Below are 115,343 nucleotides of genomic sequence, written 5' to 3'. Positions count from 1 at the left end.
GGGTGCTGGTGGAGGAGGACGACACCGGCGGGCCGCCCATCATGATCTACCGGTACGGCGACCAGTTGCGCCGGGCTCCGGTGCGGACCGGGCCCGCGTGACGGCGGTCCGCGACGGGCACGCCCCTGGACGGGGAGCTCAGGACTTCTTCGGGGCTGCCGCCTGGGTGAGGTCGTCCAGTGCGTCGGTGAGGAGTTCGGCCGTGCGCAGGGCCACCGGTGGCGGGTGGTCGGCCTTCTCCCACCAGCGGGCCAGGGCCTGGTGGACGCGCTTCCACTCCAGCGGTTCGCTCTCCCGGACCGCGGTGACGGCGGCGGACATGTCGGTGGCGACCGCCGCCGAGAAGTCGGCGGCGGCGCTGTCGGGGCGGGCGTCCGGGCCGGGGAGGTGGGCCTCCAGCAGCATGCAGGCGCGGCCCATGGTGACCAGTGCGGACTGGGCGTCGCTCGCGGAGCGGCGGGAGAGGCGGCCGCGGTGGCGGACGGGTTCGGCCTCGGCGCGGCTGAGGGTCTGCTCCCAGTCCTGCCGGGCCGCCCGGGTGTCCAGCAGCGCTTCGCGCACCTGGCGGGGTGCGTGTGCGGCGGGCTGCGCGAAGGCGTCGAGCACGGCGATGGCGTACCGGCCGGTCGCGGCCAGCCAGTCGGCGAGCCGGTCGCGCAGCAGGGGGGTGTGCCAGGCGGGGAAGAGCGCGTAGCTGAGCATGGCGAGCAGCCCGCCGAGCGCGGTGAGTCCGGCGCGCTCGAAGGCGGTCTGGTACCAGTCGGTGCCCAGGATGCCGAGCAGGAAGATGACGTAGGCGCCGGTGCAGACGGAGGCGATGACGTATCCGGTGCTCAGCAGCAGGTAGAGGAAGCCGACGCTGAGCACGGCGAGCCCGGCGCTGAGGTAGGGGCCGGGTCCGGCCAGGGCCATCACGGTGCCCGCGATGGCGACGCCGACGAAGGTGCCCACGGCGCGGCCGATGCCGCGTTCGTAGGTGCGGGAGAAGTCCGGCCGCAGCACCATGACGGCGGTCAGCGGCACCCAGTAGCCGTGTGCGGGCGGCAGGGCCCGGCCGATCAGGTAGCCGACGGAGACGACGGCGCTGACGCGCAGCGCGTGCCGCAGGATCAGCGACTTCCAGTGGAGTTCGCGGCGCAGGGCGCGCAGCGCGACGGGCACCAGCCCGGCGAGGGTGGGCATGTGCAGATGGCGGTGGCGGGCGAGCGCGTGCCCGGCGGCGGGGGTGTGCTTGCCGCCGGCGGCCTTGCGGCGGGCGTTCTCGGAGTCCCGGGCCTCGGCCTCCTCGGCGGCCACCTCGTCCGGGTCCGGGCCGTAGGGGCCGTCCAGGCTGGCGTCCACTCCGGGGTGCTGGTCGGGGAAGCCCCGGCGGCGGCCCTCGCGGTCGGCCACGTGCCAGGTGACGCGGGCGAGCACCCCGCCGCGGGTGACCTCCACGGGCTCCTGGGCCGCCTCCACCGCGTCGTCCGTGAGGGCGATGAGGCGCAGGGCCGCGCGCCGTGCGGGGCCGCTGAGGACGGGGCCGCTCTTGGGCACCTGGAGGACGTCCAGGGCCTGGTCGGGCAGCCGGACGCGTTGGCCGCGCCGGATGGCGCGCGCGGAGGCGTCCAGTACGGTCGCGGCGGCGGCCAGCAACTCGCGTACCCGGTCCCGTTCGGGCCCCACCATCGGGGCGCCGCCGACCACCGGGTCGGCGAGGGAGGCCAGCACGGGGCGGAAGCGTTCGGCCATGGCCCGGTAGCCGTGCAACTGGCGCGGTCTGCGGCGGGCCTGGCGCGGGGTGACGGCGGCGGCGGTGCGGGCCTGGATGAGCGGTTCGGGGTCGAAGGGCGCCATCGGGTCGTGGCGGAGCCGCCGCGCGTAGTCGGCGACGGCGGCCAGCGCGTCGGCGAGGGTGTCGCGGTGTGCGCCCCAGGGCCGTACGGGGAACAGCACGATGAGTCCGGCCTGCACCACGCCGCCCATGGCGATGAGCGCGGCGTGATTGAGCGCGCCCAGGGTGCTGGTGGGCAGGTGGACGGTGATCAGCATCACGGAGATGTTGAAGGCGGCCACCACTCCGGAGGTGGGGCCCACACCCCAGGCCATCCCGGCCAGGAAGGCCCACAGCGCCAGCAGCAGCACGAACGCCCAGGGCATGCCGATCAGCAGATAGCCGAGGAAGGTGGAGACGGCCAGGCCGGTCGAGGCCGCCAGCGCCAGTACGGGCCGGGGCCGCCAGCTGCGCTGGAAGGTGGCGATGCCGGAGGCGAAGGCGCCGAACGCGCTGGAGACGGCCAGTTGCGGGGTGCCGATCAGCAGCGCCAGTCCGACGACCAGTCCGACGCCGCACGCGCCGCGCACCGCGGTCAGCGGTGTCAGCGAGGCGCGCTCCACGCTGAGTCCGGAGCGCGCGGTGTCCTTCAGCGCCCGGAGCCAGGGCAGTGGTGCGGCCTTCAAGTACCCGAGCATGCGATCGACCCTACCGAAGGCGAACGTCCTGGTGACGCAGCCGGACGGGGGCGGGAGGCCCGCCGCGGCGCGGTGGTGCCGCCCGGTGTCCGGTCCGGCCGCCGGGCGGTGGCCGGACCGGTGTCCGCGGGCTCCCGCCGGTGCGGCGGGGGCGTGGGCTGTGCGGGCTTCCGGGGTGTCAGCCGGCCGCCCGAGCGGCGATGGACGGCGGCGTCAGTGGTTGCTGGGGAAGCCGAGGTTGATGCCGCCGCTGTCGGCGGGGTCGGGCCAGCGGGTGGTGACGACCTTGCCGCGGGTGTAGAACTGCACGCCGTCGTTGCCGTAGATGTGCAGATCGCCGAAGAGGCTCTGCTTCCAGCCGCCGAAGGAGTGGTAGCCGACCGGGACCGGGATGGGCACGTTGACGCCCACCATTCCGGCCTCCACCTCCAGTTGGAAGCGGCGGGCCGCGCCGCCGTCCCGGGTGAAGACGGCGGCGCCGTTGCCCCACTTGCTGGCGTTGATCAGCGCGATGCCCTCGTCGTAGGTCTCGGCCCGCACCACGCACAGCACCGGGCCGAAGATCTCGTCGTCGTAGGCGGCCATGCCGGGGCGGACGTCGTCCAGCAGCGAGACGCCGAGGAAGAAGCCCTCCGGGTGATCCTCGACCCGGAAGCCGGTGCCGTCCACGACGACCTTCGCGCCCTGGTCGGCGGCGCCCGCCACATAGGAGGCGACCTTGTCGCGGTGCTCGCGGGTGATGAGCGGGCCCATCTCGCTGGCCGGGTCGTCGCCGGGGCCGATGCGCAGCGCCGCGGCCCGCTCGGCGATCTTGGCGACCAGTTCGTCGCCGGTGCCTCCGACGGCGACGACGACGGAGACGGCCATGCACCGCTCGCCCGCCGAGCCGTAGGCGGCGTTGATGGCGTTGTCCGCCGCGTGGTCGAGATCGGCGTCGGGCAGCACCATCATGTGGTTCTTGGCGCCGCCGAGGGCCTGCACCCGCTTGCCGTGGGCGGTGGCCTCGGCCTGGACGTGCCGGGCGATGGGGGTGGAGCCGACGAAGGAGACCGCGGCCACGTCCGGGTGGGACAGCAGCCGGTCGACGGCCGTCCGGTCGCCGTTGACGACGTTGAGCACACCGTCGGGCAGCCCGGCCTCGGCGGCGAGTTCGGCGAGCCGGTAGGCGGCGGAGGGGTCCTTCTCGCTGGGCTTGAGGACGAAGGTGTTCCCGCAGGCGACAGCCAGCGGGAACATCCACATCGGCACCATCGCGGGGAAGTTGAACGGGGTGATGCCCGCGACCACGCCGACCGGCTGCCGGATGGAGGAGACGTCCACCCGGGTGGAGACCTGGGTGGACAGCTCGCCCTTGAGCTTCTCCGGGATGCCGCAGGCCAGCTCCAGGATCTCCATGCCGCGGGCGACCTCGCCCAGCGCGTCGGAGTGCACCTTGCCGTGCTCGGCCGTGATCAGCGCGGCGATCTCGTCGCGCCGCGCGTCCAGCAGCTCGCGGTACTTGAACAGGAAGGCGGTGCGCCGGGCCAGCGAGGACTGCGACCACTCGGGGCAGGCCGCGGCCGCGGCGGCGACCGCGGCGTCCACCTCCTGGACGGAGGCGAGCGCGACCTGGGTGGGCTGCGCGCCCGTGGCGGGGTCGTAGACGGGGCCGACGTTGCCGGAGGCGGACTCCACCGGCTTGTTGCCGATCCAGTGGCCGAGGGTCTTCATGGGGACGGGACCTTTCGTGGTGCGGGTGAGGGAGCAGGGGCGCGGGTGCCGCGGCGCGGGCACCGGTGCCGACGCGCGGTCACAGATACCGCCTCCGGTCGGCGCGTTGCCGTTCGTACTCCGCGCGGGCCCGGCGCGCGGCCGGACGCTGCGAGGTCTCGGCGACGGCGACGTCCCACCACGCCTGCGGCCCGGGGGCGGGGACGGCCGGGTCCGGGTCGGTCTCGACGTGGACGCAGGTGGGCCGGTCGGAGGCGCGCGCCGCGGCCAGCGCCTCGCGGAGCTGGTCGCAGGTGGCGGCCCGGTGCACCACCATGCCGAGCGAGGCGGCGTTGGCGGCCAGGTCGACAGGGAGCGGCGCGCCGGTGTAGCCGCCGTCCTCGTCCCGGAACCGGTAGGCGGTGCCGAAGCGTTCGCCGCCGGTCTGCTCGGACAGGCCGCCGATGGAGGCGTAGCCGTGGTTCTGCACCAGGACGACGTTGATGTCGATGCCCTCCTGGACCGCGGTGACGATCTCGGTGGGCAGCATCAGATACGTGCCGTCGCCCACCAGCGCCCACACCGGGCGGTCCGGTGCCGCCAGCCGGACGCCGATCGCCGCTGGGATCTCGTAGCCCATGCAGGAGAAGCCGTACTCGACGTGGTACTGGCGCGGGGAGCGGGCCCGCCACAGCTTGTGCAGATCCCCGGGCATCGATCCGGCGGCGTTGATGACGACGTCCTCGTCCCCGACGACGGAGTCCAGGGCGCCGAGCACCTGGGTCTGCGAGGGCCGGGCCGGCGCGCCCGGCGGGTGCGGTGCGAACGCCTCGGTGACGGTGCGCTCCCACGCCGTTCTGCCGCGCCCGTACTCGGCCTCGTAGTCGGGTGAGACCCGGTGTCCGCGCAGTGCGCCGGTCAGCGCCTCCAGCGCGGCGCGCGCGTCGGCGACGACGGCGGTCGCGCCGAGCTTGTGCCCGTCGAAGGCGGTGATGTTGAGGTTGAGGAAGCGCGCGGTGGACGGGAAGAGGGTGTGGGAGGCGGTGGTGAAGTCGGTGTACCGGGTGCCGACCCCGATCACCAGGTCGGCGGTGCGGGCCAGCTCGTCGGCGACGGCGGTGCCGGTGTGGCCGATGCCGCCCACATCGCAGGGGTGGTCATGGGGGGACCTCCCGGCCGAGGGCGGGGAGAGCAGCGAGCCCTTGCCCGCCTGGGTGGCGGCCACCGGGATGCCGGTCACGTCGGCGAAGGCCCGCAGCGCTTCCTCGGCCTCGCTGTGGTGGACGCCGCCGCCCGCGATCAGCAGCGGCCGCCGGGCGCCGCGGACGGCCTCGGCCGCCGCGGCGAGCGCCTCGGGTTCGGGGACCGGGCGCGGCACCCGCCAGACGCGCTCGGCGAAGAACTCCTCGGGCCAGTCGTAGGCCTCGGTCTGCACGTCCTGGGGCAGCGCGAGGGTCACGGCGCCGGTCTCGGCGGGGTCGGTGAGCACCCGCATGGCCTGGAGGGCGGCCGGGATCAGCGCCTCGGGGCGCAGCACCCGGTCGAAGTAGCGGGACACGGGGCGCAGCACGTCGTTGACCGAGACGTCGCCCGCGTACGGCACCTCCAGCTGCTGGAGGACCGGGTCGGGGGCGCGACCGGCGAAGACGTCGCCGGGCAGCAGCAGGACGGGCAGCCGGTTGACGGTGGCCAGCGCGGCACCGGTGGTCAGGTTGGTGGCCCCGGGGCCGATGGAGGTGGTGACGGCCTGTGCCGAGAGGCGGTTGCGCTGGCGGGCGAAGCCGACGGCGGCGTGCACCATCGCCTGTTCGTTGCGGCCCTGGTGGAAGGGGAGCGGCGCCTCTTTCGAGGACCGGCCCTGCCCGCTCTCCACGAGCGCCTGTCCGAGCCCGGCGACATTGCCGTGTCCGAAGATGCCCCAGCAGGCGTCGATCAGCCGGTGCCGCCGGCCGTCGCGTTGGGTGTGCTGGGCGGCGAGGAAGCGCACGAGGGCCTGTGCGACGGTCAGCCTGACGGTCGTCATCGCTCGCCCTCCTCGTTCTGCGCAGCACCGCGCGATTCTGCGGAATCCTTCGCTTCATACAGCGGAAGCCTTGGATCCATAGGCGTTTCGCTCCAGGCGCCACGAATCCACGAGTGATCTGGATGGTCGCAGATAAGCCACGCGCGATCCACCCCCGGGCCCGCCATCACGTTCAGGTAGTACATGTCGTGACCCGGCGCCGCCATGGAGGGCCCGTGCCAGCCGTCCGGGATGAGCACCGCGTCCCCGCCGCGCACCTCGGCCAGCACGTCGGTGCCCCGGCCGCGGCCGCTGGGGGTCACCCGCTGGTAGCCCAGGCCCTCGGTGGCGCCGCGGGGGGCGATCTCGTAGTAGTAGATCTCCTCCAGCTCGCTCTCCGCCCCGGCCCGCTCCTCGTCGTGCTTGTGCGGCGGGTAGGAGGACCAGTTGCCGCCCGGGGTGAGGACTTCGACGGCGATGAGCCGGTCGGCCTCGAACACGCCCGCTGCGGCGAAGTTGTTCACCTGCCGCGAGCAGGTGCCGCTGCCGCGCAGTTCCACCGGCACGTCCTCGGCGGCGCCGTAGCGCACCGGCAGCCGCCGCTCGCAGCGCGCCCCGGTGAGCGCGAACCGGCCGCCCGCCACGCTGCTGATCTCCACCTCGGTGTCGCGCGGGACGTAGGCGAAGTCGCTGACGGCGGCGAAGACGCTCTCCCGTCCGCGCAGTTCCAGGGTGTGCCCCTCGGCCCGCACGGTGCAGCCGCCGCTGAGCGGCAGCACGATCCACTCGCTCGGCCCGGTCGCGAACGTGTGGCCGGCGCCCGGGGCCAGCTCCAGCACCCGCAGCGACGAGTGGCCCCACTCGGCGCTCTCCGGACTGACGGCGAGCGAATACGGGCCCGAGGCGGCGCTGCCCGCCCGCAGATGGAAACCCGAGCTGGTGTCTGTCATCTCCTTGCAGCCCCTTTCAGAGCAGTCCGACGGCGGTGTCCACGGCCGAGCCGACGTCGCCGCCGGCCGGGTAGAGCAGGGAGCGCCCGACGACCAGTCCCCGCACGGTCGGCAGGCCGAGTGCCTTGCGCCACTTCTCGTAGGCGCCCTCCTGGTCGCCGTGCACCTCTCCGCCGAGCAGCACGACGGGCAGCGTGGAGGCCGCGCACACCCGCGCCATGTCCTCCGGGTCGTCGGTGACCGGCAGTTTGAGCCAGGTGTAGGCGGAGGTGCCGCCCAGCCCGGAGGCGATGGCGACCGAGCGGGCGACGGCGGGGCCGCGGAGGTCGTTGACCACCCGGCCGCCGCTGCGGGTGCTCAGGAACGGCTCCACGAAGACCGGCAGCCGGTGCGCCGCCATGTCGTCGACGGCGCGGGCCGCGGAGTGCAGCGTGCGCAGCGAACCGGGGTCCTGGAGGTCGATCCGCAGCAGCAGCTTGCCGCCGTCGAAGCGGGCCCGGGCCAGGTCCTCGGCGCGGTGCCCGGTGAAGCGGTCGTCCAGCTCGAAGGAGGCGCCGGCCAGTCCGCCGCGGTTCATCGAGCCGAGCACCACCTTGTCCTCCAGGGCGCCCAGCAGCAGCAGGTCCTCCAGGATGTCCGCGGAGGCCAGCACCCCGTCGACCCCGGGCCGGGAGAGCGCCAGGACGAGGCGCTCCAGCAGGTCGGCGCGGTCGGCCATGGCCAGTTCGTCACCGCCGACGCCCAGCGCGCCGCGGGCGGGGTGGTCCGCGGCGACGATCATCAGCCGGGCGCCGTCCCGCACCAGCGGCCGGCGCCTGCGGCGCGCCGCGGCCTCGGCGATGGCCTCCGGATGACGGGTCCTCAGGGCCGTCAGCTCGGAGATGCTGACACTGCTGGAGGTCAAGGGTGACTCTCTTTCGGGCGTCGGGGGTGCGGGACGGGCGCGGGTCCGGGTCCGGATCCGGGGTGCCGCCGTACCGCCGGGGTGGGTGCGCCCGTGCCGTCTCGGAAAGCGCGTGGGCCCGGCGGACGGGCGCCCGGCGGGCGGGTGGCCGTCAGGCGCGCAGCAGCTCCTCGACCTCGGGCGCGGCGGGCATGGCCGAGGAGCAGGCCAGGCGGGCGGCGACGAGGGCGCCGGCGGCGTTGGCGTACCGCATCGTGTACTCCGGCTCCCAGCCGGAGAGCAGCCCGTGGCAGAGCGCGCCGCCGAACGCGTCGCCCGCGCCGAGCCCGTTGACGACCTCCACCGGGTGCGGCGGCACCTCGACGGCGGTGCCGTCCGCGTGCACGGCCAGCACCCCCTTCGGGCCCTGTTTGACGACGGCCAGTTCGACTCCGGCGGCGAGCAGCGCCTCGGCACAGGCGTGCGGCTCGCGGACTCCGGTGGCGACCTCGCACTCGGCGAGGTTGCCGACGGCGACGGTGGCGTGCGCGAGGGCCTGCCGGTAGTGGGGCCGGGCCTGTTCGGCCGCCTCCTCGCCGGTGAGCGGACCGGCCGCGCCCGCGCCCCAGAACATCGGCCGCCAGTCCAGGTCGAGGACGGTGGCGACCGCGTCGTCGCGGCCGGGCGCCCGGGCGGCGAGCGCGGCGAGGGTGGCGGCCCGGCTGGGTTCCGCGCACAGTCCGGTGCCGGTCGCCCAGAAGACGGCGGCGCCGCTGACACCCGCCAGGTCGAGCTCCCCGGTGCGGATCTCCAGGTCGGGCGCCTTGGGCCGGCGGTAGAAGTAGAGCGGGAAGTCGTCCGGCGGGAAGATCTCGCAGAATGTCACCGGGGTGGGGTACTGCGCCACGGGCGTCACCCAGCGGTCGTCCACGCCGAAGCCGCGCAGCGCCTCGTGGCAGTAGACGCCGAACGGGTCGTCGCCGGTGCGGGTGATGACCGCGGCGGAGCGGCCGAGCCGGGCCGCGGCGACGGCCACGTTGGTCGCGGAGCCGCCGAGGAACTTGCCGAAGCTCTCCACGTGCTGGAGCGGGACGCCGCTCTGGAGCGGGTAGAGGTCGACCCCGATGCGGCCCATGGTCAGTACGTCGTGCGGCATGCCCGGATCGTGCGGCGCGCGCGGCTGCGGCTCGGTCATCTCTCCGGTGCCTCTCTTCCCTCGCCGGTCGGGTGGTGGCCCGCGGTGTGCGCAGGTATCCGGTTCATCGTCCGTCGCGGTGCCGACCAGTGTCAATAATTTGTCCTTACATATTGACGTCGAGGGGCACCGCAGGGTGCACCTCGGAGCCTGCCCACGGCCGGACGACTTCGGCAGGATGAAGCGTTGTCCTGACAAACTCTTGACCGGGCTCCTCCGGACCGGATTGGCTCTGGTCCATGACTGGCACTTCCGCCCCCTCCTCCCCCTCCCTCGACCGCATCCGGGTCGGCTCGGCACCCGACTCCTGGGGCGTGTGGTTCCCCGACGACCCTCAGCAGGTGCCCTGGCAGCGCTTCCTGGACGAGGTGGCGCAGGCGGGCTACCACTGGATCGAACTCGGCCCCTACGGCTACCTGCCGACCGATCCGGCCCGGTTGGCCGACGAGGTCGCCGCACGCGACCTGAAGGTCTCCGCCGGCACGGTCTTCACCTCCCTGCACCGGGGACCGGACGTCTGGGACGAGACCTGGGCCCACGTCTCCCAGGTCGCCGAACTCACCCGCGCCATGGGAGCCGGCCACCTCGTGGTCATCCCGTCCTTCTGGCGCGACGACCGGACCGCCGAACCGATCGAGCCGGCCGAGTTGACCGCCGCGCAGTGGCGGCACCTCGCCGAGGGCACCGAGCGGCTGGCGCGGGAGGTCGGCGAGAAGTACGGGCTGCGCATCGCCGTGCACCCGCACGCCGACACCCACATCGACACCGAGGAACACGTCGTCCGCTTTCTCGACGCCACCGACTCCGGGCTGGTCAACCTCTGCCTGGACACCGGGCACTACGCCTACTGCGGCGGCGACAGCGTCGAGCTGATCGAACGCTACGGCGAGCGGATCGACTACCTGCACCTCAAACAGGTGGACCCGGAGATCCTCGCCGACGTCGTCCGCGAGGAGACCCCCTTCGGACCCGCGGTGCGCCGCGGAGTGATGTGCGAACCCCCCGGGGGTGTACCGGAGCTGGAACCCGTCCTGACCGCGGCCCAGAACCTGGGCGTGGACCTGTTCGCCATCGTCGAGCAGGACATGTACCCGTGCCCGCCGGACCAGCCCTTCCCCATCGCCGAACGCACCCGCCGGTTCCTGCGCAGTTGCGGGGCATAGCCGCGGACGACAGCCGCGTCACCAATGTCACCGTTTCACGGGTTCGGTGTCACAGCGCCGCACAGCACCCGGCGCAGGGTCACTCTCCGTCGTTCACCAGGCACAGGCTGAGTGATCACCAGTCACCCTGGGAGGTGCGAGAGATGGCCGACCGAACCCTCTGGTCGTACAAGGAGATCGCCGCGCACATCAGCGTGCGACCGGACACCGTGCGCTCCTACCGGAAACACGGCCTGCTACCGCCACCCGATCTCGTGGAAGGAGGCAAGCCGTACTGGTACGCGGACACCGTCCGCGACTGGGTGACCCGCAGGCCGGGACACCGCGGCGGCCACTGACGCGGCCTCGGCCGCCACTTCGGGCGCAGCGCCCCGAGCACCGGCCGGAGCACTCTCACCCCGGGGCGGCACCACAGGTGCCGCCCCGGCCGACGTCCGGGGCCCCGCCAAAACAGCAGGAGCCGACGGAAGCGCGGGCCGGGGCGGAGCCGAGCGGGACGGCGTCCGCCGCCGCAGCAGCCGCTGCACCGACCCGGCGGCCGCGGCCAGCACCGCCGAGGCGCCGATTCCGATCAGCGCACCGGACAGCGTCCCGGCGAGCGCCCGTCCGCCCCAGTAGCCGACTCCGACCGAGTAGACCGCCCAGAGCAGTTCCGCCAGGCCGGAGCCGAGCAGGAAGCGGCGTACCGGGTAGCCCGCCGCCCCGGTGGCCAGTCCGCCGACGATCCGGCCGCTGGGCAGGAAGCGGACGGCGATCACGAACGGCACCCCGTACCGGCCGACGCGCTCCTGCGTCCACTCCAGCGCCGCCCGGCGGCGGCCGCGGGACAGCCGGCGGCGGAGCCGCGCCCCGGTCCGCCGCCCGAGTCCGTACATCAGCGCATCCCCGGCCAGGGCGCTGCCCGCCACGGTCAGCAGCACCAGCGGCAGCGGGATCCGGCCCGTCGCCGCCAGCGCTCCGGCCGCCGCGATCAGCGCGGAGTTGGGCACCAGCGGCGGCAGGGTCGTCAGGGCCACCACGGCGAGCGTCAGCAGCAGCGCGCCGTCCACGCCGACCACCTGCCTTCCGCCGGGCGTCCGCCGCGGGCGCGTCCCTGCCGGACTCGGCGGGCGGCGCCCCGGAGACGGTGGCGGCGGGCCGGTGGCGGGACCGGTGCCGGACCACGATGCCGCGGGGGCGCCGCGGGGCCGGAGCGGCTTCGGGAGCGCGCTTGGCGGATACCCTGCGGGGGTATATCGTCTGTTCCGCGGGCACCGACGGGAGGGCCGGGCCCTCCGATGCTGCCCGCACCGGGACTCCGTGCAGGGTTTCCGCAGGGACTCCCGCAGAGAAATGCGTACCGAGAGTTGAGGAGCGGGTCATGAGCAGCGTCACGACCACCTACAAGGTTTCCGGAATGACCTGCGGCCACTGCGAGGGCGCGGTCTCCGAGGAGATCTCCCGGATCGAGGGCGTCTCGGCAGTGCAGGCCGTGGCCGCCTCCGGAGAGGTCGCCGTCACCTCCTCCGGCGAGCTGGACGACACCGCCGTGCGCGACGCCGTCGACGAGGCCGGGTACGAGCTGGTGGGCCGGGCCTGACAACGGCCGGGCACCGGCTCGCGGGCATCGACCACTTCCAGTGTCGCCCCGCACCGGACCCCGCGCAGCCCGGGCAGCGAGCGAGCCCGGCAGTCGGAGAGTCCGGCAGTCGGAGAGTCCGGCACTCCGGACGGCAGAAAGCGCCCCGCCGACCAGGTCCCCCCACGGGCCCGTCGACGGGGCGCTTCCATTCCCGGTCATGGATTCCCCCCACGGGATCCTGGCCGGGCGCCTCTGGGTGTCCGTGCTGCGGGAGGGCCGCTCAAGCTCCCCGCGCACGTTCACCGTTTCTTCACTCCCCATCCGTCCCCCAAGACAGATGTGAAGCAGTGGCGAAGGCTCCGCCGGGAAGCCGACGCCACCCGGTTAGACCTACGAGCCCCGCTTATGGTTACCCCCTAATTTCTGTGACCTACGTCTCTTCGTCAATCCGCACAAACGGAAGGCCCCCGTCCGCTCGGATGGGGGCCTTCCGTTTGTGCCGGTGTCAGGAGCCGGATGTGTACGCCTCCGCGGCTCAGCGCGCCTCGACCGGAACGTACTCGCGCTCGACGATGCCGGTGTAGATCTGCCGCGGGCGGCCGATCCGCGAGTTCGGCTCCTTGATCATCTCGTGCCACTGGGCGATCCAGCCCGGCAGCCGGCCGAGCGCGAACAGCACCGTGAACATGCTGGTCGGGAAGCCCATGGCGCGGTAGATCAGGCCGGTGTAGAAGTCCACGTTCGGGTAGAGCTTGCGCTCGACGAAGTAGTCGTCGGAGAGCGCGTGCTCCTCCAGGCGGAGGGCGATGTCCAGCAGCTCGTCGCTCTTGCCCAGCGCCGAGAGCACATCGTGGGCGGCCGACTTGATGATCTTCGCCCGGGGGTCGAAGTTCTTGTAGACGCGGTGGCCGAAGCCCATGAGCTTGACGCCGTCTTCCTTGTTCTTCACCTTGCGGATGAAGGTGTCGACGTCGCCGCCCGAGGCCTGGATGCCCTGGAGCATCTCCAGCACGCTCTGGTTGGCGCCGCCGTGCAGCGGGCCCCAGAGGGCGTTGATACCGGCCGAGACCGAGGCGAACATGTTCGCCTGCGAGGAACCGACCAGGCGCACGGTGGAGGTCGAGCAGTTCTGCTCGTGGTCCGCGTGCAGGATCAGCAGCTTCTCCAGGGCGCTGACCACGACCGGATCCAGCGCGTACTCCTGCGCCGGGACCGAGAAGGTCATCCGCAGGAAGTTCTCCACGTAGCCGAGGTCGTTGCTCGGGTAGACGACCGGGTGGCCGATGGCCTTCTTGTACGCGTAGGCGGCGATCGTGGGCAGCTTGGCCAGCAGCCTTATGGTCGAGAGGTTCCGCTGCTCCTCGTCGAAGGGGTTGTGGCTGTCCTGGTAGAACGTCGACAGCGCGCTGACCACCGAGGAGAGCATCGCCATCGGGTGCGCGTCGCGCGGGAAGCCGTCGTAGAACCGCTTGACGTCCTCGTGCAGCAGGGTGTGCTGCGTGATCTCGTTCTTGAACGCGCTCAGCTCGTCGACGGTGGGCAGCTCGCCGTTGATGAGCAGGTACGCCGTCTCCAGGAAGGTGCCGCGCTCGGCGAGCTGCTCGATCGGATAGCCGCGGTAGCGCAGGATGCCCTGCTCACCGTCGAGGAAAGTGATGCCGGATTTGTAGGCGGCGGTGTTGCCGTATCCCGAGTCCAGGGTCACCAGACCGGTCTGGGCGCGCAGCTTGCCGATGTCGAAGCCACGGTCGCCCACCGTGCTGTCGACGACCGGGTAGCTGTACTCGCCGTCCCCGTAGCGGAGTACTACGGAGTTCTCGCTGTCGCGGTGTTCGCTCACGTCATCCCTCACCGACGTAGTGCCTCTTCTTCGAGGTGCCCTGACTCTTTCCACTCTCCCTTATCCAGCGCTGTGCGGTGCACTGGGGGTCAGCCAGAGGGCTCCATGGTGGCACGGAGTGCCGTCCATCTGGACATGGTGCACCCTCTTGGCCGTCATGGTCACCCCCCGGCGCCCATCCCGCCTCCCGGAGCCGGCGCGGAGGCGCGCAGCCGGTGGTCGAGCGCCGTGCACCGGCGCCCCGCGGAGGCGGTGCGGACGGCCTGCCCGAGGGCTCTGCGGGACCCCACCAGCACCACCAGCCGCTTGGCTCTCGTCACGGCCGTGTAGAGCAGATTGCGCTGGAGCATCATCCAGGCACCCGTGGTGACCGGGATCACTACTGCCGGGTACTCACTGCCCTGCGACCGGTGGATGGTCATCGCATAGGCGTGGGACAGCTCGTCCAGCTCGTCGAAGTCGTACCCGACCTCCTCGTCCTCGTCCGTCAGCACGGTGAGCCGGTGGTCGTCCGGGTGGAGCCCGGTGACGACCCCGACGGTGCCGTTGAAGACGCCGTTCGCACCCTTCTCGTAGTTGTTGCGGATCTGGGTGACCTTGTCGCCCACCCGGAAGACCCGCCCCCCGAACCGCTTCTCCGGCAGGTCGGGCCGGGCCGGGGTGACGGCCTGCTGGAGCAGACCGTTCAGCGCCCCGGCGCCGGCCGGGCCGCGGTGCATGGGGGCGAGCACCTGCACATCGCGGCGCGGATCCAGCCCGAACTTCGCCGGGACGCGGCGGGCCGCCACGTCCACCGTCAGCAGCCCGGCGGCCTCGGTGTCCTCCTCCACGAAGAAGAAGAAATCCGACAGACCCCGGGTGAGCGGCGGGGTGCCGGAGTTGATGCGGTGCGCGTTGGTCACCACACCGGACTGCTGGGCCTGGCGGAAGATCCGGCGCAGCCGCACCGCCGGGACCGGACCGCCCTCGGCCAGCAGGTCGCGCAGCACCTCACCGGCGCCCACCGAGGGGAGCTGGTCCACATCCCCGACGAGCAGCAGATGCGCACCCGGCGGGACGGCTTTGATCAGTTTGTTGGCGAGCAGCAGATCGAGCATGGACGCCTCGTCGATCACCACGAGGTCGGCCTCCAGCGGGCGGTCCCGGTCGTAGGCCGCATCCCCGCCGGGCTTCAGCTCCAGCAGCCGGTGGACCGTGGACGCCTCGGCCCCGGTCAGCTCGGCCAGCCGTTTGGCGGCCCGGCCGGTGGGCGCGGCGAGCACCACCCGGGCCTCCTTGGCGCGGGCCAGCTCGACGACCGAGCGCACCGTGAAGGACTTGCCGCACCCCGGCCCACCGGTCAGCACCGCGACCCGGCTGGTGAGCGCGAGCCGCACCGCCTCCTCCTGCTCGGGTGCCAGCCGGGCACCGGTGCGCCGGGCCAGCCAGCCCAGCGCCGCCTCCCAGTCGACGTCCCGGAACCACGGCAACCGGTCCTCGGGGGTGCGGGCCAGCCGCTTGAGCTGCGCCGCCAGGGCCACCTCGGCGCGCTGGAAGGGGACGAGGTAGACGGCGGTCAGGCTGTGCTCCGGCTGCTCCGGATCGGGCACCGGTTCGCGGACCACCCCGCCCTCCTCGTCCCCCGCGAGTTCGCCGAGGCAGTCGATGACCAGCCCGGTGTCCACCTGGAGGAGCTTGACCGCCTCGGTGATGAGCCGCTCCTCGGGCAGATAGCAGTGGCCCTGGTCGGAGGATTGCGAAAGGGCGTGCCGCAGACCCGCCTTGACCCGTTCGGGGCTGTCGTGCGGGATGCCGACCGCCTGCGCGATGCGGTCGGCGGTCAGGAAGCCGATGCCCCACACGTCGGCCGCCAGCCGGTAGGGGTTGCCGCGCACCACGGAGATGGACGCGTCGCCGTACTGCTTGTAGATGCGCACCGCGATGGAGGTGGAGACGCCCACACCCTGGAGGAAGACCATCACCTCCTTGATCGCCTTCTGCTCCTCCCAGGCCGCGGCGATCAGTCCGGTGCGCTTGGGGCCGAGGCCGGGGACCTCGATGAGCCTGCGCGCGTCGGCCTCGATGACCTCCAGCGTGTCGACGCCGAAGTGGCTGACGATCCGGTCCGCGATGCGCGGCCCGACGCCCTTGACCAGACCCGAGCCCAGATAGCGCCGGATGCCCTGGACGGTGGCCGGGAGCACCGTGACGTAGTTGTCCACCTGGAACTGGCGTCCGTACTGCGGGTGGGAGCCCCAGCGGCCCTCCATGCGCAGCGACTCCCCCGCCTGGGCGCCGAGCAACGCACCCACGACCGTGAGCAGTTCGCCGGCGCCGCGGCCGGTGTCGACCCGGGCCACGGTGTACCCGTTGTCCTCATTGGCGTAGGTGATGCGCTCTAGTACCCCTTCGAGCACCGCAGGCTGGAACGTCATGTCACCGACGGTAGCCTCGCGGACGGACATCGGGGCGGCCCTGTGGACAACTCTGCGGCCCCTTCCGGAACTGGTCGCGCGACCACCGCAGTTGCGTCTGCACGCGCATCATCACGATCGTGCATCGTCGATGTCCTCAACTTGCATCACCATGCGCACATCACTTTCCATTACCGATGTAATCGTTTCCATGCGCAGTGCGGCGCCTCCTGGTACACCCGTGTGCGCCGGGAGCACCTCGCACCGTTCCGGACCGGAGGCCAGCACGGCTCCCCGCCCCGGAACCCCGACCACCGCTCCTCCCCCTCCCCCGCCCGACGCCGCGCCGACGCGGCGTCCCTCACCTCTGGATCACGGCACGGCAATGGCAGGCATCAAGGACGTCGCAGCCCGCGCGGGCGTCTCCGTGGCCACGGTCTCGCGCGTCCTCAACGACCACAGCGGGGTCCGCGAGGAGACCCGCGCCCGGGTGCTGTCCGCCGTCTCGGAGCTGAGCTACCGGCCCAACACGCTGGCCCGGTCGCTGCGTACCGACCAGACCCGCACCCTCGGACTGGTCATCAGCGACGTGCTGAATCCTTTCTTCACCGAGCTGGCCCGCGCGGTCGAGGACGCGGCCCGCAGCCGCGGCTACAGCGTGATCATCGGCAACGCCGACGAACAGCTCACGCTCCAGGACCACCACGTGCGCACCCTGCTCGACCGCCGGATCGACGGCCTGCTCGTCTCCCCCGCCGACGGCGACTCCGTCGCCCTGCGCGAGGCCGCGCTGCTCGGCATCCCGATGGTCTTCGTCGACCGCTGGATCGAAGGGCTGGACGTGCCCCTGGTGCGCGCCGACGGGCGGCCCGCGGTGCACGATCTCGTCGCCCATCTGTACGCGCTCGGACACCGGCGGCTGGCCATCATCACCGGGCCCGTGGCCAGCACGACCAGCAACGAGAGGGTGGACGCCTTCCGTTCGGCCCTGCACGCGCACGGCCTGCCGCTGCCCGAGAGCTTCATCGGACAGGGCGACTTCCAGACCGCGAGCGGGCGGCGGGCGACGGACGCGTTCTTCGCGCTGCCGGAGCCGCCGGACGCGATCTTCGCGACCGACAACCTGATGGCGCTCGGCGTCATGGAACAGCTCCGCACTCTCGGGGTGCGGGTCCCGCACGACGTGTCGCTCGCCGCCTTCGACGACATCCCGTGGTTCCTGCACACCGACCCCCCGATCACCGCCATCGCCCAACCCACCCAGGAACTGGGCCACCGCGCGGTCGCCGCACTGACCGACCTGGTGGAGGGCCGGAGCGCCGGTTCCGTCACGCTCTCCGCCCACCTCACAGCGCGCCGCTCCTGCGGCGAAGACGAAAGGACGCGTCGTTGACCACCCCAGACCCGCCCCCGGCACGGGAACTGCTGCGCACGGAAGGCATCCGCAAGACCTTCCCCGGCGTGGTCGCGCTCGACGGTGTCGACTTCGACCTGCGCGCCGGTGAAGTGCACGTCCTGCTGGGCGAGAACGGCGCCGGCAAGAGCACGCTGATCAAGGTGCTCTCCGGAACCTACCGCCCGGACGAGGGGCGGGTGCTCTGCGACGGCAGAACCGTACGGATCGCCGACGCGGAGGCCGCGGAGAAGCTCGGCATCGCCACCATCCACCAGGAGTTCAACCTGGTGCCGCACCTGTCCGTCGCGGAGAACATCTTCCTGGGGCGGCAGCCGCGCCGCCTGGGCCTCGTGGACCGCAGGAAGATGGAGGCCGACGCGAAGGTGCTGCTGGACCGGGTCGGGATCACCGCCTCGCCGCGCACCCCGGTGGGCAGACTCGGCATCGCCGGCCGGCAGATGGTCGAGATCGCCAAGGCGCTCAGCCTGCGCACCCGGATCCTGATCATGGACGAGCCGACCGCCGTGCTCACCGCCGAAGAGGTCAACCGCCTCTTCACCATCGTCCGCAAACTGCGGGCCGAGGGCGTGGGCATCGTCTTCATCACCCACCACCTGGAGGAGATCCCGGCCATCGGCGACCGGGTCACCGTGCTGCGGGACGGCCGCAGCGTCGGCCAGGTCCCGGCCGGCACCGGGCAGGAAGAGCTGGTGCGGCTGATGGTGGGCCGCAGCATCGAGCAGCAGTACCCGCGCCAGGCCGCACCGGCCCAGGGCGCCGGTGCGGGATCCGCCGCCCCGCTGCTGCGGGTGACCGGCCTGCGCAGGCAGGGCGTGTTCGACGACGTCTCCTTCGAGGTGCGCGCCGGCGAGGTCGTCGGCATCGCCGGACTGGTCGGCGCGGGCCGCACCGAGGTGGCGCGGGCCGTCTTCGGCGCCGACCGCTACGACGCCGGCCGCGTCGAGGTCTCCGGCAAGCGGCTGCCCGGCGGCGACGTGTGGGCCTCGCACGCGGCCGGACTGGGGCTGGTCCCCGAGGACCGCAAGGGCCAGGGCCTGCTGCCGGACGCCTCGGTCTCGGAGAACCTCGGCCTGGTGACCCTGCGCGAGGCGAGCAGGGGCGGCCTGGTGAACCGCGCCGGGCAGCGCCGGGCGGCGTCCCGGATCGCCGAGCGGCTCGGGGTGCGGATGGCCGGACTGGACCAGCACGTGCGCACGCTCTCCGGCGGCAACCAGCAGAAAGTCGTGATCGGCAAGTGGCTGCTCGCCAACAGCCGCGTGCTGATCCTCGATGAACCGACCCGCGGCATCGACGTGGGCGCGAAGGTCGAGATCTACCAGCTCGTCAACGAGCTGACGGCCTCCGGCCACGCGGTGCTGATGATCTCCAGCGACCTCCCCGAGGTGCTGGGCATGAGCGATCGGGTCCTGGTGATGTCCCAGGGCCGGATCGCCGGTGAACTGACCGCGCGGGAAGCGACCCAGGACGCCGTCATGGCCCTGGCCGTCGGCACCTCCGCGCCAGGAACGAGCGAGATGGAGGACTCTCCCCGTGGCCATTGACACGCAGCCGGGTCACCGCCTGGACAAGCGCCCCGGCGGCAAGCGAGGGCCGAACCCGGCCCGTCGCGTCGTGGAGGACACAGGGCGCGTACTGCAGGACAACGGCGCGCTGGTCGCGCTGCTCGTCCTGGTGCTGGTGCTGTCGTTCTGGACCAGCAACTTCTTCACCGCGACGAACCTGCTCAACGTCGGCGTCCAGGCGGCCGTGACCGCGATCCTGGCCTTCGGCGTCACGTTCGCCATCGTCTCCGGGGGCATCGACCTGTCGGTCGGCTCGGTGGCCGCCTTCTCCGGGGTGATGCTGGGCTGGTTCACCACCACCCAGGGCATGCCGGTCTTCCTCGGCGTACTGCTGGCGATCCTTGCGGGCACCGCCTGCGGACTGCTGAACGGCATCCTGATCTCCTACGGCAAGCTGCCCCCGTTCATCGCGACCCTCGCGATGCTCTCGGCGGCGCGCGGTCTGGCCCAGGTCGTCTCCGAGGGCAGCCCCGTGGTGCTGCCGGACTCCCTCTCCTGGATCGGCAAGACGGTCGGTGAGTGGCTGCCGGTACCGGTCATCGTGATGATCCTGATGGGTCTGCTGGCGGCGCTGGTGCTCAACCGCACCTACAGCGGCCGGTCGATGTACGCGATCGGCGGCAACGAGGAGGCCGCGCACCTGTCCGGTATCCGGGTCCGCCGCCAGAAGCTGGTGATCTACACCCTGGTGGGTGCCTTCGCCGCGGTCGCCGGGATCGTCCTGGCCTCGCGGCTCGCCTCGGCCCAGCCGACGGCTGCCGAAGGTTACGAACTGGACGCGATTGCCGCGGTCGTCATTGGTGGTGCCAGTCTGGCCGGAGGCGTGGGCAAGGCTTCCGGAACACTGATCGGGGCCCTTATCCTCGCTGTTCTGCGCAATGGACTCAACCTGCTCGATGTTTCCGCTTTCTGGCAGCAGGTCGTCATTGGGGTAGTTATTGCGCTCGCCGTGCTCCTCGATACACTGCGTCGCCGCGCATGATCTTTATGCGACGGGGGAGCTCGCGTAGTTCATCCATCTGCCGACTGCAAGGAATGCAGCAATGAGCAAGAGAACGAACACGTCTGTCGTCGTCATGGCCACGGCAGTCGCGCTGACCGCAACGGCCTGTGGCTCGGGCGGCGGCTCGAGTGACGGCAAGGAGAAGCCCAAGATCGGCTTCGCCATATCCGCGCTCAACCAGCCCTTCATGGTCCAGATGAAGAAGGGCGCCGAGGAGGAGGCCAAGGCCCAGGGCGCCGAACTGAGCGTCCAGAACGCCTCGGACGACGCCTCGCAGCAGGCCAACCAGATCCAGAACTTCACCTCCCAGCAGGTGAAGTCGATCATCATCAACCCGGTCGACTCGGATGCCGCGGCCCCCTCGGTCAAGGCCGCCAACAACGCGAAGATCCCGGTCATCGCCGCCGACCGCAGCGTCAACAAGGCCGACATCAAGACGACCGTCGCCTCCGACAACGTGGCGGGCGGCGAGAAGGCCGCCAAGGAGATCGCCGAGCAGCTCGACGGCAAGGGCCAGGTCCTGTGGCTCCAGGGCCAGACCGGCACCTCCGCATCCCGTGAGCGCGGCAAGGGCTTCAAGCAGGGCCTGAAGGAGTTCCCGGGCATCAAGGTCGTCACCAAGCAGCCCGCGGACTTCCAGCGCACCAAGGGCCTGGACGTGACCACCAACGCCATGCAGTCGCACCCGGAGATCGACGCGGTCTTCGCGGAGAACGACGAGATGGCGCTCGGCGCGGTCAAGGCGCTCGGCTCCAAGGCGGGCAAGTCCGTCAAGATCGTCGGCTTCGACGGCACCGGTGACGCGATGAAGGCCATCAAGAAGGGCACCATCAACGCGACCGTCGCCCAGCAGCCGTCCGAGCTCGGCAAGATGGCGGTCCGCAACGCCATGCGCGTCATCGACGGCTCCAGCGTCGACAAGCAGATCAAGGTCCCGGTGAAGGTCGTCACCAAGAAGAACGTCGACCGCTTCTCCTGACCGGGAGCCGGACGGACGACAGGCTGAACGGCCCGCCGCGGACACCCGCACCCGCGCGGGACGAGAAGGAGCACCCCGGATGCACGGATACGACCTGCTGGTCGTAGGTTCCGCCAACGCCGACCTGGTCATCGGCCTCGAACGCCGACCGGGCCCCGGTGAGACGGTGCTCGGGTCGGACATGGTGATCCACCCGGGCGGCAAGGGCGCGAACCAGGCGGCGGCAGCCGCCCGACTCGGCGCCCGCACCACCCTGCTCGCACGCGTCGGTGCCGACGCGTACGGCCGCATGCTGGCCGAGGCGCAGCGGGCGGCCGGTGCCGACCCGGCGGGGCTCCTGACCGGAGCGGCGGACGCGCCCGGCACGGTGGACGGCAGCGGCACCGGCGGTGCCGCCGAGGGCGAGGACGCTCCGACCGGCGTCGCCCTCATCACCGTGGACGCGGCCGGCGACAACAGCATCGTCGTCTCCCCCGGTGCCAACGCCCGTCTCACGCCCGACGACGTGGCAGCGGCGCGCGACCTCTTCGAGGCCGCCGCCGTCGTCTCCCTCCAGCTGGAGATCCCCCTGGAGACGGTCGCCGCGGCGGCGCGATCCGCCGCCGAACACGGGGCACGGGTGGTACTCAACCCCTCACCACCCGCGCCGCTGCCACCGGACGTACTGGCCCTCTGCGATCCGCTGGTGCTCAACGAGCACGAGGCGCGGCTGCTGCTGGCCGGCGGGCAGTCGCCGGATGCGGACCCCGGGCAGTCCCCGGGCCCGGATCCCGAGGAGTGGGCGGGTGCGCTCCTGGGTCTGGGCCCGCGCAGTGTCGTGGTCACGCTGGGCGCCGAGGGCGCGCTGGTGGCCGGACCCGGCGTGGGCTCGCAGGAGGCGGAGGGCACCGGCACGGTCCGGGTGCCCAGTCCACGGGTGCGGGCCGTGGACACCACCGGCGCGGGCGACGCCTTCACCGGCGCGCTGGGCTGGCGGCTGGGCCGCGGCGACGGACTGGTGGAAGCGGTGCGCTACGCGGTGCGCGTCGGCGCCCTCGCGGTGACCCGCCCGGGGGCCCAGGAGTCCTACCCGAGCGCGGCGGACGTCGAGGCCGCCGGCCAGGAGAGCGCGGCATGAAGAAATCCGGAATCCTCAACCGCCACCTCAGCGGCGCCCTGGCCCGGCTCGGGCACACCGACCTGGTCGTGGTGTGCGACGTCGGCCTCCCCATCCCGGAGGGACCCGACGTGGTGGACCTGGCCTTCCGCGCCGGGGTGCCCGGCTTCGCCGAGGTGCTCGCCGGCCTCCTGGCGGAGCTGGAGGTGGAGGGCGCGCGTGCCGCGGCAGAGGTGCGGCAGGCCAACCCCGAGTGCGGCGCACTGCTGGAGGGGCACTTCCCGGAGCTGGAACTGGTGCCGCACGAGGAACTGAAGGCGCTGACCCGGCAGGCCCGGCTGGTGGTGCGCACCGGGGAGGCCAAGCCCTACGCGAACGTGGTGCTGCGCTGCGGCGTGCCGTTCTGACCCGGCAGGTGGACGTCTCGAAGGGCCCGGTCCGCGGACCGGGCCCTTCGCATTCGGCACCTACAGGACATGCCGGAGGTACCGCGCCGCGGTCTCCCGCAGCACCTGGGTGCCCTCCCGCTCCCACAGCGCCGGGTTGAAGATCTCCACCTCCACCGGGCCCCGGTAGCCCGCCGCGTCCGTCCAGCCGCGGAAGGCCCGCAGATCGATGGCGCCGTCCCCCAACTGGCCGCGCCCCAGCAGCACTCCCGCGGGCAGCGGGGTGACCCAGTCGGCGAGCTGGAGGAGCGCGATGCGGTGCTGCGCGCCCGCGTGCGCGAGTTGCCGCGGCACCCGCTCGTCCCACCACAGGTGGTAGGCGTCGGCCACGATCCCGACCTCCTCGGCGGGGAACCGGCCGGCGAGGTCGAGGGCCTGACCGAGGGTCGAGACCACGCACCGGTCCGCGGCGTACATCGGGTGCAGCGGTTCGAGTGCCAGCCGTACGCCGCGCTCCCGGGCGGCGGGGACGAGTTCGGCGAGCGCGTCGGCGACCCGCTCGCGCGCCGCCGCCAGGTCCCGCTCCCCCTCCGGCAGCCCGCCGGGGACCAGCACCAGGACACCGGTGCCCAGTTCGGCCGCCTCGTCGAGCGCCGCGCGGTTGTCGTCCAGCGCCGCGCGGCGCGCCGCGGGCTCCCGCGCGGTGAAGAAGCCGCCCCGGCACAGCGAGGTGACGGCCAGTCCGTGCCGCCGCATCAGGCGGGCCGCGGCAGCCGGACCGTGGGCCCGCACCGGCTCGCGCCACAGTCCGACGCCGCCGATGCCCAGCTCGGCCGCGCCGCGGGCCAGTTCGGGCAGTGAGAGCTGGCGCACGGTCTCCTGGTTCACCGAGAGCCGCGCCAGGCCCTCCCTGGTGGTGCGTGGCCGACTCACTGGACCACTCCCCCCACCGCGAGCAGCTGCTTCATCCGGTGCTCGGCGCGCTCCGGGTCGGGGAAGAGGCCCAGCTCGTCCGCCAGTTCCCAGGCACGTGCCAGATGCGGCAGCGAGCGCGCCGACTGGAGCCCGCCGACCATGGTGAAGTGCTCCTGGTGCCCGCAGAGCCAGGCGAGCAGCACCACACCGGTCTTGTAGTGGCGGGTCGGCGCCTGGAAGAGGTGCCGGGCCAGCGCGACGGTCGGGTCGAGCACCGCACGGAACCCCGCCGTGTCCCCCGCGTCCAGCAGTGCCGCGGCCTGCGCGGCGAACGGCGCCAGCGGATCGAAGACCCCCAGCAGCGCGTCGCTGTGGCCCGCCCGGTCGCCCTCGATCAGCTGCGGGTAGTGGAAGTCGTCCCCGGTGTAGCAGCGCACCCCGGCCGGCAGCCGCCGCCGCAGCGCCACTTCGCGGTCCGCGTCCAGCAGCGAGACCTTCACCCCGTCCACCTTCCCGGGGTGCGCCGCGACGATGCGCAGCAGGGTGCCGGCGGCCGCGTCCGGGTCGCGGCTGCCCCAGTAGCCCTCCAGCGCGGGGTCGAACGCGGGCCCCAGCCAGTGCAGCACGACCGGGGTGCTCACCTGCCGCAGCAGGGAGCCGTAGACGTGCTCGTAGTCCTCCGGACCGCGCGCGACGGCCGCCAGTCCGCGGGAGGCCAGCAGGACGGCCTGCGCGCCCGCCTCCTCGGTCAGCTCCAGCTGCTCCTCGTAGGCGGCGACGACCGCGGCCGTCTCCGCGGAGGCGGCCGGCCGGTCCCGGTCCGGTGCCCGGGGGTCCAGCAGATCGGTGCCCACACCGCAGGCCACCTGCCCGCCGACCGCCTTCGCCTCGGCTGCCGTACGCCGGATCAGCTCGCCGGCTCCCGCCCGGTCCAGGCCCGCACCGCGCTGTGCGGTGTCCATGGCCTCGGCGACCCCCAGCCCATGGCTCCACAGGTGGTGCCGGAAGGCGAGGGTGGCGTCCCAGTCGAGCGCCGCGGGGCCGTCGGGCGGCACGTCGGCCAGCGGGTCGGCCACCACGTGGGCGGCGGCCAGGAGCCTGCGGGAGGCGGGCCGGGTGCGGGCCCCAGTGCCCTCGCGGTGGCGTCCGCGTACCGCGGGTGCCGGGACGTGGCGGGGTTCGCGGGTGCGCAGGCCCCCGGTGGCGGGGTCGGGCAGCCGGATCACGGCGCCAGCTCCGGCACCTCGATGCGGCGGCCCTCCGCCGAGGAGGTGCGGGCCAGTTCGGCGAGCTGCACGCCGCGGGCGCCCGCGAGCAGATCCCAGGGGCACGGCCCGGCGGCCTCTCCCCGGGCGTCCCCGTCACCCCCGTCACCCCGCTCACCGCCGTGGTCGCCCGGACCGGTGCCGTCCCGGTCGGCGACGCGGCGCAGGAAGAGCTCCCACTGGGCCTTGAAGCCGTTGGTCTCCTCGTCCCCGTCGTTGTCGGGCACCTCCTGCCACTGGTCGCGGAACCGCTCGGCGGCGGGCAGGTCCGGGTTCCACACCGGCCTGGGGGTGCCGGCCCGGTGCTGGTAGCGGCAGCCGCGCAGACCGGCGACGGCGGAGCCCTCGGTGCCGTCCACCTGGAACTCGAGCAGTTCGTCGCGGTGCACCCGCACCGCCCAGGAGGAGTTGATCTGGGCGACGGCGCCGCCCTCCAGGGTGAAGATGCCGTACGCGGAGTCGTCCGCCGTGGCCCGGTAGGGCTCGCCCCGCTCGTCCCAGCGGTGCGGCAGGTGGGTGGCCAGGTGGGCCTGGACGGAGGTGACCCGGCCGAAGAGGTGGTGCAGCACGTACTCCCAGTGCGGGAACATGTCACCGGCGATGCCGCCGCCGTCCTGGGCGCGGTAGTTCCACGAGGGCCGCTGGGCGCTCTGCCAGTCGCCCTCGAAGACCCAGTAGCCGAACTCGCCCCGCACCGAGAGCACCCGGCCGAAGAAGCCGCCCCTGACCAGCCGGGCGAGCTTGCGCAGCCCGGGCAGGAAGAGCTTGTCCTGGACGACGCCGTGCTCGACCCCGGCCCGGGTCGCCGCCCTGGCCAGCTCCAGGGCGCCGTCGAGCGAGGTGGCGGTGGGCTTCTCGGCGTAGACGTGCTTGCCGGCCGCGACGGCCTTGCGCAGTGCCGCGAGGCGCTCGGAGGTGATCTGTGCGTCGAAGTAGATGTCGATGCTGTCGTCCGCCAGCACCGCGTCCAGGTCGGTGGAGACGGCCCGCGGGTCCAGTCCGTGCTGCTGCGCGAGGGAGCGCAGCTTGTCCTCCCGGCGGCCCACCAGGACGGGTTCGGGCCACAGTCTCCGGCCGCCGCCCAGGTCTAGCCCGCCCTCCTCGCGCAGCGCGAGCAGGGAGCGCACGAGGTGCTGGCGGTGGCCCATCCGGCCGGTGACGCCGTTCATGGCGATGCGGATCGTCCTGCGTGACACGTGTGCTCGTCTCCCTGCTGTCGCGGCGCCCGGTTCGACGGGCGCGTCCGCGCGGTGGCGTCGACACGTAGTAAGCGCTTTCTAGCGGCCAACGACTCACGGTAGCTCCAGCAGCACTGCCCGGCAAGGGAGTTGGCGGGCGGCACGGTGGCCGGCGGAGCGCATGGGAACATGTCGTCGACCCGGGACGAGGCGGAGGAACGAGGGGCGGACGGATGGCAGTGACCCTGGCGGACGTCGCCGCCCGCGCCGGTGTCTCCTCCGCGACCGTCTCCCGCGTGCTGAGCGGCGACTACCCCGTCGCGGGCACCACCAGGAGCCGCGTGCTGCGCGCCGTGGCCGAGCTGGAGTACGTGGTGGACGGCCCCGCCAGCGCACTCGCCGCCGCCAGCTCCGACCTGCTGGGCATCCTCGTCAACGACATCGCCGACCCGTTCTTCGGCATCGTCGCCGGAGCCGTGCAGGGCGAACTGGACAGCGGCACGGACGACCGGGTGCCGCGCAGACTCGCCGTGGTCTGCAACACCGGCGGCTCGCCCGAACGCGAGCTGACCTACCTCACCCTGCTGCAGCGCCAGCGGGCGGCGGCCATCGTGCTGACCGGCGGAGCGGTCGAGGACCCGGCGCACCGCGCGTCCCTGGCCGCACGTCTGAGGCGGCTCGCCGCGGGCGGCACCCGGATCGTGCTGTGCGGCCGACCGCCGCTGGACCCCCTGGAGCCGGACGCGACGGCGATGCCGGGGCCGGACGCGGAAGCCGCCGCGGTTCCGGGGCCGGACTGCGAGCCGGACGCACGGCCGGTCGCGGCGGCGCGGGGCAGGAGCGCCCGGCGGGCGGCGCGCGGTGCCGTGCTGACCGTGGCCTTCGACAACCGCGGGGGCGCGCACGCGCTGACCGCGCATCTGCTGGCACTGGGCCACCGGCACATCGGCTACGTCGCCGGACCTTCGGAGCGGACCACCACCCGGCACCGGCTGGCGGGCCATCGGGCGGCGCTGGCGGCGCACGGAGCCGCCGGTCCGGACCGGGCGGAGCGGCTGACCGTGCACGCGGGCGGCTACGACCGCTCCTGCGGCTACCGGGGCGCCGTCGAACTGCTGCGCAGGGCACCGGAGACGACCGCCGTGCTGGCCGCCAACGACACCGTCGCGCTCGGCGTCTGCGCCGCCCTGCGGGACGCCGGGCTGCGCGTCCCGCAGGACGTGTCGGTGGCCGGTTTCGACGACCTGCCCTTCAGCGCCGACGCCGCGCCCGGACTGACCACCGTGCGGCTGCCGCTGCAGGAAGCCGGTGCCGTCGCCGGACAGCTCGCCCTGGGCACCCGGCCGGCCCCGCCGGGCGGGACGACGACCATGCCGCACGCGCTGGTGGTCCGCGCCTCCACCGCTGTGCCCCGCGCCGGAGCATGAGCCCCTCGCGGACGCGCCCGGCCGGAGCCGCCGCGCGGCCCGGCCCGGCCGGCGCGGCGACACGAACTCCCGGAGTCTTGCCGCACGGGAGGGCATCTGGTCGGGTGAGCGCATGCGACTCGCGTTCTCCACGCTCGGCGTGCCCGGCATGCCCGTCGACGAAGTACTGCGGCTGGCCGCCGACTCGGGCTTCCACGGCGTCGAACTGCGCGCCCACCCGGAGGAGCCCGTGCACCCCGGTCTCGACCGCGCCGCACGGCAGCGGGTGGCGGCGCAGTTCGCGGAGGCCGGTCTCGCGCCGCTGAGCGTCGCCGGATACCCGCGGATGGCCGAGAGCGGCGAGGACGCGCCGGTGCTGGCGGAGGTGCGCGCCCTGCTGGAGCTGGCCCACGACCTGGGCGCGCCGTACGCCCGGGTCTTCCCCGGCGGCGGCCCGGATGTCGCGGAGGGCGACGCGAACGCCGTGCGGCGGCTGCGGCAGGCCGCCGTCATCGCCGCCGACCTGGGGGTGCGGGTGCTGCTGGAGACGCACGACTCGCACGCCACCGGCGCGGACGTGACACGGGTCCTGAGCGCGGTCGACCACCCGGGCGCCGGAGCCCTGTGGGATGTCATGCACACCTGGCGGGGCTGCGAGGACCCGGCGGAGACCTACCGGCTGCTCGCCCCGTATCTGGGCTATGTGCAGGTGAAGGACATCGCCTCGCGGGAGGACCTCACGCCGCTGGCGCCCGGCGAGGGCGTGCTGCCGCTCACCGAGGTCGCGGACGTGCTGACCCGGGCGACGGACGCGCAGGCCGGCGCGGGCGTCGAGTGGCTGTGCTGGGAGTACGAGAAGCGCTGGTTCCCACAGGCCCGGGAGCTGCCCGCGCTGCTGCCCGGGGTCCGCGGCCATCTGCTGGGTCTGCTGGCCGAAGCGGCCTGAACCGCCCGGGCCGGACGGGGCCGGACCGCCCGGAGCGCGAGCGGCCCGGCCCCCGGGCGGCTCCTTCGGACGTGGCCGCCCGGCCGGACCCGAACGGCGGCGCCCCGCCGCGAGCGGGAGGGCGCCGCCGGCAGCCGCGTCAGGGACGCGGGCCCGCGTCAGGGACGCAGCTCCAGCGTGTGCTTCCGGGGCTTGTCCAGCTTCCTGTCGTACTTCGTCAGGCGCTCGGGCTTCTTCTTGTCCGCGTCGTGGTCCAGTCCGGCGAACTCCAGCACCATCTTGGTGGCGGCGGCCCGGTCGTCGTCCTCGAGGGTGGCGATCCGCGCGCCGTGGTCCTGTCCGGGCGCCCAGAAGACGGCCGTGTCCTTGGTGTGCCGGCCGGGACGGAACGGCTCGGCGCCCCACGGGTCGTTCTCACCGTAGATGTAGAGCATCTGCGAGGAGCGGTGGCGCACCCAGCGGTCGATGTCGCGCATCGCCCTGTCGTGCTTGTTGAACTCCACCGGGATGCTGCGCGGCACGTAGGTGCTCGGCACGTTCAGGCCCGGGTACTTGCGCACGTCGTCGAGGAGGGGCTCCTCGTAGTCGGGCGACCCCATCTGGGTGCCGGCCTGGTAGTAGTACGGCACATAGGGGGTGATGCCCTGGTCGGTGCCGGCCGACCAGCCGCCGATCTCGTCGGCCCACTTGTAGAGCGTGTCCGTGGAGGCGTCGGTGGCGGGCACCTGATCGCACTCGCTCTCCAGGTGGTACTGCCAGAAGCCCCAGACGAGGTCCTGCGCGACCAGTTCGAACGCCCGGTCGGCGCTGCCGGCCAGCTTGAAGGTGTAGTCGTTCTCCTTGGCCCACGCCTTGATCCGGGAGACCATCGCGCCGCGCCGCTCGAAGATCTCGTGCTGCGCGCCGTTGAGCCGGTCCCGGCACTCCTCGGAGCCGACGTTGCGGAAGAAGCGGTAGTACGCGGAGTCCTCGTCGTTGCGGACGTCGTTGGGCGCCACGTAGGGGACTGTCCCGTCCATGTCACGCGGATAGAAGCGGCGGTAGTACGTCGCGGTCATGCCGCCCTTGCTGCCGCCGGTCGCGATCCAGTTCTTGCGGTAGATCTTCTTGAGCGCCTGGTAGATGCGGTGCTGGTCGCTGGCCGCCTGCCAGATGGTCAGCTTCGACCAGTCCGCGGGGTCGGGCCTGGAGGGCGTGAAGAACCGGTACTCCATGGAGACCTGGTTGCCGTCCGTCAGCTGCGTCGGCTCACTGCGGCTGGGGTTGGTGTTGAGGTTGTAGCCGCTGGTGAAGAAGACCGTGGGCCGGTTGGTGTCCTTGTGCAGGATGGAGATGCGCTGTTTGAACGTGCCCTTCCAGGGACGTCGATGGTCCACCGGCTGTTCGTAGTTGAGCAGGAAGAAGCGGTATCCGTCGACGGGCTTCTCCTCGATGAGGCTCATCCCGGGCACCGCGAGGATGCGGTCCTTGATGTCCTGGCCGGCCGCGGGATCTGCCGCGGTGGCGGCCCCCGCCGAGGCACTGCCGACACTGAAGGTGCCTATCAGCACCACCAGAGACAGCAACCATCTGAGCGTTTTACGCATTCACCCTCCCCTTACTACGTCAAAAGTCGTCGTGAACCTATCGGCGTCCGACCGGCTTTGCCAGACCCCGACACCGACCCGCTGTACGCATACGGGTGAACGAGCACCGCTCAGCGGTGCGAACCGCCCTGTCGGCGGTCGCCGTTACGCTGCCGCCCATGGACCACTCCGTGCCTCCCACCCCGCCCGCACCGCTGGCCACCGGCCCGCGCGAGATGCGGCTGCTCTCCTTCCACACCGAACCCGAGGACACCCGCTTCCCGGACGCCCCGGTCGGCTACGTCCTGCTGGTCGTGCGGCACGCCGGGAAGCTGCTGATGGTGCACGTACGCAGCCGCGCCTGCTGGGAGCTGCCCGGCGGCGGCATCGAGGAGGGCGAGAGCCCGCGCAGCGCCGCCCGCCGTGAACTGCGCGAGGAGACCGGCCAGACGGTCGACCCGGCGGCCCTGCGCTTCGCCGGATTCGCCCGCACCTCGCTGGGCCCCGAGCGGCGGGTGCTCTACGGCGCCGTCTTCACCGGCGAACTGGCCGAGGTGCTGCCCTTCACCCCGACCGAGGAGATCTCCGCGCTGCACTGGCGCAGCGGTTCGGAGCCGCTGCCCTGGGGCCAGGTGCAGACGGTCGACGAATATCTGGTCGGCCTGTGCGAGGTCTGAGGCGTACCGTCGGCACATGCCGCAGCCACACGGATTCACCTATGAGCAGCGCGGCCCCGCGCGGACGGTGGTGATCAGCCACCGCGGCCGCCCGGTCACCACGCTGCGCGACGGGCGGGCCCAGCGCTTCCTCCAGGAAGTGTCCGCGGGGGACGAGCAGTTGGTCATGGCCCGTTGGACGGGCGACTACAAGCGCGGCAACGAGCGCACCGCCCGGGCGCACCCGCGCAACCGCGGGCGCTGACCGCTCCGGGCCAAGCGCCCCGTACCGGCACCCCGTACCGGGCCGGGCGAGCGGCGCCCACCCGGCCCCGCGGCGCCCCGACCGCGGCTGGCAGGCGGGTTCACACCACCGCGTGCTCGGAGCCGCCCGCCGTCTCCCCGGCGAAGGTCCGCCACAGCTCCGCGTAGCGCCCGCCGAGCGCCACCAGCTCCTCATGGGTGCCGTCCTCGGCGATCCGCCCCTGGTCGAGGACGATCACGCGGTCGGCGCGCGCGGCCGTCGTCAGCCGGTGCGCCACCACCAGGGTGGTCCGTTCCCCGGCCAGCCGGTCGGTGGCCTGGTTGACCAGCGCCTCGGTCGCCAGGTCGAGCGCCGCCGTCGCCTCGTCCAGCAGCAGGATCGCGGGGTCCACCAGTTCGGCCCGGGCCAGCGCGATCAGCTGCCGCTGCCCGGCCGAGAGGTTGCGGCCCCGCTCGTCCACCTCGTGCAGATACCCGCCCGACAGGGAGGCGATCATGTCGTGCGCACCGACCCCCCGGGCCGCCGCCTCCACCTCCGCGTCCGTCGCGTCCATCCGCCCGTAGGCGATGGCGTCCCGCACGGTCCCGGGGAAGAGGTAGGGCTCCTGGGGCACCACGCCGATCCGGTGCCGGTAGCCGGTCAGGTCGATGCCGCGCAGATCCGCACCGTCCGCCAGGACGGCGCCGCGGGTCGGGTCGTAGAACCGTGCGACCAGCTTGACCAGGGTGGACTTGCCCGCACCGGTCTCGCCGACGAAGGCGACCGTCTGCCCGGCCGGAATGGTCAGCCGGATGTCCGAGAGCGCCGCCTGCTCCCCCGGCGCACCGGCGGGGTCCTCGGTGGCGTAGTGGAAGTGCACGTCCCGGAACTCGATCCCGCCGCGCAGTGCGGCCACCTCCCGCGGCGAGGCGGCGGCGGGCGTGCTGCTCTCCTCGCGCAGCAGCTCCTGGATGCGGCGCAGCGAGACGGCTGCCTGCTGATAGCCGTCGAAGACCTGCGAGAGCTGCTGCACCGGCGCGAAGAACAGCTCGATGTAGAGCAGGTAGGCCACCAGGGCCCCGGCCGTCAGCGTGTCGTCCTCGATCCGCCCGGCACCCACGACGAGTACCGCGGCGGTCGCCATGGCGGCCAGGAGCTGCACGAAGGGGAAGTAGACCGAGATCAGCCACTGGCCGCGCACCCGGGCCCGGCGGTAGCCGTCGCTGCGGCGTGCGAACTGTTCGGCGCCGCGCTCCTCGCCGCGGAACGCCTGCACCATCCGCAGCCCGGCGACCGACTCCTGCAGGTCGGCGTTGACCACGCTGACCCGCTCCCGGGCCAGTTCGTACGCCTTGACGCTCTGCCTGCGGAAGAAATAGGTGCCGACGACCAGCAGCGGCAGCGTCGCGAAGACCACCAGCGCCAGTTGGACGTCGAGCACCAGCAGCGCGCCGAGGATGCCCAGGAAGGTGAAGAGCGACACGACAGCGGTGACCAGCCCGGTCTGCAGGAACGTGGAGAGCGCGTCGACGTCGGTCGTCATCCGGGTCATCACGGCGCCCGCCTGGTGCCGTTCGTAGTAGTCGAGGCCCAGCCGCTGCAGTTGCGCGAAAATCTTCACCCGCAGGGCGTAGAGCACCCGCTCGCCGGTGCGTCCGGTCAGCAGCAGCGAGCCGGTCTGGGCGGCCCACTGCGCGACGACCACGGCCAGCGCCAGCCCGGCGGCGAACCAGACCGCGCCCAGCGCGCCCTTCTCCACCCCGTCGTCGATGCCGTGCCGGATCAGCACGGGCAGCACCAGCCCGAACCCGGCGTCCAGCGCGGCGAAGACCAGGGCGACCAGCAGGGCGGCGCCGAAGCCGCGCAGCAGGCGACGCAGTCCGTAGGAGTCCTCACGCCGCTCGGCGCGCTCCTCGTCCACCTCGGGCAGGTCGTCGGCCGGGGGCAGCGCGGCCACTCTGGCGAGCAGTTCGGGGCTGCCGGGCAGGCCCGCCAGTTCGGTGCCGAAGGCCCCGGGCCGGCCGGCCTGCGCGGCGGCGGTTCCGCTGCCGCCGCCCGGCAGAGCGCCGTCGCTTCCCGGCTCCTGCTCGCGCACCCACAGCTCGGGGGTCACCCCGTCGACGGTGTCGTGCGCGTCGTGCACGGCCATTCCGGCCGGGTCGCGCTCCACGTCACCGAGTTCGTCCGGGTCGGTCAGCAGCCGCCGGTAGAGGGCGCAGCGCCCGACCAGTTCCTCGTGGGTGCCGATGTCGGCCAGCCGGCCGCCGTCCAGCACCGCGATCCGGTCGGCCAGCGCCAGGGTGGACTGCCGGTGGGCGATCAGCAGGGTGGTGCGGCCGGCCATCACCTCGCGCAGCGCCTCGTGGATCTCGTGCTCCACGCGCGCGTCCACGGCCGAGGTGGCGTCGTCCAGGAGCAGCAGCCGCGGGTCGGTGAGCAGGGCGCGGGCGAGGGCGATGCGCTGCCGCTGGCCGCCGGAGAGGGTCAGCCCCTGTTCGCCGACGGTGGTCTCGTAGCCGTCCGGCAGCTCCTGGACGAACCGGTCGGCCTGGGCGGCCCGGGCTGCGGCGCGGATCTCCTCGTCGGTGGCGTCGGGGGCGCCGTAGGCGATGTTCTCCCGGAGGGAGGAGGAGAACAGGAAGGGGTTCTCGGGGACGAGCCCGATGGCGGAGCGCAGCGAGTCCAGGGTCAGCTCGCGCACGTCCTGCCCGCCCACGCGCACCGCGCCGCCGGTCACGTCGTAGTAGCGCGGCAGCAGCATGGAGACGGTGGACTTGCCGCTGCCGCTGGCCCCCACCAGCGCGACCGTCTCGCCGGGTGCGATGCGCAGGCTGAAGCCGTCCAGCACGGGGGTGTCCGCCGCGTAACCGAAGCTGACGTCCTCGAACTCCACGGAGGCGTCCGCGGACGCGGGCAGGTCGCGGGCGTGCGGGCTCTCGGCCATCTGCGGTTCGGTGTCGATCAGGTCGTAGACCCGCTCGACGCCGGCCCTGGCCTGCTGGCCGACGGTGAGCATCATGGCCAGCATCCGGACCGGGCCGACCAGCTGGGCCAGGTAGGTGGAGAAGGCGACGAAGGTGCCCAGTGTGATCTCGCCGCGGGTGGCCATCCAGCCGCCGAGCGCGAGCATGGCGACCTGGCCGAGCGAGGGTACGGCCTGCAGAGCGGGGGTGTAGCGCGCGTTGAGGCGCACCGTGCGCAGCCGGCCCGCGAACAGCTTCCGGCTGACGGCCCGGAGCTTCCCGGTCTCCTGCGCCTCCTGGCCGAAGCCCTTGACCACGCGGACGCCGCTGACCGAGCCGTCCACCACCGAGGCGACCGCCCCGGCCTGCTGCTGCGCGTACCAGGTGGCGGGGAAGAGCCGCTTGCGGCTCAGGTCGGCGACCCACCACAGCAGCGGGAAGACCGCGATCGACACCAGGGTCAGCAAGGGGGAGAGGACGAGCATCACGACGAGCGCCACCAGGAACAGCAGCACGTTGCCGATCATCATCGGCAGCATGAACAGCAGGCTCTGGACGAGCTGGAGGTCGCTGGTGCCGCGGCCGACCACCTGGCCGGTGGACAGCTCGTCCTGGCTGCGGCCGTCCAGCCGGACGATCGAGCGGTACATCTCGGTGCGCAGGTCGTGCTGGACGTCCAGCGCGAGCCGTCCGCCGTAGTAGCGGCGGACGTAGGTCAGTACGTAGATGACGGCTGCCGCGGCGACGAGCAGTCCGATCCAGGCCCACAGGCCGTCCTGGCCGCCGACCACCACGTCATCGATGATGACCTTGGTCAGCAGCGGGACGAGCGCCATGACGGCCATGCCGCCGAGCGAGGCGCCCAGCGCGAGCACCACCGCGCGCCTGTACCGCCAGCAGTACCCGGCCAGCCGCCGGGCCCAGCCCGGCGTACCCGCACTCTCCTCCGTCACCGCGTCCCCAGTCCCTTCACGTCGGCCTGACCGTTCCTGCCGAGTGCCCAACATCGGGAGAGCGGGCTTTCATTCCGGACCGGGCCGGAGCGGGTGCGGGAACAGGGTGCCGGAGGGGGACGAAAGGACCCGGAAAGGGACGAAGGGGGTAAGGGGGGATGAAAGGGGCTGAGAGGGACGAAGAGTGGCCGAAGGCGGCCAGGCGAGCACGTGGCTCCACCGTGGCCGCCCCGGCCACCGACGGCGCGTCCCTGGGTGCGTGCGGGCCGGCACCCCCCACGAGGCCGACTCCGCGACCGCTCCGCGCCGTCTTCCCGCGGGATCGCTTGTGCAGTCTGTCGACAACTTCCACGAAATGCACATCGACCGATCAAATTCAGTAACGTCCCGTATTAAATCAGTGGCGCTCCGTGATTGAGCGGATGATTTCCGGCACCCCGTCAAGCCCCCGCCGACCTGGGCCGTTCGGTGTCCCGAACGGGGGCGGTCCGCCCGCCGGGCGCGGGGACCGTCCGCACACGTACGAAGCGCCGGAGGGGCCGCGCCCGCAACACGGCCGGAACCCACTCATCCGGGACGCTTCCGTCAGCCGCGAGCGGCCGCGATCTGCCGCGTCATCAGCGTCGTCAGCTCGTACGCCGTGTGGGAAGCCGCGACCGACGTGATCTCCGCGTGGTCGTAGGCGGGCGCGACCTCCACCAGGTCGGCCGAGACGAGATGGCAGCCGGACAGCCCGCGCAGGATCTCCAGCAGCTCCCGCGAGGTGATCCCACCCGCCTCCGGCGTACCCGTACCCGGGGCGTGCGCCGGATCGAGCACGTCGATGTCCACCGACACGTACAGCGGACGGGAGCCGATGCGCTGCCGGAGCTGGTCGGTCACCTCGTCCACCCCGCGCCGCATCACGTCCGCCGAGGTGACGATGCCGAAGCCCATCTTCGCGTCGTCGTCCAGGTCGCGCTTCCCGTACAGCGGCCCCCTGGTGCCCACGTGGGAGAGCGCCGAGGTGTCCAGCAGCCCCTCCTCGGCCGCCCGCCGGAAGGGGGTGCCGTGCGTGTAGGCGGCGCCGAAGTAGGTGTCCCAGGTGTCCAGGTGCGCGTCGAAGTGCAGCAGCGCGACGGGGCCGTGCTTGCGCGCCATCGCCCGCAGCAGCGGCAGGGCGACGGTGTGGTCGCCGCCGAGCGTCATCAGCCGGGCGCCGGAGTCCAGCAGGGAGCCGGCCGCCTCCTCCACCGTCTCGACGGCCTCGCCGATGTCGAACGGGTTGACGGCGATGTCCCCGGCGTCCGCGACCTGTGCCAGCGCGAACGGCGAGGCGTCCTGCGCCGGGTTGTAGGGCCGCAGCAGCCGGGACGCCTCCCGGATCGCGTTGCCGCCGAAGCGGGCGCCCGGCCGGTAGGAGACACCGGTGTCGAAGGGGACGCCGACCACGGCGACGTCGGCGCGGCCGCCCGTCTCGTCGATCCGCGGCAGCCGGGCGAAGGTCGCCGGACCGGCGTAGCGGGGCACCCGCGAGGAGTCGACGGGGCCGCGGGGGGTCGGAGCGCTCTCGGAAGTGGGTATGTCGCTGCTGGTCATACCGTCGAGCCTAGGCGGAATACCTCCGTCCGCCGTTGGACGGTCCGCAGGAGCGTACCCCGCCTTTTGGACACTCCGTCCATCGAGCGACAGTACGAGCCACAATGGGTACATGTCGCAGCCGCTCTCGCCCGTGCCCCTGGCCCTGCCGCTCCCGCCGGCGCCCTCCCGTGCCGAGCTGACCAGCCACCTGGTGCGCGCCCGGATCGCGGGGGACGTCGCCACGCCGCGGGAGAACAACCTCTCCCACTACCGCAAGCTCGCCAACGGCGACCGGCACTACTGGCTCGGCCTGGAGCTGGGCGAACGCTGGGCGGACGAGCAGGACGTCCTCGCGGTGATGGCCGAACGCTGCGGCGTCAACGACGACCCGGACTACCGCAGCGGCCAGGACACCATCGACCCGGAGCTGACCGTGGCGGCCCTGGACCGGGCCGCCGCCGAACTCCGCAAGGCGGCGGAGGCACGCGCCCGGGTGCTGTTCGCCACCGGGCACCCCGGCGCGCTGCTGGACATGCACGGCACCCTCGCCACCGCGCTGCGCTCCGCCGGCTGCGACATCGTCCGCACCCCGCTGCGGGTCTTCGCCGACGAGGGCGTCATCGTCCAGTTCCAGGGCGTCGCCGTCTACGAGCGGGGCGCCTCCCTGTGGCACACGCACTCCCCCCAGCCGATGGCGGGCGTGCTGCTGGGCCTGGAGCAGGCCGGCGAACCGCTGCCCGACCTGGTCGTGGCCGACCACGGCTGGGCCGGCCGGGCCGCACAGCAGGGGCTGACCACCGTCGGATTCGCCGACTGCAACGACCCCGCGCTCTTCCTGGGCGAGGCGGAGGGCACGCTGGAGGTCGCCGTGCCCCTGGACGACCACGTGGTCGACCCGCGCTACTACGAGCCGATGACCGCCTACCTGCTGTCCGCCGCGGGGCTCGCGGGCTGATCCGCCGCGCCACCCGGCGCCTCCGCACGCCGCTCCCGGGGAACCCGGACGACCCCCTCCTGGATCACGGAGACGACCAGCCGCCCGTCCCGGGTGAAGATCCGCCCCTTGCCGAGCCCCCGGCCGCCCTGCGCCGTGGGCGACTCCTGGTCGTAGAGCAGCCACTCGTCCGCGCGGAACGGGCGGTGGAACCACATCGCGTGGTCCAGGGAGGCCCCGACCACGTCACCGACGGCCCAGCCGCCCCGGCCGTGCGCGAGCAGCACGGAGTCCAGCAGCGTCATGTCCGAGACATAGGTCGCCAGGCAGATGTGCAGCATCGGGTCGTCCAGCTCGCCGTCCAGCTTCCCGTTGGTGCGGAACCACACCTGGGAGCGCGGCTCGCTGCGGCTGCCGACCCGGGCGAACGGCGGCTCCTCGACATACCGCAGATCCACCGCGGCCCGCGCCCGCAGCAGGCGCTCGGGCACCTGCGGGTCGACGAACAGCTCCCGGTGGCGCGGCATCGTCTCCTCCGCGGTCGGCAGCGTCTCCGGATCGGGCGCCGGGGGCATCGGCTCCTGGTGCTCCATCCCCTCCTCGTGCGTCTGGAACGAGGCGGACAGATGGAAGATCGGCTGCCCGTGCTGCACCGCCACCACCCGGCGCGTGGTGAAGGACCGGCCGTCGCGTATCCGGTCCACGGTGTAGACGATGTGCGCCCCGGGGTCCCCCGGACGCAGGAAGTACGCGTGCAGGGAGTGCGGCAGCCGCCCGGCCGGGACGGTGCGGCAGGCGGCGACCAGCGCCTGCGCCGCGACCTGTCCGCCGAAGACCCGGGGCACCAGGGAGGCGCGGCTGCCACCCCGGAAGATGTCCTGCTCGATCCGCTCCAGGTCGAGCAGATCGAGCAGGTCGGTCAGTTCCTGGCTCATGTCGCCGCGGCCGCCCGGTGGTGCCGCGTCGGCGCCGGGCCGCTCACAGGCCCATCGACTTCGCGACGATGGAGCGCATGACCTCGCTGGTGCCGCCGTAGATGCGCGAGACGCGGGTGTCCGCGTACAGGTTGGCGATCGGGTACTCCAGCATGTAGCCGTACCCGCCGTGCAACTGGAGGCACTTGTCGATGACCCGGGCCGCGGTCTCGGTGGTGAACAGCTTGGCCGAGGCCGCGTCCGCGGGGGTCAGCTCACCGGCGTCCAGCGCCTCCAGCGCGCGGTCCACGACGGCCTGCATCGCGTCCACGTCGGACTTGCAGTCGGCGAGCACGAACTTGGTGTTCTGGAAGGAGGCCACCTCCTTGCCGAAGACCGTCCGCTCCTTGACGTACTCGTGGGCGAAGCGCACCGCCGCCGCCGACATCGCGTAGGCGCCCAGCGCAATGCCCAGCCGCTCCTGGGGCAGGTTGTGGGTGAGGTAGGAGAACGCCTTGCCCTCCTCGCCCAGCAGGTCCTCGACCGGCACCTTGACGTCGGTGAAGGACAGCTCGGCGGTGTCGGAGGAGCGCAGCCCGAGCTTCTCCAGCTTGCGGCCGACCGCGTAGCCCTCGCTCCTGGCGTCCACCACCAGGATGGAGATGCCGCCGCGCCGGTCGGCCGGGTCCGGAGCCGCGGTGCGGGCGCAGACCAGCACCCGGTCGGCCTGGACACCGCCGGTGATGAAGGTCTTGGCGCCGTTGAGGATGTAGTGCGTGCCGTCCTCGGACAGCTTGGCGGTGGTCTTCATCCCCGCCAGGTCGGAACCGGTGCCCGGCTCGGTCATGGCGATCGCGGTCATCATCTCGCCGGAGACGAAGGCCGGGAGCCAGCGCTTCTTCTGCTCCTCGGAGCCGTACTTGAGCAGGTAGGGGAGGCAGAGCGCGGTGTGCACGCTGGAGCCGCCGAAGCTGACCCCGGCGCGGGCGCACTCCTCGGTGATCACCGCGTTGTACTTGAAGCTCGTCTCCCCCGCGCCGCCGTACTCCTCGGGGACCTCGATGCCGAAGACGCCCAGCTCGCCGAGCTTCTTGTAGAAGTCCTTGGGGACATAGCCCTGCTCGGCCCACTGCGGGTAATGGGGCACGACCTCCGCCGCGATGAAGTCGCGGATCGTCCGGCGGAACGCTTCGTGGTCCTCGTTGAACACCGTGCGGCGCACAGCACGCCTCCTCGTCACCTCGGCATGGCTAAGCGCTTGCTCAGCCTACACATGTCAAAGCTACCGAGCAGTCACCTCGGCTGTCCAGGGCGAACCGGCCCCGGCGCGTGCCGGCGACCCGCCACACCCCCCGACGGGAGACACCGCTGCGACGCGCCCGCCCGTCAGACCGGGGCACCCGGCGCCGGGGCGCCCGGCCCCTCACCGTGCCCGGCGGCCGGGTACTCGGCCCGCACCGCGGAGCCGCCGCCCGGCCCCTCCGGCGGGGGCGCCGCGGACGAGAGCGCGCCGCGGGCCAGGCGGTGCAGCAGCGCCGCCGTCGTCTCCCGGTCCGGCAGCGCCGAGGGACCGCTCAGGTGCGGCGTCGAGTTCAGCAGCCCGAAGACGGTGTGCACCGAGACCCGGGCCTCCAGCTCGGTCAGCCCCGGGTACAGCGCACGGACGGCCGAGACCCACAGCTCGACGTACTGCCGCTGGAGCTTGCGCACCTGCTTGCGATCGGCCTCCCGCAGCCGGTCCAGCTCCCGGTCGTGCAGGGTGATCAGCTCGCGGTCGTCCAGCGCGAAGTCGATGTGCCCCTCGATCAGCGCGTCCAGCGCGGCACCCGGCGGCAGATCCGCCGCCGCCGACTCCTCGGCACGGCGCCGCCCCCCGTCGTAGAGCCGCCGGCTGATCCCGACCAGCAGCTCGGCCAGCATCGCGTCCTTGCCCGCGAAGTGGCGGTAGAGACCGGGGCCGCTGATGCCGACCGCCGCCCCTATCTCGTCGACGCCCACCCCGTGGAAGCCGCGCTCGGCGAAGAGCCGTGCGGCCTCCCGCAGGATCTGCTCCCGTCGGCTGGGTGCGGCCGTGCCTGCCGTCTTCGTGCTCATGCGGACCATTCTAGACAGCCGCGTTAGTCAGCGTTAACCTTGAGGCGTCGAGTTAACGCTGACTAACCGCGTTCGCCGACCGTGCTGCCCGCGGTGATCGCGGCAGCGGTGTCGGCCCGTGGTGCGCCGCGCCGGACATGAGGTGGTGCGGCGGGAAGGGCGAGGTGCCGTGCGAGCGAGGGGGCCGGTCGGATGAACGAGCGAACAGTGCGGGACGTGAGCGGGCACGGGCCCGCGGCGCCGCGCCTGAGCAGCACCCTCGACCCCGGCTCGGACGCCGCCGCGGAGAACCGCAGAGCCCATCGCGAGCTGGCCGGACAGCTCCGGGAGAAACTCGCGCGCGCCCGGCTCGGCGGCGGTGCCCGGGCACGCGAACGGCACACGGCACGGGGAAAGCTGCTGCCGCGGGAGCGCGTGGACGCGCTGCTGGACCCCGGCTCCCCCTTCCTGGAGATCGCGCCGCTGGCGGCCGACGGGATGTACGACGACGCGGCACCCGCCGCCGGGGTGATCGCGGGGATCGGCCGGGTCGCCGGCCGCGAGGTGGTCGTCGTCGCCAACGACGCCACCGTCAAGGGCGGCACCTACTACCCCATGACGGTCAAGAAGCACCTGCGTGCGCAGGAGATCGCGCTGGAGAACCGGCTGCCGTGCCTCTGTCTGGTCGACTCCGGCGGCGCGTTCCTGCCGATGCAGGACGACGTCTTCCCCGACCGGGACCACTTCGGCCGGATCTTCTACAACCAGGCCCGGATGTCCGCCGCCGGTGTCCCGCAGATCGCCGCGGTCCTCGGCTCCTGCACCGCGGGCGGCGCCTACGTCCCCGCGATGAGCGACGAGGCGGTGATCGTGCGCGGACAGGGCACGATCTTCCTCGGCGGGCCACCACTGGTGAAGGCGGCGACCGGTGAGGTCGTGACGGCCGAGGAACTGGGCGGCGGCGAGACCCACTCCCGGATCTCCGGAGTCACCGACCATCTGGCGGAGGACGACGCGCACGCGCTGCGCATCGTCCGCCACATCGTCGCCACCCTCCCCGCGCCCCCCGCCGCCGCGGCCCTGCCCTGGAGCGTGCGCCCCGCCGAGGAACCGGCCCTGGACCCGGCCGGGCTCTACGACGCGGTCCCCGCCGACTCCCGCACCCCCTACGACGTACGCGAGGTCATCGCCCGCGTGGTGGACGGCTCGCGGTTCCAGGAGTTCAAGGCGGAGTACGGCACCACCCTGGTCACCGGCTTCGCCCACGTACACGGCCACCCGGTCGGTGTGGTCGCCAACAACGGCATCCTCTTCTCCGAGTCGGCCCAGAAGGGCGCCCACTTCATCGAGCTGTGCGACCAGCGCGGCATCCCGCTGCTCTTCCTGCAGAACATCTCCGGCTTCATGGTCGGCAAGGACTACGAGGCGGGCGGCATCGCCAAGCACGGCGCCAAAATGGTCACCGCGGTGGCCTGCGCCCGGGTGCCGAAGCTGACGGTCGTGATCGGCGGCTCCTACGGCGCCGGCAACTACTCGATGTGCGGCCGGGCCTACAGCCCGCGCTTCCTGTGGATGTGGCCGAACGCCAAGATCTCCGTGATGGGCGGGGAGCAGGCCGCCTCGGTGCTGGCCACCGTCAAGCGGGACCAGTTGGAGGCCCGCGGCGAGGAGTGGAGCCCCGAGGAGGAAGAGGAGTTCCGCGCACCGGTCCGCGCGCAGTACGAATCCCAGGGCAACGCCTACTACGCCACGGCACGGCTGTGGGACGACGGGGTGATCGACCCTCTGGAGACCCGCCAGGTGCTGGGGCTGGCCCTGACCGCCTGCGCCAACGCCCCGCTGCCCGGACGCGATCCGGAGGCGCCCCGCTTCGGCGTCTTCCGGATGTGAGGGGCCGGACGTGACACAGCCGAACGCGAAGGGGACCGCGGACGCGGCCGGAAGCACGACCGGGGCGGACCGCCCCGGGACCGGGAGCCACGGGGTCGTGAGGACGAGGAGAGGGCCGATGTTCGACACGGTGCTGGTCGCCAACCGCGGCGAGATCGCGGTGCGGGTGATCCGTACGCTGCGCAGGCTCGGCATCCGCTCCGTCGCGGTGCACAGCGACGCGGACGCCGACGCCCGCCATGTGCGCGAGGCCGACACGGCCGTGCGGATCGGCCCCGCGGCGGCGGTCCACAGCTATCTGAGCGCGGACCGGCTGCTGGAGGCGGCCCGCCGCAGCGGCGCGCAGGCCGTCCATCCGGGGTACGGCTTCCTCGCCGAGAACGCCGCGTTCGCCCAGCGCTGCACCGAGGCCGGTCTCGTCTTCATCGGTCCGCCCGCGGAGGCCATCGAGCTGATGGGCGACAAGATCCGCGCCAAGGAGACGGTGTCCGCGGCGGACGTGCCGGTGGTCCCCGGCTCCTCGGGCACCGGGCTGACCGACACCGAACTGGCCGCCTCCGCCCGGCAGACGGGTCTGCCGGTGCTGCTCAAGCCCTCGGCGGGCGGCGGCGGCAAGGGCATGCGGCTGGTGCGGGACGAGGCGGCGCTGCCCGACGAGATCGCCGCGGCGCGGCGCGAGGCCAAGGGCGCCTTCGGCGACGACGGGCTGCTCGTCGAGCGGTGGGTCGACCGGCCGCGGCACATCGAGATCCAGGTGCTGGCGGACGGCCACGGCAACGTCCTGCACCTGGGAGAGCGCGAGTGCTCGCTGCAGCGCCGCCACCAGAAGATCATCGAGGAGGCGCCCAGCCCGCTGCTCGACGCGGCGACGCGCGAGGCGATGGGGCAGGCGGCGGTGAACGCGGCCCGCTCGTGCGGCTACCGGGGCGCGGGCACGGTCGAGTTCATCGTGCCGGGCGACGGCTCCGGGTCCTACTACTTCATGGAGATGAACACCCGGCTCCAGGTGGAGCACCCGGTCACCGAACTGATCACCGGGCTGGACCTGGTGGAGTGGCAGGTGCGGGTGGCCGCCGGGGAGCCGCTGCCCTTCCGGCAGGCGGAGATCGCCCTCGACGGGCACGCGGTGGAGGCCCGGATCTGCGCGGAGACGGCGCGACGCACGCCCGGCTCCGAGGACGGGCACGTGGACTTCCTGCCCTCGGCCGGCCGGGTGCTGCTGCTGGAGGAGCCACAGGGCGAAGGAGTGCGCACCGACTCCGGGCTCACCGAGGGCACCGAAGTGGGCACGACCTACGACCCGATGCTCTCCAAGGTCATCGCCTGGGGCCCCGACCGGGCCGCCGCGCTGCGCGGGCTGCGCGCGGCGCTCGCCCGCACGACGGTGCTCGGAGTGGACACCAACACGGCGTTCCTGCGTGCCCTGCTCGGTCACCCCGAGGTCGCCTCCGGCCAGCTGGACACCGGCCTGGTGGATCGCGTGGCGGCCGAACTGCTGCCCGAGAGCGTGCCCGACGAGGTGTACGGCGCGGCAGCCCTGCTGCGGCAGGCGGAGCTGACTCCGGAGACCGGCACGGCACAGACCTCCGGCGGCCCGCCGCAGCCCGCGGCGGCCGCTCCGGCGACCGGCGGCTGGATCAGCCCGTTCTCGATGCCGTCCGGGTGGCGGCTCGGCGGGCAGCGGGCCTGGACGGTGCACTCGCTGCGGGTACCGGGCCGCGACCCCGTGGCGGTCCGGGTCCGGCCCACCGCGCCGGACGGCAGGCGCCCCGAGGAACTCCCGGCCCCGGGCGAGATGGAGGTCAGCGTCGACGGCGCCACCCCGGTGCGGGCACGACTGGCCCCCGGCACCGGGCCCGGCGGCCCGACCGTCCGGCTCGACTGGGACGGCATGAGCCGCACCCTCAGCCGCGTCCGCTGCGGGGACGGTGACGCCCCGGGCGTATGGCTGGGCAGGGACGGCGAGGCCTGGCAGGTGCGCGACCACGACCCGGTGGCGGACGCGCTGCGGCGGGCCGGTGGCGCACACGGCGCCGACGCGCTGACCGCGCCCATGCCGGGCACCGTCACGGTGGTCAAGGCGGCCGTCGGCGACGAGGTCGCCGCGGGCCAGAGCCTGCTGGTGGTGGAGGCCATGAAGATGGAACACGTGATCACGGCACCGCACGCGGGCCGGGTGGCCGAACTGGAGGTCACGGCGGGCAGCACCGTGGCGATGGACCAGGTGCTCGCGGTCGTGGACCCGGCCGCCGGCGACGCACCGGAGGCCGGCGCGGAAGCGGCGACGGAGGTGCCGGGATGACGGACGCGACGCACTCCTCGGAACCCACCGCTCCGGGGCGCCCCGCGGCTCCGGCCGCCGGCCCTGCGGAAGGCGGCGGCACCCCGGGTGAGCTGCCGATGGTCTTCCCCCTGGAGGGGCTGCCCTCCCGGGTGCGGATCCACGAGGTGGGGCCGCGGGACGGGCTGCAGAACGAGTCGGCGCTCGTCCCCGTCGAGGTGAAGGCGGAGTTCATCCGGCGGCTGGCCGCGGCCGGGCTGCGCACCGTGGAGGCCACCAGCTTCGTGCACCCCAAGTGGGTCCCCCAGCTCGCCGACGCGGAGGAGCTGTATCCGCGCCTCGCGGACCTGGCAGGGGTGCGGCTGCCGGTGCTGGTGCCCAACGCGCGCGGCCTGGAGCGCGCGGCGGCGCTGGGCGCGCGGGAGGTGGCGGTGTTCGCCAGCGCCACGGAGTCGTTCGCCAAGGCCAACCTGAACCGCACGGTGGACGGCGCGCTGGAGATGTTCGAGCCGGTGGTGGCGCGCGCCAAGAGCACCGGCCTCCGCGTGCGCGGCTATCTTTCGATGTGCTTCGGCGACCCGTGGGAGGGCCCGGTCCCCGTCGACCAGGTGGTGCGGGTGTGCCGGGCGCTGGCCGGAATGGGCTGCGACGAGCTGAGCCTGGGCGACACCATCGGCGTCGCCACTCCCGGCCATGTCCACGCGCTGCTCACGGCGCTCGGTACGGCGGGGCTGCCCGCTTCGGGCGCTCCCGCCGACTCCGCTCCGCCGGGCGGCCCCACCCTCGCCGTGCACTTCCACGACACCTACGGCCAGGCCCTCTCCAACACCCTCGCGGCGCTCCAGCACGGAGTGGCCACGGTGGACGCCTCGGCCGGCGGGCTGGGCGGCTGCCCGTACGCCAAGAGCGCCACGGGCAACCTCGCCACCGAGGATCTGGTCTGGATGCTGCACGGCCTCGGTATCGAGACGGGTGTCGATCTGTCCCGGCTCACCGCCACCAGCACGTGGATGGCACAGCAGCTGGGCCGCCCCAGCCCCTCCCGAACGGTGCGCGCCCTGGCCGGCCCGGCCGCTTCCGCCGCTTCCCCCTCTTCCGCGGAGTCCCGGACGACCCCGGACTCCCCCGCCCCCAAGGAGCAGTGAGCATGGCACTCGACCACCGCCTCACCACCGAGCACGAGGAACTGCGCCGCACCGTTGAGGAGTTCGCCCACGACGTGGTCGCGCCCAAGATCGGCGAGTTCTACGAGCGGCACGAGTTCCCGTACGAGATCGTGCAGCAGATGGGTGCCATGGGCCTGTTCGGCCTGCCCTTCCCCGAGGAGTACGGCGGAATGGGCGGCGACTACCTCGCGCTCTGCCTCGCTCTGGAGGAACTGGCCCGGGTCGACTCCTCGGTGGCCATCACGCTGGAGGCGGGGGTGTCGCTGGGCGCGATGCCCGTGTACCTCTTCGGCACCGAGGAGCAGAAGCAGGAGTGGCTGCCCCGGCTGTGCGCGGGCGAGATGCTGGGCGCCTTCGGGCTGACCGAGCCCGAGTGCGGTTCGGACGCGGGCGGCACCCGCACCACCGCCGTCCTGGACGAGGAGTCCGGGGAATGGGTGATCAACGGCAGCAAGTCCTTCATCACCAACTCCGGCACGGACATAACGGGCCTGGTCACGGTGACCGCTGTCACCGGGCGCAAGGAGAACGGCGCCCCGCGCATCTCGACCGTCATCGTCCCCTCCGGCACCCCTGGGTTCTCGGTGGCGCCCGCCTACTCGAAGGTCGGCTGGAACGCGTCGGACACCCATGAGCTGTCCTTCACGGATGTGCGCGTACCCCGCGCCAATCTGCTCGGCGAGCAGGGCCGCGGCTACGCCCAGTTCCTGCGGATCCTGGACGAGGGCCGGATCGCGATCTCCGCACTGGCCACCGGGCTCGCCCAAGGCTGTGTCGACGAGTCGGTCCGCTACGCCAACACCCGTAGGGCGTTCGGCAAGCCCATCGGCGCCAACCAGGCCATCCAGTTCAAGATCGCGGACATGGAGATGCGGGCCCACACCTCACGAGTGGCCTGGCGGGACGCGGCCGCCCGGCTGCTGGCCGGCGAGCCCTTCAAGAAGGAGGCGGCGCTGGCCAAGCTGTACTCCTCCGAGAGCGCCGTCACCAACGCGCGTGAGGCCACCCAGGTCCACGGCGGCTACGGATTCATGAACGAGTACCCGGTGGCCCGCATGTGGCGGGACGCGAAGATCCTGGAGATCGGCGAAGGCACCAGCGAGGTGCAGCGCATGCTGGTGGCCCGAGAGTTGGGAGTGGGCGAGTGACCCCCGTACCCCGCGGCTGAACAGAGCCCCCGCCGCGGCCGGCCCGGCCCCCGAGGGGCGCGCGCCGGTGCTGCTTCGACCGGGGCGGGGGTTCTGGCCGTCATTCGTGGTGCCGGTTGCGGTTGCGGTTGCGGTTGCGGCGGCAGAGGTGGGCGTCCACCTGCCCGGCGAATCGCGGTGGGGCGAGAAACCGTTCGAGGTGTCGTGCGGAGCCATGACACCATGTCCGGCATGATGACGAACCGAAAGGCCCATGCCGCGTAGACGGCCAGGACACATCCGGGCCGGCATCTCCCACCGCCACCGGACACCAGACGCAAACCGCGTCATCGACGGCCTGTCCTCGCGTGCTCTGTCAGAGATCTACCGTCTCGAGCGCACCCGGAACTATCTGCAGCCAGGCGACATCAGTGCAGCCATGCGCTTGTGGAAGGACTACGTCCGTCGTCCCGAGCGTGAGCTGTGGCACGACTACGAGTGGGGCAAAGTGTACTGGTGCTGCTGCGGCAATCCTCTTGCCGCGCGTGCTCTCCTCGACACCGTGATGCAGGCCATGTCGCCTCGCGCCGCCCGCGAACTCCGGCGGATCGTCAGCAGGTTTGATGACGTATGGAACCGACCGTCACCGCCGTATGCCACGGACTGAGGGTGCACGACACGCTGAGGAGAACCGCCCCCGCGGAGAGCGCTCCCGCGACGGTCCCGCTTCCCTGCAAGGGGAAGGCTCCGCGCCCGAAGCGGGCTCCGCAGGGGTCCGGGGCCTCCGCAGGCCCGCGGCGCCGTGTGGTGACGGCGCCGCGGACCCGGTGGCGCCCGGGTGCGGTCAGTGGGGCCAGGGCACCTGCGGTGAGCGGTGGTAGTTCACTCCCATCCGCTCCCAGCGGCTGCCCTGCCGGGCCAGTCGAGTCCGGTAGCCGTCCCAGTCGTGGGTGGCGGCGGGCGACCAGCCCAGTTCGGCCAACCCTGGCAGGCGCGGGAAGGCCAGGTATTCGAGCTGTGCGCTGGTCTCGATCGTCTCCGACCACAGCGGCGCCTCGACTCCGAGGACGGCTTCCCCGGGTACTCCTTCCAGGTAGCGGGCCGGATCCCAGTCGTAGGAGCGCCGCACGGGCACGTATCCGGCCCAGGAGAGTCCCAACGGAGTGTCCTTGTCGTATTTCATGTCCAGGTAGGCCCGGTCCGCCGGGGAGAGCACCAGTTTGGTGCCCTGCCGCGCGGCCTCGGCGACCTGGCGGCGCTCCTCGGCTCCGGTCCGGTCGTAGCCCCAGTACTGGGCGACGGTGCCGGGAGCGGGTGCGGCGGTGATCTGATGCCAGCCGACGGCCTGCTTGCCGTATGCGGCGACGAGGGGCTGTACGCGCCGCATGAAGGCGACGTAGTCCTCGTGACTGGTGGAGTGCGCCTCGTCGCCGCCGATGTGGAGGTAGCGGCCGGGGGTGAGGGCCGCCAGTTCGCGGAGCACGTCGTCGACGAAGTCGTAGGTCCGTTCCAGGGACACGCACAGGGAGCTGAATCCGACCTCGGTGCCGGTGTAGCGGGGCGGCGCCTTGCCGTCGCAGTTGAGTTCGGCGTAGGAGGCGAGTGCCGCGTTGGTGTGGCCGGGCATGTCGATCTCGGGGACGACGGTCAGGTGCCGGGCCGCGGCGTAGCGCACGATCGCGCGGTAGTCGGCCTTGGTGTAGAAGCCGCCGGGCCCGCCGCCGACCTCGGTGCCGCCGCCGTAGTCGGCCAGCCGGGGCCAGGAGTCGACGGCGAGGCGCCAGCCCTGGTCGTCGGAGAGGTGCAGATGCAGGGTGTTGATCTTGTAGAGGGCGAGCTGGTCGATGTACCGCTTGACCGCCGGGACGGGGAAGAAGTGGCGGGAGACGTCCAGCATGGCGCCCCGGTAGGCGTAGCGCGGGGTGTCGGTGATGACGCCCCCGGCGAGCCGCCAGGGGCCGGGCTGCTCGGTACGGGCTTCGACGGCGGCGGGGAGGAGCTGGCGGATGGTCTGCACCCCGTGGAAGAGCCCGGCGGCGTCCCGGGCGGTGAGCCGCGCGGCGCGTGCGCCCACCTCGAGCCGGTAGCCCTCGCCGCCCAGTGCCCGGTCGCCGCCGAGCCGCAGGTGGATGCCGTCGCGCCCGGGACGGGTGGTGATCGGCAGCGGGTAGCCGGTGGCGGGCCGCAGCAGTGCGGCGAGCTGCTCGGCCACCTCCCGTGCCTCCCGTGCCTCCCGCGCGGACCCCGCCTCCCCCGCGGCGTCACCGGTGCCGCGGTCCGGCCCGCCCTGCTGCGGCCGGTTCCCGCGGCGGTCGGGCGCCCGGTCGGCCGCGGTGTGCACGCGGATCACCGTCCGCGGGGTGAGCGTGTAGGGCCTGCCCCGCTCCTGCACCGAGGCGGGTGCGGGTATCACCTGATCGAGTGGTGTGGGCCGGGCTCTGGCACGCGCGGAGGCCGCGTCGGCCGCGCCGGGGGTGGCGGGCAGTGCGGTGGCGGCGAGCAGCGAGGCGCACAGGACCAGTAACGGTGTGAGTCGTCGTCCCATCAGCGATCCCTCCGGGGTCCGCGGCGGGCCCGGGTGAACGGTCCTTCACCGGGGTGGCGCACTCTCAACGAAAGCCGTGTTCAGGACACTTCGTCATACTGACGGCCGCATGTGAAGCCGGGAAGGGATCGGTACGTACCTTTTCCGGTCCGTTTTTCGCCACGCCGTGCCCGCTATCGGGCAGATTTCTTGCGATCGAGGCGTGGAAACCGCAGTATCGACGGGTGCTCGACGCCCCGACACCGGTCCACGACGACCTCATCGACCACCTGGTCCGCACCACGCCGCTGCAGCGCGGCGAGGCGGTCCGGGTGGTGCTGGACGTCCTGTCGTACTTCGACGAGACGGCCGCCGAGTTCGTCCGCCGTCGGCACCGCGAGCTCCAGGCCAAGGGCCTGGCGAACCCGGAGATCTTCGAACGTATCGAGGCCGAGCTGCCGCACCGGGCCGTCGCGCCGCCCGAGCTGTCCCTCAGACAGCTCCGCCGCATCGTGTACGGCTGAGCGCGGAGCAGCGCCGCAGAAGCAGAGCATCCCCAACGGCACGACAGAGAGGCAGGGCATCAGCAGCATGTGCGGAATTGTCGGGTATATCGGTAAGCGTGACACCGCCCCGCTCCTGCTGGAGGGCCTCCAGCGGCTGGAGTACCGCGGCTACGACTCGGCGGGCATCGCCATCCAGACCGGTACGGGCGGCAAGGCGGGCGGACTGAAGACCGCCAAGACCAAGGGCCGGGTCCGGGACCTGGAGGAGCGCGTACCCAAGCGGTTCACCGGCAGCGCCGGGATCGCCCACACCCGCTGGGCCACCCACGGCGTGCCCAACGACGTCAACGCCCACCCGCATCTGGACCCGGCCGAGAAGGTCGCCGTCGTCCACAACGGCATCATCGACAACGCCGCCGAACTGCGCGCAAAGCTCACGGCGGAGGGCGTCACCTTCGTCTCCGACACCGACACCGAGGTGCTGGCCCACCTGATCGCCGCGGCGCAGGCCGAGCGCCTGGAGGCCCGCGTCCAGGAGGCGCTGCGCCACGTCGAGGGCACCTACGGCATCGCCGTGCTGCACGCCGACTTCCCGGACCGCATCGTGGTGGCGCGCAACGGCTCGCCCGTGGTGCTGGGCATCGGCGAGAACGAGATGTTCGTCGCCTCGGACGTCGCCGCGCTGGTCTCCCACACCCGCCAGGTGGTCACGCTGGACGACGGCGAGATGGCCACCATCAAGGCCGGCGACTACCGCACCTACACCACCGAGGGTTCCCGCACCTCCTCCTCGCCGGAGACGGTGGAGTACGCCGCCGAGTCCTACGACCTGGGCGGCCACGACACCTACATGCACAAGGAGATCGCCGAGCAGGCGGACGCGGTGGACCGGGTGCTGGCCGGGCGCATCGACGACCGGTTCGCCACCGTGCACCTCGGCGGCCTCAACCTCGACCCGCGCGAGGCCCGCGCCGTGCGCCGGGTGAAGATCCTCGGCTGCGGCACCTCGTACCACGCCGGTCTCATCGGCGCCCAGATGATCGAGGAGCTGGCCCGCATCCCCGCCGACGCGGAGCCCGCCAGCGAGTTCCGGTACCGCAACGCGGTGGTGGACCCCGACACCCTCTACATCGCCGTCTCGCAGTCCGGGGAGACCTACGACGCGCTCGCCGCCGTGCAGGAGCTCAAGCGCAAGGGCGCCCGGGTGCTCGGCGTCATCAACGTCGTCGGCTCGGCCATCGCCCGGGAGGCCGACGGCGGGGTCTACGTGCACGCCGGGCCCGAGGTCTGCGTCGTGTCCACCAAGTGCTTCACCAACACGGTGGTCGCCTTCGGACTCCTCGCGCTGCACCTGGGCCGCATCCGCGACCTGTCGGTCAAGGACGGCAAGCGCATCATCGAGGGGCTGCGCCGGCTGCCCGACCAGATCGCCGAGATCCTCAAGCAGGAGCCGGAGATCGAGAAGCTGGCGAAGCTGTACGCCGACGCCCGCTCCATGCTCTTCATCGGGCGGGTGCGCGGCTACCCCGTCGCCCTGGAGGCGTCCCTCAAGCTGAAGGAGGTCTCCTACATCCACGCCGAGGCGTACCCGGCCTCCGAGCTCAAGCACGGACCGCTGGCGCTGATCGAGCCCGCGATGCCGACGGTCGCGATCGTGCCCGAGGACGATCTGCTGGAGAAGAACCGGGCGGCACTGGAGGAGATCAAGGCACGCAGCGGCCGCATCCTGGCCGTGGCCCACCAGGAGCAGGAAAAGGCCGACCACACCATCCTGGTGCCGAAGAACGAGGACGAGCTGGACCCGATCCTGATGGGCATCCCGCTGCAGCTGCTGGCCTACCACACGGCGCTCGCCCTGGGACGGGACATCGACAAGCCCCGCAACCTGGCCAAGTCGGTCACCGTGGAGTAGGAGGGGTCCGCCGTAGGCCACCGGGTGCGGTGGCCCGGATGGGCGGGATCCCGCGCGGGCCACCATCCGCGCGGGATCCCGCCTCCCCTGTGCCGGCGTCGCCCATTACGCCGGCGGGTGGGCCACCGGACGGGACCGTCACCTCCCGCCCGGTGGCGCGCCCTCGGGTCTCGGCCACCCGTGTGCTGTCTGTATGCCCCTCACAAGCGCACAACCCACCTCTACGGGTGGGTAGATTTGTCGATGCACTCCGTGCCAGGCCGAGTGTGCGGCTCACCCGGGACGAGCCCCGGTTGCGGTCGAAGTCGGCTCCCCAGCAAGGGAGTCGGCCCAAGGCGTGCGGAAGACCGGCGGTGCCGGCGAAACGGCACCAGTCGCGGCGAGGACGAGGAGCAGCCGCGAGTCCGGGGGTCCAGGTGCCGCGGCCCAGGGCGGGCCGGCCCGCAGCGTGCCTGCGCCGAGCGCACGGCGCGCCGTGCGGGGCGGGTCAGGGGACGACGATGACCGGGCGCTGGGCCCGCCGCGCGAGGCGTCCCGCGACCGAGCCGAAGATCCGTCCCACGAGTCCGTGCGTCGAGCCGACCACGATGGCGTCGGCCGCGTACTCGCTGCCGACCTCCTCCAGTTCGTGGCAGATGTCGCCGCCGCGCTCGACCAGGATCCAGGGCACTTCCGCCAGATGATCGGCGCAGGCGAGTTCCAGCCCGAGCACTTCGGTGCGGTGGTCGGGGACGTCGACGAAGACGGGCGGTTCGCAGCCCGCCCACACCGTGGTGGGCAGCCGGTTGGCGACGTGGACGATGATCAGACCGGAGCCCGAGCGGTAGGCCATGCCGATGGCGTACGCCAGGGCACGCTCACTGGAGACCGAGCCGTCGAAACCGACGACGACGCCGTGCTGGAACGCCGGATCGCAGGAGTGGCGCGTCTCGTCCGCCGCTTCGGGGATCGCCGTGGAGTCGGCGACCTGCCTGCGGTCTGCTGGTTCAGGGATCTCGTGTCCTGCCATGAGTGTCTCGGCGAAGTGAGTCCTCTGTGCAGAGGGACGACGGACGGCTTGCGCTCTCTCGGATCTGCTCGGACGGATCGGCTGGGTGCTGCACGGCCTCGCATGAAGACCGGGAATAGTCTTCCCAAGTCCCTTACCCAAAGGGTACGACCGCACTCCCCGCTTGCCCAGGCAATGCGGAGCGGGCGCCGGGAGCGGTTGACCCCGGAGCATGCCTGAGCGCGGGCCGCAGCGCAATGCCGCGTTACGCCCCTTACGCGCCTCCTTGACCGACGCGTAACACGCCCCGCCGCCGGAAGCGGCGCGGAACCGTCCGGCCCGCCGCCCCGCACACCCCGTGTGTCGCACCGGTCACGCGCCGTGGAAGCGCCCCCGTCGCGCCGTACGCGTGGAGCACCCGGCGCCGGGTCGCGCGCCGGGGGCATTCTGTCCCGATCATTGCGTTGGCGCGAGACCGTCCCTCGCGGCGCACACCGGCACACACCGGCACGCACAGAGCCACAAAAGGTCACGCACCGTCGCATGTTGCACACGCTGAGCGCACCTCATGCGTCACACATACCTCATGCACCTCTGGAGTCACGACACAGCACCCCGCGCGTGACCGAATCGCACGTCTGATCCCCCTCGAATTTCAGCCAACTTGGCACAGCGTCAGAACCTGTGCCGTCCCTCCCGCCCGACCCCCTGCCACCAGGGAGGAAAGGAGCGTCACGCGGGTGTGCACCCTACGTTGATGGGGCAGAGAGGGCATGCGTACTTCCCTGCAGCGCAGTTGAGTGAAACGCTTCGTGATCGAATGCTTCACGCCAAGTTGCCTTATCGACATAGCGCCGGATGCCGAACTTGCACCGCCCACCTCATCCGACGCAGTAGATTCGATCTTGGCTTTCACTGCGGGGGAGAGCGGGGGAGATGTGTATGGACCGAGAGGAACACAACGATTGAGGGGGGCTTAGTTCCAATGAGCCAGGACTCCACGAACGGCCCAGTCGAGACCCGCAAGCTGGCCGCGCGCCGCCGGCGCGAGATCGTGGCGGTGTTGCTCTTCAGCGGTGGTCCCATCTTCGAGAGTTCCATCCCGCTCTCCGTCTTCGGAATCGACCGCCAAGACGCCGGAGTTCCGCGCTACAGGCTGCTCGTCTGCGCGGGCGAGGACGGACCACTGCGCACCACCGGCGGGCTCCAGCTGAGCGCGCCGTTCGGACTGGAGGCGATCTCCCGCGCGGGCACCGTGGTCGTGCCCGCCTGGCGCTCCATCACCCAGCCGCCACCACCGGGGGCACTGGAGGCACTGCGCAGGGCGCACGAGGAGGGGGCACGCGTCATAGGCCTGTGCACGGGCGCCTTCGTCCTCGCCGCGGCCGGGCTGCTGGACGGGCGCCCGGCCACCACCCACTGGATGTACGCACCGACGCTGGCCAAGCGCTACCCGGCCGTCCACGTCGATCCGCGCGAACTGTTCGTGGACGACGGGGACATCCTCACCTCCGCCGGTACGGCCGCGGGCATAGACCTGTGCCTGCACGTCGTACGGAGCGACCACGGAGCCGAGGCGGCCGGCGCGCTGGCCCGTCGGCTGGTCGTCCCGCCGCGCCGCGGCAACGGCCAGGAGACCGGCGGCCATCCCCGCCACCTGGACCGCTCCTTACCAGAGGAGATCGGCGCCGACCCGCTCGCCGAGGTCGTCGCCTGGGCGCTGGAGCACCTCCACGAGCAGTTCGACGTGGAGACGCTCGCCGCGCGCGCGTACATGAGCCGTCGCACCTTCGACCGGCGCTTCCGGTCTCTCACTGGGAGCGCTCCACTGCAGTGGCTGATCACCCAGCGGGTGCTCCAGGCGCAGCGCCTGCTGGAGACGTCGGACTACTCCGTGGACGAGGTGGCGGGCCGCTGCGGCTTCCGCTCACCGGTCGCGCTGCGCGGTCACTTCCGCCGCCAGCTCGGCGCCTCGCCCGCCGCCTACCGGGCCGCGTACCGCGCGCGCCGGCCGGACGGGGAACAGGCGCACGAGGGCGCGGGGGCACCACCGGGAGCGGCGGGGGGCGCCGGGAACGGCGTTCCGGGGCCGGGCGGCGAAGGCCCGCTGCGCCTGCCCCACCAGCCCCATCAATCCCATCAGTCCCAGCACTCCGGGCCGGGGCAGGGGTACGGCCAGCCCGGCCACACCGGACCGGCGGGGCACTCGGGACACCCGGGGCACCCGGGGCACTCGGGGCACTCGGGGCATCCGGGCGGCCAGGAGTCGGGAGCGGCGGGCGGGCCGTCGGCGTACGGCACCAGACAGGAGACCCGACAGGAAGTGAGGGAGTACCGAAGCACTCCGCACAACCGCCCGGAACAGGGCAAACCGGAATCGGACGCGTTCGCCCCGCGGGTTCCCGGCCAACGCGGCCGGGGGACGAGCTGAGCGGGCCGGGTCACGTACTGTGAAGAGCATGAACGATCGCATGGTGTGGATCGACTGCGAGATGACCGGCCTCTCGCTGTCCGATGACGCGCTCATCGAGGTGGCCGCGCTGGTGACCGACTCGGAGCTGAACGTACTCGGCGACGGCGTGGACATCGTGATCCGCCCGCCCGCGCACGCCCTGGAGGCGATGCCGGAGGTGGTGCGCGAGATGCACACCGCCTCCGGCCTGCTGGAGGAGCTGGACGGCGGCACGACGCTGGCCGATGCCGAGGCCCGGGTCCTGGCCTATGTACGCGAGTGGGTGCCCGACGCCCGGCGGGCGCCGCTGTGCGGCAACTCCGTCAGCACCGACCGCGGCTTCCTCGCCCGCGACATGGCCGCGCTCGACAGCCACCTGCACTACCGCATCGTGGATGTCTCCTCGGTCAAGGAGCTGGCCCGCCGCTGGTACCCGCGCGCCTACTACAACAGCCCGGAGAAGAACGGCAACCACCGGGCGCTGGCCGACATCCGCGAGTCCATCGCGGAACTGCGCTACTACCGGGAAGCCGTCTTCGTGCCCCAGCCGGGGCCCGACTCGGAGACGGCGAAGAAGATCGCGGCCCGGCACGTGCTGCCCCCGGCGGACTGACCGGAGGGGGTTCCGGGCCCGGCAGCACCCCTGCCGGGCCCGGAGCCGGAAACCTGTGCGCGAGCACGGCGCCGGACCCTGTACACTCGTAGCGGCCGGTCAGGGAAGATCTTCTCTTCCACGCCGGACATGGTGGTCGTAGCTCAGTTGGTAGAGCACCTGGTTGTGGTCCAGGATGTCGCGGGTTCAAGTCCCGTCGATCACCCTTCTCTCGGAGGCCCTGTGGCCGGCGGAAACGCGGGCCACAGGGCCTCTTGCTTGTGTGCACGACTCAGCGCGGCGGGGGTTGCTTCTCTTGGTCTTGGTCATGGTCTTCGGCATCGCACTGCTGGTCGCCGTACTGCTGTCCGGACTGGCCGCCCGCTCGGTGCTCTCCACCTCGCTGCTGTTCCTGGCGGGAGGTGCGCTGGTCGGGGACGGGGCGCTCGGGCTCATCCACGTCGCACCGGAGAGCGACATCGTCCGCGTCACGGCCGATCTGGCGCTCTTCGCCGTGCTGTTCACCGACGGCATGCACGTCCGCTTCGCCGATCTGCGCGAGCGCTGGAAGAGCCCGGCCCGGGCGCTCGGCCTGGGCATGCCGCTGGCCTTCCTCGGCATCGCGCTGCTCACCCACTGGCTGGTCGGCTTCGACTGGACCACCTCCTTCCTCGTCGGCGCGGTGCTCTCCCCCACCGACCCGGTCTTCGCGTCCGCCATCGTCGGGCACCGCCGGGTGCCGTCCCGGCTCCGGCAGCTCCTCAACGTGGAAAGCGGCATAAACGACGGGCTGGCGTTGCCGTTCGTACTGATCTTCCTGGCCGCCGCGGCACCCAGCGGACACAGCGAGCACGCCTCGGCCGGCAGCATCGCCCTGGAGCTGGTGCTCGGGCTGGCCTTCGGCATCGCGGCCCCGCTGCTCGTCAACGGGCTGCTGCGGTTCCGGCTGCTGGGTGCCGAACCGAAGCTGCAGCCACTGGGGCCGCTGGCCATCGGCGTGATCCTGTACGCCGTGTGCGCGCTGACCCACGCCAACTCCTACCTGGCCGCCTTCAGCGCGGGCTCGGTGCTCGCGGCCGTCTCCCCCGAGGCCAAGCAGGCGTTCGAACCGCTGGGTGACTCGCTGGCCGAACTGGCCAAGTTCGCCGCACTGCTGATCTTCGGAGCGCTGCTGACCGGGGAGCTGTTCGGGGACCTGTCCTTCGGCGGGTACGTGGTCGCCGTGCTGGCGATCGTCCTGATCCGCCCGGCCTCGCTGCTGCTGTCGCTGCTCGGTACGTCCTTCGACCGGCGGGAGAAACTGACCGCGGCCTGGTTCGGCCCCAAGGGCTTCGCCTCGGTGGTCTACGGACTGCTGGTGCTCCAGGCCGGCATTCCGCAGGGCGAGGAGGCGTTCACCCTCATCGCGGTCACCATCGCCTTCTCGATCATCGCCCACAGCAGCTCGGACGTGCCCATCGCGCGGCTGTTCGACGTCGAGGAGCTCGTGGGCATCCCGGACGACAACCGCGGCCCCCGGTGGCCCTTCGGCACCGGGGCATGGAAAACGGGGAAATCAGGGAAAACAGGGAAGACGGCGGACGCCGGCCTCGGACCGGACGGCGCGGAATCCGACGGGGAGCCGGACCGCCCGGAGTCCGCCCAGCAGGGCCCGGAACCCGGCCCGGACGGCGCGGACTCCGGGCAGGACGGCGGCCGCGGCGCCGAGCGGACCGGCACGCAGCAGTAGCGGGCGGCATCCGGCGCACGGCACCCGGCGGCGCGCGCCGGGCACCGCCGCCGGTTCCGGGCTCCGGGCACCCGGGCGCCCGGGCGCGGAACAGGTCCCCGGGCCGGGCGCGTGCGGAGTCTCCGGAGGCCGCGAAAAACACTGCGTTCCCGGCCTCCCTGCGGGGAGACGGGAACGCAGTGCTGACGGGCAGGCAGGGCTGATCCCTGCCAGGGGTACTCGGGTCAGTCGTTCTGCATCGGGCCGAAGACGAAGATGACCGAGTCGCTGATGATCTTGTCGTCGTCGGAGATGGAGACCTTCTTGATCTCCTTGCTGACCGACTCGTGCACCCAGTTGTACTGGTGGCCCTTCGGCCAGGCGGCGGCCGAACCGGCGCCGGCGCCGGCCAGGCCCAGGACGGCGAAGCCGACGGCGACGGAACGCGCGAGCGTGCGCATACGCATGTGAACCTCCGAGGGTTGGTTGGACGAAAACCCACAATGAGGGCGCAAGTGTCACTTTTTGGTACAACACGACAACGCGGGACGGAATGAACCCGGACGGCGCACCCTCGCTTCATTCGAACTAATATTCGGAACGTGAGTGAGTGGCGTGACCGGGCGGGACCGTGGGCGCGGGCCCGGATGCCGGACGGACAGGAGCTGGACGTGATCGTCACCGGCCGCTCCCGCACGCCCGACGGCCACTGGTGGTACGAGTGCGAGGCGATCCTGCCGAGCCGCCACCAGCACCCCGACGGGCACGCCGAGCCCAGGAGCGCGCCGACCGCGATCAGCGTCGCGGCCGAGGACATCGCCCCGATCCCCGGCGAGAGCTACGCCGCGGTGCCGACGGCCGGTGCCGTCGCGGGCCGCCAGTGGCTGGCCGTGCGCGTGCGCGGAACCGGTGACGCGGAGCCGTGGTGGTGCGTGCACCGCAGGGACTGCTGGCAGGCCCGCGACGGCTGGCTCACCCGGCGCGTCACCGCCCGGGAGGCGGTGGAACTGCTGGCCCGCACCGCGGGGGCACGGGTGTGCGACATCTGCCGCCCGGACCGCGTACTGGACCGGCTCGGCCGCTGACCGGCACGGGCCGGGCGGGCCGGAGCGGACCACGGCGCGCGCCCCGCGCACCCGGGCGGGCCCCTCCCGCCCGGGGCCCCGGACCCCGGATCGCGGACCGGATCGCGGACCGGATCGCGGACCGGATCGCGGACCGGATCGCGGACCCCGCCGGGCGCCCTCAGCCGAGGCGCACCCCGTGGTCGGCGAGGTAGCGCACGGGGTCGACGTCCGAACCGTAGCCGCGCTGCTCCCGCACCTCGAAGTGCAGATGCGGACCGGTGGAGTGGCCCGTGTTGCCCGAGCGGCCGAGCCAGGTGCCGGCCCGCACTTCGGCTCCTTCCCGGACGAAGACCTCCGAGAGGTGCGCGAAGAGGAGGTACTTGCCGTCCTCCATCCGCACGGTCACCGCCTTCCCGTAGTCACCGGCCCACCCGGCGGCCACGACCGTCCCCGGACCGACGGACCGCACGGGGGTGCCCACCCGGACCGCCAGGTCGACCCCGGTGTGGTAGCCCGCGGCCCAGCCGCCCTTGACCCCGTACGCCTGTGAGATCCGCACCGGGAACTCGGTCACGGGCGAGACCCATCCGCTCTCCGCCGTCGGCGGCGGGTCCGCGGGTGCGGACGGTCCGGCCGGGTCGGACTCCGCACGCGGAGCACCGGCGTCCCCGGGGGCTCCGGGGGCTCCGGGGGCTCCGGGGGCATCCGAAGGCCCGGAGGTCCCAGGAGGACTGGTGACCCCGGGAGTTCCGGAGGGCGGGGCGGCGGGCCCGGACTGCCGGGCGGCGCCGTCGTCGGCCTCCGCGCCGGGCTCGCGGTGAGCGCCGGGCCCGCGCTCAGGCGCCGTCCCACGCTCCGTGCCGGAGCCGGCGTCCGCGCCGGGAGCGCCCGGGGAACCCGGGGCGCCGGGGAGGCCGTGGGGTACGACGAGGCGGGGCGTGCCGGGCCGCCTGTCGTCGGCCCGCGGCTCCGCACCGCCGGGGGCGGGCCGGCCGGAGGCCGGGGGCGCCGCGCGGGCCGTGGGCGCGGTGGGCGGAGCCGAGGGGCCGGACCGCTGGGGGGCGGGGCTGTGCGACGACGTGGTGGTGAGGGCGAGGAAGGGTGCGGGCAGGGCGAGGAGGGTGACGGCTGCCAGGGTGCAGCCGACCAGGGGACGGCTGCGGCGCCGAGGCGCCGCGGTCGTCCGGGTGTTGCCGGTCCCGGTGCGAGCCATGTCTGCGATGCAACGGCCCCCGCGGGTCCGGCGCACCCGGAGCGCCGCCTATGGGGTGACGTGAGCTTCCGTCAGGAGGAGGCGCGGGTCACCAGTTCGGTGGGCAGCACGCGGTGCAGGCTGTCCGGTCCCTCCCCCGCGGGCCCCTCCCCCGCCGGTCGCGCACCGGCGTCCGCGCCGGAGGTGCCGGGTGTCCACTTGCCCAGCAGTTCCAGCAGTACCCGGGCCATCTCCCCGCCCATGGCGCCGATCGGCTGGCGGACGGTGGTCAGCGGCGGGTCCGTGTGGCGGGCGACGACCGAGTCGTCGAACCCGACCAGCGCGACGTCGTCGGGCACCGACCGGCCCGCGGCGCGCAGTGCGCGGCGCGCGCCCGCGGCCATCACGTCCGAGGCGCAGAAGACCGCGTCGAGCCCCGGGGCGCGTCGCAGCAGCTGCCGCATCGCCAGCTCCCCGCCCTCCTCGGTGAAGTCGCCGCAGGCCAGCAGGGACTCGTCCGGCGGGCGGTCCGCCGCCCGCAGCGCCTCCCGGTAGCCGTCGGTGCGGCAGCGGGCCGCGTACACGTCGTCGGGCCCGGTGACCGTGGCGATCGTGCCGCGCCCCCGCGCCAGCAGGTGGGCGACGGCGGAGCGGGCACCGCCGGTGTTGTCGCAGTCGACGTACGGCACGGGTTCGGCGGCCTGCCGCCGGCCGCCCAGCACGGCGGGGATCTCGGACCGGGCCAGCAGGTCGGGCAGCGTGTGGTCGGCGTGCACGGAGACCAGCAGCACCCCGTCGATGTGGTGGGAGGCGGCGTACTGCGCGAAGCGGTCCCGCTCCTTCGGGCCGTGCAGCAGGGTGAGCAGCAGCTGCATGTCCGCGCGGGCGAGTTCGGCGCTGATGCCGCGCACGACGGCCGGGAAGTAGGGCTCGGTGAAGAACCGGGACTCCGGTTCGGGCACCACCAGCGCGACGGTGTCCGCGCTGCCCGCCGCCAGGGCGCGGGCCACCCGGTCGGGTACGTAGCCCAGTTCGGCGACGGCGTCCTCGACCGCGGCGCGGGTGCGGTCGCTGACCCGGGCGGAGCCGTTCACGACCCGGGAGACGGTGCCGCGGCCCACTCCGGCGCGGCGGGCGACCTCCTCCAGGGTCGGCCCGGACCGTGCGGTCCTGCGGGCCCGTCCGCCGCGTACTGCTGCCATGGTGCCCTCCCCCCCTGCCGCGGGCCCCGGCCTCGCGGGACCCGGGCGAGGAGAACATTCAACTACAACCGCCCCGACAGCAGGAGGGGTGCGGGCCGGGGGACGGCGGAAGGACGGGGCGCGGCAGCGGTGTGGGGGGTGGGTGCCGTCGCGCCCCGTCCGGTGGGGGGTGGCCGTGGGGGGTGGCCGTGGGGGGGTGGGGGTCCGGATCAGCCGGCGAACGCCTTGCTGAAGTCGTCGGGGTTCTGCTCGATGCTGGAACAGGTCGGGTCGGCCTGGTCCTTGGGACCGCCGGGGCACGGCTTGTCCCGGGTGCCGGACCACATGGAGAGCCAGGCCATCCCGTGCTCGTCGGCGAACGCGCGGACCTGCGCGGCGTCCTCGGGCGTGAAGACCTCCACCTTGACGTCGTTGACGCCGATCATCGGGGTGACGGCCAGCGCCTTCCAGGCGGCCTCGTCGTCCAGCCCGAGCGCGGCGGCGATCTGCGCGTGGGCCGCGGTGGCCGCCTGGGTGGCGTATTCGCCCATGTCGCCGTCGTAGGAGGAGCCGTAGTCCATCGCCATGATGTTGACCGCCGACACGCGCACACCGTTGGCCTCGGCGTTCTCCAGCAGTTCCACGCCGGGCGCGGTGAGCCCCTCGGGCATCACCGGCAGGGTGTAGGAGACGTCCAGGTCCTGGTGGCTCTTCTGGAGCGCGGCGACCGCCTTGGCGCGCCGCTCGTTGGCCCGGGTGTCGGGCAGGGCCGCGCCCTCGATGTCCAGGTCGATCTTCGTGAGGTCGAAGGTGTCGACGACCTTGCCGTACGCCGCGGCGAGCTCGTCCGCCGAGTCGCAGGCCGTAGCCAGCTCGGTCCCGTTGGCGCCGCCGAACGAGACGCGCACGTCGCCGCCCTCGGCCCGCAGGTCGGGGATCTGCCGGGCGACGGGGTCGTCCTCGAGCTCCTGGCCGCCGCCCCACTTCGGGACACAGCCGCCGCCGCTGGTGACGAAGGCCAGGTTGTACTCCTGCACGCCGGTACGCGCGGCGCTCGTCACCAGGTCGTAGGAGGGCTGCAGCGAGGTGTCGACGTACGGCGCGAAGGGCGTGCCGGACGCGTCGGCCGCCGCTTCCTCGCCCGCCGTCGCGTTGCCCGCGAGCAGGAGGCCGCCGCCCGCCACGAGCGCCGCGGCGGCGGCGGCCATGGCGGTCCTGGCGGTCCGGCTGGTGCGGCGGCGGTGGCCTGCGGTGTTCGTCATCGTGTTGCTGCCTCGTTCCGTGGGGGGTCCGCTGGATGGAGCGAGCAGCACGTTACTGACGTCGAATCGGGCAAATGCCACCTTGCGGGCAGCGGCCGGAGTCCTTAGGGCGCTCTTAAGGCAGCGGAAAGGGCCGCATTAAGGGGCGCGCCCCGGTGGCGGGCGACGCGCGGCACGGGCCCCGGCCCGGCCGGTTGCTCCGTTCGCCGCACGGATCCACCACTCCGTGGAGTGACGATGGGGCGCTGGTCGGAAAGTCACAACGACCTGGCAGGTGTCGCTGTGCCTGGATGGTGCGCAAGTTGTCTGTCTCCTGGAGGAAGAACACCATGCTTCGTCACGTGACCACTGCCGCCTGCGCCGCCGCCCTCGTCCTGGGCGGAGCCTCCGCCGCGGCCGCCGACGCCGGTGCCCAGGGCGGCGCCGCCAACTCGCCGGGTGTGCTCAGCGGCAACGTCGTCCAGGTTCCGGTCCACATCCCCGTCCAGGTGTGTGGCAACTCCGTCAACGTCATCGGGCTGCTGAACCCGGCCCTGGGCAACAAGTGCATCGCTAAGTAAGCGACGGCGGACGCACAGCGCCGCCGGGTCCGGACCCCACGCGTCCCGGACCCGGCGGCGTTCGTCGTCCGCGGTCCTCCGGGCGACCGGGTCAGACCAGGCCCAGACCGGGGTCACCGGTGTAGGCGCGGGCGACGGCGAGGGAGTCCTCGTAGATGCGGAACGAGGTGATCAGGCCGTCCGCGGTCGTGAACCGGACGACGAGCTCGTCCTCCAGCACCTCTTCCGAGGGGTGGAACCGGAAGGTGAAGCGGCCGTTGACGAAGACCGCACCGGCGGACGCGTGGCTGTGCAGCACGTCGAACGCCAACGGCTCGACGGCCTCGAACAGCGGGGCGTAGTACCCGTACCGCAGCGTCTCCCGCCCGCGGTGCGTCCCCACCCAGGGCACGATCTGGGCATCACCCGGAATGATCCAGACGGCCTCCTGGGCCACCAGCCCCAGCAGCCGGTCCGCGTCGCGGTCGGCGAAGGCGGCCAGGTAGGCGTTGACAGCGGGGTCCTCGGTGGGCCCCTCGGCGAGTGCGTCTCTGCTCATGGAGTCCAGCTCTCCTTCCGGCGGATGCGGTGGCGCCCCCACCCTCCCCCGGTCCTCGCGCTCCGCCCCGGCGGCACACAGGAGCCGGGCACTCCACCACCCGCGCACCGCAACCGGGCGCGCGTCGCGCCGCCTCGCGCACGCGGGTTCGGCCTCGCCCTACACGTTCTCGCGCTCGGCACCCGCCGGGGCCGACACCCGCGCTCCCCGGCACCCGCGCTCGCCGACACCCGCGGGCGACGGCTCCGGCGCACGCCCGGCTCAGCGGCGGGCCGGGCGCCGGAGCCGACGGCGCACCCGGCGGCTCGCCCGGGACCGGCGGCCGGCGCCGTCCCGCCGGCCGGCGCCGTCGCGCAACGCGAGCCACATCCGCACCTCGGTGCCGCCGAGTACCGAGCGGCCCAGTCGTACGTCGCCACCGGTGGACTCGGCGACGCGGCGCACGATGTCCAGACCGAGACCCGTCGAGCCCGGGCCGCCGTCGCCGTGGCCGCGCCGCAGCGCCGCCTCCGGGTCGGGGATGCCGGGACCGGCGTCGGAGACCAGCACGATGACGGCGTCGCTGCCGGGACCGCCGCTGTGCAGGTCGACGGAGAAGGCGGTCCCCTCGGCGGTGTGCCGGAAGACGTTGCCCAGCAGCGCGTCCACGGCGGCGGCGAGTTCGGCGCGGGCCACCGGCACCCGCACCGGGCGCTCGGCCCCCGCGACACGCGCCTCCCGCCCCTCGTCCTCAGCCAGCGCCGACCAGAAGGCCATCCGTTCGCGGATCACCTCGGCCGCGTCCGAGGCGACCGGGTGCGGCGTACCCGGCGACTGGGCGCGCTGCTCGCGGGCCGCTCCGATGATCCGGTCGACCTCGGCCTCCAACTGCGCGACGGCGGCCCGCGTCTGGTCGGCGGTGTCGCCCTCGCCGAGCGAGGCGGCATTGAGCCGCAGCACGGTCAGCGGAGTGCGCAGCCGGTGGGAGAGGTCGGCGGCCAACTCGCGCTCGTTGGCCAGCAGCTGGACCACCTGGTCGGCCATGGAGTTGAAGGCCGCAGCGGCCGACCGCAGTTCGGTCGGCCCCTCCTCGGGCACCCGCACGTCCAGGGCGCCTTCGCCCAGGTCGTGCGCAGCTCCGGCGAGCCGCTCGGCGGGCCGCACCATCCGGGTGCCGAGCCGGTCGGCGACCACGACCGAACCGAGCACCAGCGCGATGCCGACCCCGGCGAGCATCATCCAGGAGGTGGCCACGCCCCGGGTGACCTCGTCATCGGGGACGAACACCTCGACGACCGCGACCTCCCCGCCCGCCACCGCGATCGGGCGCAGCAGCGCGTACCCGCCCTCGACCTCGACCGTGGAGGCGCGGCCGAGCCGCCGCGCGGCGGCCAGCCGGTCCCGCGGCGCACGACTGCGTCCGACGCGCAGCGCCTCCCGGCCGCCCCCGGAGGTGTCGCCCGCGGCATCGGATCCGGCGCTCCCGGCCGGTACGTGCACCGCGATCCGGCCCTCGGCGCCCGCCTGGGTGATGGCGACGGCACGCTGGAGCGCACGGCGGTCACGGGTGAGGGCCAGCACCGGACCGACCGCCGACGCCTGCCGCTCGGCGCCCGCGAAGGCCCGGTCGCGGGCGGTCTCCTCGACCACCAGCGCCAGCGGCACCGCGAAGGCCACCACCACCATCACCGTCACGGCGAGGCAGACCTTCACCAACGCCCATCTCACGCGGGCCCGCCGCTCACCCGGGCCCGTCCCCGCCCTGCGGCGGCGGTTCCAGCTTGACGCCGACACCGCGCAGGGTGTGCAGATAGCGCGGCCGGGCCGCGGTCTCCCCCAACTTCCGCCGCAGCCAGGAGAGGTGCACGTCGATCGTCTGGTCGTCCCCGTAGGACTGCTGCCAGACCTCGGCCAGCAGCTCCTTGCGCGGGACGACGACTCCGGGCCGCCCCGCCAGGAACGCGAGCAGATCGAACTCCCGGCGGGTGAGGGCGAGTACCGCACCGTCCAACTGGGCCATCCGGCGCAGCGGATCGACCACGAGCCCGCCCACCCGCAGCACGCCGTCCCCGGCGTGCTCCCCGCTGCCGCCGAACTCCCCCGCGCGGGTGCGGCGCAGCACGGCCGCCATCCGGGCCGAGAGGTGGGCCACCGAGAACGGCTTGACCAAGTAGTCGTCCGCACCCGCGTGCAACAGCCGGACGATCTCGGCCTCGTCGTCCCGCGCGGTGGCGATGATCACGGGAACGTCCGTGATGCCGCGCAGCATCTTCAGGGCCTCCGCGCCGTCCAGATCCGGCAGTCCGAGATCGAGGACGACCACGTCGAAACCGACCTGCGCCACCTCGCGCAGGGCCTCCAGCGCCGTCCCCACACTGCGGACCGCGTGCGCGGCCTCGGTGAGGTGCCGGATGAGGGCGGAGCGCACGAACTGGTCGTCCTCGACCACGAGCACACTTGCCATGGGCGGAACCGTACGACATTCCGACTGGCTCTACCCTGACGGGGATGCAGCGCCTGAGTCGACGTACCGGATCGCGCTGGCTGCCCGTCGGGGCCTGGCTCCTGACCACCGGCGCCGCCACCGCGCTCTCCTGGTTCGGTGTCCACGCGGTGCTGGGCGACACCGCCTACGACAGTCCCGGGGCGCTGCCCGTCTCCGACGGTCCCACCGACCGTGCCTCGCCCCGGGCCTCCTCCACCCACCGGCCCGCACCGCGGCCCTCGTCCGCGTCGCCCACCCCCTCCGAGACCCCCGCCCCGAAGAAGCCGAGCACCCCCGCCCCTTCCGCGTCCCGGCCGGACGACGGCCGGCGCAGTCCGAGCGGACGCCCCACCGGCCAGGTCAGAGGCGTGACCGTACGCGGCGGCAGAGCCGTCTTCGACCTCGGCGGCGACACCGGGACGCTGGTGTCCGCGACGCCGGAACCCGGCTGGCAGATGAAGGTCTGGCACGCGCCCGGCTACATCCGGGTGACGTTCACCGACGGCACCTCGTCCTCCTCGGTCTTCTGCCGCTGGGACGACGCGGCGCCCCGCGTGGAGACCTTCGCCGGCTGACCGCCCGCGGCAACGCCGCGTTCCGGGACCGCCCCGGTACCGGGAATACCGGAATTCGGCATTTCGTTTTTCGGGTGCGGCCGAGGGTCCGCCTTTCGGGGATCCGCGATTTCGGGGATCCGCGTTTTCCGGCTGTCGGCCGTCGGCTATCCGAATGTGCCCTCCGGCGGTGGCGGGGACGCCGTGGCCGTCGCGTCCGTCACCACCGCGGCGCCGGCCGTGAATGCGTCCAGGGAGCGCCCGGACTCCACCCGGCCGGGGTGCGGATCGCCCGCCGTGCGCCGGGTCAGCTCGGCGACGGGCAGCTCGTCCGCGGCGGCCAGCAGCACCCCGTTGCCGAACCTGCGGCCGCGCAGCACCGCGGGGTCGGCGAGCAGGCAGCGCTGCGGGAAGACCGCGGCCGCCGTGGCGATCTGGGCCCGCAGATGGCGCAGCGGTGCACCGTCCACGATGTTCGCCGCGTACCACCCGGCGGGGCGCAGCACCCGCCGCACCTCGTGCAGGAATTCCACGCTGGTGAGGTGCGCGGGGGTGCGGGCGCCACCGAAGACGTCGGCGATGACGAGGTCCGCCCATGCCTCGGGCAGCTTCCGCAGGGCGGCGCGCGCGTCGCCGCTCCGCACCCTGACCCGTCGGCCCGGCTCCAGCGGGAGATGCTCGCGCACCAGCCGGGTCAGCGCCTCGTCCGCCTCCACCGCCTGCTGGGTGGAGCGCGGCCGGGTGGCGGCGACGTACCGCGCCAGCGTGAGCGCTCCGCCTCCCAGGTGCAGGACCTGGACCGGACGGCCGGGCGGCGCGAGGAGGTCCACCACGTGCCCGAGCCGCCGCTGGTACTCGAAGCCGAGACGGGTGGGGTCGTCGAGGTCGACGTACGACTGCGGGGCCCCGTCCAGCAGCAGGGACCAGGCCTGCGGCCGGTCGGGGTCGGGCACCAGCGCCGCCGCGCCGCCGTCCACCTGCGCGCGGACGGTGTCGCCGCCCCGCTCCCTGCCCCGCGCGTCGGAGCGCTGTCCGGAGCGCCCCTTGTCGCTCGTCCTGCCGCGCTCGTCGGCGCGCCGCCGTGCCGTACCCCGTGCCATGCGGCCATTGTCCGACACTCTTCCCGGGTAACCCACACGAGCGGTTTCCCGATGGCGTCGCGCGCCTGCCCTGGATCGTTACCCCTCGTCCCGTAGGGTGCGGCGGCCCGACTCCGGCCGGATAACTACAATACGAAAAGTGCGGAATTCTTGCTTTCGCCTTTGACCGTCCTTGATTCTCTCTTTTGTCGCTTCGAAATCGAGCGATCGGCCCGGTGGGCCGTGCGACTGAGAAAAGAGGAAAGGAATGAAAGTTCGGAATTCCCTGGCTTCGCTGGGCATGAGCGCGGTACTCGCGCTCGGAATCGGCGGCGCGGTGGCCCCCGCCGCGGCGGCCGCGGCACCCGGCGCCACCGCACCCGGCGCCCCCGCGGCCGGCGCTCCGGCACCCGGGGTGGCGGCGAACGCGGACTACGCGAGCAAGGACCTCAAGACCGGCGGGACCCGGACCGGCAAGGCGTCACCGGCCGGCCGGTTCGGCCAGGCCCTGCCTCCGGCGCGGGCCTCCCTGCGCTGCTGGAGCCCCTACCTCTCCGGGCGGGTCTTCGCGATCTCCTGCTCCGGATCGGCGTACCGGGTCTTCGTCGACTGCTCGAACCGGGTCCGCTACGTCACGCCCGTCCTGTCGGGCAGCAAGCGCGTGACGCTGGTCTGCCCGGCCGGCACCCGCGCGCTGCGCGGCGGCGCATACGGGCGCTGAACCCGCGGAGCACAGTGGGCTGCCGAGCGTTCCGGGGGCGGGGCGCTGGGCAGCCCTTCGGCGTGCCGCTGCCGCTACGCGCGCCCGGCGGCGGCGATGGTGCGGGCCGCCTCGCCGAGAGCGGCGCGGAGTTCGGCGGGCTCGGTGGCGTGCGCGTAGGCGCCCTCCGGGGGCACCAGCCAGCCGGTGCCGGCCACCGGGGGTTCGGCCGACGCGCCGCGCGCCCCGGGGCCGTGCCCCTCGGCCGTCGGCACGGCGGTCTGGGTGCAGGCGCTGCCCGGCAGGTCCCAGCCGTCCGCGGTGCCGGGCGGGACGAGGAAGCCGAGGGTGTCCCCGGCGCGGTCGTGCAGCACCGGACCGACACCGTCGCGGAGCCTGAGGATGTCCACGGCCTCGAGCCCGTGCCGGGCGGGCACGGTCACCAGGTCGCAGGGGCCGGGAACGCACCGGGCCGCCCGCGCGTCACTGCCTACGCCAGTGTCCAACAACTCAGACGCCTCCTCGCGGTCGTTGTGCCACGTTCAACGGCTGTCTTTGTCAACGGCTACGGCGGCGAACCAGCGCATTGGATGGCACTTCATGGCAGAAGCAGGGTGAGATATCCCGTTTGTAGCCAAACAGTGGGTGCCCGCACCGTCACAGCCGGTACGTTTCAGCCATGGCGTCGCCACCCTCAACGTCACCAGCACCGCAGCATCGCCCCAACACCGCTTTCCGGGCGCTGAGGGGGCATCTCTCGCCGGGGGAGTTCGCGGCGGCCGTGCGCCGCTCGGCCCGCGAGATCGGCGAGCAGGTCTCCTGCGACGCGCGCTACATCGGCCGCGTGGAGTCCGGGGAGATCAGATGCCCCAACTACGCCTACGAGCGGGTGTTCCTGCACATGTTTCCGGGCTGCTCGCTGACGGACATGGGCTTCGTACCCCGCGAGGCGGTGCGCGGTCGTGCAGCGCGTACTCGCAGGGCGCACACGAGTGAGCGTGCGCCTCTGCAATCCACCACGCGCCGCAACGATTCCACCCACTCGCCACACCCCCCACTCACCATCCGTTCCGACAGCCCTGGTTTCACCGCATTCCTCAACTGTCCCGAGTACGACGAGGAGAGCGACGTGCTACGTCGCGCTTTCATGACCGGCGGTCCAGCCGCCGTTGCCGCCACCTCCCTGGGCGGTACCGCACCCAGCGCCCGAGCCGCCCACCCCGCGCCCCCCGCGGGCCCCGCGCACACGCACGTGGGGGACGCCGAGGCCGGTGCCGTCGAGGACGCCGTGCGCCGGATCCGGCTGCTCGACGACCGGCACGGCGGCGCCCGGCTCTACCGCCGGGCCATCGGCTCGCTGCAGGCCGCGTACGGCATGCTGGACGCGGGCACCCACCGCCAGTCGATCACCGACAGGCTGCACGCCGGGGCGGGCGAACTGGCCATCTCCGTGGGCTGGCTGGCCCACGACTCCGGCCGCTACGGCGACGCCCGCTCGCACTACGGGGAGGCGCTGGCCACCGCACGGGTCGCCCAGGACCCGGCGCTGGAGGCGCACGCGTTCTGCAACACCGCCTTTCTCGCCCGGGACGCGGGCCGTCCGCGGGAGGCCGTACGGGCCGCGCAGGCGGGCCGGCAGGCCGCCGAGAACCTCGGCTCGCACCAGTTGCTGTCGCTGCTCGCGCTGCGCGAGGCCGGGGGCTGGTCCGGCCTGGGCGACCGGGCGGGCTGCCGGCAGGCGCTGGCCCGGGCCCGCCGGCTGTTCGCCAAGGGCACCTGCGAGAACGACCCCGAATGGATGACCTTCTTCGGAGAGGCGGAGTTGGAGGGGCTGGAGGCGCAGTGCTGGTCGGCGCTGGGCATGTGGGACCGCGCCGCGCAGCACGCCGCCCGGGCCGTCCGGCTCCAGGACCCGCACTTCACCCGCAACCGCGCGCTGTTCACCGCCGAACTCGCGGGCGATCTGGCCGCGCTGGGCCAGGCGGAGGAGGCGGCGGCCGCCGGATCGCAGGCGCTGGACTTCCTCGGTCCCGTCCAGTCCACCCGGATCAGCGCCATGCTGGAGGCGGCGGCCGAACGGCTCACCGCCTTCCGCGGGGAGCCCGCGGTGGCCGCCTTCCTCGACCGCCGGGCGACGACGGTCTGACGGCCCGGCACCCGGGCGGTGCGCGCCGCCGCCGCCGGCGGACCGCAGCGCCCGGGACCGCCCGGAACCGCAGGCAGCCGCCGCGCACCCCGCCGCCACTCCCCCGGCCCCGCACCGCGGCCGGACCCCGGCCTGCCCGCTCGGCGCGCCCGGCGCGGGCCCGGGAGCCGAGGGGACGGGGGCGCGGCGGGTCGTCAGTCCAGGTGCCCGGTGTCGTTCCAGCGCTCGACGGCGGGATCGCCGTAGGCCCAGCCGAGGACGGAGAGCGAGGCGGGGTCCAGCTTGAGGCGGGCCGCGAACGACGGGTCGTAGCCCAGCCAGCGGGCCCCCAGCACGCGCAGGATGTGGCCGTGCGCGAAGACCAGCACGTCCCGGTCGGCCGAGCGCGCCCAGCGCACCACCTCGTCGGCGCGCGCTGCGACCTCGGCCAGCGTCTCGCCGCCGGTCACACCGTCCCGCCAGATGAACCAGTCGTCCCCGGCGCGCTCCCGGATCTGCGGCGGGGTGAGCCCCTCGTAGTCGCCGTAGTCCCACTCCATCAGCGCGTCCCACGGCTGCGCCTGCGGGAAGCCCGCCAGCTGGCAGGTCTCACTGGCGCGGACCAGCGGGCTGGTGCGCACCTCGGCGCCGGGCAGCCCGTTCCAGGGCGCCCGGTGCAGCCGCTCGCCCAGCAGCTTCGCCATCCGGCGCCCCTCGTCCAGCAGCGGTACGTCCGTGCGGCCGGTGTGCTGCCCGGTCACCGACCATGCGGTCTGACCGTGCCGGACGAGGAGGATGCGCGCTGCCATAGAGACCTCTCGGACGTGCTTCTCGGTGCTCCGGTCTGTCCGGAAACCACCCCTCCATCTTCACTCAGCCCGCGCGGAAACGACCGGGCGGGGGCGCGTTGTCAGCACAGGATGCGAGACTTCGCCGGGTACCGCACCCTCCCCCGAGGCCACGCCGATGACTCGCTCCTCGCCACCGAAGCAGACCCCGCCGCAGGGCGCCGAACCGACGGGCCGGCAGGCCACGCCGCAGCGGCTCGCCGAACTGCGCGGCGGGCCCGACGTGCCGCAGCGCCCGCTGGACGCCAGGGCACTGTCCGCGCTCGCCGCCAACCCCGGCTGCCGGCGCCGTGCGCTGCTGGACGGCGCGGGTGTGGACAAGAGCGCGGTGGCCCAGGCCCTCGGCGCGCCCGCGCCGTTCGGGCAGTCGCAGTTCGCGCTGATCCGCGGCAACGTGTTCGAGGCGCGGGTGAAGGCGGACGGCGGCCAGGTGCTGCTCGAACTGCTGTGCAGGCACACCGGTGCGGACCGACCGGATCCGGCCGAGATCACCGTGCCGGAACTGGGCGCCGACGGCCCGGCCTCCCGCGCCTTCCGCACCCGCGAGGCGCTCTCCGCGGCGGAGGACGGGGCCTGGACGCTGCTGGACCATCCGCTGCTCTCGCTCCAGGTGGCGGGCTCCACCGCCTATCTGGAACCGGACGCGCTGGCCGTCCACCCGGACGGCACGGTGTCGATCATCGAGATCAAGTCCTTCCCGATCCTGGACGGAGCGGCCGACCCGGTGAAGGCGGGCGCCGCGGCCCGGCAGGCGGCGGTCTACGCGCTCGCGCTGGAGGACCTGCGCCCGGTGCGTGAACAGGCGCTGCTGGTGTGCCCGAAGGACTTCTCCAACCTGCCCGCCGGCGGCCTGCTGCCGCTGCGCAAGCAGATCGCCGCCACCCGGCGCCAGCTGCGGCGGCTGACCGGGCTGGAGGAGATCGCCGCCGAGCTGCCCGCGGGTGCCCACTTCGCCCCGGCCCAGGAACCCGGCGCGCTGGCGGCGGCCGTCGAGGCGGTGCCCGCCGCGTACGCACCCGAGTGCCTGTCCACCTGCGAGCTGGCGTTCCACTGCCGCGAGCGGGCCCGCCGGGGCGGCGAAGTGGTCGCGCTGGGCCGCTCGGTGCGGGGCGAGCTGGGCGGTCTGGGGACGGTGGCCGAGGTGCTCGCGGCGGCCTCCGGCGACCCGGCGGACACCGCACCCGATCCGGCGGCGGCGCTGCTGCGCAGAGCGGCGGCGCTGCGGGCCGAGGCGCTGTCCGCCGCGCAGTCGGCGGGCACGTCCGAGGCGTGCGGCGGCGGTGCGGCGGCTGCCGGCCCCGGCGGGCGGGTACCCCCGCCCGCCGCACCGCGGACGGAGGCGCGCTGATGTCGCTGCTGAGCGCGCTGGCGCGGATGGAGGCCGCCGCGAGCGGCCACGCGCGGCCGGTGGCGACCGTACGCCACCGGCATCTGGCCGAACGGCCTCTCGTTCTCGTCCCGTTGACGACCGCAGGGGAGAACGGCGCGCCGCTGGGGGCGATGCTGGGCACCGAGCGGGCGGCGCCCGAGGTGTTCACCGTGGCGCAGCCGCGCGACCGCGATCTGCGGTTCGCCTTCCTGGGACGGCTGGCGGAGGCGATGCTGCCGCACCTGGAGTCCTGCCAGGACGAGGTGGAGCTGGTCGAGCGCAAGGAAACCGACCCGGAGACCGGGAAGCGGGTCACCGTCGAGGCGGAGCTGTGCGCCGACGCGCCGCAGGTGCTGGTGCCCACCGGCCCCGGCGTGGAGTTCGTGCGGCTGCTGGGGCGCTCGATGCGGTTCCGGCGCACCGCCGAGGAGGATCCGGAGGCCGAGCATCCGGCGCCGCCCCGGGTGCCGCTGCTGGGCCGCTGGCTGACGCACTACGGCGAGCGCGCCCGGGTGCCGGGATCCTCGCTGCTGCTGTCGATGACGGGGCTGCTGTCCCGGCACTGGGCCACCGGGCAGAGCCAGTTGGAGGACCAGCACCTGGGCGCGCTGCTGGCCTGGCTGGCGCCGCCGGACGGGCTCGGCGGGGCCGAGGCGGCGCTCCGGGCCGAGCTGGGCCGGGACGGGCGCGGGCAGCTCCTGGTGCCGCCCGCCGGGCCCGCGACCGACCCGGCGTTCGACAACGAGCTGCTGGCCCCGGCGCTCGCCCGGCACGACCGCGGGGTGCCCGGCGCCGCCCAGGAGGTGCACGACCTGGTCGCGGGGCAGCTCCGCCCCACCTGGGAAGCCATGTGGCAGGGCGTCGACCTGCTGCGGACGCTGCCCGACGCCGCGCAGCTGGCCGACAGATGGCGCCGCGACCGGCTGTCCTACACCCACCACCGGGACCGGGTGCGAGCCGGCGAGCCGCCGCAGCCGCGCCGGGACGACGCGGTGACGGCCGCCCGCAAGCTCGCCATGCGCGAGCAGCGGCAGGCGGAGCTGGACGCGCAGGAGGCGCTGGACGATCCGCTGGTGATGGCCGTGCGGCGGCTGGCGGGCGAGGCCTTCCAGGCGGAGGTGCTGGAGGTCGAGATGGCGTACTCGGAGGGCAGACGGCCCTCGCCCCGTCCGCTGGTCACGGTGCACACCCAGGACGCGCCGCTGCTGTCCGACGGGGACAAGCTGCACCGCCGGCTGCCCGCCGGCGCTCAGCAGCGGGCCGAGCTGGCGGAGCTGGCGGGGCCCGGCGAGTACGTGCTGCGGCTGGTCAGCGGGATGGGCCGGGGCAAGGAGCCGGCACCGGGCACGGTGCCGGAGAAGGGTGATCTGATGTGCTGGACGGTGTTCGAGCACGCGCCGCGGGGCGGGCCCGGGCTGCCGGAGCGGGAGGAGACGCCCTGGACGCACGGAGGCCCGCCGGGTGACCCGGTCGCGGAGCGGCCCGACCCGGTGACCGCGGAGGACGTGCTGTGACGGCGCTGGTGGAGCGGCCGGGCAGCCCGCGGCGGGCGGGCGGCACGGACGCGGAGGGCGCGGCCGATCCGGGCCGGGCCGCCGCCGCGGCCACCGAGGCGATCCTGGCCGACACGCTGGGGGGCGCGCACCGGGGGGTGGTGGTGAACTCGCCGCCCGGCGCGGGCAAGTCCACCCTGGTGGTGCGGGCCGCGCGCGAGCTGGCCGCGGCCGGGCATCCGCTGATGGTCGTCGCGCAGACCAACGCGCAGGTGGACGACCTGGTGGACCGGCTGGCGACAGCCGACCCGGAGCTGCCGGTGGGGCGGCTGCACAGCAGCGACCCCCGGCCCTACGACCCGATGCTGGACCGGCACCCCGCGGTACGGCCCTCCGCGAAGCCCGCGGATCTGGCGGGGCTGGAGGTGGTCGTCTCCACCGCGGCGAAGTGGGCCTGGGTGGCCCCGGAGCAGCCGTGGCGGTACGCGATCGTCGACGAGGCGTACCAGATGCGGTCGGACGCGCTGCTGGCGGTGGCCGGGCTGTTCGAGCGGGCGCTGTTCGTGGGCGATCCGGGGCAGCTCGATCCGTTCAGCCAGGTCGGGGTCGAGCAGTGGGCGGGCCAGGCGCACGACCCCTCCGCCGGTGCGGTCGGCACGCTGCTGGCGCACAACCCCGGGCTGCCGCAGCACCGGCTGCCGGTCTCCTGGCGGCTGCCCGCCTCGGCCGCCGAGCTGGTGTCGGACGCGTTCTACCCCTACACGCCGTTCCGCAGCGGGACGGGACCCGGCGAGCGGCGGCTCGCCTTCGCCGAGCCGGCCGACGGCTCGCCGCTGGACGCGGTGCTGGACGAGGCCGCCGGGGCCGGGTGGGGCCTGCTGGAGCTGCCCGCGGCCCGGACGCCCCGGACGGACCCGGAGGCCGTCGCGGCGGTCGCGCGGCTGGTGCACCGGATGCTGGAGCGGGAGGGCCGCACCCGCGGCGAGAAGCACGGCGACGGCGACCCCGGCTCGCCGCTGTCCGCCGACCGGATCGCGGTGGGCACGGCGCACCGGGACCAGGCGGCGGCGGTCCGGGCGGCGCTGGCCGCGCCGGGCGGGGCCGGGGGCGATGCAGCGGCGGGGGTGACCGTCGACACGGCCAATCGGCTCCAGGGGCGGGAGTTCGACGTCACCGTCGTGCTGCATCCGCTGTCCGGGCGGCCGGACGCGACCGACTTCCATCTGGAGACGGGGCGGCTGTGCGTGCTGGCGTCGCGGCACCGGCACGCGTGCGTGGTGGTGTGCCGGGCGGGGGTGGCCGCGCTGCTGGACGACCATCCGGCGACCGAGCCGGTGCAGCTGGGCGCCGCGGCGCCCGCTCCGGACGGCTGGGAGGCCCATCAGGCGGTGCTGGCGCAGCTGGCCCGGCACCGGGTGCGGGAGGGGTGACCGCGCGGGCCCGGTGCTCCGGAGCTGCCGCTTCCGCGGGCCGTGCGGGGACGGGGGTGCGGAGCGCACAATGGAGGGCGGCCCACCACCTTGGAGGTATGTACATGGCTGAGCCGCACTCGGCTCCGGACCCCTCGCACTCGTCCGGCGGAGGGAGCGGGGGCGGCCCGCTGCACCGCCGACCGGCACCGCTGCTGTTCGAGCCGGCCGAGGCGGCCCCCGATGACGAGCACTTCTTCGGCCTGGAGTCGCTCACCGACCCCAAGGAGCTGCTGGACCGGGCGACGGAGCTGGTGCACGCGTTCCGTGCGGCCGCCGACCGGGCGCAGGAGTACCAGGCGTCGGCTGCCGCGCAGCTCGCCGACCCCAAGCGCTTCGACAAGCTGCCGGACGAGGCGATCGCGGACCGGGGCGGCTGGAGCGAGGAGTACGCCCGGAAGATGATCCAGTTCGGCCAGGATCTGCTGCGGGACCGGGTGCCGGGCACTCGGCCGCCCGGCCGGCAGTGAGCGTCCCCGGCGGCGTCCCCGGCAGCGTGCCGGGGCGTCGCAGGTCGGGAGGGGGGCGTGCGGAATATCGATTTTCGCTTCACCGGATCGTGGTGCTAAGGTCTACGACGTCAGCAGGCGCCGCTAGCTCAGTTGGTTAGAGCAGCTGACTCTTAATCAGCGGGTCCGGGGTTCGAGTCCCTGGCGGCGCACAGACAGTCGAAGGCCCCTCGCGGAAGCGGGGGGCCTTCGACGTGCGTGCGGCCGGCCCGGGACCGGCACGGCAGATCCGGGGCCGGACGCCGTGGATAGCGAGCAGCTCCACTCCCGATAGTTGGACTATCTATCAAGGGTGGGAGAAGGTGCACATGGCCCCCGTGCAGAGCGGAGAAGGGAAACCGATGCGCATTGCGGAGCTGAGTCGACTCAGCGGAGTGCCCGCACCGACGATCAAGTACTACGTGCGGGAGTCGCTGCTGGCGCCCGGCGAGCGCACCGGTCGCAACCAGGCGCGGTACGACGAGCAGCATGTGACCAGGCTGCGTCTCATCCGTGCCCTGCTGGAGGTGGGCGGACTCTCGGTCGCCGCCGCCCGCGACGTCGTCGCCGCGCTCGACAGCCCGCAGAGCGGCAGCCGCAAGGTGCTGGGCGCCGCCCGGCAGACCGTCCCGGCCGCCCGGACGGGGCCGGCCCACCCGGAGGAGCCGGGACAGCGCGAGGCCCTCACCGAGATCCGGGCCCTGGTCGCACGCCAGGGCTGGCAGGTCGAGGAGCACGCTCCGGCCCTGGCCGCCGCGGCGCGGGTGCTGGGCGCGCTGCGGAGGCTGGGCCAGGACGACTTCGCCGACCAGCTCGACACCTACGCGCGGGCCGCGGACGCCGTGGCCGCCACCGATCTGGAGATCGTCCGGAAGCGCCCGGACGCCGACGCGAGGGCCGAGGCGGTGGTCCTGGGCAACATCCTGGGCGATGCGCTGCTGGCCGCGCTGCGCCGGCTCGCCCAGGCGCACCGCTCGGCGGAGCTGTGCGACTGACCCGCGGCCCCCGGCGCCCGTGGCGCCGCCGTCCGGCCCCGGGCGGCCCGCTCCCCGTCCACCGGCCCCGGACCGCCCGCCGCGCGCGGCGCGTCACTCCCGGACCACGCGCAGTTCCCAGTCGCCTTCCGGAGTGCGTCCGGTGACCTCGACACGGAGGGCGTCCCGGGGATCGGACCAGCTCTCGCCCACGCCGAGCGGCGCGTCGGCGAGCTGGCTGTGCACGGAGGTCTCGCGGCAGCGGGAGGTCCCCGGATGGCCGTCGACGACCTCCACGGGGCCGTGCGTGGAGGGGGTGTCGCTGCTCACCCGGTAGATCAGCAGCCCCTCGGAGCAGGCTCCCGCGTCGTTGCCCGCGCGCTCGCGGATCTCCATCACCAGGGCCCGGTGCGCGCCGGTCCGCAGGACGAGGAGCCGGACTCCGTCCGCGCCCGCCGCCGGGGCCGCAGGCTCGGGTGCGGCCGGCGGACCGGCTCCGGCCGCGACCGGGCGCCGCACCTGGTGGCGGGCACGCGCGCGGTGCGCGGGGGCCGTCAGGGGCCGCAGGGTGTAGCGGGTCCGGGGCGATTCCGCGTGCGCCTGCTGCCGGGCCGCGTCGCCGGTGGTCGGGATGCAGGCCACGTTGGACCGGTCCAGCCAGCCGAGCTTCCACTTGTGCCAGCCGAACGGCTCGGGCGCGAGTCCGAACTGGCTGCCCATCAGGTCCCAGTCCCCGACCCTGGTGTCCCAGTCCGCCTTGCCGTCGGCGGGGCGCTGGTAGAGGTCGGGCAGGTCGAAGAGGTGCCCGGTCTCGTGGGCCAGCACGTTGCGGTCGGGTGGGCTCTGTTCGAACACGGTGACGATGCGGTCGAGCCCCACCCCGTCCGCGTGCAGCGGCTCATTGAGGTTGACCACTTTTGTCGCATCGGGATCCACTCCCGGGGCGTCCGGGTCTGCGATCAGGTAGACGACGTCGTAGCGGCTGAAGTCCACCTGGGGGTCGGCGGCGGCAACGGCGTCGCGGAGGTAGGAGTTGCGCAGGTCAGCGCGCCAGTCCCGCTGTATGTCGTATTCCGCCGCGGGGCGGGGCATCCGGATCCAGCGGTCGATCGGACGCGGTCGCAAGCGGAGCTTTCCGTAACTCGCCCGCTTGAAAAAGTCTGAAGTAGCAGGGAAATGGTCATTCACAAGCTCGCGAGGGGTGGCCATCGGGGTCGCATCGGGGAAAGAGAGAAAGAGAAGGGCGGCGTCGAGCGTCCCCTCGGGGCGCGGATAGGAGGCGTTCCAGGTGTCCAGACCCAGCGAGTGGTGCGCATCGGTACGCGGCAGGGCGCACGGCATGCCCACCGCGACGGCCTGCACGGGACCGGCCACCAGGCCGACCCCCATGAAGGCGGTCAGCGCCATGAGCACCGCTCCCACCCGGTGCCGGACACCGGGCCCCAGGGAGTCCGCGCCGCGCCCGGGACGGCGCGGAGCCACTCCGTCGGGTACAGACGCACGCGCCACGCGAAGACCTCACCGGAAGAGGACGGATGGACCTTCCTCAGATTCGCGCCGTATGTCCGGTGATGCGCTGTTTCGATAGACCGGACGAGTCAACCGCAGTATGACTACTCTTCGTAATGGGCGGTCGATAGTGATCAGGGCACACTCAGGACCGATGCAGAAACGGTCACCCCTGCGCCCACGCCCGGCTCCCGGCCACCCGACCGACCGGAAGCCCGAGCGGAGACACTGGCTCCGCTCTTGCGCCAACCTCTATGATCGGCACATTTCCAGCGCGGATCCTCCCCTGGGCGGCCCACGGGCAGCCGGCCGACCGATCCGCACGAGACGAGCCCCCCGCGGAGCGATCGGTGAACGGACCCCTCGAAGGACCGGGCAAAGACTCCGGCGAAGCCCTCGTAACCCAACCCCAGACCATCACGGAAAGTAGCCACAAGCGGTGGCGGCGGCGCGCACACCACGGGCACAACGAGAGCGACTTCCGGGCCGCCTTCCACGCGGCGCAACTGCCGATGGCCATCGTCGACCCCAACGGCCGGGTGCTGACGGCCAACCGGGCGCTGGGAATCCTGCTGGGCGCCGAGCCGCACCGGCTGACCGCACGGCCCATCGCCGAACTGGCCGGGCTCGGCCTGGACGGACGGGTGCGCAGCGCCTACCACGAGACGCTGCAGGGCCGCACCGACCGGATGTCCTGCACCCGCAGGCTCAAGCACGCCGACGGCCACACCCTCTGGGCCGAGATCACGGTGACCCCCACCGCGCGCGGCGGCGAGGCGCTGCTGTCCATCGCGGACATCAGCGAGCGCCGCGACCTCCAGGAGCGGCTGCGGCATCTGCAGATGCACGACCCGGTCACCAGGCTGCCCAACCGCACCCTCTTCTTCGAGCGGCTGGCCGGAGCGCTGGCCGACTCGGCGACGGGCCGGACCGGGCTGTGCTACCTCGACCTGGACGGCTTCAAGGCCGTCAACGACACCCTCGGCCACCGGATCGGCGACAGCCTGCTGGACGCGGTGGCCCAGCGGCTGACCCTGTGCGCCGAGGCGGGCGGGGAGGACGGCGGCGGCCATCTGGTGGCCCGGCTGGGCGGTGACGAGTTCGCACTGCTGGTCGAGTCCTCCACCGGCACCGAGCAGCTCACCCAGCTCGCCCAGTCCATCCTGACCACCCTCCAGCGGCCGTTCGACCTGGCCGGGCAGCGGCTGTCGGTCTCGGCCAGCATCGGAGTCGTCGAACGGGAGACGGCCGGCACCACGCCCACCGAGCTGATGCAGGCGGCCGACACCACGCTGTACTGGGCCAAGGCCGACGGCAAGGCCCGCTGGACGCTCTTCGACCCGGAGCGCAACGCCCACCGGATGACCCGGCAGTCCCTCTCCTCCACCCTGCGCCGGGCCGTGGAGCGGGGCGAGTTCGTGCTGGAGTACCAGCCGATCGTGGGCTTCGCCGACGACCGGCTGCGCGGGGTCGAGGCGCTGGTGCGCTGGCAGCATCCGCAGTTCGGAAGGCTCAGCCCGGACCGGTTCATCGGCCTCGCGGAGGAGAACGGCGCCATCGTGCCGCTGGGCCGCTGGGTGCTGGAGGAGTCCTGCCGGCAGGCGCGGCGCTGGATGCGGGAGCACGCCGGACCGCCGCTGTACGTGAGCGTCAACGTGGCGGTGCGCCAGGTGTGGGACTCCGACCTGGTGCGGGACGTGGCCCGGATCCTGGAGGAGACCGGGCTGCCCGCCGGGCTGCTCCAGCTGGAGCTGACCGAGTCGGCGGTGATGGGGTCGGCCGGTCGGCCCCTCCAGGCATTGCAGGCGCTCTCGGAGATGGGGGTGCGCATCGCCATCGACGACTTCGGCACCGGCTACTCCAACCTGGCCTACCTCAGCCGCCTCCCGGTACGCGCGCTCAAGCTGGACGGCACCTTCGTCCGCGGCTTCCGCACGGCACGGCACCAGAACCCCGCGGACGAGACGATCGTGACGGCCCTGGTCCAGCTCGCGCACAAGCTGGGCCTGACCGTCACCGCCGAGTGCGTGGAGGGCCCGGCGCAGGCCGAACGGCTCCGCCGGATCGGCTGCGACACGGGCCAGGGCTGGCACTACGCCAAACCGATGGCAGCCGACCGGATCGCCGACCTGCTGGCGTGGGCGCCCCCGGAGGCGGGCAGCGCGTAGTCCTCCGGAGCCCGGTTCCGGGAGAGCGCCGCCCGGAACCGGGAGCGCCCCCTCCGGAACCGCCGCAGCAGGTCAGGGAAGCGGTAGCCGGTAGCCGGTAGCCGGTAGCCGGTAGCCGGTCAGGGAAGCCGGTAGGCGTCGGCTATCAGTTCCAGCGACCGGGCGCGGGCCCCGGGGGTGTGCGCGTTGGCGGTGAGCATCAGCTCGTCGGCGCCGGTCCGCTCGACCAGCGCGTCGAGACCCGCCCGCACGGCGTCGGGGGTGCCGTAGGTGACGTTGCCCAGCCAGCTGTCCACGAAGTCGCGCTCCACGGGGCTGAACGGGTACGCCTCGGCCTCCTCCGGGGTGGGGATCAGTCCGGGCCGCCCGGTCCGCAGCCGCACCATGGACAGGGCGCCCGTCAGCACCTGGCGGCGGGCCTCCTTCTCGTCCTCGGCGGCCAGCGCGGCGGCGCCGATCAGCGCGTACGGCTCGGCCAGCACCGCCGAGGGGCGGAACGTCTCGCGGTAGAGCTCCAGGGCCGGGAGCGTGTTGGCGGCCGAGAAGTGGTGCGCGAAGGCGAACGGGAGCCCCAGCTGCCCCGCGAGCTGGGCGCTGAATCCGGAGGAGCCCAGCAGCCACACCGGCGGCCGGTGCGCGGCGCCGTCCGCCCCCGTGCCGCGGGTCTGCACGGGCCCGGGCACGGCGTGGATGCGGGCGTAGCGGTGGCCGTCGGGGAAGTCGTCGTCCAGGAACCGGATCAGTTCGGCGAGCTGCTGCGGGAAGTCGTCGGCGCCCTCGCGCAGCTTCTCGGTGCGCCGCAGCGCGGCTGCCGTCGCGCCGTCGGTGCCCGGTGCCCGGCCCAGGCCCAGGTCGATCCGGCCCGGCGCCAGCGCCTCCAGCGTGCCGAACTGCTCGGCGATCACCAGCGGGGCGTGGTTGGGCAGCATCACGCCGCCCGAGCCCAGCCGGACGCGGCTGGTGCGGGAGGCCAGATGGGCCAGGATGACCGCGGGCGAGGAACTGGCGACGCCCGGCATGGAGTGGTGTTCGGCCACCCAGTAGCGGGTGAAGCCGCGGGCGTCGGCGAGAGCCGCCATCCGGGCGGAGGTCTCCAGCGCCTCCCGGGCGGTGTACCCCTCGCCCACGTTGACCAGGTCGAGGACGGAGAGGGGTACGGGGGCCTCGCCCCGCGCCTCGCCCCGGATACCGGTCGTCGGATCCTGGTGCTGTGCGTCCTCGCCTGGCTGGCTCACGATGGCTTCGCCTTCCTCCTGCGTTCCGGTGCACGGGCCCGGGCGCCCCGGTGCCGGGGTCCGCGGGCCACGAGCCGGTACAACGCACCGGGGGGCCGCTGTCTTCCCGGGGTGCGGAGGACGCTCCGCCGGCCGGGTGCGGCGGACCGTCCGCCGGTCCGCGCGGAGCGGCCGGAGGTACCGGGAGCCGCCGCGCCCGGCCCGTGCCGTCCCCGGTCCCCGGCGGCCGGTGCGGCGCCGGGGACCGGGAGCGCGGGCGGGGGCCGTGCCGGTCAGGAAAAGAGCGCGCCCAGCGCCGGGCAGTGCACCTTGCGGTCCAGCAGCCGCAGCCCCTCCTTGGCGGTGACCTGGTTGGCCGTGAGCACGGGCTTGCCCAGCTCGGCCTCCAGGGCGGGGATGTGGGCGGCGGTGTGCAGGGCGGTGTCCGGCAGCAGTACGGCCTGCGCGTCCGGATGGTCGCCGCCGCGGGCCAGCGCCAGCACCTCCTCCTCGCCCCAGGTGCCGACCTCGGCGGCGGTGATGATGCCGCTGCCGCGCATGGCGACCACCTCGGCGCCCGCGGCCTTGAGGAAGCCGGTGAACAGCTCGGCGACGTCCTCCGGGTAGGTCGCCGCGATGCTGACGCGCTCGACGCCGAGGTCGCGGACCGCGTGCGCGAAGGCGAAGGAGGTGCTGGAGGCGGGCAGCCCCGCCGTCTCCCCCAGCTCCCGGACCTGCTCGTGGGCGCCGTCCCAGCCGAAGACGAAGCTGGCGCTGGTGCAGGCCCACACGACGGCCTGGATGTCCTGGCCCTTGACCTCCTCGACCTTCGCGGCGAGCCGGGCCGCGGAGCCCATCTCCAGCAGGGCGTCCACCCGGTGGGCGTCCTCGCCGATGTCGGTGTGCACGAGCGGCAGCCGTACCTCGGTGCCCGCCTCGGCGAGGATCCGCTCCAGCCTCGGGTAGTCGTCCTCGGCCGAGTGGCCGGGGTAGAGGAATCCGACTGCCGGTGCCGATGCCGCCTGTGCCATCTACGCCTCCTGTGCGTGCTGTGCTACTCAAAGGGTGTGCTGAGGGTGGTGCGGTGTGCTGCGAGTGCTCGCATGCGTGCGGGACCGCCGTACTGCCGGTGGCGGTACGGCGGTTGGTGCGTACGGGACCGTGGGGAAGGGGATCCGCACGGCGGACCGTGCGGAGGGAGAGCCCGTACGGGAGAGGCCGTACGGGCGGGTACGGACGGGCGGGTATGGACGGGCGGGTACGGACGGGGAGGGGTCAGGCCGGGGGCTGAGGGCCGCCGCCCCACTCCTCCGGGAGCCCGGGATGCCCGAAGCCGAGGTCGGGGGTGCCCTCCAGCGGGTCGCCGGGCTCGGTGCCCGCTCCCGCCAGCGCCGCCTCCGGCTCGTGACCGACCTGCTGCTCCTCGGGCTCGACGAGTCCGTCCGCCTCGTGCGCCACCGGCTGGGTGCCGGTGGTGGACGTCATGGCGGCCGGGCCGCGCCGTGCGACCGGGTCGAGGAGCGCCTGGTAGGGGCCGACGGCCTGCTTGCCGACCGCGCGCAGGGCCGCCCACATGGTGACCTGGTTCGCGGAGAGCACCGGCATCCGCAGCTCGGCCTCCAGCTGCGGGATGACGTCGTAGGTGGGGAGGTTGGTGCAGGAGATGAACAGCGCGTCGGGCGCGTCCACCACCGCTTCCCGGGCCATGTCGACCACGTCCCGGTAGGCCACCCGCCAGATCTCCCGGGTGAGCCCCATGTAGCAGCGCCCGGTGATGCCGATTCCGGCCTCGTCGAGGTAGTCCTCCAGGGAGTCGGTGACCGACTTGGTGTAGGGGGTGACGATCGCGATGCGCCGGGCGTCGATCTCACGCAGCGCGTCCAGCATCGCACCCGAGGTGGTCAGGGCCGGCATCTCACCGGCGTCCGCCATGGCCGCGGCCATGGCGCGTTCACCGGCCGTGCCGCCCACGAAACTGCCCGATGTGCAGGCGTAGGCCACGACTTCCGGGGCCACGGCGCACAGCGCGCGGGTCGCCTCGCGCAGCGTCTCGTGCTCGCTGACCAGGCGTGCGAGGTCGAGGCTGACCTCTACGGGGACGAAGGGGGTGCGGGTCAGGTGCAGGGACACGTCGTCCGGCACCCAGCGCCAGAGTTCACGGTCCAGTGCGAAGTCGAAGGGAGCGACGATTCCCACGCCGCGCTGCGGCAACGGTCCGCCGAGGAAGGAGACGTCCATTTCGGACCCCAAAAGAACGGAGGGGAAGGCTCATGGCCAGAAGGCCCCTGAGTCAAGGGAAGTCAGAGGAAAAGCAAAGCCGGTCAGAAGCCGGGACGCCGGGACAGATGTCTTTGTTGACGAAGGTAGTTTCTGCTCCCTACCGTGGTCAATCCCGCCATCTGAGGCTGGTTCCCGTCCCTCCCGGCTCACTCCTTCAGCCAACCGTCCCTGCGTTTCGAAACGGTTTCCTGCCTATGTCCGAAACCTGCGTTCTTGTCCTCGATGCCGAGCCGCTTCCCCGGCTCGACCGACTCGCGGGGCGCGCACGCGTCGTGCATGCCGACGAGAAGACGCTCGCCGACCAACTTCCCGAGGCCGACGTTCTGTTGGTCTGGGACTTCCTCTCCGACGCGGTACGCGACGCGTGGCCGGGCGACGGCCCCCGGCCACGCTGGGTACACACCCCCAGCGCCGGCGTGGACCGGCTGCTGCCGGAGCTGTCCGACGGTCGCGAGACCGTCATCACGAATGCACGGGGCGTGTTCGACCGCCCCATCGCCGAATACGTCCTCGGCCTCGTGCTGGCCATGGCCAAAGACTTCCGTGGCACCTGGGAATTGCAACGACAGCGCCGCTGGCGGCACCGAGAGACATTCCGCGTGGGAGGAAGTCGGGCGACGGTCGTCGGTTCCGGTCCAATCGGCCGGGAAATCGGGCGCGCGCTGCTGGCACTCGGTGTCAAAGTCGACCTCGTCGGCCGGACCGCACGGGACGGCGACCCCGAATTCGGGCGCGTGCACAGCACGGACGCGCTGCCCGGCCTGCTCGGCGACTCCGACTGGGTCGTGTGCGTCGCACCGCTGACCCAGGAGTCGACGGGCATGTTCGACGCCGCGATGTTTGCGCGGATGAAGCCCGAGGCGCACTTCGTGAACGTCGGGCGGGGGGCGCACGTGGTCGAGGACGACCTGGTGGACGCGCTGCTCAAGCACCACATCCAGGGCGCCGCGCTGGACGTGTTCGCCGAGGAGCCGCTGCCCGCCGACAGCAGGCTCTGGGACGTGCCCGGGCTGCTCGTCTCGCCGCACATGAGCGGTGACACGATCGGCTGGCGCAACGATCTCGCGGAGCAGTTCCTGGACAATTTCGACCGCTGGGAAGCGGGCGAGCCGCTGCTGAACGTCGTCGACAAGGACCTCGGCTACGTTCCGTCGGCCCCCGCGGCGCGGACGGACTGACCCGGCCGGGCACGGGGCTCCCCGGGGCTCCGTGCCCGCCGGCACCGCTCCGGCGGGGCGCTGTGCGCTCCGCCCCACCGGGGTGTTCTTCTCCTTCTCCTCCGTCGCCGGTGACCATCGGGTGTCACCGGGTCGTTTCTTCACGCCTCGGGTGCGGTGCGGGCCCGGGGCTCGTCGTCCTGGCGGTCCGCCGTGCGCGGCCCGCCCGGTCTCTCGGGAGGTTTCGTCATGTCCGATCTCAACGCTCTGACCGCGACCCAGCTCGTGGCGGGGTACGAAACGGGGGACTTCACCCCCGTGGAGGTCACCCGGGCGGCGCTGGAGCGCGCAGAGGTGACCCAGGAGCGCGTCAACGCGTTCGTCCGCATCGACGGCGAGGCCGCGCTGCGGCAGGCCGAGGAGTCCGCCGGGCGCTGGGAGCGCGGCGAGCCGGCCGGCCCGGTGGACGGGGTGCCGGTGACGGTGAAGGACATCCTGCTCCAGCGCGGCGCACCCACCTTCAAGGGCTCCTGGGCCACCGGCGAGGGCGGGGCCGGGGACGAGGACGCCCCGTCGGTGGCGCGGCTGCGGGAGAGCGGCGCCGTCTTCCTGGGCAGGACGACGACGCCGGAGTTCGGCTGGAAGGGCGTCACCGACAGTCCCCGGCACGGGGTGACCGGCAACCCGTACGCACCCGACCGCACCGCGGGCGGCTCCAGCGGGGGCAGCGCGGCGGCCGTCGCGACGGGCGCCGGACCGCTGTCGCTGGGTACGGACGGCGGCGGGTCGGTGCGGATCCCCGCCTCGTTCTGCGGCATCTTCGCGCTGAAGCCCACCTACGGGCGGGTACCGATCTACCCCGCGAGCGCCTTCGGGACCCTCGCGCACGTGGGTCCGATGACGCGGGACGCGGAGGACGCCGCACTGCTGATGGACGTGATCAGCGCGCCGGACTCGCGGGACTGGTCGCATCTGGGCCCGGTGCCGCACAGCTTCCGCGGCTCGCTGGCCGCCGGCGCGGAGGGGGTGCGCGGGCTGCGGGTGGCCTTCTCGCCCGACTTCGGCGGCCGGGTGCAGGTCGATCCGGAGGTCGCCGCGGCGGTACGGGGTGCGGTGGCGCTGCTGGAGGAGCTGGGCGCGGTGGTGGAGGAGGCCGATCCCGGCTTCGCCGACCCGGTCGACTCCTTCCACACGCTGTGGTTCAGCGGTGCCGCACGCGTCACCCAGGGATTCAGCCATGATCAGCGGGAGAGTCTGGACCCGGGCCTGCAGGAGATCTGTGCGGACGGGGCCGCCCGCAGCGCGCTGGAGTACCTCGCCGCCGTGGACGAGCGGATGGATCTGGGCCGCCGGATGGGGGCCTTCCACGAGCGGTACGACCTGCTGGTGACGCCGACCATGCCGCTCACCGCGTTCGAGGCGGGGGTGGAGGTGCCGCGCGGCTCCGGGCTGACCCGGTGGACCGGGTGGACGCCCTTCTCCTACCCGTTCAACATGACGCAGCAGCCGGCCGCTTCGGTGCCGTGCGGGACGGACGGGGCGGGGCTGCCGGTGGGTGTGCAGCTCGTCGGTCCGCGGCACTCCGACGCGCTCGTGCTGGGTGCCTCGCACGCCCTGTACGAGGCGGGGGTCGCGGCCGGGGTGCCCTCCGTGCTGGGCTGAGCGCGGTCGGCTGGTCCCGTTGGGGGGTTGCGCCCCCCAACGGGTGTGTTCCTCAGGCTCGGCGGAAGTTGAGGGTCTCGCCGACGGCACCCGAGCGCCAGAGGTCCTGGCAGGCCTCGGCCATGGCGTCGAGTCCCTCGACGATCTGGCCCCAGACGATGCCGGGCACCCAGCCGGCGTCGCCGTTGATCAGCAGATTGTTGCGCTCGTAGAACAGCGCGAGGTCGATGACGGTGGCCCGGCCGGCGTGTGCGGCCTCGGTGCCCTGTTGTTCCGCCGCGGCCTCGTACCCGTATCCCGGGGTCGCCAACTGGGTGTTGGAGAAGGTGAAATAGCAGAGGTCACCGGGGATGGGGGTAATGGTCGGATTCTCCAGCGGCGGCTCCTGGGGGGCGAACGGGGGAATAAGGGCGTAGATCTCGTTGCGCGCGTACTTCGCGTGGTAGACGTCGCCGCCCAGCGGCAACGCGTCCCACACCGCCGCGCAAGTGAGGGGTGCGCGGTCGTCGAGCAGCTTTGCCGTGCAGCTCACTCCCCGCTTGTCCAACGACACTTCAATGAAGCGCTCAGCCATCGTGCCTCCGCACAAGGGTGGTCATTTACCTGCCAATGGTGACTCAGACACCAGCTTCAGCGCGACCCCATAACGGCTTGAAATTATCCGCATATCTTCAGCCTGGCTGGGTATGCGCGCGCCCATGGCTCCACCACAGAGGAACAACACGGCAGGTGCCGGGAGACGTTTGAGCCGTCGGTCGCTGCTCGGCGGGGCAGCGTCCTTGGGTGCGGTCAGCGCGCTCGGCGCAACGACCGCATGCAGTCGGGTGTCCAGCGCGGACGCCGAGGACGGGGGAGATCTTCTGGAGCGGCTGAAGGCCCAGGGAACGGTGAAGCTGGGCCTCGCCGGTGAACAGCCCTACAGCTACATCGACAAGGACGGCGAGTTGACGGGCACCTCGCCCGAGATCGCCAGGACCATCTTCAAGCGGCTGGGCGTGCCGAAGGTCCAGCCCTTCCCGACCGAGTTCAACTCGCTGATCCCGGGTCTCAACTCGCAGCAGTTCGACGTGGTCGCGGCCGGTATGTACATAACGCCCGAACGATGCAAACAGGTCCTGTTCGCCGACCCCGAGTACGAGATGCGGGACGCGTTCATCGTACGCAAGGGGAACCCGAAGAACCTCCACAACTACGAGGACGTCAAGAAGAGCGGCGCGAAGTTGGCGACCGGAACCGGCTATGCCGAAATCGGCTACGCGGCGGAGGTCGGCATCAAGGAGTCGGAAATTCTGCTGCTTCCGGACCAGCTCGCCGGACTCCTTGCCGTGGAACAGGGACGGGCCGATGTATTCACCGGTACTGCGGTCACCGTGCGGAATGTGGTCAGGCAGACCAAGAGCAAGAAGGCCGAGTTCACCCAGGCCTTCACCCCGAAGCTGGACGGAAAGCCCGACCTGGGCACCGGCGCGTTCGCGTTCCGCTCGGTCGAGACGAAGCTGCGGGACGCCTTCAACCGTGAGCTGCACAAGATGAAGGAGAGCGGCGAGCTCTTCCGGATCATGAAGGGCTTCGGCTTCATCAAGGAAGAGATGACCGAGATGACCGCGAAGGAGCGCTGCGCATGACGGACCTCACCGCAGGGCTGTGGGAGCTGCTCCTCAAGGGCGTCTGGGTCACCGTCCAGCTCACCGTCTTCAGCGCGGCGCTGGGCGCGTTCGTCGCCTTCACGGTCGGCGTGGCCAGGACGAACCGGCTGTGGATCGTCCGCTTCCTCTCCGGTCTCTACATGGAGATCTTCCGGGGCACCTCCGCCCTGGTGCTGATGTTCTGGATGTTCTTCGTGCTGCCAGTCGCCTTCGGCTGGCAGCTGGTGCCGATGTGGGCGGCCGTGCTCGCACTCGGCCTCTCGTACGGCGCCTACGGCTCGGAGATCGTGCGCGGCGCGCTCGCCGCGGTGGCACCGGCCCAGCAGGAGGCCGGGATCGCGCTGAGCTTCTCGCCCTGGCAGCGGCTGGTGAAGATCCAGCTTCCGCAGGCGTGGCCCGAGATGGTCCCGCCCGCCAACAACCTGCTGATCGAGCTGCTCAAGGGCACCGCACTGGTGTCCGTGCTGGGCGTCGGCGACATCACCTTCGGGGCCTCGCTGGTGCGCAACGCACTCGGTGAGAGCGCCCCCGTCTACACGATCATCCTGGTCATGTACTTCATCCTGGCCTTCCTGCTGACCCGTGTGATGCGGGCGATGGAGCGGAAGGCGAAGGCGGGCATCGGCCAGGCCCCCGAGAAGGGCCAAGGAGTGCTGCGCAAGCTCACCGTTCCCCGGCAGGCGGACGCGTCCTCGTCGAGTGACCTGTCCAAGAGCGCGGGAGGTGCCCGATGAAGTGGGACTGGTCGGCTGTCGGCGACTTCATGCCGCGCTTCTGGGACGGCGTGCTCGTCACGCTCCAGGCGCTGGTGCTCGGCTCGCTCATAGCCTTCGCCCTCGGACTCGTCTGGGCGATGGCGCAGCGCTCACCGCTGAAGGCGGTGCGCTGGCCGGTGATGGTGGTCACCGAGTTCATCCGCAACACCCCGCTGCTGGTGCAGCTGTTCTTCCTGTTCTACGTACTGCCGGAGTGGGGGCTCACGCTCTCCGCACTCACCACCGGCATCGTCGGCCTCGGGCTGCACTACTCGACCTACACCGCCGAGGTCTACCGGGCCGGCATCGACGGCGTCCCGGTGGGCCAGTGGGAGGCGTGCACCGCGCTGAGCATGCCGCGCGGCCGCACCTGGAGCGCCGTCATCCTGCCGCAGGCAATCCGCCGCGTGGTGCCCGCGCTGGGCAACTACGTGATCGCGATGCTGAAGGACTCGCCGATGATCGCGGTGATCGGTGCGCTCGAAATGCTCGGCCAGGCACGGCAGTTCACCGCCATCACCTTCCTGCCGACCGAGCCGATCACCGTGGTCGGCATCGCCTTCATCGTCATCGCCTACCCGGCATCCCTGCTTACGAGAGCCCTGGAGCGTCGCCTTGTCCGCTGAGAAGAACCCGAGCACGGCCGCGAACGGCGGTACGAACCCCGCTGCCGAGGGCAGTGAGCTGATCAAGTTCGACAACGTCACCAAGCGCTACGGCAGCAACGTGGTGCTGGACAACCTCTGCTTCGACGTGTCGCCCGGCAAGCACGTCACCCTCATCGGCCCCTCCGGCTCGGGCAAGACCACAATCCTGCGGCTGCTGATGACCCTGGTGAAGCCGGACGAGGGCACCATCAAGGTGGCGGGCGAGTACCTCTCGCACGAGGAGCGGAACGGCAAGCTGGTGCCCGCGGGCGAGAAGCACTCGCGCGAGGTCCGCAAGAACATCGGCATGGTCTTCCAGCAGTTCAACCTCTTCCCCAACATGAAGGTGCTGCGGAACATCACCGAGGCGCCGGTGCACGTGCTGGGGCTGGGCAAGGACGAGGCCGAGCAGCGCGCCCGCGAGCTGCTGGAGATGGTCGGTCTGACCGACCACATCGACAAGTACCCCACCCAGCTCTCCGGCGGTCAGCAGCAGCGGGTGGCCATCGCCCGCGCGCTGGCGATGCGCCCGCAGGTGCTGCTGCTGGACGAGGTCACCTCGGCCCTCGACCCGGAGCTGGTGGCCGGGGTGCTGGACGTGCTGCGGGACATCGCCCACTCCACCGACATCACCATGCTCTGCGTCACGCACGAGATGAACTTCGCGCGGGACATCTCCGACGACGTGCTGATGTTCGACGCGGGCCGGGTCATCGAGTCCGGTGCGCCGGAGAAGATCTTCACCGACCCCGAGCACGAGCGCACGAGGGAGTTCCTCAGCGCCGTGCTGTGAGCGCACCGGTGCTCCGCTCCGCACGGAGCACCCGCCGTCCCGACCGAGCCCGCGCCGCCTGCGGCGCGGGCTCGGCTGCGTGGAGCGTCGGAGGAGTCCCGGGGCCCGGGAGCAGGGCGATGCGACGCCACGAGACCGCCGGCGCGCCGCCGACAGCACAGCGCCGGGGGCGCGTGCGGGGGCGCATAGAGGGGGCGCATCCAGCCGTGCGGCATATGCCGATCGCAGCAACGGACCCGTACCCGTGCCACGTCGGCCGCTATCGTGGGATATGAAGCCGTGACCACACGAAGTGGTAACGGTACAAACGGTCACAACCTCCAGGGGGACACCGTGTCACTGCTCCAACCGCCCGGAGGCCCGTCCGAGGAGTCGGGACGGGAGCCGGTCACACCCCTCGGCTCGGTACAGCACGCCCTGCGGGTGCTGGAGACCGTCTCCCGGCACCGCAACGGTGTCACCGAGGACGTGATCGCCCGCCGCGCCGAGCTGCCCGCCGACCGGCTCGACCAGTTGCTGCGGATGCTGTGCCGCGAGGGCTATCTGACCCGGCTGGAGGACGGCTCCTACATCGTCGGCGAGGCGCTGATGCTGCTCAGCTCCGGCATGGACCGCAGCCAGGCGCTCCGGGCACGGCTCCAGAGCACCCTGGACGAGCTGCGGGACACCGTCGGCGCCGCCGTCTACTTCGGCCGCTACCGGGACGGGGAGCTGGAGAGCGCCCAGGTCGCCGACGGCCCCACCACCCCGGCGGTCAACCAGTGGGTGGACTTCCGCTCGGCCGCGCACGCGACCGCGCTCGGCAAGTGCCTGCTCAGCCAGCTCGACCACGATCGCCGGCTGGATCACCTCTCCCGTCACCGGACCCCGCGGCTCACCTCGCGGACGATCACCGACGAGCGGCTGCTGCTGACCGCGCTCGACCGGCAGCCGTCCACCGTCCCGGTGCTGGACCTCCAGGAGTACGCCGTCGGCACGGTCTGCGCCGCGGTACCGGTGACGGCGGGCTCCGCGGTGAGCTGTCTGGCACTCTCCCTGCCGGTCGCCCAGGCGCACCGGCTGCGCAGAGCCGCCGAGATGCTGAGCCAGCGGGCGGCGCCGGTGATGCTGTCGCTGGCGATCTGACCGTCCCGGCCCCGTCCGGACCCCGCGCCATGGCACCGCCCGGGGCACACACAAAAGCTGCGGCTCCCCGACAATCGGGGAGCCGCAGCCCATTTGTGCGCCGCCAGGGACTCGAACCCCGGACCCGCTGATTAAGAGTCAGCTGCTCTAACCAACTGAGCTAGCGGCGCCCGTCGCCGTTTCCGGCCGACGGAAGAAATAATACCCCCTCCCCAGGAGTGCTGATGACCAGCTCCCGGCGGGGACGGCCGCGCGCGGCCCCGGGCCGGGCGTCAGAGCGGGAGGGTCAGGCCCGGCTCCCGGCGCCGCACCGATCCCGCCATCAGCAACACCGCGCCCGCCACCGCCCAGACCGCCATGACCAGCAGCGGAGTGCCGAGCGCGTGACCGGAGAAGTACACGATGCCGCGTACCGCGCTCGTCCCCGCACCGGTCGGGATCCACTCGCCGACGGCCCGCCAGAAGGGCGGGATCAGATGCCGCTGGAAGGCCCCGCCGGCGCTCGGGTTGCCGAGCACGACGAAGACGAGCACCGCGACGCCGATGCCGACCACCCCCAGGAACGCCTCCAGCGCCAGGGTGCACGCCGCCGTGCCGAAGACCAGCAGCGCACCGACCCACCAGAGCGCCACGAAGTGCCCCGGCAGCGCGTGCAGCACCGGGTCGACGACGATCGCGCCGCCGAGCCCGGAGAGGACTGCGTACACCGCCGTCCCGGCCAGCCGCAGCGCGCCCAGCCCGGGCCGCGCGGGGCGGGTGCCGGCCGCCACCCCCATCAGCGAGGCCAGCAGATAGCCCCCGACGAGCCAGCCGACGATCAGGTAGAAGGCGGTCAGGCTCTCGTAGTCCTGCGGTCCGGACGGCGCGATGTCCACCACCTTCAGCCGCCGGCCCTGCTCGTCGGCCACCCGCTCGCCGACCCGGCGCAGCGCCTGGGCCTGCGGGCCGCCCGCGCCGGAGGCCACCAGCAGGGTGTCCGCGCCGCCCCGCGGGTCCATCAGATAGCCGCCCTCCGCCTTCCGGTCCAGGATGCGCGCGCGGGCGGCGCGCTCGTCCTCGACGGCGGTGACGGACAGCGGGTCCCCGGGGAGCCGGTCGAGCCGCTCGGCTGCCTGCGCGGGCGCGACCACGGCGACCGGGATGCCCTGCGGCCGGGGGTGGTGGAAGGCACCGATGTAGGAGACGAGGAAGCCCAGTTGGACCAGGAGGACGCCCAGCACGAGCACGAACGTGCCGGGAGAGAGTGCGCTGCGGCCTCCGGCGCCGGGGGTGGCACTGTACATGGACTCATTCCCCTATGGGTGCTCTCTTGAGTAGTTGTCCCCATCCATACCGCATGGCCCGGTCCGTTCCCCCGTGTTGGGCTTCCGGGCGCGCCGCACCCCGGACCGCGTGGCGCGGCGCCGCACCATCGGCGAGACTCGACGCCATGCCCGCTCTGCTGACGCGGCCGGCTCTGAGCCGCGCCCTCCTCGCCCGGCAACTCCTGGTCGAGCGCGCCCGGATGCCGGTGCGCGACGCCGTCGAGCATCTGGTCGGCATCCAGGCGCAGGCGCCCAGACCACCGTACTTCGCGCTGTGGAGCAGGCTGGCGGACTTCGACCCGCAGGAGCTGTCGCTGCAACTGGAGGGCCGCGGGCTGGTCCGGCTGAGCACCATGCGCGGCACCGTCCACCTGGTCAGCGACCGCGACGCGCTGCAGTTGCGGGCGCTCACCCAGCCGCTGCACGAGAACGCGGTACGCACGAACCTCGCCAAGCAGCTCGGCGGCGAGGACCCCTGGCGGGTGGCGGAGGCGGCCCGGGAACTGCTCGCCGAGCGCCCGCTGACCGGCAGCGAGCTGGGCGCCCGGCTCCAGGAGCGCTGGCCCCACCTGGCGGCCCGCCCGCTGTGGATGACGGCCCGCTATCTGCTGCCGCTGGTGCAGTTGCCGCCGCGCGGGCTGTGGGGGCGCTCCGGGCAGCCGGTGCTGGACACCGTCGAGCGGTGGCTGGGGCGCTCGCCGGCCGCCGAACCCGGGGTGGAGACGATGGTGCTGCGCTATCTCGGCGCCTTCGGCCCGGCCTCCGCACGGGACGCGCAGACCTGGTCCGGACTGACCCGGCTCGGCGAGGTGCTGGAGCGGCTGCGGCCGCAGCTGCGGGTCTTCCGGGACGAGGCGGGCCGGGAGCTGTTCGACCTGCCCGACGCGCCGCGGCCCGACCCCGAACTGCCGCTGCCGGTCCGCTTCCTGGCCGAGTACGACAACATCGTCCTCTCACACGCCGACCGGTCCCGGCTGCTGGACGAACCCGTCCGCCGCACCCTGGCCGGCCGGAACGGGCAGGTCCCCGGCACCTTCCTGGTGGACGGCCGGGTGCGGGGCATGTGGAAGGCCGACACCTCCCGCAAGGCCGCCCGCCTCACCCTCACCCCGTTCGAGGAACTGACCGGGGAGGCGGAGCAGGCGCTGGCCGAGGAGGGGGAGCGGCTGCTGGCGTTCGCCACCGACGGCCGCCCGGGCCCGCACACGGTCGCCTTCGCCGACCGCGCCCAGCCCGGCGCCGCCTCCCCACGATGACCACGGGTCGATGACGCTTCCGTCACATCCGGTGGCCCCATAACACCCCAACGGCACGAAACCGCCCGTGCCGCCCTTGCGTTCGTGTGCCGAGTTGTAGAACCTGACGTGCGTTCACCGAGCGGTCCGTACCGTGCACGGGGACACGGGGACACGGAGACCGAGCGACACCGCGCGCCGCGGGGCGGGGGCCAGGGCGCGGCATCGGCACGAGAGCACGCCCCTGCCGGGGCGTGCGGGGGAACGACACATGACCACGCCACCCGAGGGCGTCCGGCATCAGCGGCCGCCGGAGCACGACGACCAGGATCCGACGCGCACGGCGCAACTGCGCATACCCCGGCCGGCCGCCCGGGCCGGGGACCCCGCGGCGCAGCACGCGCCCGCACCGTTCCGGACCCGCGCGCGCCGGCCCTCCGCGCACCCCTGGGAGCGGGCCGCTCCCCGCTACGACTACGAGCACTACAGCCGGCTGGCGGGCCCGCTGCGGCAACCCGACCCGGCCGGGCCCCACCGGGTGCGGTACCGCAGCCTGCTGGCCGACGAACCGCACCGGTTCCGCGCCGGGTTCCTGCTGTGCCTGGCACCGCTGTTGTCGGCCGCGCTGCTGGTCTGGCTGATGCAGCCGGACCACTGGACCCGCCGCGACCCGGGTGAGGTCTCCGACCTCGTTCTGAAGCTCGATGTGGTCATGCTCGTCTCGATCGGGCTGATCGAACTGTTCCGCACCCTCAACGTCCTCTCCAACGCGCACGCCACCCTGGTGGCCCGGGACCCGGTACCCGTGGTGCCCGAGGCCGGTACCCGCGTCGCCTTCCTCACCTCGTTCGTGCCCGGCAAGGAGCCGATCGGGATGGTCACCAGGACGCTGGAGGCGGCCGTCCGGGTGCGGCACCGCGGCACCATGCACGTCTGGCTGCTCGACGAGGGCGACGACCCGGAGGTCAAGGAGGTCTGCCGGCGGCTGGGGGTGCACCACTTCTCCCGCAAGGGCACCGCGCGGTGGAACACCGGCAAGGGCGCCTTCCGCGCCAGGACCAAGCACGGCAACTACAACGCCTGGCTCGACGCGCACGGCGACGACTACGACTTCTTCGCCGGGGTCGACACCGACCACGTACCGCTGCCCAACTACCTGGAGCGGATGCTGGGCTACTTCCGCGACCCGGACGTCGGCTTCGTCATCGGCCCGCAGGTCTACGGCAACTACGACAACTTCGTCACCAAGGCCGCCGAGAGCCAGCAGTTCCTCTTCCACGCCCTCATCCAGCGCGCCGGGAACCGCTACCGGGCGCCGATGTTCGTCGGTACCAGCAACGCCGTCCGCATCTCCGCGCTGAAGGCCATCGGGGGGCTGTACGACTCCATCACGGAGGACATGGCCACCGGTTTCGAGATGCACCGTCACCGCAACCCGGCCACCGGCAACACCTGGCGCTCCGTCTACACCCCCGATGTGCTCGCCGTCGGCGAGGGCCCCAACGCCTGGACGGACTTCTTCACCCAGCAGCTCCGCTGGTCCCGCGGCACCTACGAGACGATCCTCAAGCAGTACTGGCGCGGCCTGGGCAGCATGCCGCCGGGCAAGATGTTCAACTACACGCTGCTGATGCTCTTCTACCCGGCATCCGCGCTGAACTGGATCCTGGCCGCGCTCTCCTGCGCGCTGTTCCTGGGCCTGGGCGCCTCCGGTGTGCAGATCGACCCGGCCATCTGGATGGCCCTGTACGGCAACGCCACCGCGCTGCAGATCGGGCTCTACATCTGGAACCGGCGGCACAACGTCTCCCCGCACGAGCCGGAGGGCTCCGGCGGGCTGGCCGGGATGCTGATGTCGGCACTGTCCGCGCCGATCTACGCACGCTCCCTCTTCGACACGGTGCTGCGTCGCAAGAGCAAGTTCGTGGTCACGCCGAAGGGCGACTCGGCCAGCCCCGACACGCTGTTCGGCACGTTCCGGGTGCACCTGTTCTTCATCGCCGTCTTCGGCGGCTCCTTCGTCGGTTCCCTCTTCCTGGGGCACGACCATCCGGCGATGCTCACCTGGGCCGCGCTCGCGCTGCTGATCACGGCGGCACCGATCGTGGGCTGGCGGTCGACCGTCCGCGCGGAGAAGCGCCGCAGGGCGCGCAGGGCCCGTCGGCACGCCTCCGGAACCCGGACCGCGGCGGCTGCTCCGGCCGCGCCCGCCCCCGCGCCCGCCACCGCGTCCGCGCCCTGGCCCACGCCCACCCACGACCAGCATCCGCACCACACCGCGTTTGGGGGACAGGAAGGATGACGAACCGACGGAGCCGCCGCCGCGCCGCGAGTGCCGGGAAGCGACGGGCCCGGCGCATAGCCATCGGCACGGCGGTCGTGCTGCTCGTCGCCGGGTTCAACGGCCCGGCGCTGTACAGCTTCGCCTCGGCCGAGTACCACGACTACGAGATCAACCAGCCCGAGTACAAGGCCGCGAAGGGCCACTGGCAGATCGTCGACATCCCCGAGAAGTTCCGGATCAACACGATCCACGCGGCTCTGCTGCACACCGGCAAGGTGCTGCTGGTGGCGGGCTCGGGCAACGACGCGAAGAACTTCAAGGCCAAGAGCTTCCGCACGGTCCTGTGGGACCCGGTGCGCAACACCTTCAAGAACATCCCCACCCCCAACGACCTGTTCTGCTCGGGGCACAACCAGCTGCCCGACGGGAAGCTGCTGGTCGCGGGCGGCACCCAGCGGTACGAGACGCTGGAGGGCGATGTGGAGAAGGCCGGGGGGCTGATGTTCCTCTACAACGAGAACCCCGACCGGGGCAAGACGATCAAGAAGGGCACCCGTTTCACGGGGCGGAAGAGCGGCAGGACCTTCGTCGCCCAGCACACCGTGCTCCTGCCGCGGGCCAAGAAGCGGAAGGACCCGGAGACCGGCGAGGTGGAGACCGTCCACAGCGTCACCCGGGTCTACGCCGAGGCGGCGAGGAAGGGCCGGAAGTACCAGACGGGCACCGAGGACCAGTACCGGGTGCACGGCCTGGAGGGGGCCTGGAAGCGGAACGTCTACGGAGTGGCCCAGAAGATGTCCTTCGACAAGAAGGACTTCCAGGGCATCAAGGACGCCTACGAGTTCGACCCGGTGGCCGAGCGCTACATCACGGTCGACCCGATGAACGAGGCCCGCTGGTACCCCACCCAGCTCACCCTCCAGGACGGCAGGGTGCTGACCGTCTCCGGGCTGGACGACATCGGCCAGGTCGTCCCCGGCAAGAACGAGATCTTCGACCCGAAGACGAAGAAGTGGCACTACCTGCCCAGGACGCGGTTCTTCCCCACCTACCCGGGGCTGCACCTGGTCGGCCAGAACCGGGTCTTCTTCAGCGGCACCACCGCCGGCTACGGCCCGGCCGACAAGGGCCGCACGCCCGGCATCTGGAACCTGGAGACCAACAAGTTCACCGAGATCCCCGGCATGAGCGACCCGGACGTGCTGGAGACGGCGATGTCCGTGCCGCTGCCCCCCACCCAGTCGCGGAAGTTCATCGTCGAGGGCGGGGGCGGCGTCGGCGAGTCGGACAGGACGACGGACAAGACCCGCATCGTGGACCTGTCCTCCGACACCCCGCGGTTCCGCGACGGGCCCGACCTCTACGACAAGGTCCGCTACCCCAGCAGCGTGATCCTGCCGGACGACACCGTGCTGACCACCAACGGATCGGGCCGCTACCGGGGCAAGAGCGACAGCAACGTGCTGAAGGCCGCGCTCTACGACCCGAAGAGCAACGAGTTCGAGGAGGCCGCCGCCCCGCTGGTCGGCCGCAACTACCACTCCGGCGGGCTGCTGCTGCCGGACGGCCGGGTGATGACCTTCGGCTCGGACTCGCTGTACGCGGACAAGGCCAACACCAAGCCGGGCGAGTTCGACCAGCGCATCGAGATCTACACCCCGCCCTATCTCCATCAGGGCAAGGAGCAGCCGCAGCTGCGCACGGCCGACGCGGACGCCGCCGAGAACCTCGCGCCCGGCGACCGCGTCTCCTTCCGCAGCAAGGACGCGGCCTCCTTCGAACGGCTGCGGATGGTGCGGCCCGGCTCGTTCACCCACGTGACGAACGTGGAGCAGTCGTCGGTGGCCCTGAAGATGAACACATCCCGGGACGGAACGGTGACCACGACCATCCCGGACGACCCGTCGCTGGTCACCCCCGGCTGGTGGATGGTCTTCGGGGTGGACGCGGACGGCGTGCCCTCCAAGGCCCGGTGGGTGAAGGTGGGCATCGACCCGGACGCCGCGCACACCACGGTGACCACGGGCGACCCGGAGTAGGCCGCCTGCCGTCCGCCGGCTCCGCGCCCCGGCACTCCCCGGAGCGCGGAGCCGCACCGGCCGGCCGGCTACGACCGCTGCTCGTCCTGTCCGTCCTGCCCGTCCTGTCCGTCGGCGTTGCGGGCCAGCTCCAGGGCGTACTCCGGCCACCAGGTACCGGCCTTCGGGCCACCGCGGCACTCGCCGTCCGACTCCCCCGGGCGCTTGATCCACAGGTAGGCGTCCACCAGGTCGTGCCCCGTCCTGGTGGTGGGCGGTTCGCCCAGGGCCCGTCCGGGCGGGTTGCACCAGCTCTCCTCGCCGCCGCGCAGCGGCCCGTTGCCGTTCCGGCTGGTGTCCACGACGAAGTGCTTGCCCCCGACCTTCGCCGAGAGCCGCTTGCCGTGGGCGATGTTGGAGGCGGTGGTCTGGAAGTTGGAGACGTTCAGCGCGAAGCCGTCGGCCCGCTCGATCCCGGCGCGGTCGAGCGGCTCGGCCAGCGCACCGGGGTCGCGGACCCAGTCCGGATTGCCGGCGTCCAGGTAGACCGTCGTGCGGGGCAACCGCTTGAGCCGGGTGACGGCGTCGGCCAGCAGCCGGTAGCGCTCCGCGCGCAGCTTCGGCGCGGCGCACGCACCCGAGACGGTGTGCGCGAGGGCGTCCGGTTCCACGATCACCGTGGCGGCCCGGCTCCCGATGCCCTGCGCGACCTCGTCCAGCCACCCGCGGTACGCCGCGGCGCTCTCGGCCCCGCCCTTGCTGTACTGCCCGCAGTCGCGGTGCGGCACGTTGTAGAGGACCAGCAGCGCCTCCCGGTCCGCGGCGGTGGCGGCCTCGGTGACGCGGGCCGCGTGACCGCGCGGGTCGGCGGGGCCGAGCCAGTCGGCCACCGGCTGCCCGGCGATCTTCCGCAGCTCACGGGCCCGCGCGGAGGCGCCGTCCGCGGCGTCGGTACGGGCCTGCCGCGCGGCGTTCCCCCCGGGGTCGACCCAGTAGGGGACGACGGACCTGGGGCGCTGCCGCACCGTGGAGCCCGCCTCGGACCCGGCGCCGTCCGGGGCGTCCGGTGCGGAACAGCCCGCCAGCAGCAGGGCTCCCACCAGCGTGCTCCCCGCAGCCCCCCGGGCGCGCGCGAGACTCCGGGCGCTGCCGTACATCCACTCCCCCTCGGCTGCACTGCCGGCGTCGGCCGGGTCGCCGGACCGCCGCGAACCGCGGCGGTGCGGGCCGCGGACCGGCCGCAGCGTCGGCCCATCGTGTCACAGAACACGCCGCGCACGGCCGTGACTCCGGCACCCGAGCGGTCCCGTCCGCCCGGGCGGGACCCGCTGCCCCGCGGCGGTGCGCGGGGCGGCCGGGAGCGGGTCAGACCCGGTCGACGAGGTCCGCGATGGAGTCGACGACGCTGGAGGGGCGGTAGGGGTACCGCTCCACCTCGTCGGGCCGGGTCAGCCCGGTCAGCACCAGGAAGGTCTCCAGCCCGGCCTCCATCCCGGCCCGGACGTCGGTGTCCATCCGGTCGCCGATCATGGCGCTGGTCTCGGAATGGGCGCCGATCGCGTTGAGACCGGCACGCATCATCAGCGGATTGGGCTTGCCGACGAAGTAGGGGTGCTGGCCGGTGGCCTTGGTGATCAGAGCGGCGACCGACCCGGTGGCGGGCAGCGCGCCCTCGGCGGAGGGGCCGGTCTCGTCGGGGTTGGTGGCGATGAAGCGGGCGCCGTCGTTGATCAGCCGGATGGCCCGGGTCAGCGCCTCGAAGCTGTAGGTGCGCGTCTCGCCCAGCACCACGTAGTCCGGGTCGGCGTCGGAGAGGACGTAGCCGATGTCGTGCAGGGCCGTCGTCAGCCCGGCCTCCCCTATGACGTAGGCGGTGCCTCCGGGGCGCTGGTCGTCCAGGAACTGCGCGGTGGCCAGCGCGGAGGTCCAGATGTTCTCCGTCGGCACGGTCAGCCCGATGCGGGCCAGCCGGGCGTGCAGATCCCGGGGTGTGTACATCGAGTTGTTGGTGAGCACCAGGAACGGCCGCCCCGACTCCCTGAGCCGCTTGATGAACGAGTCGGCGCCGGGGACGGGGATCCCCTCGTGCATCAGCACACCGTCCATGTCGGTGAGCCAGGACTCGATGGGCTTGCGCTCTGCCACGGATGGACTCCTGCCAGGTCGTGGTGGTCCGGCCGGCGGAGGAGCGTGCCCGGGTACGCCGGGGCACGGAACCGGCCGCCGCGCTCAGCGTAGCGGCAGCGGCCGGTGCAGGTCAGCCGGGGCGCAGGCGCTCCGGTGCCGGAGAGTGCCCGGAAGCGCCGGGAAGCGCCCGCGGGCGGCGGAAGCGGGCGGCCGGGTGCGTGCTCCGGGCCGCGGGCTTTGCGAGGGTGGGGGCATGAACCGCATGGACACCACCGCCACCCCGCTCCGCGTCGGACTGCTCGGCTTCGGGCTGGCCGGATCGGTCTTTCACGCCCCGCTGATCGCCACCACGCCGGGGCTCGTGCTGGACACCGTCGTCACCTCCGACCCGGAGCGCCGCAAGCGCGCCCGGGAGGCGGGCGCCCCGGGCGACGAGGTGCGGACGGTCGCCTCGGCGGACGAACTGTTCGCGGACGCGGACCGGCTCGATCTGGTGGTGGTCGCCACCCCGAACCGCACCCATGTGCCGCTGACGCGCCGCGCCCTGGACGCGGGGCTGCCGGTCGTGGTGGACAAGCCGCTGGCGCCCACCGGTGCCGAGGCCCGCGAGCTGGCCGCGAAGGCCGAGTCCCGGGGGCTGCTGCTGGCGCCGTTCCAGAACCGCCGCTGGGACAACGACTTCCTCACCCTGCGCTCGCTGCTGGCCGAGGACGCGCTGGGCGAGGTGTTCCGCTTCGAGTCGCGGTTCGAGCGCTGGCGGCCCCGGCTCAAGGGCGGCTGGCGCGAGTCGGGCGACCCGGAGGAGGTGGGCGGGCTGCTCTACGACCTGGGCAGCCACGTCGTCGACCAGGCGCTGACCCTCTTCGGCCCGGCCGCCTCCGTCTACGCCGAGTCGGACGTGCGGCGGGCGGGCGCCGCGGCGGACGACGACACCTTCATCGCCATCACCCACGAGAGCGGCGTCCGCTCCCACCTGTGGATGAGCGCCACGGCGGCCCAGCTCGGACCGCGCTTCCGGGTGCTGGGCAGCCGCGCCGCGTATGTGAAGTACGGCCTCGACCCGCAGGAGAGCGCGCTGCGCGGGGGCGCGCGCCCGGTCGAGGGGGCGCCGTGGGGGGTGGAGCCGGAGGACTCCTGGGGCACGCTGGGTGCGCAGGACCCGCCCGGCGCCCTGCGCACCGTGCCGACGCTGGACGGTGACTACCCGGCCTTCTACGACGCGGTCGCCGGTGCGCTGCGCGAGGGCACGCCGCCGCCGGTGACCGCCCACGAGGCGGCCGCGGCCCTCCAGGTGCTGGAGACCGCGCGGTCCTTCGCGCGGGGCGGCTAGGACGCGACCCGCGAGCCGGGCGGCGTGCTGTCGGGGCCTGCTGTCGGGGCCTCACCCGCGGGCAGCGTGCGGAGCGGCTGTGCCGCCCGGTTCGTCAGCGCCGGGTGCACGCCCAGGCGATCGTGCGGCCGCCGCCCGCGCGCGCCCGCGCCGCCTGCTCGGCCGCGGCCCGCGTGCGGCCGTGGCCGCCCCAGTAGCGGTGGTTGTTCGGGTTGTGGGCGACGGCGCCGCAGCCGTTGGCGAAGGAGACGAGGACTTTGCAGCCGGGGCCGGAACAGTGGGACATCGCGCCCTGCTCGGCGGCGCTGCGCGAACTGTGGTCCCAGGACCTGCCGTTGCTGCCGTCATGTCCCACCGCGATGGCCCCGTAGTAGTTCCGGGGCGGGGCGGAGGTCGGTTCGGGCGCGGGAGCCGGAGCGTCGTACGTCGGACGGGACGCGGCGTCGGTCTCCGGCGGGTCGTCGTCGATCGGCCTGGTGTGGGTCGGCGTACGGGTCGGCCCGGCGTCGGCCGGGTCCGTGCCACCGGTGGTCCCCGAGGTGAGGCGGCCCGGCGTCAAGTCGTGGTCGGTCAGCAGCCGGCTCGCGGAAACGGTGGGCCTCGCGTCGGAGAGCTCGTCCGCATCGGAGGGCTTGTCCTGGTCGGACAGCAGCAGCGCCGCGACGACCACGGCGCCGATGGCGGCGGCGATGCCCCCCAGGGTGCGGCCCGGCGTCGACCCGCCCGTATCCGGGTTCCCGGCCGGGGCGCCCGGGCCCTGGTTGCGCGCGGGCGTGGGCGGCCGGTCGTTCCCCGGCGCGTTCGCCCGCGCCCCTGCCGCCTGCCGCCTGCCCCCGGACCGCCCTTCCCCGGTCACGCGCCTGGTGTGCCCCGGAACGTCCGAGGTCCAGCTGCGGGTGACGGTCTCCGCCTCCGACTGGTCGGCGGCGCGCTGGAGGCGGCTGCCTTCTTCGGCGTACTGGTCGATCAGCGAGGTCCAGCCGCCCGGCAGGGCGTGGGAGCCTCGCCTGGCGAAGCGCCGGATGAGCTGCTCGGCGGTCGGCCGGTCCTCGGGCCGCACCGCGAGGCAGTCGCCGACCACCCCGGTGAGGCCCGCGGGCAGGCCGTCCAGGTCGATCGCCGCCCGCCGTACGTGGTTGAGCTGCTGCAGCGGCTCCTGGGTCTCCGGGTACGGCAGCCGTCCGCAGGCCACGTAGTGGAGGGTGACGCCGAGCGCATAGATGTCGGAGGCGAACGTGCTGGGCTGCCCCTCGGCCTGTTCCGGCGCGGCGAAGGCGATGGTGCCGAGAGTGAGCCGGGTGCTGGTGAGGTCGCCGGCGTGCGAGATGCCGAAGTCGATGACCCTCGGGCCCTTCGCGGTCAGCAGGATGTTGAGCGGCTTCACGTCCCGGTGCACGATGCCCTTGCCGTGCAGTTCCGCGAGCGCCCGCAGGATGCCGGGGGCGATCCGGCGCACCGCCTCCTCGTCCCCGAGCGGCCCCTGCTGCACCACGAGTGCTTCGAGCGAGGGCGCCGGCACGTACTCCATGGCCATCCAGGGCCGCTCGGCCGCGATGTCGGAGTCGAGCACCCGGGCGGTGTACGTGCTCCGCACGCGGCGGGCCAGCCTGGTCTCGCGGGCGAAGCGCTTGCGGGCCTCCTCGCTCACCCCGCCCGGGGCCAGCAGTGTCTTGACGGCCACGATCCGGCCCGTGTCGGGGTGCCGGCCGAGGTAGATCACCCCCATACCGCCGGTGGCCAGCTGGCCCAGCAGCCGGTAGGGCCCGAGTCGGCGCAGCTCACCACTGAGCGCGAACACACCCATTCCGAACGGCTCTGTCACTGTCCCGCCCCCGTCCCCTGCGTTCCGGACGAGGGCATGATTTCACGCAACTGGCCCCGCATGAGGTCGTGTTCGGGTCGAAACCCGGCCGCGGACCGGGCGCGCTCCGGAACGGTCCCGGCCGAACGCTCCGGGCAGTCGCACGATCCGGGCACTCGGGGCGGCCCCGGGGCGCGGGGCCGCCCCGGGGCGCGACGCGGCTAGGCCGACGTCATGACCTGGCGCTGCCGGCCCAGGCCCGCGATCTCCAGTTCGACGACGTCGCCGTCGCGCAGATAGGGCTTGGGCTCCGGCATCCCCATCGCGACGCCCGCCGGGGTGCCGGTGGAGACGATGTCGCCGGGGTGCAGAGTCATGAAGTGGCTGAGGTGGCGCAGCACTTCGGCGACCGGGAAGATCTGGTCGGCGGTGCTGCCGTCCTGGCGCAGCGTGCCGTTCACCCACAGACGCATCGCCAGCGCCTGGGGGTCGGGCACCTCGTCGGCCGTGACCAGCCAGGGGCCCAGCGGGTTGAAGGTCTCGCAGTTCTTGCCCTTGTCCCACTGCCCGCCGCGTTCGAGCTGGAAGGCGCGTTCGGACACGTCGTTGCCGACCGCGTACCCGGCGACGCAGCCCAGCGCCGCCCGGTCGGTTTCCAGATAGCGGGCGGTGCGGCCGACGACGACGGCCAGTTCGACCTCCCAGTCGGTCTTCCGGCTGCCGCGCGGGATCAGCACCGGGTCGTGCGGGCCGACGACCGTGTCGGGCGCCTTCATGAAGACGATGGGCTCCTCGGGCACCGGGGCGCCGGTCTCCCGCGCGTGGTCGTGGAAGTTCAGCCCGATGCACACGATCTTGCCGATGCGGGCCAGCGGCGGCCCGATGCGCGGCCCCTCGGGCCCGGTGTCCGCCGCCGCTGCGGGCAGCTTCCCGGCGGCGGCCGCCGCGCGCACCCGGTCGAGCGCGGCGGGGTCCGCGAGCAGTTCGGGGTCGATGTCGGGGACGACCCCCGACAGGTCGCGCAGGGTTCCGTCCTCGTCCAGCAGCGCGGGGCGCTCGGCTCCCGCAGGTCCGACGCGGAGCAGTTTCACGTCGCTCTCCCTCCCAGGCGAATCAGCAGATCGTCCAGGAGGGCGTTCAGAACCACAAGAGAGAGTTCACGTACTGGACCGTAGCATCCGTAATACGGAAGTAGCCTGGCGTTTGGTGGCGCCACATCCGGTATTCCGGCATTTCGGCACCGCGACGTTCCCGGCGGACCGCGTTCCGCGCCGCACGGACGACGCGCCCGGCCGGCGGGCGCCGGGCCTACGCGCCCGCCAGCCGGGCCACCGTGTGGATGGCCAGCCCGGCCAGCGAGCCGACCACCGTGCCGTTGATCCGGATGAACTGCAGGTCCCGCCCGATATGGGCCTCGATCTTCCGCGAGGTGTGCTCGGCGTCCCAGCTCGCGACCGTCTCCGAGATCAGCGAGGTGATCTCGCCCCGGTAGGTGGTCACCAGATGCGCGGCGGCGCCCTCGATCCAACCGTCCACCTTCGACCGCAGCCGGCCGTCGGCCGCCAGCCGGCCGCCCAGCGACAGCAGCGCCGCCCGGGCCCGGACGCGCAGCTCGCTGCGCTCGTCCTCGGCGGCGGCCACCAGCATCGCCCGCACGGCACCCCACACCGAGGCGATCAGGTCCTGCACCTCGGCACGGGCCAGCGTCTCGTTCTTCAGCCGCTCCACCCGGGCGCGGGTGTCCGGGTCGGTCTGCAGGTCGGTGGCGAAGTCCCGCAGGAAGCGGTCCACAGCCCCCCGCGCGGGGTGGTCGGGCATGTCCCGCATCTCCGTGACGAAGCGCAGCAGTTCGCGGTAGACCCGCTCGCCGACCCGCCGGTCCACGAACTTCGGCGTCCAGCCCGGCGCGCCTCCCGCGACCGCACCCATCACGGAGTCGCCGTGCTCGTGCAGCCACTCGGCGGCCCGGGTGCACACCAGGTCGACGACGCGGCGGTGGCCGCCGTCCGCGACGATCCGCTCCAGCATCGCGCCGAGTCCCGGCGCGACCTCCTTGGCGGTGGCGCGGCGGGTGATCGCCTCGCTGACGACGGCCTGCACGTCCGCGTCCCGCAGCACGGTGAGCGCCCCGCGCAGCGCGGTGGCCAGCTCGGCCGTCACCCGGTCGGCGTGCTCGGGGCGGGCCAGCCAGGCGCCGAACCGGCCGCTGATCCCGACCGCGTGCAGCCGCTCGCGCACGACGTCGGCGGAGAGGAAGTTCTCTCCCACGAAGTCGCCGAGACTGCGGCCGAGTTGGTCCTTCTTGGTGGGAATGATCGCGGTGTGCGGAATGGGCAGCCCCATCGGATGCCGGAAGAGCGCCGTGACCGCGAACCAGTCGGCGAGCGCACCCACCATCCCGGCCTCGGCCGCCGCCGCGACATAGCCGCTCCAGGGTCCGGCTCCGGCGTGCTCCGCCCAGGTGGCCGCCGCGAAGACCACGGCCATCAGCAGCAGCGCCCCGGTGGCGATGGCCTTCATCCGCCGCACGCCGCGGCGGCGCTCCTCGTCGGCCGGGGTGAGCCCCCCGGCACCGCCCGGCACCCGCGGCCCCGGGGCGCCCGCAGCGCCCGCAGCGCCCGCAGCGCCCGCAGCCGCAGCGCCACCCGAGTGGTCCAACACCGGCTCCCCGGTTCCCGATGCGCTGCGCCCGGCGGCCCGGCCGCGTGTGATCGCTCTCACGTGGGCCTCCTCGTGATCGGAGTGCTCGCCCTCGGTCGCCCGGTCCATCCGCTCCGCCCTCCCCCTGGATCGTCCCTGGCCACGCCCCGCATACCGGCGGAACACCGGGGAACCCTCGCTACCGTCCGCGCACCGGATCACCTCCCGGTACGGGGAAGGACATTCTCCCTCCACCGGACGCGCGTGGAACGGAGCGCGGCTCTGCCGCGTCTGTGTGGGCGGCAGTGCAGAACATCAGGAACCAGCAAGGTGGTGCCGGGGGGAACCGGCCCGTCGAGGCCCCGTCCGGCGTACGGCCCCCGACAGGGCGCCGCACCCCGATCGTGGGATCATGGCACCGCAGACCGACCGGAGCCGCGAGCTCCGTGCAGCCCGAGGAGAACGAGCGCGCGTGACCAGGAACATGGGCTATGCCCTGCTCGCCGGACTGGCGGCGCTCGTGGTCCTCGTCTCGACCGCGATATTCATCGGCGCCGGCAACCGCGACCAGGGACGGGGCGAGGACTCGCCGCGGGCACGCAACTCGGCCGCGCCCGCCTCCTCCGGGAACTGGGTCGGCACCTGGTCGGCGGCGCCGGCAGCGGCCGAACCGCGCAGCCGGGACGGCTTCGCGCACATGTCGATCCGCAACGTCGTGCACACCTCGGTGGGCGGCACGGGCGCCCGGGTGCGGCTCTCCAACCTGTTCGGCAACCGGCCGCTGACCATCACGCACGCGAGCGTCGCGCTGGCCGCGGCCCCCAGCAACCCCACGGCAGCGGCGGGCAGCATGCGCCGGCTCCGGTTCGGCAACAAGACCTCGGTCACCATCCCGGCCGGCGGCGAGGTCACCAGTGACGCGGTGCGGCTGAACGTGCCGCACGCGGCGGACCTGCTGGTCACCACCTACTCCCCCACGCCCTCCGGCCCGGTCACCTACCACCCCTACGCACGGCAGACCAGCTATGTGGCCACGGGCGACCGGGCCGAGGACACCTCGGGCACCGCCTTCAACCAGCAGAGCCCGTACTGGCGTTACCTCACCGGGGTGGACGTGTGGAGCTCCGAGACGCAGGGCGCCGTCGCGGTGCTGGGCGACTCGATCACCGACGGCATCACCTCCAGCCCCGGTGCCAACCGGCGCTGGACCGACTTCCTGGCCGAGCGGCTGCGCACGGAGCGCGACGCGCCCCCGCTGAGCGTCCTGAACGCGGGCATCAGCGGGAACCGGGTGCTGGTCGACGGCAGCAAGTACTCGCCCAACAACGGGCCGAGCGGGCTGACCCGGATGAGCCGCGACGTGCTCTCCCGTACCGGGCTGAAGGTCGTCGTCGTCGAGATGGGGCTCAACGACATCATCAAGCCGCCGCGGCAGCGCGATCCGCAGCGGATCGTGAACGGGCTGCGGGACCTGGTGCGGCAGGCGCACACCCGCGGACTGCGGGTCGTCGGCGCCACGCTCACCCCCTTCGGCGGGCACCGGGGCTACACCCCGCGCATGGAGGCCGTACGGCAGGGCGTCAACGCCGAGATCCGGAAGGGGAAGGTGTTCGACGCCGTGGTCGACTTCGACGCCGCCCTGCGCGACCCGGCCCACCCCGAGCGGCTGCGCGCGGCGTACGACTCGGGCGATCATCTGCACCCGAGCGACAACGGGTACCAGGCCATGGCCCAGGCGATGGATCTGCAGAGCCTGAAGGGGTCGCGGCCCGCGACGCTGTGAGAGCAGCGGGGCGGCTCCCGGGAAGGCCCGGTCAGCCCGCGTACATCCGGGCGATCACGTCCTCGATGGCCGGTTCGCGGAGGGAGAGGTCCACCAGCGGGTACTCCGCCGCGAGCCTGGCGACCAGCGGCGCGGCGCTGGCGGCGGCGGGAAAGGCCAGCCACTGGCGGGGGCCCTCGGTGCGGACGGTGCGTGCCCCCTCCAGCCCTGCTATCGGCGGCAGCTCGTACTCCAGGTCGACGATCAGGGTGCGCTCGCCGCGGCCGGCTTCCTGGAGGCCGCCGAGCGAGCCGTCGTACAGCAGCCGGCCCTGGTCGATGACCACCACCCGCTCGCACAGGTGCTCGATGTCGCTCAGGTCGTGCGTGGTCAGCAGCACGGTCGTGCCCAGCTCCGCGTTGAGCGAGGTCAGGAACCGGCGCACCCGCGCCTTGCTGACGACGTCCAGACCGATCGTGGGCTCGTCCAGGTAGAGCACGTCGGGGTCGTGCAGCAGGGCCGCGGTGATGTCGCCGCGCATCCGCTGCCCCAGCGAGAGCTGCCGGACCGGCACGTCCAGCAGGTCGCCCAGTTCCAGGAGTTCCACGCAGCGCGCCAGGTTCTCCTCGAAGCGGGCGCGCGGGATCCGGTACATCCGGCGGACCAGCGCGTAGGAGTCGCGCAGCGGCAGGTCCCACCACAGCGTGGTGCGCTGCCCGAAGACGACACCGATGCGCCGCACCAGCCGGGTGCGCTCCTGCCACGGGTCCACCCCGGCGACCCGCAGCCTGCCGGTGGAGGGGGTGAGGATGCCGGTGAGCATCTTGATGGTGGTCGACTTGCCGGCGCCGTTGGGTCCGATGAAGCCGACCATCTCACCGCGGCGCAGTGCGAAGGAGATACCGTCCACGGCCCGTACCGAGGTGGCCGTGCGGCGCAGCAGACCACTGCGGCGGCGCACGGTGAAGGTCTTGGTCAGGTCCCGTACGTCGATGAACCCGGCGTCCGCACCGCCCGCGGCGGCCATGTCACCCGCGCTGTCCGCGGCACCCGCGGCATCCACATCGCTCACTGCTCTCGCGTCCCTCCTCATCTCGTCCCAGTACCGGCGCTCCGGGGCGCCGGCGCTCCGGTGCCCGGTCAGCTTCCCGTGCTGCGGTAGGAGCGCAGCCCCGCCCGCCACGCCGCACCCGCCACGGCGCAGCACAGGAGCGCGACGGCGGGGGCGGCCAGGTCGAGCCCGTCCGGCAGGCCCAGGGGATCGTCCCGGCCCAGCAGCCGCAGCGCCGGCAGCCAGTTGACGAAGGCCAGCGGCACCACGAACGTCACGCCGCGCACCAGCTCCCTGCCGAAGACGGTGGGCGGGTACTGGAGCAGCGTCGTACCGCCGTAGGTGAAGGCGTTCGGCACCTCGGAGGCGTCCTGCGCCCAGAACTGGAAGGCGCCGCCGACGACGAACACGCAGCCGAAGATGACGGTGCCGCACAGCAGCATGGAGACCAGCAGCGCGACCCTGCCCGCGGTCCACTCCAGGTCCAGCCGGGAGACCGCCCAGCCCAGCACCAGGGAGCCCTGGACGATCCGGCCCAGCCGGCGCAGCGCGAACCGGTCGGCGGCGAGCTGGCTGAGGACGGGCACCGGCCGGGTCAGCAGGACGTCCATGGTGCCGTCGCGCACCCGGCGGCCGACCCGCTCCGCCGAGCCCAGCAGCAGGTCCGAGAGGCCGAAGGCGACGGCGGAGGTGCCGTAGAGGAAGGCGACCTCGGGCAGCGTGAAGCCGCCCAGTGCGTCCACCTGGCCGAACATGATCATGATGGCGGCGAAGTCGAGAGCGGTCGTCGCGAAGTTGGCCACCAGCATGATCGCGAACGAGGTGCGGTACGCCATCGTCGAGCGCACCCACATCGCGGCGATGAAGCAGTAGGCCCGCACCGCCCAGGCCGCGCGGCCCAGCGCGGTGCCGAGCGCGCCGCGGCCGGTCCCGGCGACGAGCGGCGGCCGGTCGGTCTCAGCCACCCTGGACCACCACCTTGCGGGTCGCGACGGCCTGCAGGAGCCGCCCCGCGGCCAGCAGCACCACCGCCCACCCGGCCTGGAAGGCGAGCCCGGCCGCCGCGCCGCCGGGGTGGGTGCCCAGCAGCACGTCGGCGGGCACCTGGAGCATCGCGGCCCACGGCAGCAGCCGCGCCGCGTCGCCGAAGCCGCCCGGGAAGACGGACAGCGGCAGCAGCATCCCGGAGAAGAAGACGCTCAGCAGCCCGGACAGCGCGCCGAGGCCGGTCGCGTCCAGCAGCCAGAACCCGCACAGCGCGAACAGGTAGCGGACCGCGAAGCTGACCACGATCGCCAGCAGCACCGCGGCCAGGAACCACAGCCAGGTACCCAGGGAGGCGGGCAGCGCCAGATCGAAGACGAGGGAGCCGAGCGCCAGCGGCAGCACACCGCGGCCGAGCAGCTGGAAGAGGGCCCGCCCCAGGTCGGCGGCGAGCCACCAGGTCTGCAGGTCGACCGGCCGGTAGAGGTCGATGGCGACGTCGCCGTTCCTGATCCGTTCCTGGAACTCGTCCTGGAAGCCGCCGCCCATCAGCGCCGCGGCGGCCAGCAGCGCCTGCCCGGTCCAGACGAAGGTCAGCGCCTGGCTCTGGTCGTATCCGCCGAGGTGGGGACGCTCGTGCCACAGGGCCAGGAACGTATGGGCGAGAATGAAGCCGAAGACGGTGTTGGTGAAGACTCCGGCCGCCGTGGCGACGCGGTAGGTGGCATAGCGACGGAAGCCGCTCAGGGCCACGGCGAAATGGAGACGGAGCAGATGCATCCTTTCTGGCCCCTCCACCGTCTCTTCCATAGCACTGCCGTGCGAAACACCGCGCGTGGACGAAGCCAGTGAGCCTAGTCCACGGGCCGGGTGGACGACCATCGAATATCCACCGGGCCGGGCTACGGCCCCGCAGCCGTTCTCCGGTACGGCGGGTGCGAAAGTGTTCTACGGGGCGTACGAGCATCGCCCGCCATTGGACGAGGAGTCCCTGCAGACATGAGTGACGAGCCGAACCGCGACGCCGACGGCCGGGAGCCGGAGTCGGACGGCCCGCCAGCGCAGACCCCCCGGCGGCAGCCGGACCCGGCCGAGGCCGGGAGCGACGCGGCCGCCGAGGGGGGTGCGGGGACCCCGCCGGAGCGCCCGGCGGCCGACGCGTGCCCGGGGCAGCCCGCGGAGGGCACCGCCCCGAAGGCCGCGGCGCCGGAGCCGGACGCGCGGGACGAGCAGCCGGGCACCCCGGACGAGCAGCCGGAGGCGTCCGCGGAGCCGGGCCCGCAGAGTGCGCGGCCGGGCGGCGGGGACGGAACGCCGGGCCCCGGGGACGAGGAGCCGGCCGGGGCGCCGGAGCGCTCCATATCCGCGGCCGAGCAGTCCGCCCGCTCCGGGCAGCCCGCGACCCCCGGGACACCCGCGTCGCCCCGGGAGCCGGAACCGGACGGACGGTCCGCTCCGGCGGGGGCGTCCGACCCGCCCGAGAAGCCCGCACCGCCGTCACCGGCCGACCCGGCCGCGACTGCCGCCGTTCCCCTGGGGCAGGGCCCGGCCGGGGACGGTCCCGCATCCGAGGAGAGCGGCAGTCTCATGGCGAACACCCCCGAGGCGGAGCAGGGCAAAGCCGCCAAGAAGGCCGACAAGGCCATGAAGAAGCAGAAGCGCCGCCGTACCGGCTGGCGCAGGCTGCTGCCCACCTGGCGGATGGTGCTGGGCGGCTTCCTGCTGGTCGTCCTGGCGGTGTCCGGCGCGCTCGTGGCCGGGTACCTGCTGGTGAGCATTCCCGCCCCGAACGACGCCGCCGCGGCGCAGACCAACGTCTACCTGTACGCGGACGGCAGCCAGATCGCCCGGGACGGCGACATCAACCGGGAGAACGTCACCCTCGGCAAGGTGCCGAAGACGACCCAGCACGCGGTGCTGGCCGCCGAGGACCGCGACTTCTACCACGAGTCCGCCGTCGACCCGCAGGCGATGGCCCGCGCGGGCTGGAACATGGTCACCGGCGGCGAGCGGCAGTCCGGCTCGACGATCACCCAGCAGTACGTGAAGAACTACTACCTGAGCCAGGACCAGACGGTCACCCGCAAGGCCAAGGAGTTCTTCATCGCGCTGAAGCTGGACAACGAGGTCAGCAAGAACGACATCCTGCAGGGCTACCTCAACACCAGCTACTTCGGCCGGAACGCCTACGGCATCCAGTCGGCCGCGCACGCCTACTACGGCAAGGACGTCAGCGAGCTGACCGCCGGCGAGGGCGCCTACCTGGCCGCGCTGGTCAACTCGCCCAACGCCTACGACACCCGCGCCCACCCGGAGAGCAAGGACCGCGCCGTCGCCCGCTGGAACTACGTGCTGGACGGCATGGTCAAGGAGGGCTGGCTGAGCAAGAGTGACCGCACGGGCATGAAGTTCCCCGAACCGCACAAGGTCAAGCCGCCCCGGAACCTGTCCGGCGAGCGCGGCTACCTCCGGGACGCGGTCAAGAACTACCTGATCGGCAACGAGATCATCGACGAGCGGCGGCTGGCGGCCGGCGGCTTCCGGATCACCACCACGTTCCAGCCGAAGAAGCAGAAGGCCATGCGGGACGCGGTCGACGACGAGCTGATGGCGAAGCTGGACCGGAAGAACCGCAAGGTCGACAGCTACGTCCGCGCGGGCGGCGCCTCGGTCGACCCGAAGACCGGCAAGGTCGTCGCGATGTACGGCGGCATCGGCTACACCAAGCAGTACACGAACAACGCGACCCGCCGGGACTACCAGGTCGGGTCCACGTTCAAGCCGTTCCTGTTCACCTCGGCCGTCCAGAACCGGTCCACCACCCAGGACGGCCGGCTCATCCGGGCCGACACCGTCTACGACGGCACCAACAAGCGCGAGGTGGTGAGCGACGGACGCGGTACGGGATACGCGCCCGCCAACGAGGACCAGCACTCCTACGGGAAGATCCCCGTCTCGACCGCGATGGACAAGTCGGTCAACAGCGTCTTCGCGCAGATGGGTATCGACGTCGGCCCCAAGAACGTCAAGGAGACCGCGATCGACCTGGGCATCCCGAAGGACGCGCCCAACCTGACCGAGAACGGCTCCATCGCGCTCGGCGTCACCACGGCCTCGGTGCTCGACATGGCGGAGGCGTACGCCACGCTGGCCAACCACGGCAAGCACGGCCACTACAGCATGGTGGAGAAGGCCACCCGCGGCGGTGAGGTGATCAGCCTGCCCGACCCCGACCCCGTGCACGCCGTCCCCCGGGAGGCCGCCGACTCCACGACGGCCACGCTGCGCAGCGTCGTCCAGGGCGGCACCGGTACCGCGGCCCAGGCGGCGGGGCGCCCGGCCGCGGGCAAGACCGGCACCGCCGAGGAGGACAAGGCGGCCTGGTTCGCGGGCTACACCCCGGACCTGTCCACCGTCGTCTCGGTGATGGGGCAGAACCCGAAGACGGCCGTCCAGGAACCGCTCTACGGAACGGGCGGCCGGCCCCGCGTCAACGGCGGCGGCTTCCCGACCCAGATCTGGGCCGCCTACACCAAGAAGGCGCTGGAGGGCCGCCCGGCCAAGGACTTCGACCTGGACACGGCCGGCAAGGGGAACGTGTCGCCCAGCCAACCGCCGTTCAGCACGGACCCGTCGAGCCAGGCGCCGTCGGACCGGCCGAGCGACGAGCCCTCGAAGCCGGCGGAGCCGAGCGACCGGCCGTCGACGCCGTCGACCCCGCCCTCCAGGCCGCCGTCCAGCCCGCCCCAGAGCCCCCCGGCCACCGGCGGCGCCGACAGCGGCGGCAGCGGCGACCCCGGCGGGGGGGGCGGCGTCGTCGGCGGGAACGGGAACGGCGGTCCCGGGGGCGACGCCGCCTCCGGGGACCCCGGCGGGCTCTGAGACGGCACTCCCCGGGGGCCGGTGGCGTCGTGACCGGCCCCCGGGCCGTCCCCCGCCCCCGGTGACCCGCCCCGGTGACCCGCCGCCCGCGGTGCCCGGCCGCCCCGCGGGCCACCGCGGGTGAGCCGGGCCACCACCCCTCGGCGCCCGGTTTGCTACGGTCCTGGGACCGGCCCCGTTCGCGGGCCGGTCCCGACGAGACGCGCCGTACCGGGCCCGGAAAGACGACGCACCCCCGCAGTCGAACTCACGGAGGTGCCGTCATGGCCTGGATCCTGCTCGTCGTCGCCGGTCTCGTCGAGGTGGCCTGGGCGATCGGCCTCACTTTCACCGAGGGCTTCACCCGGCTGTGGCCCAGCGTGCTGACCGCCGCCGGGTTCGCCACCAGCATGGTGCTGCTGGCCCTCGCCGTGAAGACCCTGCCGATCGGTACCGCCTACGGCGTCTGGGTCGGCATCGGCGCGGCGGGCGCCGCCGTCGTCGGCATGCTGGTGCTGGGCGAGCCGGTGACCGCGGCGCGGGTCTTCTTCATCGCGCTGCTGCTGGTGGCCGTGGTCGGCCTCAAGGCCACCTCGGGCCACTGACCGGGCGGGGCCGGGCCACGGAACGGGGCCGCCGGCATGTCCGTGCCGTCCGCCGGCCTCGGCGGGCGGTTCGGGCGGTTCGGCGGACCCGGCGGGCGGTTCGGGCGGTTCGGCGGACCTAGAGGTACAGACCGGTGGAGTCGTCGGTGTCCTGGAGGCGTTCGGCGGCCACGGCGTGCAGATCGCGTTCGCGCATCAGGACGTAGGCGACTCCCCGCACCTCGACCTCGGCACGGTCCTCCGGGTCGTAGAGCACCCGGTCCCCGGGCTCCACCGTGCGCACGTGCTGGCCGACGGCGACCACCTCGGCCCAGTCCAGTTTGCGTCCCACGGCCGCGGTCGCGGGGATCACGATGCCGCCGGAGGAGCGGCGCTCACCCTCGCCGGTGTCGGTCCGCACGAGCACGCGGTCGTGCAGCATCCGGATCGGCAGCTTGTCGTCGTGCGCGGAGGCGGAGGTCTTTGGGCTCACCGGGAGACCGTATCTCAGCGCCTCACTTGCGGTTGCGGCGAGCCCGCCGCCCACCGGACCTGCGCCGGGAGGAGAGGGAGAGGACCCCGCCGACCAGGACGGCGGTCAGCACCGCGGCCGGCACGACCCGCTCCAGCCGCGGGGCGCCGTCCTCGCTGACGAACTGGGCCCGCACGTCGGACACCGCGCGGTTGGCGACCACGTACGCACGCCCCGCTGTGCGGTCCACCGCGGCGGCGGCCCGCGCCTTGGCGTCGCCGAC

The 115,343-nt window shown here is 73.1% G+C and carries 92 protein-coding genes, 3 tRNA genes, 1 pseudogene and 1 riboswitch (1 of these 97 running past the window's edge); of the genes and pseudogenes, 49 read left to right on the top strand and 47 right to left on the bottom strand.

Features of this window, described 5'->3' with window-relative positions:
• On the top strand, window positions 1-101 hold the 3' portion of the coding sequence (locus tag A949_RS0116525) for a hypothetical protein (RefSeq protein ID WP_019357127.1). The gene continues 97 nt to the left of window position 1, outside the view; 101 of the gene's 198 nt are visible here — the last part of the coding sequence; the start codon falls outside the window, past its left edge; it ends in the stop codon at window positions 99-101.
• Window positions 102-138: 37 nt separating this feature from the next.
• Here A949_RS0116525 and A949_RS0116520 read toward each other — a convergent pair whose 3' ends face one another.
• The 6 genes from A949_RS0116520 to iolC all read right to left on the bottom strand — a co-directional run bounded on the left by A949_RS0116520 (window position 139) and on the right by iolC (window position 9,131).
• Window positions 139-2,451 (bottom strand): FUSC family protein, encoded by a 2,313-nt coding sequence (locus A949_RS0116520; protein ID WP_019357126.1) that lies wholly within the window; start codon window positions 2,449-2,451, stop codon window positions 139-141.
• A 213-nt stretch (window positions 2,452-2,664) separates the two neighbouring features.
• On the bottom strand, window positions 2,665-4,161 hold the full coding sequence (locus tag A949_RS0116515) for a CoA-acylating methylmalonate-semialdehyde dehydrogenase (RefSeq protein WP_019357125.1): 1,497 nt from the start codon (window positions 4,159-4,161) through the stop codon (window positions 2,665-2,667).
• Between the two features lie 79 nt (window positions 4,162-4,240).
• On the bottom strand, window positions 4,241-6,163 hold the full coding sequence (iolD, locus tag A949_RS0116510) for a 3D-(3,5/4)-trihydroxycyclohexane-1,2-dione acylhydrolase (decyclizing) (RefSeq protein ID WP_019357124.1): 1,923 nt from the start codon (window positions 6,161-6,163) through the stop codon (window positions 4,241-4,243).
• A complete protein-coding gene (gene iolB / locus A949_RS0116505; RefSeq protein WP_019357123.1) occupies window positions 6,160-7,092 on the bottom strand; it encodes a 5-deoxy-glucuronate isomerase in 933 nt (310 codons plus the stop codon). Before iolB ends, iolD begins: the two co-directional genes overlap by 4 nt.
• A gap of 16 nt (window positions 7,093-7,108) precedes the next feature.
• Window positions 7,109-7,996: a Cgl0159 family (beta/alpha)8-fold protein gene (locus A949_RS0116500; RefSeq protein WP_019357122.1), complete on the bottom strand. Its 888-nt coding sequence runs from the start codon at window positions 7,994-7,996 to the stop codon at window positions 7,109-7,111.
• A gap of 151 nt (window positions 7,997-8,147) precedes the next feature.
• A complete protein-coding gene (iolC, locus tag A949_RS0116495) occupies window positions 8,148-9,131 on the bottom strand; it encodes a 5-dehydro-2-deoxygluconokinase (protein ID WP_026004716.1) in 984 nt (327 codons plus the stop codon).
• Between the two features lie 278 nt (window positions 9,132-9,409).
• On the opposite strand from iolC, the gene A949_RS0116490 reads away from it, so the two are divergent.
• Complete coding sequence (locus A949_RS0116490) at window positions 9,410-10,333, top strand: sugar phosphate isomerase/epimerase family protein (protein ID WP_019357120.1); 924 nt, start codon at window positions 9,410-9,412, stop codon at window positions 10,331-10,333.
• 236 nt (window positions 10,334-10,569) lie between these two features.
• Here the strand turns inward: A949_RS0116490 and A949_RS35605 are convergent, their stop codons facing one another.
• Entirely contained in the window at window positions 10,570-11,382 is an 813-nt protein-coding gene (locus A949_RS35605) for a DedA family protein (RefSeq protein ID WP_078565455.1), read from the bottom strand.
• 185 nt (window positions 11,383-11,567) lie between these two features.
• Between A949_RS35605 and A949_RS39135 the strand changes: the two genes are divergently transcribed.
• Window positions 11,568-11,912 carry a heavy-metal-associated domain-containing protein gene (locus A949_RS39135; RefSeq protein WP_237735843.1) on the top strand — a complete coding sequence of 115 codons (345 nt, stop codon included), beginning with the start codon at window positions 11,568-11,570 and terminating at the stop codon, window positions 11,910-11,912.
• Between the two features lie 517 nt (window positions 11,913-12,429).
• Here the strand turns inward: A949_RS39135 and A949_RS0116470 are convergent.
• Together A949_RS0116470 and recD2 are read right to left on the bottom strand one after the other, a co-directional pair.
• Window positions 12,430-13,746 (bottom strand): citrate synthase, encoded by a 1,317-nt coding sequence (locus tag A949_RS0116470; RefSeq protein ID WP_026004715.1) that lies wholly within the window; start codon window positions 13,744-13,746, stop codon window positions 12,430-12,432.
• A 149-nt stretch (window positions 13,747-13,895) separates the two neighbouring features.
• Window positions 13,896-16,148, bottom strand: coding sequence for an SF1B family DNA helicase RecD2 (gene recD2 / locus A949_RS33675; RefSeq protein WP_051019526.1), 2,253 nt, complete (start codon window positions 16,146-16,148; stop codon window positions 13,896-13,898).
• Window positions 16,149-16,512: 364 nt separating this feature from the next.
• On the opposite strand from recD2, the gene A949_RS0116460 reads away from it, so the two are divergent.
• From A949_RS0116460 to rbsD, 5 genes and pseudogenes are all read left to right on the top strand, one after another.
• Window positions 16,513-17,520, top strand: a complete 1,008-nt coding sequence (locus A949_RS0116460; protein WP_019357114.1) for a LacI family DNA-binding transcriptional regulator — start codon at window positions 16,513-16,515, stop codon at window positions 17,518-17,520.
• The gene (locus tag A949_RS0116455) at window positions 17,517-19,085 is read left to right on the top strand and encodes a sugar ABC transporter ATP-binding protein (RefSeq protein ID WP_019357113.1); all 1,569 of its coding nucleotides are present in this window, start codon (window positions 17,517-17,519) and stop codon (window positions 19,083-19,085) included. The genes A949_RS0116460 and A949_RS0116455 overlap by 4 nt, the downstream gene beginning before the upstream one ends.
• A 70-nt stretch (window positions 19,086-19,155) precedes the next feature.
• Window positions 19,156-21,088 (top strand): annotated as a pseudogene (locus tag A949_RS39130) (ABC transporter permease/substrate-binding protein).
• Window positions 21,089-21,167: 79 nt separating this feature from the next.
• Complete coding sequence (locus tag A949_RS0116440; protein WP_019357110.1) at window positions 21,168-22,205, top strand: ribokinase; 1,038 nt, start codon at window positions 21,168-21,170, stop codon at window positions 22,203-22,205.
• Window positions 22,202-22,591, top strand: coding sequence for a D-ribose pyranase (rbsD, locus tag A949_RS0116435; RefSeq protein WP_019357109.1), 390 nt, complete (start codon window positions 22,202-22,204; stop codon window positions 22,589-22,591). The genes A949_RS0116440 and rbsD overlap by 4 nt, the downstream gene beginning before the upstream one ends.
• Window positions 22,592-22,651: 60 nt before the next feature.
• Here the strand turns inward: rbsD and A949_RS0116430 are convergent, their stop codons facing one another.
• The 3 genes from A949_RS0116430 to A949_RS0116420 are packed head-to-tail and all read right to left on the bottom strand — an operon-like array spanning window position 22,652 to window position 25,946.
• Window positions 22,652-23,503 (bottom strand): sugar phosphate isomerase/epimerase family protein, encoded by an 852-nt coding sequence (locus tag A949_RS0116430; RefSeq protein WP_051019520.1) that lies wholly within the window; start codon window positions 23,501-23,503, stop codon window positions 22,652-22,654.
• A complete protein-coding gene (locus A949_RS0116425; protein ID WP_019357107.1) occupies window positions 23,500-24,711 on the bottom strand; it encodes a dihydrodipicolinate synthase family protein in 1,212 nt (403 codons plus the stop codon). The genes A949_RS0116430 and A949_RS0116425 overlap by 4 nt, the downstream gene beginning before the upstream one ends.
• Window positions 24,708-25,946 (bottom strand): Gfo/Idh/MocA family protein, encoded by a 1,239-nt coding sequence (locus A949_RS0116420; protein ID WP_026004713.1) that lies wholly within the window; start codon window positions 25,944-25,946, stop codon window positions 24,708-24,710. The genes A949_RS0116425 and A949_RS0116420 overlap by 4 nt, the downstream gene beginning before the upstream one ends.
• Before the next feature lie 215 nt (window positions 25,947-26,161).
• Between A949_RS0116420 and A949_RS0116415 the strand changes: the two genes are divergently transcribed.
• Both A949_RS0116415 and A949_RS0116410 read left to right on the top strand, forming a co-directional pair.
• Window positions 26,162-27,355, top strand: coding sequence for a LacI family DNA-binding transcriptional regulator (locus A949_RS0116415; protein WP_019357105.1), 1,194 nt, complete (start codon window positions 26,162-26,164; stop codon window positions 27,353-27,355).
• A 112-nt stretch (window positions 27,356-27,467) separates the two neighbouring features.
• A complete protein-coding gene (locus A949_RS0116410) occupies window positions 27,468-28,280 on the top strand; it encodes a sugar phosphate isomerase/epimerase family protein (protein WP_019357104.1) in 813 nt (270 codons plus the stop codon).
• Between the two features lie 158 nt (window positions 28,281-28,438).
• Here A949_RS0116410 and A949_RS0116405 read toward each other — a convergent pair whose 3' ends face one another.
• On the bottom strand, window positions 28,439-29,866 hold the full coding sequence (locus tag A949_RS0116405; protein ID WP_026004712.1) for a S28 family serine protease: 1,428 nt from the start codon (window positions 29,864-29,866) through the stop codon (window positions 28,439-28,441).
• Between the two features lie 158 nt (window positions 29,867-30,024).
• On the opposite strand from A949_RS0116405, the gene A949_RS0116400 reads away from it, so the two are divergent.
• Together A949_RS0116400 and A949_RS0116395 are read left to right on the top strand one after the other, a co-directional pair.
• Window positions 30,025-30,522: an NUDIX hydrolase gene (locus A949_RS0116400; protein WP_051019525.1), complete on the top strand. Its 498-nt coding sequence runs from the start codon at window positions 30,025-30,027 to the stop codon at window positions 30,520-30,522.
• A gap of 16 nt (window positions 30,523-30,538) precedes the next feature.
• Complete coding sequence (locus A949_RS0116395) at window positions 30,539-30,766, top strand: hypothetical protein (RefSeq protein ID WP_019357101.1); 228 nt, start codon at window positions 30,539-30,541, stop codon at window positions 30,764-30,766.
• A gap of 100 nt (window positions 30,767-30,866) precedes the next feature.
• On the opposite strand, the gene A949_RS33670 is transcribed toward A949_RS0116395, so the two are convergent.
• The gene (locus tag A949_RS33670) at window positions 30,867-34,661 is read right to left on the bottom strand and encodes an ABC transporter transmembrane domain-containing protein (RefSeq protein WP_019357100.1); all 3,795 of its coding nucleotides are present in this window, start codon (window positions 34,659-34,661) and stop codon (window positions 30,867-30,869) included.
• A 585-nt stretch (window positions 34,662-35,246) separates the two neighbouring features.
• Window positions 35,247-36,239: an agmatinase gene (speB, locus tag A949_RS0116385; RefSeq protein WP_019357099.1), complete on the bottom strand. Its 993-nt coding sequence runs from the start codon at window positions 36,237-36,239 to the stop codon at window positions 35,247-35,249.
• 112 nt (window positions 36,240-36,351) lie between these two features.
• Here speB and A949_RS0116380 point away from each other — a divergent pair, with 112 nt between their 5' ends.
• On the top strand, window positions 36,352-37,176 hold the full coding sequence (locus A949_RS0116380; RefSeq protein ID WP_019357098.1) for a phosphatase: 825 nt from the start codon (window positions 36,352-36,354) through the stop codon (window positions 37,174-37,176).
• On the opposite strand, the gene tesB is transcribed toward A949_RS0116380, so the two are convergent.
• The 3 genes from tesB to A949_RS33665 form a co-directional block, all read right to left on the bottom strand.
• Window positions 37,143-38,090, bottom strand: a complete 948-nt coding sequence (tesB, locus tag A949_RS0116375) for an acyl-CoA thioesterase II (RefSeq protein ID WP_019357097.1) — start codon at window positions 38,088-38,090, stop codon at window positions 37,143-37,145. The genes A949_RS0116380 and tesB overlap by 34 nt on opposite strands.
• A gap of 43 nt (window positions 38,091-38,133) precedes the next feature.
• Window positions 38,134-39,291 (bottom strand): acyl-CoA dehydrogenase family protein, encoded by a 1,158-nt coding sequence (locus tag A949_RS0116370; protein ID WP_019357096.1) that lies wholly within the window; start codon window positions 39,289-39,291, stop codon window positions 38,134-38,136.
• A gap of 164 nt (window positions 39,292-39,455) precedes the next feature.
• On the bottom strand, window positions 39,456-40,163 hold the full coding sequence (locus tag A949_RS33665) for an SACE_7040 family transcriptional regulator (RefSeq protein ID WP_078565454.1): 708 nt from the start codon (window positions 40,161-40,163) through the stop codon (window positions 39,456-39,458).
• A gap of 192 nt (window positions 40,164-40,355) precedes the next feature.
• On the opposite strand from A949_RS33665, the gene A949_RS0116360 reads away from it, so the two are divergent.
• From A949_RS0116360 to A949_RS0116345, 4 genes are all read left to right on the top strand, one after another.
• Window positions 40,356-42,032 carry a carboxyl transferase domain-containing protein gene (locus A949_RS0116360; RefSeq protein ID WP_051019518.1) on the top strand — a complete coding sequence of 559 codons (1,677 nt, stop codon included), beginning with the start codon at window positions 40,356-40,358 and terminating at the stop codon, window positions 42,030-42,032.
• Window positions 42,033-42,150: 118 nt separating this feature from the next.
• Window positions 42,151-44,334 carry an ATP-binding protein gene (locus tag A949_RS0116355; RefSeq protein WP_019357093.1) on the top strand — a complete coding sequence of 728 codons (2,184 nt, stop codon included), beginning with the start codon at window positions 42,151-42,153 and terminating at the stop codon, window positions 44,332-44,334.
• Window positions 44,335-44,432: 98 nt separating this feature from the next.
• Complete coding sequence (locus tag A949_RS0116350) at window positions 44,433-45,458, top strand: hydroxymethylglutaryl-CoA lyase (RefSeq protein WP_037706582.1); 1,026 nt, start codon at window positions 44,433-44,435, stop codon at window positions 45,456-45,458.
• Between the two features lie 2 nt (window positions 45,459-45,460).
• Complete coding sequence (locus tag A949_RS0116345; RefSeq protein WP_019357091.1) at window positions 45,461-46,627, top strand: acyl-CoA dehydrogenase family protein; 1,167 nt, start codon at window positions 45,461-45,463, stop codon at window positions 46,625-46,627.
• Between the two features lie 823 nt (window positions 46,628-47,450).
• On the opposite strand, the gene A949_RS0116340 is transcribed toward A949_RS0116345, so the two are convergent.
• On the bottom strand, window positions 47,451-49,151 hold the full coding sequence (locus tag A949_RS0116340) for a beta-N-acetylhexosaminidase (protein ID WP_019357090.1): 1,701 nt from the start codon (window positions 49,149-49,151) through the stop codon (window positions 47,451-47,453).
• A gap of 224 nt (window positions 49,152-49,375) precedes the next feature.
• On the opposite strand from A949_RS0116340, the gene A949_RS0116335 reads away from it, so the two are divergent.
• Together A949_RS0116335 and glmS are read left to right on the top strand one after the other, a co-directional pair.
• Window positions 49,376-49,654 (top strand): hypothetical protein, encoded by a 279-nt coding sequence (locus tag A949_RS0116335; protein WP_019357089.1) that lies wholly within the window; start codon window positions 49,376-49,378, stop codon window positions 49,652-49,654.
• A gap of 67 nt (window positions 49,655-49,721) precedes the next feature.
• Window positions 49,722-51,548, top strand: coding sequence for a glutamine--fructose-6-phosphate transaminase (isomerizing) (glmS, locus tag A949_RS0116330; RefSeq protein ID WP_019357088.1), 1,827 nt, complete (start codon window positions 49,722-49,724; stop codon window positions 51,546-51,548).
• Window positions 51,549-52,035: 487 nt separating this feature from the next.
• Here the strand turns inward: glmS and A949_RS0116325 are convergent, their stop codons facing one another.
• Window positions 52,036-52,557 carry a universal stress protein gene (locus A949_RS0116325; protein ID WP_019357087.1) on the bottom strand — a complete coding sequence of 174 codons (522 nt, stop codon included), beginning with the start codon at window positions 52,555-52,557 and terminating at the stop codon, window positions 52,036-52,038.
• Window positions 52,558-53,521: 964 nt separating this feature from the next.
• Between A949_RS0116325 and A949_RS0116320 the strand changes: the two genes are divergently transcribed.
• The 4 genes from A949_RS0116320 (at window position 53,522) to A949_RS33660 (ending at window position 57,309) form a co-directional block, all read left to right on the top strand.
• Entirely contained in the window at window positions 53,522-54,967 is a 1,446-nt protein-coding gene (locus A949_RS0116320; protein WP_019357086.1) for a helix-turn-helix domain-containing protein, read from the top strand.
• A gap of 28 nt (window positions 54,968-54,995) precedes the next feature.
• Complete coding sequence (gene orn, locus A949_RS0116315; protein ID WP_026004708.1) at window positions 54,996-55,601, top strand: oligoribonuclease; 606 nt, start codon at window positions 54,996-54,998, stop codon at window positions 55,599-55,601.
• Between the two features lie 132 nt (window positions 55,602-55,733).
• Window positions 55,734-55,806 (top strand) — tRNA-His (locus A949_RS0116310).
• Between the two features lie 90 nt (window positions 55,807-55,896).
• Complete coding sequence (locus A949_RS33660; RefSeq protein WP_237735839.1) at window positions 55,897-57,309, top strand: cation:proton antiporter; 1,413 nt, start codon at window positions 55,897-55,899, stop codon at window positions 57,307-57,309.
• A 224-nt stretch (window positions 57,310-57,533) separates the two neighbouring features.
• Here A949_RS33660 and A949_RS0116295 read toward each other — a convergent pair whose 3' ends face one another.
• Window positions 57,534-57,755 carry a hypothetical protein gene (locus tag A949_RS0116295; protein WP_026004707.1) on the bottom strand — a complete coding sequence of 74 codons (222 nt, stop codon included), beginning with the start codon at window positions 57,753-57,755 and terminating at the stop codon, window positions 57,534-57,536.
• A gap of 135 nt (window positions 57,756-57,890) precedes the next feature.
• Here A949_RS0116295 and A949_RS0116290 point away from each other — a divergent pair, with 135 nt between their 5' ends.
• On the top strand, window positions 57,891-58,373 hold the full coding sequence (locus tag A949_RS0116290; protein ID WP_026004706.1) for a DUF6233 domain-containing protein: 483 nt from the start codon (window positions 57,891-57,893) through the stop codon (window positions 58,371-58,373).
• Between the two features lie 160 nt (window positions 58,374-58,533).
• Here the strand turns inward: A949_RS0116290 and A949_RS39125 are convergent, their stop codons facing one another.
• The 3 genes from A949_RS39125 to A949_RS0116275 form a co-directional block, all read right to left on the bottom strand.
• Window positions 58,534-59,568: a M23 family metallopeptidase gene (locus A949_RS39125; protein ID WP_051019517.1), complete on the bottom strand. Its 1,035-nt coding sequence runs from the start codon at window positions 59,566-59,568 to the stop codon at window positions 58,534-58,536.
• Between the two features lie 71 nt (window positions 59,569-59,639).
• On the bottom strand, window positions 59,640-60,749 hold the full coding sequence (locus A949_RS0116280; protein WP_019357081.1) for a LacI family DNA-binding transcriptional regulator: 1,110 nt from the start codon (window positions 60,747-60,749) through the stop codon (window positions 59,640-59,642).
• Between the two features lie 209 nt (window positions 60,750-60,958).
• Window positions 60,959-61,990 (bottom strand): chitinase, encoded by a 1,032-nt coding sequence (locus tag A949_RS0116275; protein ID WP_026004705.1) that lies wholly within the window; start codon window positions 61,988-61,990, stop codon window positions 60,959-60,961.
• 329 nt (window positions 61,991-62,319) lie between these two features.
• On the opposite strand from A949_RS0116275, the gene A949_RS0116270 reads away from it, so the two are divergent.
• A complete protein-coding gene (locus tag A949_RS0116270) occupies window positions 62,320-62,550 on the top strand; it encodes a chaplin (RefSeq protein WP_026004704.1) in 231 nt (76 codons plus the stop codon).
• A 91-nt stretch (window positions 62,551-62,641) separates the two neighbouring features.
• Here A949_RS0116270 and A949_RS0116265 read toward each other — a convergent pair whose 3' ends face one another.
• From A949_RS0116265 to A949_RS0116255, 3 genes are all read right to left on the bottom strand, one after another.
• The gene (locus A949_RS0116265; RefSeq protein ID WP_019357079.1) at window positions 62,642-63,088 is read right to left on the bottom strand and encodes a nuclear transport factor 2 family protein; all 447 of its coding nucleotides are present in this window, start codon (window positions 63,086-63,088) and stop codon (window positions 62,642-62,644) included.
• Window positions 63,089-63,349: 261 nt separating this feature from the next.
• Window positions 63,350-64,795 carry a sensor histidine kinase gene (locus A949_RS0116260; protein WP_026004703.1) on the bottom strand — a complete coding sequence of 482 codons (1,446 nt, stop codon included), beginning with the start codon at window positions 64,793-64,795 and terminating at the stop codon, window positions 63,350-63,352.
• Window positions 64,796-64,808: 13 nt separating this feature from the next.
• Window positions 64,809-65,531, bottom strand: coding sequence for a response regulator transcription factor (locus A949_RS0116255; RefSeq protein WP_019357077.1), 723 nt, complete (start codon window positions 65,529-65,531; stop codon window positions 64,809-64,811).
• 44 nt (window positions 65,532-65,575) lie between these two features.
• Here A949_RS0116255 and A949_RS0116250 point away from each other — a divergent pair, with 44 nt between their 5' ends.
• Window positions 65,576-66,127, top strand: coding sequence for a hypothetical protein (locus A949_RS0116250; RefSeq protein ID WP_019357076.1), 552 nt, complete (start codon window positions 65,576-65,578; stop codon window positions 66,125-66,127).
• A 146-nt stretch (window positions 66,128-66,273) separates the two neighbouring features.
• Here A949_RS0116250 and A949_RS0116245 read toward each other — a convergent pair whose 3' ends face one another.
• On the bottom strand, window positions 66,274-67,206 hold the full coding sequence (locus tag A949_RS0116245; protein WP_019357075.1) for a spermidine synthase: 933 nt from the start codon (window positions 67,204-67,206) through the stop codon (window positions 66,274-66,276).
• Between the two features lie 247 nt (window positions 67,207-67,453).
• On the opposite strand from A949_RS0116245, the gene A949_RS0116240 reads away from it, so the two are divergent.
• Window positions 67,454-67,906, top strand: coding sequence for a hypothetical protein (locus A949_RS0116240; RefSeq protein ID WP_026004701.1), 453 nt, complete (start codon window positions 67,454-67,456; stop codon window positions 67,904-67,906).
• A 74-nt stretch (window positions 67,907-67,980) separates the two neighbouring features.
• Here the strand turns inward: A949_RS0116240 and A949_RS0116235 are convergent, their stop codons facing one another.
• Window positions 67,981-68,394, bottom strand: coding sequence for a hypothetical protein (locus tag A949_RS0116235; protein ID WP_432069066.1), 414 nt, complete (start codon window positions 68,392-68,394; stop codon window positions 67,981-67,983).
• A 170-nt stretch (window positions 68,395-68,564) separates the two neighbouring features.
• Here A949_RS0116235 and A949_RS0116230 point away from each other — a divergent pair, with 170 nt between their 5' ends.
• A complete protein-coding gene (locus tag A949_RS0116230; RefSeq protein WP_026004700.1) occupies window positions 68,565-70,031 on the top strand; it encodes a hypothetical protein in 1,467 nt (488 codons plus the stop codon).
• Window positions 70,032-70,225: 194 nt separating this feature from the next.
• Here A949_RS0116230 and A949_RS0116225 read toward each other — a convergent pair whose 3' ends face one another.
• The gene (locus A949_RS0116225) at window positions 70,226-70,819 is read right to left on the bottom strand and encodes a histidine phosphatase family protein (protein ID WP_019357071.1); all 594 of its coding nucleotides are present in this window, start codon (window positions 70,817-70,819) and stop codon (window positions 70,226-70,228) included.
• Between the two features lie 157 nt (window positions 70,820-70,976).
• On the opposite strand from A949_RS0116225, the gene A949_RS33650 reads away from it, so the two are divergent.
• From A949_RS33650 to A949_RS0116195, 6 genes are all read left to right on the top strand, one after another.
• Window positions 70,977-72,206: a hypothetical protein gene (locus tag A949_RS33650; protein WP_019357070.1), complete on the top strand. Its 1,230-nt coding sequence runs from the start codon at window positions 70,977-70,979 to the stop codon at window positions 72,204-72,206.
• Window positions 72,206-73,741, top strand: coding sequence for a hypothetical protein (locus A949_RS0116215; RefSeq protein WP_026004699.1), 1,536 nt, complete (start codon window positions 72,206-72,208; stop codon window positions 73,739-73,741). The genes A949_RS33650 and A949_RS0116215 overlap by 1 nt, the downstream gene beginning before the upstream one ends.
• 5 nt (window positions 73,742-73,746) lie before the next feature.
• Complete coding sequence (locus A949_RS0116210; RefSeq protein WP_192817149.1) at window positions 73,747-75,150, top strand: AAA domain-containing protein; 1,404 nt, start codon at window positions 73,747-73,749, stop codon at window positions 75,148-75,150.
• A 104-nt stretch (window positions 75,151-75,254) separates the two neighbouring features.
• The gene (locus A949_RS0116205) at window positions 75,255-75,659 is read left to right on the top strand and encodes a hypothetical protein (RefSeq protein WP_026004698.1); all 405 of its coding nucleotides are present in this window, start codon (window positions 75,255-75,257) and stop codon (window positions 75,657-75,659) included.
• Between the two features lie 117 nt (window positions 75,660-75,776).
• Window positions 75,777-75,850 (top strand) — tRNA-Lys (locus A949_RS0116200).
• Between the two features lie 222 nt (window positions 75,851-76,072).
• Window positions 76,073-76,672, top strand: a complete 600-nt coding sequence (locus A949_RS0116195; RefSeq protein WP_019357066.1) for a MerR family transcriptional regulator — start codon at window positions 76,073-76,075, stop codon at window positions 76,670-76,672.
• A 93-nt stretch (window positions 76,673-76,765) separates the two neighbouring features.
• On the opposite strand, the gene A949_RS0116190 is transcribed toward A949_RS0116195, so the two are convergent.
• Window positions 76,766-78,058, bottom strand: a complete 1,293-nt coding sequence (locus A949_RS0116190; protein ID WP_051019516.1) for a M6 family metalloprotease domain-containing protein — start codon at window positions 78,056-78,058, stop codon at window positions 76,766-76,768.
• Between the two features lie 452 nt (window positions 78,059-78,510).
• Between A949_RS0116190 and A949_RS33645 the strand changes: the two genes are divergently transcribed.
• Window positions 78,511-80,328 (top strand): EAL domain-containing protein, encoded by a 1,818-nt coding sequence (locus A949_RS33645; protein WP_019357063.1) that lies wholly within the window; start codon window positions 78,511-78,513, stop codon window positions 80,326-80,328.
• Between the two features lie 119 nt (window positions 80,329-80,447).
• On the opposite strand, the gene A949_RS0116180 is transcribed toward A949_RS33645, so the two are convergent.
• The 3 genes from A949_RS0116180 to A949_RS0116170 form a co-directional block, all read right to left on the bottom strand.
• On the bottom strand, window positions 80,448-81,563 hold the full coding sequence (locus A949_RS0116180; protein WP_019357062.1) for an LLM class flavin-dependent oxidoreductase: 1,116 nt from the start codon (window positions 81,561-81,563) through the stop codon (window positions 80,448-80,450).
• Between the two features lie 272 nt (window positions 81,564-81,835).
• Window positions 81,836-82,573, bottom strand: a complete 738-nt coding sequence (locus A949_RS0116175; protein ID WP_019357061.1) for a maleate cis-trans isomerase family protein — start codon at window positions 82,571-82,573, stop codon at window positions 81,836-81,838.
• A 244-nt stretch (window positions 82,574-82,817) separates the two neighbouring features.
• Window positions 82,818-83,780: a maleate cis-trans isomerase family protein gene (locus A949_RS0116170; RefSeq protein ID WP_019357060.1), complete on the bottom strand. Its 963-nt coding sequence runs from the start codon at window positions 83,778-83,780 to the stop codon at window positions 82,818-82,820.
• 236 nt (window positions 83,781-84,016) lie between these two features.
• Between A949_RS0116170 and A949_RS0116165 the strand changes: the two genes are divergently transcribed.
• On the top strand, window positions 84,017-85,000 hold the full coding sequence (locus A949_RS0116165) for a D-2-hydroxyacid dehydrogenase (RefSeq protein ID WP_019357059.1): 984 nt from the start codon (window positions 84,017-84,019) through the stop codon (window positions 84,998-85,000).
• A gap of 228 nt (window positions 85,001-85,228) precedes the next feature.
• Entirely contained in the window at window positions 85,229-86,641 is a 1,413-nt protein-coding gene (locus A949_RS0116160) for an amidase (protein WP_019357058.1), read from the top strand.
• 52 nt (window positions 86,642-86,693) lie between these two features.
• On the opposite strand, the gene A949_RS0116155 is transcribed toward A949_RS0116160, so the two are convergent.
• Complete coding sequence (locus A949_RS0116155) at window positions 86,694-87,215, bottom strand: DUF3830 family protein (RefSeq protein WP_026004695.1); 522 nt, start codon at window positions 87,213-87,215, stop codon at window positions 86,694-86,696.
• A 124-nt stretch (window positions 87,216-87,339) separates the two neighbouring features.
• On the opposite strand from A949_RS0116155, the gene ehuB reads away from it, so the two are divergent.
• The 5 genes from ehuB (at window position 87,340) to A949_RS0116130 (ending at window position 91,607) form a co-directional block, all read left to right on the top strand.
• The gene (ehuB, locus tag A949_RS0116150) at window positions 87,340-88,266 is read left to right on the top strand and encodes an ectoine/hydroxyectoine ABC transporter substrate-binding protein EhuB (RefSeq protein WP_078534461.1); all 927 of its coding nucleotides are present in this window, start codon (window positions 87,340-87,342) and stop codon (window positions 88,264-88,266) included.
• The gene (gene ehuC, locus A949_RS0116145; RefSeq protein ID WP_019357055.1) at window positions 88,263-89,021 is read left to right on the top strand and encodes an ectoine/hydroxyectoine ABC transporter permease subunit EhuC; all 759 of its coding nucleotides are present in this window, start codon (window positions 88,263-88,265) and stop codon (window positions 89,019-89,021) included. The genes ehuB and ehuC overlap by 4 nt, the downstream gene beginning before the upstream one ends.
• Window positions 89,018-89,668 (top strand): ectoine/hydroxyectoine ABC transporter permease subunit EhuD, encoded by a 651-nt coding sequence (gene ehuD, locus A949_RS0116140; RefSeq protein WP_019357054.1) that lies wholly within the window; start codon window positions 89,018-89,020, stop codon window positions 89,666-89,668. The genes ehuC and ehuD overlap by 4 nt, the downstream gene beginning before the upstream one ends.
• A complete protein-coding gene (gene ehuA, locus A949_RS0116135) occupies window positions 89,658-90,482 on the top strand; it encodes an ectoine/hydroxyectoine ABC transporter ATP-binding protein EhuA (RefSeq protein ID WP_019357053.1) in 825 nt (274 codons plus the stop codon). The genes ehuD and ehuA overlap by 11 nt, the downstream gene beginning before the upstream one ends.
• A 333-nt stretch (window positions 90,483-90,815) precedes the next feature.
• Entirely contained in the window at window positions 90,816-91,607 is a 792-nt protein-coding gene (locus tag A949_RS0116130) for an IclR family transcriptional regulator domain-containing protein (RefSeq protein ID WP_019357052.1), read from the top strand.
• A gap of 96 nt (window positions 91,608-91,703) precedes the next feature.
• On the opposite strand, the gene A949_RS0116125 is transcribed toward A949_RS0116130, so the two are convergent.
• Together A949_RS0116125 and A949_RS0116120 are read right to left on the bottom strand one after the other, a co-directional pair.
• Window positions 91,704-91,777, bottom strand: a tRNA-Lys gene (locus A949_RS0116125).
• Window positions 91,778-91,879: 102 nt separating this feature from the next.
• Window positions 91,880-92,890: a hypothetical protein gene (locus A949_RS0116120; RefSeq protein WP_019357051.1), complete on the bottom strand. Its 1,011-nt coding sequence runs from the start codon at window positions 92,888-92,890 to the stop codon at window positions 91,880-91,882.
• Between the two features lie 146 nt (window positions 92,891-93,036).
• Here A949_RS0116120 and A949_RS0116115 point away from each other — a divergent pair, with 146 nt between their 5' ends.
• The 3 genes from A949_RS0116115 (at window position 93,037) to A949_RS0116105 (ending at window position 98,469) form a co-directional block, all read left to right on the top strand.
• The gene (locus A949_RS0116115) at window positions 93,037-94,167 is read left to right on the top strand and encodes a winged helix DNA-binding domain-containing protein (RefSeq protein ID WP_019357050.1); all 1,131 of its coding nucleotides are present in this window, start codon (window positions 93,037-93,039) and stop codon (window positions 94,165-94,167) included.
• 250 nt (window positions 94,168-94,417) lie between these two features.
• A complete protein-coding gene (locus tag A949_RS0116110; protein WP_019357049.1) occupies window positions 94,418-96,448 on the top strand; it encodes a glycosyltransferase family 2 protein in 2,031 nt (676 codons plus the stop codon).
• Window positions 96,445-98,469, top strand: coding sequence for a kelch motif-containing protein (locus A949_RS0116105; protein WP_019357048.1), 2,025 nt, complete (start codon window positions 96,445-96,447; stop codon window positions 98,467-98,469). Before A949_RS0116110 ends, A949_RS0116105 begins: the two co-directional genes overlap by 4 nt.
• 68 nt (window positions 98,470-98,537) lie before the next feature.
• Here A949_RS0116105 and A949_RS33640 read toward each other — a convergent pair whose 3' ends face one another.
• On the bottom strand, window positions 98,538-99,605 hold the full coding sequence (locus A949_RS33640) for a glycoside hydrolase family 6 protein (protein ID WP_051019515.1): 1,068 nt from the start codon (window positions 99,603-99,605) through the stop codon (window positions 98,538-98,540).
• A 208-nt stretch (window positions 99,606-99,813) separates the two neighbouring features.
• Window positions 99,814-100,593, bottom strand: coding sequence for an HAD-IIA family hydrolase (locus A949_RS0116095; protein ID WP_019357046.1), 780 nt, complete (start codon window positions 100,591-100,593; stop codon window positions 99,814-99,816).
• Between the two features lie 235 nt (window positions 100,594-100,828).
• On the opposite strand from A949_RS0116095, the gene A949_RS0116090 reads away from it, so the two are divergent.
• The gene (locus A949_RS0116090) at window positions 100,829-101,905 is read left to right on the top strand and encodes a Gfo/Idh/MocA family oxidoreductase (RefSeq protein WP_019357045.1); all 1,077 of its coding nucleotides are present in this window, start codon (window positions 100,829-100,831) and stop codon (window positions 101,903-101,905) included.
• A 94-nt stretch (window positions 101,906-101,999) separates the two neighbouring features.
• Here the strand turns inward: A949_RS0116090 and A949_RS39520 are convergent, their stop codons facing one another.
• From A949_RS39520 to A949_RS0116075, 3 genes are all read right to left on the bottom strand, one after another.
• Complete coding sequence (locus A949_RS39520; protein WP_158687592.1) at window positions 102,000-103,727, bottom strand: protein kinase domain-containing protein; 1,728 nt, start codon at window positions 103,725-103,727, stop codon at window positions 102,000-102,002.
• 200 nt (window positions 103,728-103,927) lie between these two features.
• Window positions 103,928-104,797, bottom strand: coding sequence for a fumarylacetoacetate hydrolase family protein (locus A949_RS0116080; protein ID WP_019357044.1), 870 nt, complete (start codon window positions 104,795-104,797; stop codon window positions 103,928-103,930).
• Between the two features lie 217 nt (window positions 104,798-105,014).
• Window positions 105,015-106,475, bottom strand: coding sequence for a DUF445 family protein (locus tag A949_RS0116075; RefSeq protein ID WP_019357043.1), 1,461 nt, complete (start codon window positions 106,473-106,475; stop codon window positions 105,015-105,017).
• Between the two features lie 355 nt (window positions 106,476-106,830).
• Between A949_RS0116075 and A949_RS0116070 the strand changes: the two genes are divergently transcribed.
• A complete protein-coding gene (locus tag A949_RS0116070) occupies window positions 106,831-108,129 on the top strand; it encodes an SGNH/GDSL hydrolase family protein (protein WP_019357042.1) in 1,299 nt (432 codons plus the stop codon).
• A gap of 31 nt (window positions 108,130-108,160) precedes the next feature.
• Here the strand turns inward: A949_RS0116070 and A949_RS0116065 are convergent, their stop codons facing one another.
• The 3 genes from A949_RS0116065 to A949_RS0116055 form a co-directional block, all read right to left on the bottom strand.
• Entirely contained in the window at window positions 108,161-109,135 is a 975-nt protein-coding gene (locus tag A949_RS0116065; RefSeq protein WP_026004694.1) for an ABC transporter ATP-binding protein, read from the bottom strand.
• A 113-nt stretch (window positions 109,136-109,248) separates the two neighbouring features.
• Entirely contained in the window at window positions 109,249-110,013 is a 765-nt protein-coding gene (locus A949_RS0116060) for an ABC transporter permease (protein ID WP_051019521.1), read from the bottom strand.
• A gap of 103 nt (window positions 110,014-110,116) precedes the next feature.
• On the bottom strand, window positions 110,117-110,923 hold the full coding sequence (locus A949_RS0116055) for an ABC transporter permease (RefSeq protein ID WP_019357039.1): 807 nt from the start codon (window positions 110,921-110,923) through the stop codon (window positions 110,117-110,119).
• A 219-nt stretch (window positions 110,924-111,142) separates the two neighbouring features.
• Between A949_RS0116055 and A949_RS33630 the strand changes: the two genes are divergently transcribed.
• Window positions 111,143-114,025, top strand: a complete 2,883-nt coding sequence (locus A949_RS33630) for a transglycosylase domain-containing protein (RefSeq protein ID WP_019357038.1) — start codon at window positions 111,143-111,145, stop codon at window positions 114,023-114,025.
• Window positions 114,026-114,191: 166 nt separating this feature from the next.
• Window positions 114,192-114,259, top strand: a riboswitch (guanidine-III (ykkC-III) riboswitch).
• A 29-nt stretch (window positions 114,260-114,288) separates the two neighbouring features.
• A complete protein-coding gene (locus tag A949_RS0116045) occupies window positions 114,289-114,609 on the top strand; it encodes a DMT family transporter (protein ID WP_019357037.1) in 321 nt (106 codons plus the stop codon).
• A gap of 118 nt (window positions 114,610-114,727) precedes the next feature.
• Here A949_RS0116045 and A949_RS0116040 read toward each other — a convergent pair whose 3' ends face one another.
• Together A949_RS0116040 and A949_RS33625 are read right to left on the bottom strand one after the other, a co-directional pair.
• Window positions 114,728-115,030, bottom strand: coding sequence for a GroES family chaperonin (locus tag A949_RS0116040; protein WP_051271644.1), 303 nt, complete (start codon window positions 115,028-115,030; stop codon window positions 114,728-114,730).
• A 73-nt stretch (window positions 115,031-115,103) separates the two neighbouring features.
• Window positions 115,104-115,343, bottom strand: a 240-nt coding sequence (locus A949_RS33625) for a hypothetical protein (RefSeq protein WP_019357035.1), incomplete at its 5' end; no start/stop codon positions are given.

This window comes from Streptomyces sp. AA1529, from assembly GCF_000280905.1.
In the GTDB taxonomy this organism is placed as follows: Bacteria; Actinomycetota; Actinomycetes; order Streptomycetales; family Streptomycetaceae; genus Streptomyces.
Note: the sequence above shows the minus strand (reverse complement) of the source record. Positions and strands in the feature narration are given on the sequence as shown.

Coding starts and splice junctions, on each gene's coding strand:
- iolB (WP_019357123.1), bottom strand. CDS start 7,092: ATGACAGACACCAGCTCGGGTTTCCATCTGCGGGCGGGCAGCGCCGCC.
- A949_RS0116060 (WP_051019521.1), bottom strand. CDS start 110,013: ATGTGGGTGCGCTCGACGATGGCGTACCGCACCTCGTTCGCGATCATG.
- glmS (WP_019357088.1), top strand. CDS start 49,722: ATGTGCGGAATTGTCGGGTATATCGGTAAGCGTGACACCGCCCCGCTC.
- A949_RS39125 (WP_051019517.1), bottom strand. CDS start 59,568: ATGGCTCGCACCGGGACCGGCAACACCCGGACGACCGCGGCGCCTCGG.
- ehuC (WP_019357055.1), top strand. CDS start 88,263: ATGACGGACCTCACCGCAGGGCTGTGGGAGCTGCTCCTCAAGGGCGTC.
- A949_RS0116360 (WP_051019518.1), top strand. CDS start 40,356: ATGAACGAGCGAACAGTGCGGGACGTGAGCGGGCACGGGCCCGCGGCG.
- A949_RS0116515 (WP_019357125.1), bottom strand. CDS start 4,161: ATGAAGACCCTCGGCCACTGGATCGGCAACAAGCCGGTGGAGTCCGCC.
- A949_RS0116380 (WP_019357098.1), top strand. CDS start 36,352: ATGTCGCAGCCGCTCTCGCCCGTGCCCCTGGCCCTGCCGCTCCCGCCG.
- A949_RS0116270 (WP_026004704.1), top strand. CDS start 62,320: ATGCTTCGTCACGTGACCACTGCCGCCTGCGCCGCCGCCCTCGTCCTG.
- A949_RS33650 (WP_019357070.1), top strand. CDS start 70,977: ATGACTCGCTCCTCGCCACCGAAGCAGACCCCGCCGCAGGGCGCCGAA.
- A949_RS0116520 (WP_019357126.1), bottom strand. CDS start 2,451: ATGCTCGGGTACTTGAAGGCCGCACCACTGCCCTGGCTCCGGGCGCTG.
- A949_RS33640 (WP_051019515.1), bottom strand. CDS start 99,605: ATGTACGGCAGCGCCCGGAGTCTCGCGCGCGCCCGGGGGGCTGCGGGG.
- A949_RS0116245 (WP_019357075.1), bottom strand. CDS start 67,206: ATGGCACGGGGTACGGCACGGCGGCGCGCCGACGAGCGCGGCAGGACG.
- A949_RS0116190 (WP_051019516.1), bottom strand. CDS start 78,058: ATGGCGCTGACCGCCTTCATGGGGGTCGGCCTGGTGGCCGGTCCCGTG.
- A949_RS0116065 (WP_026004694.1), bottom strand. CDS start 109,135: ATGGCCGCCGCGGGCGGTGCGGACGCCGGGTTCATCGACGTACGGGAC.
- ehuD (WP_019357054.1), top strand. CDS start 89,018: ATGAAGTGGGACTGGTCGGCTGTCGGCGACTTCATGCCGCGCTTCTGG.
- A949_RS0116160 (WP_019357058.1), top strand. CDS start 85,229: ATGTCCGATCTCAACGCTCTGACCGCGACCCAGCTCGTGGCGGGGTAC.
- A949_RS0116355 (WP_019357093.1), top strand. CDS start 42,151: ATGTTCGACACGGTGCTGGTCGCCAACCGCGGCGAGATCGCGGTGCGG.
- iolD (WP_019357124.1), bottom strand. CDS start 6,163: ATGACGACCGTCAGGCTGACCGTCGCACAGGCCCTCGTGCGCTTCCTC.
- A949_RS0116405 (WP_026004712.1), bottom strand. CDS start 29,866: ATGCGTAAAACGCTCAGATGGTTGCTGTCTCTGGTGGTGCTGATAGGC.
- A949_RS0116490 (WP_019357120.1), top strand. CDS start 9,410: ATGACTGGCACTTCCGCCCCCTCCTCCCCCTCCCTCGACCGCATCCGG.
- A949_RS0116110 (WP_019357049.1), top strand. CDS start 94,418: ATGACCACGCCACCCGAGGGCGTCCGGCATCAGCGGCCGCCGGAGCAC.
- A949_RS0116440 (WP_019357110.1), top strand. CDS start 21,168: ATGCACGGATACGACCTGCTGGTCGTAGGTTCCGCCAACGCCGACCTG.
- A949_RS33665 (WP_078565454.1), bottom strand. CDS start 40,163: ATGAGCACGAAGACGGCAGGCACGGCCGCACCCAGCCGACGGGAGCAG.
- A949_RS0116230 (WP_026004700.1), top strand. CDS start 68,565: ATGGCGTCGCCACCCTCAACGTCACCAGCACCGCAGCATCGCCCCAAC.
- A949_RS0116275 (WP_026004705.1), bottom strand. CDS start 61,990: ATGACGAACACCGCAGGCCACCGCCGCCGCACCAGCCGGACCGCCAGG.
- A949_RS0116205 (WP_026004698.1), top strand. CDS start 75,255: ATGGCTGAGCCGCACTCGGCTCCGGACCCCTCGCACTCGTCCGGCGGA.
- A949_RS0116460 (WP_019357114.1), top strand. CDS start 16,513: ATGGCAGGCATCAAGGACGTCGCAGCCCGCGCGGGCGTCTCCGTGGCC.
- A949_RS0116070 (WP_019357042.1), top strand. CDS start 106,831: ATGGGCTATGCCCTGCTCGCCGGACTGGCGGCGCTCGTGGTCCTCGTC.
- A949_RS0116255 (WP_019357077.1), bottom strand. CDS start 65,531: ATGGCAAGTGTGCTCGTGGTCGAGGACGACCAGTTCGTGCGCTCCGCC.
- A949_RS0116120 (WP_019357051.1), bottom strand. CDS start 92,890: ATGTACAGTGCCACCCCCGGCGCCGGAGGCCGCAGCGCACTCTCTCCC.
- A949_RS0116115 (WP_019357050.1), top strand. CDS start 93,037: ATGCCCGCTCTGCTGACGCGGCCGGCTCTGAGCCGCGCCCTCCTCGCC.
- speB (WP_019357099.1), bottom strand. CDS start 36,239: ATGACCAGCAGCGACATACCCACTTCCGAGAGCGCTCCGACCCCCCGC.
- ehuB (WP_078534461.1), top strand. CDS start 87,340: ATGGCTCCACCACAGAGGAACAACACGGCAGGTGCCGGGAGACGTTTG.
- A949_RS0116325 (WP_019357087.1), bottom strand. CDS start 52,557: ATGGCAGGACACGAGATCCCTGAACCAGCAGACCGCAGGCAGGTCGCC.
- A949_RS33630 (WP_019357038.1), top strand. CDS start 111,143: ATGAGTGACGAGCCGAACCGCGACGCCGACGGCCGGGAGCCGGAGTCG.
- A949_RS0116045 (WP_019357037.1), top strand. CDS start 114,289: ATGGCCTGGATCCTGCTCGTCGTCGCCGGTCTCGTCGAGGTGGCCTGG.
- A949_RS0116345 (WP_019357091.1), top strand. CDS start 45,461: ATGGCACTCGACCACCGCCTCACCACCGAGCACGAGGAACTGCGCCGC.
- recD2 (WP_051019526.1), bottom strand. CDS start 16,148: ATGACGTTCCAGCCTGCGGTGCTCGAAGGGGTACTAGAGCGCATCACC.
- tesB (WP_019357097.1), bottom strand. CDS start 38,090: ATGAGCCAGGAACTGACCGACCTGCTCGATCTGCTCGACCTGGAGCGG.
- A949_RS0116105 (WP_019357048.1), top strand. CDS start 96,445: ATGACGAACCGACGGAGCCGCCGCCGCGCCGCGAGTGCCGGGAAGCGA.
- A949_RS0116295 (WP_026004707.1), bottom strand. CDS start 57,755: ATGCGTATGCGCACGCTCGCGCGTTCCGTCGCCGTCGGCTTCGCCGTC.
- iolC (WP_026004716.1), bottom strand. CDS start 9,131: ATGCCGCACGACGTACTGACCATGGGCCGCATCGGGGTCGACCTCTAC.
- A949_RS0116040 (WP_051271644.1), bottom strand. CDS start 115,030: ATGCTGCACGACCGCGTGCTCGTGCGGACCGACACCGGCGAGGGTGAG.
- A949_RS0116340 (WP_019357090.1), bottom strand. CDS start 49,151: ATGGGACGACGACTCACACCGTTACTGGTCCTGTGCGCCTCGCTGCTC.
- A949_RS0116265 (WP_019357079.1), bottom strand. CDS start 63,088: ATGAGCAGAGACGCACTCGCCGAGGGGCCCACCGAGGACCCCGCTGTC.
- A949_RS0116395 (WP_019357101.1), top strand. CDS start 30,539: ATGCCGCAGCCACACGGATTCACCTATGAGCAGCGCGGCCCCGCGCGG.
- A949_RS0116240 (WP_026004701.1), top strand. CDS start 67,454: ATGAAAGTTCGGAATTCCCTGGCTTCGCTGGGCATGAGCGCGGTACTC.
- A949_RS0116165 (WP_019357059.1), top strand. CDS start 84,017: ATGTCCGAAACCTGCGTTCTTGTCCTCGATGCCGAGCCGCTTCCCCGG.
- A949_RS0116175 (WP_019357061.1), bottom strand. CDS start 82,573: ATGGCACAGGCGGCATCGGCACCGGCAGTCGGATTCCTCTACCCCGGC.
- A949_RS0116350 (WP_037706582.1), top strand. CDS start 44,433: ATGGTCTTCCCCCTGGAGGGGCTGCCCTCCCGGGTGCGGATCCACGAG.
- A949_RS0116155 (WP_026004695.1), bottom strand. CDS start 87,215: ATGGCTGAGCGCTTCATTGAAGTGTCGTTGGACAAGCGGGGAGTGAGC.
- A949_RS0116320 (WP_019357086.1), top strand. CDS start 53,522: ATGAGCCAGGACTCCACGAACGGCCCAGTCGAGACCCGCAAGCTGGCC.
- orn (WP_026004708.1), top strand. CDS start 54,996: ATGAACGATCGCATGGTGTGGATCGACTGCGAGATGACCGGCCTCTCG.
- A949_RS0116225 (WP_019357071.1), bottom strand. CDS start 70,819: ATGGCAGCGCGCATCCTCCTCGTCCGGCACGGTCAGACCGCATGGTCG.
- A949_RS0116415 (WP_019357105.1), top strand. CDS start 26,162: ATGGCAGTGACCCTGGCGGACGTCGCCGCCCGCGCCGGTGTCTCCTCC.
- A949_RS0116215 (WP_026004699.1), top strand. CDS start 72,206: ATGTCGCTGCTGAGCGCGCTGGCGCGGATGGAGGCCGCCGCGAGCGGC.
- A949_RS0116055 (WP_019357039.1), bottom strand. CDS start 110,923: ATGCATCTGCTCCGTCTCCATTTCGCCGTGGCCCTGAGCGGCTTCCGT.
- A949_RS0116410 (WP_019357104.1), top strand. CDS start 27,468: ATGCGACTCGCGTTCTCCACGCTCGGCGTGCCCGGCATGCCCGTCGAC.
- A949_RS0116090 (WP_019357045.1), top strand. CDS start 100,829: ATGAACCGCATGGACACCACCGCCACCCCGCTCCGCGTCGGACTGCTC.
- A949_RS0116250 (WP_019357076.1), top strand. CDS start 65,576: ATGCAGCGCCTGAGTCGACGTACCGGATCGCGCTGGCTGCCCGTCGGG.
- rbsD (WP_019357109.1), top strand. CDS start 22,202: ATGAAGAAATCCGGAATCCTCAACCGCCACCTCAGCGGCGCCCTGGCC.
- A949_RS0116280 (WP_019357081.1), bottom strand. CDS start 60,749: ATGGCAGCAGTACGCGGCGGACGGGCCCGCAGGACCGCACGGTCCGGG.
- A949_RS0116170 (WP_019357060.1), bottom strand. CDS start 83,780: ATGGACGTCTCCTTCCTCGGCGGACCGTTGCCGCAGCGCGGCGTGGGA.
- A949_RS0116075 (WP_019357043.1), bottom strand. CDS start 106,475: ATGGACCGGGCGACCGAGGGCGAGCACTCCGATCACGAGGAGGCCCAC.
- A949_RS0116400 (WP_051019525.1), top strand. CDS start 30,025: ATGGACCACTCCGTGCCTCCCACCCCGCCCGCACCGCTGGCCACCGGC.